General features: G+C 60.4%; 100 protein-coding genes (2 of these 100 only partly in view). 51 read left to right on the forward strand and 49 right to left on the reverse strand.

Going from position 1 to position 115,343, the window contains the following annotated elements:
• A protein-coding gene (locus KGA82_RS22890; protein WP_008033307.1) for an EamA family transporter crosses the window boundary here: on the forward strand, positions 1-155 show its end. The gene continues 679 nt to the left of window position 1, outside the view; 155 of the gene's 834 nt are visible here — the last part of the coding sequence; the start codon falls outside the window, past its left edge; its stop codon occupies positions 153-155.
• A 41-nt stretch (positions 156-196) separates the two neighbouring features.
• The gene (locus KGA82_RS22895; protein WP_008045013.1) at positions 197-580 is read left to right on the forward strand and encodes an MAPEG family protein; all 384 of its coding nucleotides are present in this window, start codon (positions 197-199) and stop codon (positions 578-580) included.
• Between the two features lie 144 nt (positions 581-724).
• Here KGA82_RS22895 and KGA82_RS22900 read toward each other — a convergent pair whose 3' ends face one another.
• Entirely contained in the window at positions 725-1,909 is a 1,185-nt protein-coding gene (locus KGA82_RS22900; protein WP_223452596.1) for a murein transglycosylase A, read from the reverse strand.
• Between the two features lie 128 nt (positions 1,910-2,037).
• On the opposite strand from KGA82_RS22900, the gene KGA82_RS22905 reads away from it, so the two are divergent.
• Positions 2,038-2,487 carry a c-type cytochrome gene (locus tag KGA82_RS22905; protein WP_008033302.1) on the forward strand — a complete coding sequence of 150 codons (450 nt, stop codon included), beginning with the start codon at positions 2,038-2,040 and terminating at the stop codon, positions 2,485-2,487.
• Between the two features lie 114 nt (positions 2,488-2,601).
• On the opposite strand, the gene KGA82_RS22910 is transcribed toward KGA82_RS22905, so the two are convergent.
• The 4 genes from KGA82_RS22910 to KGA82_RS22925 all read right to left on the reverse strand — a co-directional run bounded on the left by KGA82_RS22910 (position 2,602) and on the right by KGA82_RS22925 (position 7,143).
• Positions 2,602-2,997, reverse strand: a complete 396-nt coding sequence (locus KGA82_RS22910) for a DUF1090 domain-containing protein (protein WP_223452597.1) — start codon at positions 2,995-2,997, stop codon at positions 2,602-2,604.
• 98 nt (positions 2,998-3,095) lie between these two features.
• Positions 3,096-4,769: an NAD-dependent DNA ligase LigB gene (gene ligB, locus KGA82_RS22915; protein WP_223452598.1), complete on the reverse strand. Its 1,674-nt coding sequence runs from the start codon at positions 4,767-4,769 to the stop codon at positions 3,096-3,098.
• 169 nt (positions 4,770-4,938) lie between these two features.
• A complete protein-coding gene (gene metK / locus KGA82_RS22920; protein ID WP_008033298.1) occupies positions 4,939-6,129 on the reverse strand; it encodes a methionine adenosyltransferase in 1,191 nt (396 codons plus the stop codon).
• A gap of 18 nt (positions 6,130-6,147) precedes the next feature.
• Positions 6,148-7,143: an ArsR/SmtB family transcription factor gene (locus KGA82_RS22925; protein ID WP_008033297.1), complete on the reverse strand. Its 996-nt coding sequence runs from the start codon at positions 7,141-7,143 to the stop codon at positions 6,148-6,150.
• 260 nt (positions 7,144-7,403) lie between these two features.
• Between KGA82_RS22925 and tkt the strand changes: the two genes are divergently transcribed.
• From tkt to fba, 6 genes are all read left to right on the forward strand, one after another.
• Entirely contained in the window at positions 7,404-9,401 is a 1,998-nt protein-coding gene (gene tkt / locus KGA82_RS22930) for a transketolase (RefSeq protein WP_008033295.1), read from the forward strand.
• A gap of 183 nt (positions 9,402-9,584) precedes the next feature.
• Positions 9,585-10,637, forward strand: a complete 1,053-nt coding sequence (gene epd, locus KGA82_RS22935; protein WP_008033294.1) for an erythrose-4-phosphate dehydrogenase — start codon at positions 9,585-9,587, stop codon at positions 10,635-10,637.
• 12 nt (positions 10,638-10,649) lie between these two features.
• On the forward strand, positions 10,650-11,813 hold the full coding sequence (locus tag KGA82_RS22940) for a phosphoglycerate kinase (RefSeq protein WP_223414042.1): 1,164 nt from the start codon (positions 10,650-10,652) through the stop codon (positions 11,811-11,813).
• Positions 11,814-11,847: 34 nt separating this feature from the next.
• Positions 11,848-12,069 carry a hypothetical protein gene (locus tag KGA82_RS22945; protein ID WP_008033291.1) on the forward strand — a complete coding sequence of 74 codons (222 nt, stop codon included), beginning with the start codon at positions 11,848-11,850 and terminating at the stop codon, positions 12,067-12,069.
• Between the two features lie 56 nt (positions 12,070-12,125).
• A complete protein-coding gene (locus KGA82_RS22950; RefSeq protein WP_008045002.1) occupies positions 12,126-12,458 on the forward strand; it encodes an MliC family protein in 333 nt (110 codons plus the stop codon).
• A gap of 235 nt (positions 12,459-12,693) precedes the next feature.
• Positions 12,694-13,758, forward strand: a complete 1,065-nt coding sequence (fba, locus tag KGA82_RS22955; protein WP_007981624.1) for a class II fructose-bisphosphate aldolase — start codon at positions 12,694-12,696, stop codon at positions 13,756-13,758.
• Between the two features lie 130 nt (positions 13,759-13,888).
• Here fba and KGA82_RS22960 read toward each other — a convergent pair whose 3' ends face one another.
• Positions 13,889-14,557 carry a polysaccharide lyase family 7 protein gene (locus KGA82_RS22960; protein ID WP_223452599.1) on the reverse strand — a complete coding sequence of 223 codons (669 nt, stop codon included), beginning with the start codon at positions 14,555-14,557 and terminating at the stop codon, positions 13,889-13,891.
• Between the two features lie 322 nt (positions 14,558-14,879).
• Between KGA82_RS22960 and KGA82_RS22965 the strand changes: the two genes are divergently transcribed.
• From KGA82_RS22965 to KGA82_RS22975, 3 genes are read left to right on the forward strand one after another with little or no spacing between them, the layout of a single operon-like run.
• Complete coding sequence (locus tag KGA82_RS22965; protein ID WP_192227570.1) at positions 14,880-17,003, forward strand: putative bifunctional diguanylate cyclase/phosphodiesterase; 2,124 nt, start codon at positions 14,880-14,882, stop codon at positions 17,001-17,003.
• 46 nt (positions 17,004-17,049) lie between these two features.
• Positions 17,050-17,541, forward strand: a complete 492-nt coding sequence (locus KGA82_RS22970; RefSeq protein ID WP_032832888.1) for a YgjP-like metallopeptidase domain-containing protein — start codon at positions 17,050-17,052, stop codon at positions 17,539-17,541.
• Positions 17,542-17,556: 15 nt separating this feature from the next.
• Positions 17,557-17,853, forward strand: a complete 297-nt coding sequence (locus KGA82_RS22975) for a helix-turn-helix domain-containing protein (RefSeq protein WP_008033286.1) — start codon at positions 17,557-17,559, stop codon at positions 17,851-17,853.
• A gap of 98 nt (positions 17,854-17,951) precedes the next feature.
• Here KGA82_RS22975 and KGA82_RS22980 read toward each other — a convergent pair whose 3' ends face one another.
• Positions 17,952-18,404: a GNAT family N-acetyltransferase gene (locus tag KGA82_RS22980; protein ID WP_192227571.1), complete on the reverse strand. Its 453-nt coding sequence runs from the start codon at positions 18,402-18,404 to the stop codon at positions 17,952-17,954.
• Positions 18,405-18,660: 256 nt separating this feature from the next.
• Between KGA82_RS22980 and KGA82_RS22985 the strand changes: the two genes are divergently transcribed.
• On the forward strand, positions 18,661-19,398 hold the full coding sequence (locus KGA82_RS22985) for a substrate-binding periplasmic protein (protein WP_008033284.1): 738 nt from the start codon (positions 18,661-18,663) through the stop codon (positions 19,396-19,398).
• Between the two features lie 132 nt (positions 19,399-19,530).
• Here KGA82_RS22985 and yccS read toward each other — a convergent pair whose 3' ends face one another.
• From yccS to betI, 12 genes are all read right to left on the reverse strand, one after another.
• A complete protein-coding gene (gene yccS, locus KGA82_RS22990; RefSeq protein ID WP_192227573.1) occupies positions 19,531-21,714 on the reverse strand; it encodes a YccS family putative transporter in 2,184 nt (727 codons plus the stop codon).
• A gap of 240 nt (positions 21,715-21,954) precedes the next feature.
• Positions 21,955-23,133: an NAD(P)/FAD-dependent oxidoreductase gene (locus KGA82_RS22995; RefSeq protein ID WP_008044773.1), complete on the reverse strand. Its 1,179-nt coding sequence runs from the start codon at positions 23,131-23,133 to the stop codon at positions 21,955-21,957.
• Positions 23,134-23,278: 145 nt separating this feature from the next.
• Positions 23,279-24,616, reverse strand: coding sequence for an ATP-dependent RNA helicase DbpA (gene dbpA, locus KGA82_RS23000; RefSeq protein WP_230427581.1), 1,338 nt, complete (start codon positions 24,614-24,616; stop codon positions 23,279-23,281).
• Positions 24,617-24,721: 105 nt separating this feature from the next.
• Positions 24,722-26,149, reverse strand: coding sequence for a multidrug transporter subunit MdtD (gene mdtD / locus KGA82_RS23005; protein ID WP_223413605.1), 1,428 nt, complete (start codon positions 26,147-26,149; stop codon positions 24,722-24,724).
• 113 nt (positions 26,150-26,262) lie between these two features.
• Positions 26,263-27,600 carry a TldD/PmbA family protein gene (locus KGA82_RS23010; RefSeq protein ID WP_223452600.1) on the reverse strand — a complete coding sequence of 446 codons (1,338 nt, stop codon included), beginning with the start codon at positions 27,598-27,600 and terminating at the stop codon, positions 26,263-26,265.
• Positions 27,600-29,042: a TldD/PmbA family protein gene (locus tag KGA82_RS23015; protein WP_223452601.1), complete on the reverse strand. Its 1,443-nt coding sequence runs from the start codon at positions 29,040-29,042 to the stop codon at positions 27,600-27,602. The genes KGA82_RS23010 and KGA82_RS23015 overlap by 1 nt, the downstream gene beginning before the upstream one ends.
• A 215-nt stretch (positions 29,043-29,257) precedes the next feature.
• Positions 29,258-29,593 carry an AzlD domain-containing protein gene (locus KGA82_RS23020; protein ID WP_259331664.1) on the reverse strand — a complete coding sequence of 112 codons (336 nt, stop codon included), beginning with the start codon at positions 29,591-29,593 and terminating at the stop codon, positions 29,258-29,260.
• An 11-nt stretch (positions 29,594-29,604) separates the two neighbouring features.
• Complete coding sequence (locus KGA82_RS23025; RefSeq protein WP_223452602.1) at positions 29,605-30,327, reverse strand: AzlC family ABC transporter permease; 723 nt, start codon at positions 30,325-30,327, stop codon at positions 29,605-29,607.
• Positions 30,327-31,328, reverse strand: coding sequence for a hypothetical protein (locus KGA82_RS23030; protein WP_223452603.1), 1,002 nt, complete (start codon positions 31,326-31,328; stop codon positions 30,327-30,329). Before KGA82_RS23030 ends, KGA82_RS23025 begins: the two co-directional genes overlap by 1 nt.
• Before the next feature lie 181 nt (positions 31,329-31,509).
• A complete protein-coding gene (gene betA / locus KGA82_RS23035; RefSeq protein WP_223452604.1) occupies positions 31,510-33,213 on the reverse strand; it encodes a choline dehydrogenase in 1,704 nt (567 codons plus the stop codon).
• Between the two features lie 145 nt (positions 33,214-33,358).
• The gene (betB, locus tag KGA82_RS23040; protein WP_008033273.1) at positions 33,359-34,831 is read right to left on the reverse strand and encodes a betaine-aldehyde dehydrogenase; all 1,473 of its coding nucleotides are present in this window, start codon (positions 34,829-34,831) and stop codon (positions 33,359-33,361) included.
• A 107-nt stretch (positions 34,832-34,938) separates the two neighbouring features.
• On the reverse strand, positions 34,939-35,532 hold the full coding sequence (gene betI / locus KGA82_RS23045; protein WP_008033272.1) for a transcriptional regulator BetI: 594 nt from the start codon (positions 35,530-35,532) through the stop codon (positions 34,939-34,941).
• Between the two features lie 379 nt (positions 35,533-35,911).
• On the opposite strand from betI, the gene KGA82_RS23050 reads away from it, so the two are divergent.
• Entirely contained in the window at positions 35,912-37,861 is a 1,950-nt protein-coding gene (locus KGA82_RS23050) for a BCCT family transporter (protein ID WP_223452651.1), read from the forward strand.
• Between the two features lie 202 nt (positions 37,862-38,063).
• On the opposite strand, the gene choV is transcribed toward KGA82_RS23050, so the two are convergent.
• The 3 genes from choV to KGA82_RS23065 all read right to left on the reverse strand — a co-directional run bounded on the left by choV (position 38,064) and on the right by KGA82_RS23065 (position 41,112).
• Positions 38,064-39,242, reverse strand: a complete 1,179-nt coding sequence (gene choV, locus KGA82_RS23055; protein WP_223452605.1) for a choline ABC transporter ATP-binding protein — start codon at positions 39,240-39,242, stop codon at positions 38,064-38,066.
• Positions 39,239-40,084 (reverse strand): choline ABC transporter permease subunit, encoded by an 846-nt coding sequence (gene choW, locus KGA82_RS23060; RefSeq protein ID WP_008033268.1) that lies wholly within the window; start codon positions 40,082-40,084, stop codon positions 39,239-39,241. The genes choV and choW overlap by 4 nt, the downstream gene beginning before the upstream one ends.
• A gap of 77 nt (positions 40,085-40,161) precedes the next feature.
• Positions 40,162-41,112: a choline ABC transporter substrate-binding protein gene (locus KGA82_RS23065; protein WP_008044795.1), complete on the reverse strand. Its 951-nt coding sequence runs from the start codon at positions 41,110-41,112 to the stop codon at positions 40,162-40,164.
• Between the two features lie 437 nt (positions 41,113-41,549).
• On the opposite strand from KGA82_RS23065, the gene KGA82_RS23070 reads away from it, so the two are divergent.
• Together KGA82_RS23070 and KGA82_RS23075 are read left to right on the forward strand one after the other, a co-directional pair.
• Entirely contained in the window at positions 41,550-42,926 is a 1,377-nt protein-coding gene (locus KGA82_RS23070; RefSeq protein ID WP_192416756.1) for an L-serine ammonia-lyase, read from the forward strand.
• 518 nt (positions 42,927-43,444) lie between these two features.
• On the forward strand, positions 43,445-44,548 hold the full coding sequence (locus KGA82_RS23075) for a GlxA family transcriptional regulator (RefSeq protein WP_008033265.1): 1,104 nt from the start codon (positions 43,445-43,447) through the stop codon (positions 44,546-44,548).
• Here KGA82_RS23075 and aac(6') read toward each other — a convergent pair whose 3' ends face one another.
• The 7 genes from aac(6') to KGA82_RS23110 all read right to left on the reverse strand — a co-directional run bounded on the left by aac(6') (position 44,549) and on the right by KGA82_RS23110 (position 50,499).
• The gene (gene aac(6'), locus KGA82_RS23080; protein WP_223452606.1) at positions 44,549-44,995 is read right to left on the reverse strand and encodes an aminoglycoside 6'-N-acetyltransferase; all 447 of its coding nucleotides are present in this window, start codon (positions 44,993-44,995) and stop codon (positions 44,549-44,551) included. It lies immediately after the preceding gene.
• Between the two features lie 54 nt (positions 44,996-45,049).
• A complete protein-coding gene (locus KGA82_RS23085; RefSeq protein WP_008033263.1) occupies positions 45,050-45,313 on the reverse strand; it encodes a hypothetical protein in 264 nt (87 codons plus the stop codon).
• A 373-nt stretch (positions 45,314-45,686) separates the two neighbouring features.
• A complete protein-coding gene (locus tag KGA82_RS23090) occupies positions 45,687-46,850 on the reverse strand; it encodes a gamma-butyrobetaine dioxygenase (RefSeq protein WP_223452607.1) in 1,164 nt (387 codons plus the stop codon).
• 13 nt (positions 46,851-46,863) lie between these two features.
• Positions 46,864-47,340 (reverse strand): thioesterase family protein, encoded by a 477-nt coding sequence (locus KGA82_RS23095; RefSeq protein ID WP_207284845.1) that lies wholly within the window; start codon positions 47,338-47,340, stop codon positions 46,864-46,866.
• A 136-nt stretch (positions 47,341-47,476) separates the two neighbouring features.
• Entirely contained in the window at positions 47,477-48,442 is a 966-nt protein-coding gene (locus KGA82_RS23100) for an L-carnitine dehydrogenase (RefSeq protein ID WP_008044808.1), read from the reverse strand.
• A 135-nt stretch (positions 48,443-48,577) separates the two neighbouring features.
• Positions 48,578-49,465, reverse strand: coding sequence for a 3-keto-5-aminohexanoate cleavage protein (locus tag KGA82_RS23105; RefSeq protein ID WP_008033258.1), 888 nt, complete (start codon positions 49,463-49,465; stop codon positions 48,578-48,580).
• An 89-nt stretch (positions 49,466-49,554) separates the two neighbouring features.
• On the reverse strand, positions 49,555-50,499 hold the full coding sequence (locus tag KGA82_RS23110; RefSeq protein WP_008033257.1) for a choline ABC transporter substrate-binding protein: 945 nt from the start codon (positions 50,497-50,499) through the stop codon (positions 49,555-49,557).
• A gap of 192 nt (positions 50,500-50,691) precedes the next feature.
• Between KGA82_RS23110 and KGA82_RS23115 the strand changes: the two genes are divergently transcribed.
• Entirely contained in the window at positions 50,692-51,639 is a 948-nt protein-coding gene (locus KGA82_RS23115; protein WP_008033255.1) for a GlxA family transcriptional regulator, read from the forward strand.
• 131 nt (positions 51,640-51,770) lie between these two features.
• Here the strand turns inward: KGA82_RS23115 and KGA82_RS23120 are convergent, their stop codons facing one another.
• Together KGA82_RS23120 and KGA82_RS23125 are read right to left on the reverse strand one after the other, a co-directional pair.
• Positions 51,771-52,187, reverse strand: coding sequence for a DUF3010 family protein (locus KGA82_RS23120; protein ID WP_214379365.1), 417 nt, complete (start codon positions 52,185-52,187; stop codon positions 51,771-51,773).
• An 80-nt stretch (positions 52,188-52,267) separates the two neighbouring features.
• Positions 52,268-52,669 (reverse strand): lysozyme inhibitor LprI family protein, encoded by a 402-nt coding sequence (locus KGA82_RS23125; RefSeq protein WP_192227587.1) that lies wholly within the window; start codon positions 52,667-52,669, stop codon positions 52,268-52,270.
• Between the two features lie 234 nt (positions 52,670-52,903).
• Here KGA82_RS23125 and KGA82_RS23130 point away from each other — a divergent pair, with 234 nt between their 5' ends.
• The 8 genes from KGA82_RS23130 (at position 52,904) to KGA82_RS23165 (ending at position 62,629) form a co-directional block, all read left to right on the forward strand.
• Complete coding sequence (locus tag KGA82_RS23130) at positions 52,904-53,881, forward strand: dipeptidase (RefSeq protein WP_008033250.1); 978 nt, start codon at positions 52,904-52,906, stop codon at positions 53,879-53,881.
• Between the two features lie 78 nt (positions 53,882-53,959).
• Entirely contained in the window at positions 53,960-54,490 is a 531-nt protein-coding gene (locus KGA82_RS23135) for a DUF5943 domain-containing protein (protein WP_008033249.1), read from the forward strand.
• Between the two features lie 15 nt (positions 54,491-54,505).
• Positions 54,506-56,566 carry a dimethylglycine demethylation protein DgcA gene (dgcA, locus tag KGA82_RS23140; protein WP_008033247.1) on the forward strand — a complete coding sequence of 687 codons (2,061 nt, stop codon included), beginning with the start codon at positions 54,506-54,508 and terminating at the stop codon, positions 56,564-56,566.
• 173 nt (positions 56,567-56,739) lie between these two features.
• Positions 56,740-58,689, forward strand: a complete 1,950-nt coding sequence (gene dgcB, locus KGA82_RS23145; protein ID WP_223452608.1) for a dimethylglycine demethylation protein DgcB — start codon at positions 56,740-56,742, stop codon at positions 58,687-58,689.
• Entirely contained in the window at positions 58,689-59,909 is a 1,221-nt protein-coding gene (locus KGA82_RS23150) for an electron transfer flavoprotein subunit alpha/FixB family protein (RefSeq protein ID WP_223434077.1), read from the forward strand. The genes dgcB and KGA82_RS23150 overlap by 1 nt, the downstream gene beginning before the upstream one ends.
• A gap of 15 nt (positions 59,910-59,924) precedes the next feature.
• On the forward strand, positions 59,925-60,695 hold the full coding sequence (locus KGA82_RS23155) for an electron transfer flavoprotein subunit beta (protein ID WP_223452609.1): 771 nt from the start codon (positions 59,925-59,927) through the stop codon (positions 60,693-60,695).
• 124 nt (positions 60,696-60,819) lie between these two features.
• Positions 60,820-61,386, forward strand: a complete 567-nt coding sequence (locus KGA82_RS23160; protein ID WP_008044826.1) for a GNAT family N-acetyltransferase — start codon at positions 60,820-60,822, stop codon at positions 61,384-61,386.
• Between the two features lie 79 nt (positions 61,387-61,465).
• Positions 61,466-62,629, forward strand: coding sequence for a retropepsin-like aspartic protease (locus KGA82_RS23165; protein ID WP_223452610.1), 1,164 nt, complete (start codon positions 61,466-61,468; stop codon positions 62,627-62,629).
• 771 nt (positions 62,630-63,400) lie between these two features.
• Here KGA82_RS23165 and gbcA read toward each other — a convergent pair.
• Positions 63,401-64,696 carry a glycine-betaine demethylase subunit GbcA gene (gene gbcA, locus KGA82_RS23170; RefSeq protein ID WP_008044830.1) on the reverse strand — a complete coding sequence of 432 codons (1,296 nt, stop codon included), beginning with the start codon at positions 64,694-64,696 and terminating at the stop codon, positions 63,401-63,403.
• Positions 64,697-64,977: 281 nt separating this feature from the next.
• Between gbcA and gbcB the strand changes: the two genes are divergently transcribed.
• Positions 64,978-66,078 carry a glycine-betaine demethylase subunit GbcB gene (gene gbcB / locus KGA82_RS23175; RefSeq protein WP_192227594.1) on the forward strand — a complete coding sequence of 367 codons (1,101 nt, stop codon included), beginning with the start codon at positions 64,978-64,980 and terminating at the stop codon, positions 66,076-66,078.
• Positions 66,079-66,204: 126 nt separating this feature from the next.
• Here gbcB and KGA82_RS23180 read toward each other — a convergent pair whose 3' ends face one another.
• Both KGA82_RS23180 and KGA82_RS23185 read right to left on the reverse strand, forming a co-directional pair.
• Positions 66,205-67,029: an SDR family oxidoreductase gene (locus KGA82_RS23180; RefSeq protein ID WP_223452611.1), complete on the reverse strand. Its 825-nt coding sequence runs from the start codon at positions 67,027-67,029 to the stop codon at positions 66,205-66,207.
• 380 nt (positions 67,030-67,409) lie between these two features.
• Entirely contained in the window at positions 67,410-68,450 is a 1,041-nt protein-coding gene (locus KGA82_RS23185; RefSeq protein WP_008035042.1) for a low specificity L-threonine aldolase, read from the reverse strand.
• A gap of 133 nt (positions 68,451-68,583) precedes the next feature.
• Between KGA82_RS23185 and KGA82_RS23190 the strand changes: the two genes are divergently transcribed.
• The 9 genes from KGA82_RS23190 to KGA82_RS23230 all read left to right on the forward strand — a co-directional run bounded on the left by KGA82_RS23190 (position 68,584) and on the right by KGA82_RS23230 (position 79,327).
• Positions 68,584-69,294 carry a TraX family protein gene (locus tag KGA82_RS23190; RefSeq protein ID WP_223452652.1) on the forward strand — a complete coding sequence of 237 codons (711 nt, stop codon included), beginning with the start codon at positions 68,584-68,586 and terminating at the stop codon, positions 69,292-69,294.
• Positions 69,295-69,582: 288 nt separating this feature from the next.
• The gene (glyA, locus tag KGA82_RS23195; RefSeq protein WP_008035038.1) at positions 69,583-70,836 is read left to right on the forward strand and encodes a serine hydroxymethyltransferase; all 1,254 of its coding nucleotides are present in this window, start codon (positions 69,583-69,585) and stop codon (positions 70,834-70,836) included.
• Between the two features lie 23 nt (positions 70,837-70,859).
• Positions 70,860-72,110 (forward strand): sarcosine oxidase subunit beta, encoded by a 1,251-nt coding sequence (locus KGA82_RS23200; protein WP_007947735.1) that lies wholly within the window; start codon positions 70,860-70,862, stop codon positions 72,108-72,110.
• A gap of 14 nt (positions 72,111-72,124) precedes the next feature.
• Positions 72,125-72,454, forward strand: a complete 330-nt coding sequence (locus KGA82_RS23205) for a sarcosine oxidase subunit delta (protein ID WP_008035036.1) — start codon at positions 72,125-72,127, stop codon at positions 72,452-72,454.
• Positions 72,451-75,468 carry a sarcosine oxidase subunit alpha gene (locus KGA82_RS23210; protein WP_223452612.1) on the forward strand — a complete coding sequence of 1,006 codons (3,018 nt, stop codon included), beginning with the start codon at positions 72,451-72,453 and terminating at the stop codon, positions 75,466-75,468. The genes KGA82_RS23205 and KGA82_RS23210 overlap by 4 nt, the downstream gene beginning before the upstream one ends.
• A gap of 136 nt (positions 75,469-75,604) precedes the next feature.
• On the forward strand, positions 75,605-76,237 hold the full coding sequence (locus tag KGA82_RS23215; protein WP_008035033.1) for a sarcosine oxidase subunit gamma: 633 nt from the start codon (positions 75,605-75,607) through the stop codon (positions 76,235-76,237).
• A gap of 116 nt (positions 76,238-76,353) precedes the next feature.
• Complete coding sequence (gene purU / locus KGA82_RS23220; protein WP_008035031.1) at positions 76,354-77,211, forward strand: formyltetrahydrofolate deformylase; 858 nt, start codon at positions 76,354-76,356, stop codon at positions 77,209-77,211.
• A gap of 182 nt (positions 77,212-77,393) precedes the next feature.
• Complete coding sequence (gene fdhA / locus KGA82_RS23225; RefSeq protein WP_008035029.1) at positions 77,394-78,593, forward strand: formaldehyde dehydrogenase, glutathione-independent; 1,200 nt, start codon at positions 77,394-77,396, stop codon at positions 78,591-78,593.
• 185 nt (positions 78,594-78,778) lie between these two features.
• On the forward strand, positions 78,779-79,327 hold the full coding sequence (locus KGA82_RS23230) for a DUF2780 domain-containing protein (RefSeq protein ID WP_207284836.1): 549 nt from the start codon (positions 78,779-78,781) through the stop codon (positions 79,325-79,327).
• Position 79,328: 1 nt separating this feature from the next.
• Here KGA82_RS23230 and KGA82_RS23235 read toward each other — a convergent pair whose 3' ends face one another.
• Positions 79,329-80,216, reverse strand: coding sequence for an acyltransferase (locus KGA82_RS23235; protein WP_223452613.1), 888 nt, complete (start codon positions 80,214-80,216; stop codon positions 79,329-79,331).
• 292 nt (positions 80,217-80,508) lie between these two features.
• Between KGA82_RS23235 and KGA82_RS23240 the strand changes: the two genes are divergently transcribed.
• The 4 genes from KGA82_RS23240 (at position 80,509) to creD (ending at position 84,667) form a co-directional block, all read left to right on the forward strand.
• Positions 80,509-81,012, forward strand: a complete 504-nt coding sequence (locus KGA82_RS23240) for an ATP-dependent zinc protease (protein ID WP_008045158.1) — start codon at positions 80,509-80,511, stop codon at positions 81,010-81,012.
• A gap of 74 nt (positions 81,013-81,086) precedes the next feature.
• Entirely contained in the window at positions 81,087-81,767 is a 681-nt protein-coding gene (gene creB, locus KGA82_RS23245; protein ID WP_223452614.1) for a two-component system response regulator CreB, read from the forward strand.
• The gene (gene creC / locus KGA82_RS23250; RefSeq protein ID WP_008045156.1) at positions 81,767-83,185 is read left to right on the forward strand and encodes a two-component system sensor histidine kinase CreC; all 1,419 of its coding nucleotides are present in this window, start codon (positions 81,767-81,769) and stop codon (positions 83,183-83,185) included. Before creB ends, creC begins: the two co-directional genes overlap by 1 nt.
• 111 nt (positions 83,186-83,296) lie before the next feature.
• Positions 83,297-84,667, forward strand: a complete 1,371-nt coding sequence (creD, locus tag KGA82_RS23255) for a cell envelope integrity protein CreD (protein WP_223452615.1) — start codon at positions 83,297-83,299, stop codon at positions 84,665-84,667.
• A 210-nt stretch (positions 84,668-84,877) separates the two neighbouring features.
• Here the strand turns inward: creD and KGA82_RS23260 are convergent, their stop codons facing one another.
• The 8 genes from KGA82_RS23260 to KGA82_RS23295 form a co-directional block, all read right to left on the reverse strand.
• A complete protein-coding gene (locus KGA82_RS23260) occupies positions 84,878-85,507 on the reverse strand; it encodes a glutathione S-transferase (protein ID WP_008045154.1) in 630 nt (209 codons plus the stop codon).
• Between the two features lie 157 nt (positions 85,508-85,664).
• A complete protein-coding gene (locus tag KGA82_RS23265; RefSeq protein WP_223452616.1) occupies positions 85,665-85,844 on the reverse strand; it encodes a hypothetical protein in 180 nt (59 codons plus the stop codon).
• Positions 85,841-86,971, reverse strand: coding sequence for a PepSY-associated TM helix domain-containing protein (locus tag KGA82_RS23270; RefSeq protein ID WP_008045147.1), 1,131 nt, complete (start codon positions 86,969-86,971; stop codon positions 85,841-85,843). The genes KGA82_RS23265 and KGA82_RS23270 overlap by 4 nt, the downstream gene beginning before the upstream one ends.
• A 69-nt stretch (positions 86,972-87,040) precedes the next feature.
• Entirely contained in the window at positions 87,041-89,449 is a 2,409-nt protein-coding gene (locus tag KGA82_RS23275; protein WP_223452617.1) for a TonB-dependent siderophore receptor, read from the reverse strand.
• 226 nt (positions 89,450-89,675) lie between these two features.
• A complete protein-coding gene (locus tag KGA82_RS23280; protein ID WP_223452618.1) occupies positions 89,676-90,653 on the reverse strand; it encodes a FecR domain-containing protein in 978 nt (325 codons plus the stop codon).
• A complete protein-coding gene (locus tag KGA82_RS23285) occupies positions 90,650-91,168 on the reverse strand; it encodes an RNA polymerase sigma factor (protein WP_032829214.1) in 519 nt (172 codons plus the stop codon). The genes KGA82_RS23280 and KGA82_RS23285 overlap by 4 nt, the downstream gene beginning before the upstream one ends.
• Before the next feature lie 236 nt (positions 91,169-91,404).
• Positions 91,405-92,112, reverse strand: a complete 708-nt coding sequence (locus tag KGA82_RS23290; RefSeq protein WP_008045145.1) for a PolC-type DNA polymerase III — start codon at positions 92,110-92,112, stop codon at positions 91,405-91,407.
• Positions 92,109-94,049, reverse strand: coding sequence for a putative nucleotidyltransferase substrate binding domain-containing protein (locus tag KGA82_RS23295; protein WP_223452619.1), 1,941 nt, complete (start codon positions 94,047-94,049; stop codon positions 92,109-92,111). The genes KGA82_RS23290 and KGA82_RS23295 overlap by 4 nt, the downstream gene beginning before the upstream one ends.
• 253 nt (positions 94,050-94,302) lie before the next feature.
• Here KGA82_RS23295 and KGA82_RS23300 point away from each other — a divergent pair, with 253 nt between their 5' ends.
• Complete coding sequence (locus tag KGA82_RS23300; RefSeq protein WP_223452620.1) at positions 94,303-94,749, forward strand: response regulator; 447 nt, start codon at positions 94,303-94,305, stop codon at positions 94,747-94,749.
• Between the two features lie 160 nt (positions 94,750-94,909).
• Here KGA82_RS23300 and KGA82_RS23305 read toward each other — a convergent pair whose 3' ends face one another.
• The gene (locus KGA82_RS23305) at positions 94,910-97,087 is read right to left on the reverse strand and encodes a malate synthase G (RefSeq protein ID WP_008045142.1); all 2,178 of its coding nucleotides are present in this window, start codon (positions 97,085-97,087) and stop codon (positions 94,910-94,912) included.
• A 538-nt stretch (positions 97,088-97,625) separates the two neighbouring features.
• Between KGA82_RS23305 and KGA82_RS23310 the strand changes: the two genes are divergently transcribed.
• Positions 97,626-98,144 carry a glycine cleavage system protein R gene (locus KGA82_RS23310; protein WP_008045141.1) on the forward strand — a complete coding sequence of 173 codons (519 nt, stop codon included), beginning with the start codon at positions 97,626-97,628 and terminating at the stop codon, positions 98,142-98,144.
• 215 nt (positions 98,145-98,359) lie between these two features.
• On the opposite strand, the gene rarD is transcribed toward KGA82_RS23310, so the two are convergent.
• The 5 genes from rarD to KGA82_RS23335 all read right to left on the reverse strand — a co-directional run bounded on the left by rarD (position 98,360) and on the right by KGA82_RS23335 (position 104,150).
• A complete protein-coding gene (rarD, locus tag KGA82_RS23315; RefSeq protein WP_192227612.1) occupies positions 98,360-99,247 on the reverse strand; it encodes an EamA family transporter RarD in 888 nt (295 codons plus the stop codon).
• Between the two features lie 154 nt (positions 99,248-99,401).
• Positions 99,402-100,376: a serine/threonine protein kinase gene (locus KGA82_RS23320; protein ID WP_008034976.1), complete on the reverse strand. Its 975-nt coding sequence runs from the start codon at positions 100,374-100,376 to the stop codon at positions 99,402-99,404.
• A gap of 182 nt (positions 100,377-100,558) precedes the next feature.
• Complete coding sequence (locus tag KGA82_RS23325; RefSeq protein ID WP_223452621.1) at positions 100,559-102,460, reverse strand: PhoX family protein; 1,902 nt, start codon at positions 102,458-102,460, stop codon at positions 100,559-100,561.
• 58 nt (positions 102,461-102,518) lie between these two features.
• The gene (locus KGA82_RS23330) at positions 102,519-103,283 is read right to left on the reverse strand and encodes a TOBE domain-containing protein (protein WP_223452653.1); all 765 of its coding nucleotides are present in this window, start codon (positions 103,281-103,283) and stop codon (positions 102,519-102,521) included.
• Between the two features lie 126 nt (positions 103,284-103,409).
• Positions 103,410-104,150, reverse strand: coding sequence for a ComF family protein (locus tag KGA82_RS23335; RefSeq protein ID WP_223452622.1), 741 nt, complete (start codon positions 104,148-104,150; stop codon positions 103,410-103,412).
• Between the two features lie 92 nt (positions 104,151-104,242).
• Between KGA82_RS23335 and bioB the strand changes: the two genes are divergently transcribed.
• The 10 genes from bioB to KGA82_RS23385 all read left to right on the forward strand — a co-directional run.
• Complete coding sequence (gene bioB, locus KGA82_RS23340; protein WP_008024223.1) at positions 104,243-105,298, forward strand: biotin synthase BioB; 1,056 nt, start codon at positions 104,243-104,245, stop codon at positions 105,296-105,298.
• 137 nt (positions 105,299-105,435) lie between these two features.
• Entirely contained in the window at positions 105,436-106,614 is a 1,179-nt protein-coding gene (gene bioF / locus KGA82_RS23345; RefSeq protein WP_192416798.1) for an 8-amino-7-oxononanoate synthase, read from the forward strand.
• The gene (locus KGA82_RS23350; RefSeq protein ID WP_223452623.1) at positions 106,607-107,338 is read left to right on the forward strand and encodes an alpha/beta fold hydrolase; all 732 of its coding nucleotides are present in this window, start codon (positions 106,607-106,609) and stop codon (positions 107,336-107,338) included. The genes bioF and KGA82_RS23350 overlap by 8 nt, the downstream gene beginning before the upstream one ends.
• Positions 107,331-108,143 carry a malonyl-ACP O-methyltransferase BioC gene (gene bioC / locus KGA82_RS23355; protein WP_223452624.1) on the forward strand — a complete coding sequence of 271 codons (813 nt, stop codon included), beginning with the start codon at positions 107,331-107,333 and terminating at the stop codon, positions 108,141-108,143. Before KGA82_RS23350 ends, bioC begins: the two co-directional genes overlap by 8 nt.
• Positions 108,140-108,820 (forward strand): dethiobiotin synthase, encoded by a 681-nt coding sequence (gene bioD, locus KGA82_RS23360; RefSeq protein ID WP_223436259.1) that lies wholly within the window; start codon positions 108,140-108,142, stop codon positions 108,818-108,820. The genes bioC and bioD overlap by 4 nt, the downstream gene beginning before the upstream one ends.
• A 120-nt stretch (positions 108,821-108,940) precedes the next feature.
• Entirely contained in the window at positions 108,941-109,237 is a 297-nt protein-coding gene (locus KGA82_RS23365; protein WP_008024213.1) for a hypothetical protein, read from the forward strand.
• Positions 109,238-109,515: 278 nt separating this feature from the next.
• Positions 109,516-111,321, forward strand: coding sequence for a phenylacyl-CoA dehydrogenase (locus tag KGA82_RS23370; RefSeq protein ID WP_008024212.1), 1,806 nt, complete (start codon positions 109,516-109,518; stop codon positions 111,319-111,321).
• A 275-nt stretch (positions 111,322-111,596) separates the two neighbouring features.
• Complete coding sequence (locus KGA82_RS23375; protein WP_008035909.1) at positions 111,597-112,883, forward strand: GGDEF domain-containing protein; 1,287 nt, start codon at positions 111,597-111,599, stop codon at positions 112,881-112,883.
• A 90-nt stretch (positions 112,884-112,973) separates the two neighbouring features.
• Positions 112,974-114,770 carry an acyl-CoA dehydrogenase C-terminal domain-containing protein gene (locus tag KGA82_RS23380; RefSeq protein WP_223452625.1) on the forward strand — a complete coding sequence of 599 codons (1,797 nt, stop codon included), beginning with the start codon at positions 112,974-112,976 and terminating at the stop codon, positions 114,768-114,770.
• Positions 114,771-115,036: 266 nt separating this feature from the next.
• Positions 115,037-115,343 carry the 5' portion of an acyl-CoA dehydrogenase C-terminal domain-containing protein gene (locus tag KGA82_RS23385; protein WP_223452626.1) on the forward strand. Its footprint extends 1,472 nt past the window's final position, so the window shows 307 of its 1,779 coding nt (coding positions 1-307); it begins with the start codon at positions 115,037-115,039; its stop codon lies beyond the right edge, outside the window.

Here is a 115,343-nt window from a genome sequence, read left to right on the forward strand (position 1 = left end):
AGCTGGGGTCGATTGCAGAAGCGGCGGCATTGCGCGAGATCAGCGTGATTCTGGTGGTGCTGTTTGGCATGCGCTATCTGAAAGAACCTTTCGGTCGGCCGCGGCTCCTGGCCTGTGGGCTGGTGCTGATCGGCATGTTGGTGATGAAGTTTTGACCGGAATCCGGATTTTATAACTCGAAGAAAGGGACTGCGATATGACGGTTGCTCTGTGGTGCATTTTGATTGCGTTCTTCCTGCCCTATCTCTGCGTGGGTATTGCCAAGATCAGTGGCCGTTTTGGACTGAAAGACAATCATGACCCCCGGGATTTTCTCGAGTCACTGAATGGTTTGGGCCGGCGCGCCTATGCAGCGCAATTGAACAGTTTCGAAGTGACCCCGGCGTTCGCGGCGGCGGTGATCGTGGCCCACCTGGCCGGCAACGCCGAGCTGGTGACGATCAATGTGCTGTCGGTGTTGTTCATCACCAGCCGCCTGCTGTACATCATTTGCTACCTGGCGGACTGGGCGATTCTGCGGTCGCTGGTGTGGTTTGTGGGGATGGGGTTGATCGTGAGTTTCTTTGTGATTTCGGTCTGACATATCTGCGGTGTTTATTTTGGCCCCTTCGCGGGCAAGCCACGCTCCTACAGGGATCTGCGTCGATCACAATTGTGTGATCGACGCAGATCCCTGTAGGAGCGTGGCTTGCCCGCGAAAGCTATCTATCTGCCGCCACAGTAATTAAGGGTTGGCTTTAACCGCATCAGCCACCTGAGGCACTTGCGGCAAGGCCGCGCCTTTGGGCCAGAGCATCCAGATCTGCCCCTGCTGTTTCATGTCGCCAGCCAGTTGCCCCGCCGCTTCGCCGGTGCCCCAGAACAAATCCGCACGGACTTCACCGGCAATCGCGCCGCCAGTGTCTTGAGCCGCCACCGGGCGAACCAGCGCGGAGCCGTCCGGCCGCGTTGTGGATAACCACAACAGGCTGCCCAGCGGAATCACTTTGCGATCCACTGCCGCGCTGTAACCCGCCGTCAGCGGTACGTTCAGCGAGCCGCGAGGGCCTTCATTGCTGTCCGGGTTGCGGGTGAAGAACACATAGCTCGGGTTGCTGCCGAGCAGTTCCGGAATGCGCGCCGGATTGGCCTTGGCCCAGTCGCTGATTGCGCCCATGGTCACGTCTTCTTTCTTCAGTTCGCCTTGCTCTACCAGCCAGCGGCCGATGGGGCGATACGGATGACCGTTCTGGTCGGCATACGCAATGCGCAACTGGCGACCATCGTCGAGCTGAATGCGACCGGAACCCTGGATTTGCAGGAATTGCAGGTTCATCGGGTCGGTCAGCCACGCCACGACCGGCGCCTTGACGCCTTTGGTTTCGATGGTTGCCGCATCGTCGTAAGGCTTGAGCACGCGACCTTCGAGCCGTCCGCGAAGGCGTTTGCCTTTGAGCTCCGGGTAGATGCTGTCCAGAGAGACGATGATCATGTCCTCTGGAACCCCGTACACCGGGATGTTCGCCACGGCAGTTTGGGTCAGGCTGCCGGGGTAGACCGGTTCGTAGTAACCGGTGATCAAGCCGTTGGGATTGTCGTTGGCGGCGCGCAGGCCATAGACGTCGAGGTTCTGTTTGAGGAAGCCGCGAATGTCACTGGCGGTTTGCGGCACGTTGGTGGCAGCAGCGCAGGTCGAGCCCCAGATCGGGTCGGCCTTGAGTCGGGTGCAGGCGCTGCGCCATGAACCGAAACCGGCGACCAGGTCGTTATCGGACACCGTCGGCAGGGCTTCCCAGGTGGCGCTGGAATAAGTCGCCAGCGCGTGGGTCTTGGGTTTGTTGTTGTCACCGCCGGTGCAGCCTGCGAGCACGGCCACCATCGGGAGGGTCCAGGCGAGGCGGTGACGCCATGCCTTGAAACGGCTGTTCATGGAGTAATTCCTTTGTCGGTTGCCTGAGTGCTCCATGCGCTCAAACAACCCGTATTGATAATAGGGCTATTGGTCTTTGCCGATGACGCGAGGATACTGGCCGCCGTTTCCCGTGACCTGAAGCCACCATGACTCTTAAAAGACTTTCCGTTGTATTGCTGGCCTGCCTGACCTTGTCCGCGTGCGGCGGTGTCGATCCGAATTCACCACTGGGCCAGCGCAAGGCAATCTTCAAACAAATGCTCAAGACCGGCGAAGACCTGGGTGGCATGTTGCGCGGCCGCATTCCATTCGACGGCCCGAAATTCGCTGACGGCGCGGTGAAACTCGATGCGCTGTCCCAGGAACCGTGGAAGCATTTTCCGCAGGTGCGCGAAGAAGATCACACCAGCGCCAAGGGCGACGTGTGGCAGAAACAGGCACGCTTTCAGGAAATGGCCCGCACCCTTGAAGCCGCCACCGGTGAATTGGTGATTGCCAGCAAGGTTCAGCCATACAAGGCCAGCAACCTGGGGCCGGCGGTGCAGAAGGTCGAAGATGCCTGCAGTGCGTGCCATAAAGAGTTTCGGGATCATTGATTTGCAGCGCTCTTGCTGACGCTTTCGCGAGCAGGCTCGCTCCCACATAGGATTGCATTCACCTGCTCGCGAAGCTCCCTGAAGAACGCTACAAATTCCTGACTTTACCTTTTCTTATTTATCCAGCTCGTCGAGCGCGTTTTGCAGTTCCTTGCGCGACTCGGCCAGTTTGTCTTTGCGCTTGTTGATCTTCTCGGGATCGCCTTTCTTCATGGCTTTGTCGAGGTCGGCCTGGCGCTGGCTGACTTCATGCTTGGCGTCGAGGACCTTGTTTTCCCGCTCCTTCTTCAGCGAAGCGTCGGTGCAATGCGCGGTAACTTCGCTCAGTGCCGTTTCCAGGCCTGCCTGCTGTTCGGCGTTGCCATGGGATTTGGCCAGTTCGATCTGGTTGATGATGCCCTGTTTCTTGGCGGCACAACCGGTCAGCCCCGGGGCCTCTTCAGCGGCCATCAGTGGCGCGGCCATCACGCTGCAAAGGGTCAGCAGGGCGAGCGGTGAAAGAAATTTCATAAAAGCTCCATGTGCAGGTGCAATCGGGTCGATAGGGCGATGGGCGTTTGAGCTCGTCGGCCTCTTTGGGTTCCCGGGCGGGCGAGAATCTGCGGTTGCTAAAAACCGTCGATCCCCGCCGCACGTAATGTGTCGCTCAAGGCCAGGACCTGCGGGTCGCGGAAAAATGCGCTCAATTGCGCCGCGCGTCCCGGGCCGATGCCGGCTTCGGCCTGCCATTGTTCGGTGTTTCGTTGTGCCAGTTCCTGCCAGGAGTCGGCGAGGTTTGCCTGGCCGGTCGGTGGTAAACCCAGGGCTTTGAGCCAGCGAGCAAAAGGGCGTTGGCGGGCACTGTTGAAACTGTTTAGAAGACGAGTACTGCTGCGCTCGCCGAAGCCGTTAATGTTAGCAAGCTCTTGAGCATCGAGGGTCAACCAATCCAGCAGGCCGTTCAGGTGGCCTGTTTCGAAAAGTGTCTCCCATGTTCCCGGGCCGACATGAGGCATGGCCAACCCTTGCTTGCCGCTGAGCCAGGTCAGTCGCGCGAGAAACTGGCCTTCACAGCCCGGCGTCGGTTGCCAGCAGCTCAAATGATGAAAGTCGGCTGCCAGCGGCGCGTCCAAGGCTGGGCGTTCGGCGGCGCGTAGTACGACGCCGTCGAGCCGGGGAATGGTCAGCCCCGCGAGGCTGATGGACACCTGATCACCGGGGCGGATGTCCAGCTCCTCCCAGCGCCGCAGTGAGCTGACGCTGACACGCTTGATCTGCCGGTCATCGAGCGTCACCGGTTTCAAGTCCAGCACGGGGGTGATCCGTCCGGTGCGACCGACCTTGAAGTCGACTTTGCGTACTTCGGCCAGCGCCTGGGCAAAGGGGTATTTCCAGGCGACCGCCCAGTACGGTGTTTTTGCCTGCCAGCGCTCGGCCGAAGGCCGTTGGCTCTGGCGCAGGACCACACCGTCACTGGCAAAGGGCAGGGGCGAGCGGTACCAGTAATTGCGCCAGTGTTCGGCATCGGCAAACGTCTGCGCCGGCTGACTGTAAGGCGCGATGCTCGGCAAGCCCAGCTCATCCAGAGCGGCGATGCGAGCAGGCAAACCGGCCGGGCCTTGTGGCCAGTCCCAGATAAACAGGCCGATGCCGGTCGCCTGCTCAGGGCTGAGTTCCTTGCGCGCCATCAAACCGGCCACGGTGGCGCGGGCATTGAGGCTTCCTGCCTTGACTTGTACATGGTCGACCAGTCGCCAATAGAGTTCACCTTGCACCAGCAGGTCCAGCGGGCGCGACAGTTGCCGGGGGATGGCGGGGATCAGTCGCGCCGAGGCCGTCCAGTCTTGCCCGTTTATTCCGTCGCCGCGACTGATTGCCTGGTGCAGTACGCCCTTGCGGTAGATCAGCGTCACCGCCACACCATCGACTTTGGGTTGTACCCAGAGGTCCTTGCGATCGCGCATCCAGGTTTCGGCTGCACGACCATCTCGCACTTTTTCCAGGCCCGTGTGGGCAATGGGGTGGGCAATTTTGCCGCCAGCTGTGCGTAATGGTTCGGGCGTCAGGCCCAAGTCAAAGCAACTGCGCCATTCGGTGAGGCGAGCGAGGGCTTGATCGTAAAGTTCGTCGGCGACCAACGAGCGGCCATGGCGGTGATAACTGTCATCCCAGGTGTCGATCTGTTTTTGCAGGGTGGTGATTTCGTCCAGAGCCCTGACGGGCGGCCAGTCGGGACAGTCGGCTGCGGTTGTAGTGAGGCAAAAAAAGCTCAGAGAAAAAACAGAAAACAGGCGCAGAAGCATCGTGAGCGTCCTTGCTCAAGGGGAGTTCTTGAAGGCTAGTCAGTATTTGCTGGCAGGAAGTGTGGGTGTTTTGCCTGGTGTTTCCGGGCGGCCGGAGGTTCCAAACGCAAGACAACAAAAAGCCCCGCACGGCGAACCGTGCAGGGCTTTTGGTACCGCCGGGGAGGTCTTACAGGCCGGCAGCCGAACGCAGGTCGTCGGCGCGGTCGGTTTTTTCCCAGGTGAACGTGGTGAAGGTGTCTTCGCCCACGGTCTTGGTCGCCGGGGTACGACCGAAGTGGCCGTACGCTGCGGTTTCCTGGTACATCGGGTGCAGCAGGTCAAGCATGGTGGTGATTGCGTATGGACGCAGGTCGAACACTTCGCGAACCAGTTTGACGATTTTGTCGTCGCTGATTTTGCCGGTGCCGAAGGTGTTCAACGAGATCGAAGTCGGCTGGGCAACACCGATCGCGTAGGAAACCTGAATCTCGCAGCGCTCGGCCAGGCCGGCAGCGACGATGTTCTTCGCCACGTAACGACCGGCGTAGGCCGCCGAACGGTCAACCTTCGATGGATCTTTACCGGAGAACGCGCCGCCGCCGTGACGGGCCATGCCGCCGTAGCTGTCGACGATGATCTTGCGACCGGTCAGACCGCAGTCACCCACTGGGCCGCCAATGATGAACTGGCCAGTCGGGTTGATGTGGAACTGGGTGTCTTTGGTCAGCAGTTCGGCAGGCAACACGTGCTTGACGATCAGCTCCATCACGCCTTCGCGCAGGTCTTTGTACGACACTTCAGGGTTGTGCTGGGTCGACAGTACAACGGCGTCGATACCGACAACCTTGCCGCCTTCGTAACGGCAAGTCACTTGCGACTTGGCGTCCGGGCGCAGCCAAGGCAGCAGGCCGGATTTACGGGCTTCGGCCTGGCGCTGAACCAGCTGGTGCGAGAAGGTGATAGGTGCTGGCATCAGCACGTCGGTTTCGTTGCTGGCGTAGCCGAACATCAGGCCCTGGTCGCCGGCGCCCTGATCTTCAGGCTTGGCACGGTCAACACCCTGGTTGATGTCAGGGGACTGCTTGCCGATGATGTTCATCACACCGCAAGTGGCGCCGTCGAAGCCGACATCGGAGCTGTTGTAGCCGATGTCCAGAATGACGTTACGCACGATTTCTTCCAGGTCGACCCAGGCCGACGTGGTGACTTCACCTGCGATGATTGCCACGCCGGTTTTTACCAGCGTTTCGCACGCCACACGGGCGAACTTGTCTTCAGCAATGATGGCGTCCAGCACCGCATCGGAAATCTGGTCGGCGATTTTGTCCGGATGCCCTTCGGACACGGACTCGGAGGTGAAGAGGGAGTATTCGCTCATCTCGATTTTTTCCTGAATTTACCGATGGTGAGTGTCGCCAGTCGGTCGCTGAAAATGGCGGACCTGAATCTGGAAACCATTACGTAAGCCTACATAGAGGCTTTCCCCGGGAACGAGTCCCGCAGCGGTGGCCCAACGGGCCAGATCGTCCTGTTCAAACCCCAACCAGAGATCACCGCAGGCCTCCCTGGCCCAACTCTGGTTGTGGCTACATAACTCTGTCACGAGCAGGCTACCGCCCGGTTGCAGCAATTTGGCCATGTGCTTGAGCGCATCGGCCGGCGCGGCAAAGTGGTGCAGCACCATGTTCAGTACAACGCAATCGGCCTTGAGGCTTACGCCATTCAATGCATCGGCCAGTTGCAGGCTGACGTTAGCCAGCGTTTCACGTTCGCAGACCTGCCGCGCCAATTCGAGCATCGCCTGGCTGTTGTCCAGCGCGGTGACGTGAGTGAAGCGGCGCGCCAGTTCCGGCAGAAAAGCACCGTCGCCAGGGCCGACTTCGATGGCCGTGGCGCCTTCGCTGAAGCTCAGTTTATCGAGCAAGGCCACCACGCTTTCGCGGTACTGCGGCAGGCCGGCAATCAGGTCTTGCTGGGCGCGAAACTTCTCCGCGACCCGTGAGAAAAAGTCTTGGCTGGCCGCTGCACGTTGCCCGTGGACCTGACCGATCCGCGACTGCACATCGGCAGGCAGGGTCAGGTTGTCCACTTCTTCGAGCAGCGCGGCGTGCAACTTGCCGCCGAGCAGGTCGGTGTGGGGCAGGGCGCGACGGTAGAAAATCGCGTTGCCTTCACGGCGCGTCGCCACCAGATCGGCCTGGGCCAGTACCTTGAGGTGATGACTCATGCCCGACTGGCCAATACCGAAGATCTGCGCCAGCTCGAGTACGCCAAACGAGTCGTTGGCCAGCGCGCGCAATACATTCAGCCGCAGAGGATCGCCACCGGCCTTGCACAGGGCCGCCAGCTCATCGCACTCGTCATGTTGAATGGAAGGCACGCGTAAATTCATAGGGCCAGCAGTCTAGTGACGGTCAGAAAGTACCGCAAGAGCAATATCAAAAAGTTTTGATATTGCTCGATGGGTGGCACTTCTGATGACTTGTTCCACTCTACAAACGAATAGCAGAAAGGTTTCACCAGCCGAAACCGTCTTTATCCATTGGAAAAACGCCTTCAGATGACTATCTGTCATTGCCGCGAGGCATGCCTGTGAGGGAAAATGCTCGCCTTTTTTCCGTTTCGTTTTATTCAAACCCTAGGAGATCAGCGATGCCCAGCCGTCGTGAGCGTGCCAACGCCATTCGTGCCCTCAGCATGGATGCCGTGCAAAAAGCCAACAGCGGCCATCCCGGTGCCCCGATGGGTATGGCGGATATCGCCGAAGTACTTTGGCGTGACTACCTGAAGCACAACCCGAGCAATCCATCGTTCGCCGACCGTGACCGCTTCGTGCTGTCCAACGGCCACGGCTCGATGCTGATCTACTCGCTGCTGCACCTGACCGGCTACGACTTGTCGATCGATGACCTGAAGCAATTCCGTCAACTGCACAGCCGCACCCCGGGTCACCCGGAACTCGGCTACACCCCGGGCGTTGAAACCACCACCGGTCCACTGGGCCAGGGTCTGGCCAACGCCGTGGGTTTTGCCCTGGCTGAAAAAGTCCTGGCGGCGCAGTTCAACCGTCCAGGCCACAACATCGTTGACCACCACACCTACGTGTTCCTGGGTGATGGCTGCATGATGGAAGGCATTTCCCACGAAGTCGGCTCGCTCGCCGGTACTTTGGGCCTGGGCAAACTGATCGCCTTCTACGATGACAACGGCATCTCCATCGACGGCGAAGTCGAAGGCTGGTTCACCGATGACACGCCGAAGCGTTTCGAAGCCTACAACTGGCAGGTGATCCGCAACGTCGACGGTCATGATCCTGAAGAGATCAAAATCGCCATCGAGACCGCTCGCAAAAGCGCGCAGCCGACCCTGATCTGCTGCAAGACCACCATCGGTTTCGGTTCGCCGAACAAGCAAGGTAAAGAAGACTGCCACGGCGCCCCATTGGGTGACGCGGAAATCGCACTGACCCGTACTGCTTTGAAGTGGAACCACGGTCCGTTCGAAATCCCGGCCGACATCTACGCCGAGTGGGACGCCAAGGAAGCCGGCCGCGCTGCCGAAGCCGAGTGGGACCAGCGTTTCGCTGCCTACTCCGCCGCTTTCCCGACCGAAGCGAACGAACTGATTCGTCGTCTGAGCGGTGATCTGCCGGCCGACTTCACCGAGAAAGCCGATGCTTATATCGCTGAAGTCGCTGCCAAAGGCGAAACCATCGCCAGCCGTAAAGCCAGCCAGAACGCTCTCAACGCGTTCGGCCCGCTGCTGCCTGAGTTCCTCGGCGGCTCCGCTGACCTGGCCGGTTCCAACCTGACCCTGTGGAAAGGCTGCAAAGGCGTCACGGCTGAAGACGCCAGCGGCAACTACATGTACTACGGCGTACGCGAGTTCGGCATGACCGCCATCATGAATGGCGTTGCCTTGCACGGCGGCCTGGTGCCTTACGGCGCGACCTTCCTGATGTTCATGGAATACGCCCGCAACGCTGTGCGCATGTCGGCCTTGATGAAGCAGCGCGTGATCCACGTCTACACCCACGACTCCATCGGTCTGGGCGAAGACGGCCCGACTCACCAGCCTATCGAGCAACTGGCCAGCCTGCGCTGCACGCCAAACCTCGACACCTGGCGTCCAGCCGACGCCGTGGAATCGGCGGTGAGCTGGAAATGCGCACTGGAGCGCAAGGACGGTCCTTCGGCCTTGATCTTCTCGCGTCAGAACCTGCAGCACCAAACCCGCAACGCGATTCAGATCGAAGAGATCTCCCGTGGCGGTTACGTGTTGAAGGACTGTGCAGGCGAGCCTGATCTGATCCTGATCGCCACCGGTTCCGAAGTCGGCCTGGCGGTTCAGGCTTATGACAAGCTGACCGAGCAGGGTCGTAAAGTACGCGTCGTTTCGATGCCGTGCACCAGCGTGTTCGATGCCCAGGACGCCGACTACAAGCAATCGGTCCTGCCGTTGCAGGTCAGCGCCCGTATCGCCATCGAAGCCTCTCACGCGGACTACTGGTACAAGTACGTGGGCCTGGAAGGTCGCGTCATCGGCATGACCACCTACGGCGAGTCGGCGCCTGCGCCAGCCTTGTTCGAAGAGTTCGGCTTCACCCTGGAAAACATCCTGGGTCAGGCTGAAGAGCTGCTGGAAGACTGATCCAGAAGTTGCGTTATCGGGGCTGACGCCTTCGCGGGCAAGCCTCGCTCCTACAAGGGATAGCGTTGTTGGCAGAATTGGGGTCATCCCGATCCTCAACAATCGCAAACCTGTAGGAGCGAGGCTTGCCCGCGAAGACGGCAGGCCTGGCGACTACATTCCCAAGCGTCATCGAGAACCCCCATGCCTCAACCGCGTCCCTACAAAGTTGCACTCAACGGCTACGGCCGGATTGGTCGTTGCGTCTTGCGTGCGTTGTTTGAGCGAGGCTCGGCGGCCGGGTTTGAAATTGTCGCGATCAACGATCTGGCGGACATGGCCAGCATCGAATACCTGACACGCTTCGACTCCACGCACGGGCGTTTTCCCGGCGAGGTGAAGGTCGACGGCGATTGTCTGCATATTAATGGCGACTGCGTGAAGGTCCTGCGCAGTGCCACCCCCGAAGGCATCGATTGGGCGTCCCTGGGCGTCGATCTGGTGCTGGAGTGCTCCGGCGCTTACCACACCCGTGAAGATGGCCAGCGTTTCCTCGACGCCGGCGCGCCACGCGTGCTGTTTTCCCAGCCGATGGCCAGCGAGGCGGATGTCGACGCCACCATCGTCTACGGCGTGAACCAGGATTGCCTGACCGGCGACGAGTTGCTGGTGTCCAACGCATCCTGCACCACCAACTGCGGCGTACCGCTGTTGCGCCTGCTGGATCAGGCCATCGGCCTGGAATACGTGTCGATCACCACCATCCACTCGGCGATGAACGATCAGCCGGTGATCGACGCCTATCACCACGAAGACCTGCGCCGTACGCGTTCGGCGTTTCAGTCTGTGATTCCGGTGTCCACTGGTCTGGCGCGTGGCATCGAACGCCTGTTGCCGGAACTTGCCGGGCGAATTCAGGCCAAAGCCGTGCGGGTGCCGACGGTGAACGTGTCCTGCCTCGACATTACGATGCAGACCGTGAGCGATACCGACGCCACCGAGGTCAACCGGATTCTGCGCGAGGCTGCCACCAGCGGCCCGCTCAAAGGCCTGCTGGCCTACACCGAGCTGCCCCACGCAAGTTGTGATTTCAACCATGACCCACATTCGGCGATCGTCGATGCCAGTCAGACCCGAGTTTCCGGCCCACGGCTGGTGAACATCCTGGCCTGGTTCGACAACGAATGGGGTTTTGCCAACCGAATGCTGGACGTTGCAGAACACTATCTGCAAACAGCAACTTCAAAAAAACCGTAGGAAGTGCGACCCATGACCGTGTTGAAGATGTCCGACCTCGATCTGCAAGGTAAGCGCGTATTGATCCGCGAAGACCTCAACGTCCCAGTCAAGGACGGTGTTGTCACCAGCGATGCGCGAATCCTGGCCTCGCTGCCGACCATCAAGCTGGCCCTGGAAAAAGGCGCGGCCGTGATGGTCTGCTCGCACCTTGGCCGTCCGACTGAAGGCGAGTTCTCGGCCGAGAACAGCCTCAAGCCTGTCGCTGACTACCTGAGCAAGGCCCTGGGCCGCGAAGTGCCGCTGGTTGCCGATTACCTGGGCGGCGTTGACGTCAAGGCCGGCGACATCGTGCTGTTCGAAAACGTGCGCTTCAACAAGGGCGAGAAAAAGAACGCTGACGAACTGGCCCAGCAATACGCCGCCCTGTGCGACGTGTTCGTGATGGACGCCTTCGGCACCGCTCACCGCGCCGAGGGTTCGACCCACGGCGTGGCCAAGTTCGCCAAAGTCGCGGCCGCGGGCCCGTTGCTGGCCGCTGAACTGGACGCACTGGGTAAAGCCCTGGGCGCTCCGGCTCAACCAATGGCAGCCATCGTTGCCGGCTCCAAGGTCTCGACCAAACTCGACGTGCTGAACAGCCTGAGCCAGATCTGCAACCAGCTGATCGTCGGCGGCGGCATTGCCAACACCTTCCTGGCCGCAGCCGGTCACCCGGTCGGCAAGTCCCTGTACGAACCGGACCTGCTGGACACCGCTCGCGCCATCGCCGCCAAAGTCAGCGTGCCGCTGCCAGTCGACGTGGTGGTCGCCAAGGAATTTGCTGAAAGCGCCGCTGCGACCGTCAAGCTGATCGCCGATGTGGCGGCAGACGACATGATCCTGGACATCGGCCCACAGACAGCGGCGAATTTCGCCGAGCTGCTGAAGTCGTCCAAGACCATTCTTTGGAACGGCCCGGTTGGCGTGTTCGAATTCGACCAGTTCGGTAACGGCACCAAAGTCTTGGCCCAGGCCATCGCTGAAAGCTCGGCGTTCTCCATCGCGGGCGGCGGCGACACCCTGGCGGCCATTGATAAATATGGCGTAGCGGATCAGATCTCCTACATTTCTACCGGCGGCGGCGCATTCCTCGAATTCGTCGAAGGCAAAGTGTTGCCGGCCGTAGAAGTCCTGGAAAGTCGGGCCAAGGCCTGAGGTCGCTGATTTGACCAGGCAAAGGAGTGTTCAGATGGTCAAGACGCTAGCGCTGTTGATCGTCGCCGGTTCACTGGCGGCTTGCGGGAGTAACCCGAAGGCCGCACCGGAACCTGCGCCGCAATCGGTACAAAAAAGCTGCTACCAGGCTGACTGGCAAGCGGAAACCAACCCGGTGCTCAACAAGCGTTCCGGGCCTGATGGCCTGGACAAATACGAAACACAGACCCCCGCCAAGGAACATGGTTGTCCTTGACGGGTCTGACTCCTTACTCAGGGCTGGCAGCGTGCGCCGTCAGTCGAGGAACACGGATGAAAGGTTTTATCGCCATTACGGCGCTGGTGCTGCTGGCAGGTTGCTCGAATTTTGACCTGTTCAAGCCGGCCCAATCGACGGACAGCTGGGCCACCTGGACCTGCGACAGCCAGGCCAAAGTGGTCTGGCGCTACACTGACGACAGCCACAAGGCCGTCGATGTGCGCCTCGGCGGGGCCGATCAGGTCTATCGCCTGAAGCTTGAGCCGGGCGCCGAAGGTTCGCTGTACAGCAACGACATGCTGGCGTTTCACATAAAAGGTGAGGAAGGCCTGGTTTACTGGGTCGCCACCAACGATTTGATCGGCCGCGGTTGTAAAGCCGAGTAATTGAAGGCTTGTGCCAAGCCTGTAGGAGCGAAGCTTGCTCGCGAAGAGGGCGCCACATTCAACGCATGTGGTGTCAGTTAAACCGCTTTCGCGAGCAAGCTTCGCTCCTACAGGGTTTCTGCGTAATACCGAATGAGCGGACTGGATTAACCCCCGATCTGCAATAACTTGAATAGCCGCCGCCGCTCCGGCAGGCTGGCACGATTAACGACCCAAACCGGGAGAGACACACACAATGGCACTTATCAGCATGCGCCAGATGCTGGACCACGCAGCCGAGTTCGGCTACGGCGTTCCAGCCTTCAACGTCAACAACCTTGAGCAGATGCGCGCCATCATGGAAGCCGCTGACAAGACTGACTCCCCGGTGATCGTCCAGGCGTCGGCCGGTGCTCGCAAATACGCCGGCGCACCGTTCCTGCGTCACCTGATCCTGGCAGCCATCGAAGAATTCCCGCACATCCCGGTGTGCATGCACCAGGACCACGGCACCAGCCCTGACGTCTGCCAGCGCTCCATCCAGCTGGGCTTCAGCTCGGTGATGATGGACGGCTCCCTCGGTGAAGACGGCAAGACGCCGACCGACTACGACTACAACGTTCGTGTTACCCAACAAACCGTCGCCATGGCTCACGCCTGCGGCGTTTCGGTAGAAGGCGAGCTGGGCTGCCTGGGTTCGCTGGAAACCGGCATGGCCGGTGAAGAAGACGGCATCGGCGCTGAAGGCGTTCTGGATCACAGCCAGATGCTGACCGACCCGGAAGAAGCTGCCGACTTCGTCAAACGCACTCAAGTTGACGCCCTGGCCATCGCCATCGGCACCAGCCACGGCGCGTACAAGTTCACCAAGCCGCCTACCGGCGACGTACTGGCCATCGACCGCATCAAAGAAATCCACAAGCGCATCCCGAACACCCACCTGGTAATGCACGGTTCGTCTTCGGTTCCGCAAGAGTGGCTGGCGATCATCAACCAGTACGGCGGCGACATCAAAGAAACCTACGGCGTACCGGTTGAAGAAATCGTCGAAGGCATCAAGCACGGCGTGCGCAAGGTCAACATCGACACCGACCTGCGCCTGGCATCCACCGGTGCGATGCGTCGCCTGATGGCCACCAACCCGAGCGAATTCGATCCGCGTAAGTTCTTCGGCGCGACTGTCACTGCAATGCGTGATGTGTGTATCGCTCGCTACGAAGCCTTCGGTACTGCCGGCAACGCTTCGAAGATCAAAGCGATTTCGCTGGAAGGCATGTATCAGCGTTATCTGAAAGGTGAGTTGAACGCCAAGGTTAACTAAGCCTTCAGCGTTTGAATTGCACAAAAAACCCGCCGAGAGGCGGGTTTTTTTATGGGCGATGACTCTTGGTTGAATGCGGTCATTGTAGGAGTGAGCCTGCTCGCTCCCACAGGTTCTGCCGTGATTCACATCACTTATCGTGATCAATATCCAGTTTGCTAAATGTCACCTTACCGCCTTCACTGGTGTACCCGGTGTTGTCCTGCACATACACCCCGGCCTTGAAGTACAGGGGTTTGACCCGCCACGTGGAGCTGATGTTGGTGTCCCACTGATAACCCGCGGCACTGATGCCCAGCGCACCACCAGGGCTGAGGTGGATGAGGTAGGAGAACTCCTGATCCAGCTTCACGCCAGTGGCGATGGTGATTACCCGGCCTACGTCGTCATCGGGGTGCATGCGCACTTTGGCGACGATGTTGCCGGTCTTGGTGGTGGTCTTGTACTGATACTCGACCTTCACCATGGGTTTCTGGCTTTCGTAGGCGTGGATCTGGCCGATGACGATTTTGCCGGAGCTCGGCACCTGGTTCACCGCCAGGGTGGCGCGCAGGGAGTTGTCGGCGTCCGGGTAGTACCAGTTTTTCAGGGTGCCGTTGCTGTAGGTTTCCCGTAGTTCGGTGCGCGGATATTTTGCGTTTTCGGTTTTTGTGCCGGTTACCGGGGCCCAGAAAAACAGGGTGCCGGTGTCGGAGTGGAAGTATTGATCCTTGAACCCATTCACCAGTTTGGCCGTTTCAACGGTGTACGGCGGGTTACCGACGGGAACGCTGAGGTTCCAGGATGCGAGATCGATCATAGGCAAAGCTTCCACGAATTTTTGCGGCACGGACGTACCAGAAGCTCTAGCACGCGCCTTTGGGGGCGGTCTTTATAAGCGTAGAAGGCTATTTTGTTAACGTCTGTCTGACAAATGGATGACGTCAAAATCCTGTTAAAAGGCCATCTTTCCCGGTTTTAGCGGGCTGTAGAGGCGACCGTTAGTCGGGCAATGAACCCTTTAGTTAAATGATGGCGTACTGATATCTTCTGCTTTCGCGAATCCCGGTCTAGAGTGAAGACGTAATATTTGTCCGGTTTTCACGAGAAACCGGCCTGACGCCCCGACATAGAGAAGCAGCATGGAATGCGCGCAACCCACGCCAGCCGAAGGCAGCTCAACCCTTTTAATCGTCGATGATTACCCTGAAAACCTGATCAGCATGCGCGCGTTGCTGCAGCGCCAGGACTGGCAGGTCATTACTGCTGCGTCCGGTTTCGAAGCCCTCGGCCTTTTGCTCGAACACGATATCGACCTGGTGCTGCTGGATGTGCAGATGCCGGGCATGGATGGCTTTGAAGTGGCGCGCCTGATGCGCGGCAGTCAGCGCACCCGTCTCACGCCGATCATTTTCCTCACCGCCAACGAACAGTCCCAGGATGCCGTGATCAAGGGCTACGCCAGTGGTGCGGTGGATTACCTGTTCAAACCGTTCGACCCGCAGATTCTCAAGCCCAAAGTCCAGGCGCTGCTGGAGCATCAGCGCAATCGCCGGGCGTTGCAGCGCCTGAGCCACGATCTGGAGGTCGCACGCGCCTTCAACGCCTCGGTGCTGGATAACGCCGCGGAAGGCATCCTGGTGGTCGGCGAGGACGGTTTGATCCGCTTTGCCAACCCGGCGATGTCGCGACTGCTCAACGCCACGGTGCAAGACCTGCAAGGCAAAGAGTTTCTGGATTACCTGCAAAAGCCACATATTCCGGTCTGGGCCGATTCAGAACTGCTGGCCGGTTACAAACGCGGCGAAACCCTGCGCCTGCACGATGCGCTATTGCGTACAGCGCCGGGCCAGCAGGTGCCTGTCGCACTTTCATGCGCGCCATTGCCAACCGAGCAACACGCGATGGTGGTGACGGTGCTCGACATGTCGGTGGTGCGTCATCTGCATCAGCAGCTGGAATTCCAGGCGGTGACCGACCCGTTGACCGGCCTGCTCAATCGCCGTGGTTTCTATCAGACCGTGGAAAACCTGCTGCTGCGCGGTGAGCGTAACGACAGCGCCTGGGTGTTGCTGTACCTCGACCTCGACGGTTTCAAACGGGTCAACGATTCCCTTGGTCACGATGCCGGTGACCGCGTGTTGCGCTGGGTGTCCGAACAGCTGAAGGCTTGCTTGCGACCCTTCGACATTCTGGCGCGCATGGGCGGCGATGAATTCACGGCGCTGCTCGATCTGGAGTTCCCCGAGCAAGCGGCCAAGATTGCCGAGAAGCTGATTGAGCGGGTGTCGATCTGTCAGCAGATCGATGGGCTGGATATCGCCCTCGGCGCCAGCATCGGCATCGCCACGTATCCGGATTGCGGGGCCAATCTCGATGGTTTGCTGCGAGCGTCCGACATCGCCATGTACGAAGCCAAGCGTGCCGGGCGTCAGCAATATCGCTTCTACGACCATGACATGAACGGTCGGGCGCGCTCACGGTTGATGCTCGAAGAAAGTGTGCGCACCGCCATCGAAAACCGCGATTTCAATCTGGTGTATCAACCGCAGGTGGCCATTGCCGGAGGGCAGATTCGCGGGTTCGAAGCCCTGCTGCGCTGGCAGCATCCGAGCGTCGGCGACGTGCCGCCGGGGCTGTTTTTGCCGTTGCTGGAAGAGGCGCGGTTGATCAGTCGCCTGGGCAGCTGGATTTATCATCGTGGCGCCGGGCAACGCAAAGCCTGGGAAACCTTGTTTGCCGAAGACTTGGTGCTGGGCGTCAGCTTGAGCAGTACACAGTTCGGCATGCCCAACCTGGTCACCGAGTTGCGTCAGGTGCTGGAGCGCCATGGCTTGCAGGCGCGGCATCTGGAGGTCGAGGTCACGGAAGAGGCCTTGATGCACAACCCCGATGAAACCCGCAAACAACTGCGCCTGCTGCGCAATCTGGGGGTGCGGGTGGCGCTGGATGATTTTGGCTCCGGGCCGTGCTCGTTGTCGCATCTGCGGGACCTGGAACTGGACACGCTCAAGCTTGACCGGCATGTGATCGCCCGGTTGCCGGACTCCTCGCGGGATGCGGCGTTGGTGCGCAATGTGATCGACCTGTGCAAGCAGTACGGGATGCTGGTGATCGCCGAAGGCGTGGAAACCATCGCGCAATATGAATGGCTGCAAGCCAATGGTTGCGAGTACGTGCAAGGTTTTCTGGTGGCGCGGCCGATGATGGCCGAGGACGTCGGCGACTTTGTGCGGCCGTTCGACTGGAGCACGTTGGTCGACTGAATTCGCTACACTGGCGGCCTTTCAGTAATTGATGTTGCCTATCCCGATGACCGCGTTGAAATACCTTCAGGCCTATCCCGTAGAGTTGCAGGACCAGGTGCGCTGGCTGATCACCGAAGGTCGGCTGGGCGATTACCTGGACAAGCGCTACCCGCAAAAGCACGACGTGCAGAGTGACAAGGCGCTGTATGCCTATGCCCTGGACCTCAAGCAGGAATACCTGCGTAACGCCCCGGCCATCGACAAAGTGTTGTTCGACAACCGTCTGGACCTGACCCACCGCGCCCTCGGCCTGCACACCACGATCTCGCGGGTGCAGGGCGGCAAACTCAAGGCCAAGAAAGAAATTCGCGTGGCCTCGCTATTCAAGGAAGCGCCTTGCGAGTTTCTGAAGATGATCGTGGTGCATGAGCTGGCGCACTTCAAGGAATCGGATCACAACAAGGCGTTCTACAAGCTGTGCGAACACATGTTGCCGGGGTATCACCAGGTCGAATTCGATTTGCGGGTGTACCTGACGTGGCGGGAAATGCAGTAGCCAAGGAGTGTGTGGATGGACGTGAGCAAGACCAAGAGCAGTTTCTATCGCCGTTTATACGTGGCGTACCTGATCGACAGTGGGCTGGCCAGCAGCGTCCCGGCATTGACCGACGTGACCGGCATGCCCCGGCGCACGGCGCAGGACACCATTGCGGCGTTGGCGGATCTGGATATCGTTTGCGAGTTCGAGCAGGAAGAGGGCGCGCGCAATCATGCGGGGCGCTATCGGATTCGCGAGTGGGGAGCGATTGATCGGGGATGGATCGAGCGGAATCTGCGGCAGATTAAAGCGGTGTTGGAATATCCCTAGCTCCTGCGGTGTTTGATCTGGCGCCTTCGCGGGCAAGCCTCGCTCCTACAAGGGCAGAGCAAATCCTGTAGGAGCGAGGCTTGCCCGCGAAGAGGCCCTCAAGAACGACGCATCCCGATATGCGGAATACCATCTTCCACGTATTCCTCACCCGCCACGACAAACCCGTACCGCCCGTAATACCCCTGCAAATGCGCCTGCGCCGACAGATAAACCGGCACATCAGGCCAACGCTTCGCAGCCTGCTTCAACGCCAGGGCGATCAGCTCATGACCCAACCCTTTGCCGCGCGCCTGCGGGGCGGTAAGCACCCGGCCGATCACCACATCGCCGCCCTGTAATTCCGGGTCGAGCAAGCGCAGGTACGCCACCAGCCGATCGCCTTCCCAGGCCATCAAGTGGCAGGTGTCACCCTCCAGATCCTGGCCGTCCACGTCCTGATAGACGCATTTCTGCTCCACAACGAAAACCTCTGAGCGCAACTGCAGAATGGCGTACAGCTGCTCTTTGCCCAGATCACTGTGGTGCTTGCAGATCCAATCGATTGTCATCTTCACATTCCGTCTACCTAGTCGCTCCGATACTAATCGCCTGGGCGAAAGATGTCTTTATGGCAGAGAAATCTGTGACAAAGGCCAAAATGCCATCATTCAATTCGCGCGGCGTTGTCTTCTTTGTGTAATCTGGGCTGAAGCGCTGTGCAGTGGCTTCGATGAGCTAATGTTGGTACCTGGGTTTCGCCGTTACGGGGCCTTGGAGTTTTGGCTGAAAACACGTCGGGCAGCCGCCCGCTAAGGATTTTCGAGCATGCCGCGATTGCATCGAGCTTTGGCCTTGATCGGATTGCTGTTGCTGACTCAGAGCGCGGCAGCGGAAAAGCTGCGACTGGTAGCCGATGCCTGGCCACCCTTTACTGATGCGACGCTGCTCAATGGCGGCCTGGCGACGGACATTGTCAGCACCGCGCTGGCGCGAGCCGGCTATGCCAGTGACTTTGAACAGGTGCCCTGGGCACGTGCCCTGATGGGTGTGGGCGAAGGCCGTTACGATGTGCTGGTGAACGCCTGGTATACCGAGGAGCGCACCAGGCTCGGCCGGTTTTCCGGCGAGTACCTGCTCAACCGCGTGCGCTTTCTCAAGCGCAAGGACGCACCGATCGAATACAACAACCTGCAGCAGCTGCACACCTACCCGATTGCAGTGGTACGCGGTTACGCCTATTCACCGGCGTTCGATGAGGACGCCTCGCTGCAGAAGGTCCCGGTGCACAGCTTCGCCATGGCCGTGCGCATGGTCGCTGCCGATCGGGTCAAGCTGACGCTGGAAGACGAATACGTCGCGCGTTATTACCTGGCCCGGGAGTCCGCCAAGGTGCGCAATGCCGTGGAGTTCCTGCCCAAGCCGTTGAGCGAGAACAGCCTGCACATTCTGGTCAGCCTGAAAAATCCGCACCACGAAGAGATCGTGGCCAGTTTCGACCGTGAGATTGCGGAGATGAAAGCGGATGGCAGTTATGAGCAGTTGATGAAGCAGCACGGGATGTAGTTTTTGCGGGATGGCTGATGACCCCTTCGCGGGCAAGTCGGATCGCCGCACCGCTCGCTCCTACAGGATTCGCGGCGATACTTGTAGGAGCGAGGCTTGCCCGCGAAGAGGCCGGCCCACTCACCACACATCTCAATCCTCGCCGGTGTCCTTGATCAAATGCGCCGCCAACGTCCGTAACGGCCCCAACTGCCGGCAGATCAACGCCAACTGCGTCTGCACCAATCGCTGCCCTTCATCGATCTCATCCGGCATCTGCTCCAGCTCATTGGCCAGCGCCTCTTCCTCATCACTCTGAATCGCAATCGGCAGTTTGCTCGCCAACCCTTGAGCGATTTCATCGATGCTCGCCGCCAGTTTCACGCCGGCCCCTTCGATCAATTGTTCGCGCACGTCCGCCGGCAGTTGGGTTTCACGGTGTGCACCCAGTCCTGACAAATAGCTGAGCAAGGTGTGCGACAACACCAGGAAGCGGAACCCGACATCCGCCTCCTTACGGAAATGCCCCGGCTCCATCAGCATGTTGGCGAGCGTGGTCGAGAGCGCCGCATCGGCGTTGTGTGCGTTGCGCCGGGCCAGGCGATAAGCCAGGTCGTCGCTCTTGCCGGCGGCGTATTGCTGCATGATCTGGCGCAGGTAAATGCTGTTGCAGGTGAGGGTGTTGGCCAACACTTTGTTCAAGCGTCGGCCCTGCCAGTCCGGCAGGAACAGGAACACCGCCAGGCCGGCGATCAGGCTGCCGAGCAAGGTATCGAACAGGCGCGGCAGGAACAGGCCGTAACCGTCGCCGACCTGGTTGAAGCAGAACAGCACCATCAGCGTGATCGCGGCCGTGGCCAGGGTGTAGCGGGTGGTACGGTTGATAAAGAACACCACGCCGGCGGCGATGGCGAAGCACGACTGGATCAGCGGATTCGGGAACAGATCGAACAGCGCCCACGCCACGGTCAGGCCGATGGCGGTGCCGATGATCCGCTGACCGAGCTTGCGGCGGGTCGCGCCGTAGTTCGGTTGGCAGACGAACAGCGTGGTGAGGATGATCCAGTAACCCTGCGACGGGTGAATCAAATGCACCATGCCGTAGCCGATGCTCAATGCCAGGGGCAAACGCAGGGCATGGCGGAACAGCAGCGAGGTCGGCGTCAGCTGCGTGCGCAAGCGAATCCACACATCCTTGAGGCTGCGTGGCGAACGGTCGAGCAGGCTGCTGTCGGTGGCGTCGGCGAGGGCGTCGGGGTTGCTCGCATCGCTGAGCAAGCGGTCGAGGGTGCCGAGGTTGGCGGCCAGGGCGCGCAAGGAGCGCAGCAGTCCGCGCCAGGCCGGGTTGCTCTGGATGCGCAGGTGTTCGAGGGACGCGTGCAGGTCGCTGAGGGCTTCGGCAAAGCTGGCGTCATAGATGAATGGCTGACGCATCTGGATCGATTCCGCCAGCGCTCGGCAAGCCTTGCCCTGTTGGCGCAGCAGGCGCTGACAGCGGAACAGCACGTCGCTGTGGAAAAAGGCGTCGGCCAGCGCGTTGTACGGATAGTGCGAGGAGCTGGCGCGCTCGTGGATGTCCTGAGCGAGGAAGTAGAGCTTCAGGTAACGGCTGACTTTCGAGCCCGGTCGACCGTTGCCGACCCGGTGCAGAATGATTTCCTTGGCAGCGTTCAGGGCTGCCACGACCCGACCGTTCTGCTGGGCCAGTTCCAGTCGGCGCGCTTCCACGTCCATCTGCCGGATCGGCTCGAACAGCGACGATTTCAGCTTCAGGTAAAAGCCCAGTTCGCGGAACAACCGCGCCAGGCTCTGCTGCACCGGCTGGTTGGAAAACATCGCCTGCCACAACACCGAAAGCAAACCGTACCAGGCCGCGCCGGCCACCAGCAGCACCGGCTCGTGCCAGAAGTCGGTCACTGCGCCGCCGCGCTGGTCCACGCCGATCATGGTGTAGACCGACAGAATCAACGTCGCCGAGGCAATCGCGCCATAACGTTCGCCGAGCGCACCGAGCATGGTCAGGCAGAAAGCGGCCAATGCGAAAGCGATGATGAACAGGACGGGGTAGGGGAACAGCAGTTCGACGGACAGGGCCGCGACGATGAAGCAAACCAGCGTCACGGCCAGCGAATTGAGGCGGCCCTGCCAGCTGTCGTCGGTTTCGGCCAGGGCGCTGGCGATGATCCCCAGGAACAACGGGATCAGCAGCCCCATTTCATCCTGATACCAACACAGCGCCATGCTGCCGGTCAGGGCGATGAACACCCGCACGCTGTAACTGAATTTATCCAGCGCCCAGAGGCGACGCAGGGACTGACGAAAAGGGGTCGATGGCATGAAGTGCGAGGGCCTTCCGAGGCAATGACGCTAAATTGAGCCAGTAATGACGCCGACGCAATGGCGCCGATCACATCTGACAGCAAAATCTGTTCCTTAAGTTCTATGTCGTCTGTCGGGACGCCTTCGCGGGCAAGCCTCGCTCCTACAGGTTTTGCGCCACCTGAAAACTGGCATATCACCTGTAGGAGCGAGCGGGCGGCGTTCCGACTTGCCCGCGAAGAACGATAACGCGGTACGTCAGACGAATTGCGCGGCGGCGTACCCGGAGGCCCACGCCCACTGGAAGTTGAAACCGCCCAGATGCCCGGTCACGTCGAGCACTTCGCCGATGAAGTACAGCCCGGGGCTTTTCAGCGATTCCATGGTCTTGGACGAGACTTCGTTGGTGTCGACACCGCCCAAGGTCACTTCGGCGGTGCGGTAGCCTTCGGTCCCGGCCGGCACCACTTTCCAGCTCGCCAGCTTCTCGGCGATGTCGGCAATTTCCGCGTGGGTGTATTGCTTCATCGGTTTGGAGACGAACCAGTTGTCCGCCAGCAGGTTGGCCATCTTCTTGGTGAAAATTTCGCCGAGCAGGGTTTTCAACTCGCTGTTGGGGCGTTCGGCCTGCTGCTGTTGCAGCCAGCTCGGTACATCGTGATCCGGCATCAGGTTGATCTCTACCGGGTCGCCGGATTCCCAGAACGAGGAAATCTGCAAAATCGCCGGACCGCTGAGGCCGCGATGGGTAAACAGGATGTTCTCGCGAAAGCTCTGATCGTTGCAGCTCACCAGGCAATCCACCGACGTACCGGACAGTTCGGTGCAAAGCTCTTTGAGCTGATCAGTGATGGTGAAGGGCACCAGGCCGGCGCGGGTCGGCAGCAGTTCGTGGCCAAACTGCTTCGCGACCTGGTAACCGAAACCGGTGGCGCCGAGCGTCGGGATCGACAGGCCGCCCGTGGCGATCACCAACGATTCACAGGTGATCTGGCCCAGTGTGGTGTCCAGCAGATAGCCGCTTTCCAGCTTCTCGATGGTCTGGATCGACGTGTCCAGGTGCAGGCTGACGCCAACCTGATCGCACTCGTTGAGCAGCATTTCGAGGATGTCGCTGGATTTGTTATCGCAGAACAACTGGCCGAGTTTCTTCTCGTGGTACGGCACGCCGTGCTTGGCGACCATGCCGATGAAATCCCACTGCGTGTAGCGCGCCAGTGCGGATTTGCAGAAGTGTTCGTTCTGCGAGAGAAAATTGCCCGGTTCGGTGTACATGTTGGTGAAATTGCAGCGGCCACCGCCCGACATCAGGATTTTCTTGCCGGCCTTGTTCGCGTGGTCGAGCAACATCACCTTGCGCCCGCGCCCGGCGGCGGTCAGCGCACACATCAACCCTGCGGCGCCAGCGCCAATGATCACGACTTCGGTAGAGCGCAAAACGGTGTCCTCACATAAATCTCGGAGCCAGCCTATATCTGTAGGAGCGAGGCTTGCCCGCGAAGAACGATAACGCGGAGAGTCAGGTAAACCGAGTTTTCGTTCTTCGCGGGCAAGCCTCGCTCCTACAGGGGCAGTGTTGTTCTTACAAGATACGAACGCGCAGCGAGCGGCCTTTGATCTTGCCGTCGTTCAGGCGTTGCACTGCCTGCTTGGCAACTGCGCGTTCCACGGCAACGAACGCCTGGAAGTCGAAAATCGCGATCTTGCCAACCTGCGCGCCCGGAATCCCTGCATCGCCAGTCAATGCACCCAGAATATCGCCCGGACGCACTTTGTCTTTACGGCCAGCGCCGATGACCAACGTGCTCATTTGTGGCAGCAACGGACCACCGCCCTGGGACTTGAGGTTGTCCAGCTGATCCCAGCTCAACGGCGACTTCTGCAGTTGCTCGATGGCCTGGGCGCGGTGCGCTTCGGACGGGGCGACCAGGCTGATCGCGATGCCTTTTTCACCGGCGCGGCCAGTACGGCCAACGCGGTGAATGTGGATTTCCGAATCACGCGCCAGTTCGACGTTGATCACCATGTCCAGCGCATCGATGTCCAGACCACGAGCGGCGACGTCGGTGGCAACCAGTACCGAAGTACTGCGGTTGGCAAACATCGTCAGCACCTGGTCGCGATCACGTTGTTCCAGATCGCCGTGCAGGCCGACGGCGGAGATGCCTTTGGCGGTCAGGTGATCGACGGTTTCCTGAACCTGCTGCTTGGTGAAGCAGAAGGCCACGCAAGAGGCCGGGCGGTGATGCGCGAGGACTTTGACCACGGCGTCCATGCGCTCTTCCGGAGAGATCTCGTAGAAGCGCTGCTCGATCTGCGTGTCGTCGTGGAACGCCTCGGCCTTCACTTGCTGCGGGTTGCGCATGAACTTGGAGGCCAACTGCTTGATGCCCACCGGGTAAGTGGCGGAGAACAGCAGGGTCTGACGACGTTCCGGGCACTGGGCGATGATTTCTTCGATGGAGTCGTAGAAACCCATGTCGAGCATGCGGTCGGCTTCATCGAGGATCAGCGTGTTCAGGCCATGAAGCACCAGCGAACCCTTGCGCAGGTGCTGCTGGATACGACCCGGAGTGCCGACGATGATGTGCGCGCCGTGCTCCAGCGAGCCGATCTGCGGACCGAACGACACGCCGCCGCACAAGGTCAGGACCTTGATGTTGTCTTCGGCGCGGGCCAGGCGACGGATTTCCTTGGCAACCTGGTCAGCCAGTTCACGCGTTGGGCAAATGACCAGCGCCTGGCAGCCGAAGAAGCGCGGATTGATCGGGTTCAGCAGGCCGATGCCGAAGGCTGCGGTCTTGCCGCTGCCGGTCTTGGCCTGGGCGATCAGGTCCATCCCCTTGAGGATCACCGGCAAGCTTTGCGCCTGGATCGGCGTCATCTGGGCATAACCGAGGGAGTCGAGGTTAGCCAGCATGGCGGCGGACAGCGGCAAAGTATTAAAAGCGGTGGCGATGGTGGTCACGGGACTGGCCTGCAAAACAAAATGTCGCGCAGTGTACCAGTCCCATGGCCATTGGCCCTAAGGTTCGATGTGTTCTTCCGGACGCTTGACGCGCCGTCCGTCTTCTCTCGACAGCTGCGAGAAGATCGTCGCGGCCAGCATCGCCATGATTCCGACGGTCACAAACGTGAGTTGGAACGCGCCCAGCACCGTGTCCACGCCGTCGTTTCCGATCTCTGCCGTGAACCCGCCAAGCAGCGCACCGGCGCATGCAACGCCCAGGCTGAGGGACAATTGCGCGACCACCGATAGCAGGCTGTTGCCGCTGCTGGCGCTGGCGTCATCGAGGTCAATCAGGGTCACGGTGTTCATCGCGGTGAACTGCAACGAGTTGATCGCGCCGAGAATCGCCAGCATGCCCAGCAGCAGCCAGTACGGCGTCTGCTCGCTGACCAGGCCCATGCTTGCCAGCATCAGCCCCAGCGCCAGGGTGTTGCCGGTCAGCACAATGCGATAACCCAGGCGCTCGATCAGTGGCCGCGCCACCGACTTGGCGACCATCGCCGCCGCTGCCAGCGGCAGCATGCTCATCCCCGCCTGCGATGGCGAGTAGCCCAGCGCCACTTGCAGCAGCAACGGCACGAGGAAGGGCAGTGCGCCGCTGCCGAGACGGGCGAACAGGTTGCCGAGGATGCCGACGGCGAACGTGCGGGTCTTGAACAGCGACGGCGCGAACAGCGGATTGTCGATGTGCCCGGCCCGCAACCAGTACGCCGCCAGGCACGCCATGCCGCCGAACAGCAGCAACATCACGCGCAGGTGTGGCAGGTGCAGTTCGCCGAGGCCTTCCATGGCGATGGTGATCAGCACCATCGCTGCGCCAAACAGCAAAAAGCCGAGGCTGTCGAACCGTGTGCGCTCAGTGCCGCGCAGGTCTGGGATGAATTTCCACACCGCGTAGCAACCGACGACGCCGACCGGCAGGTTGATCAGGAAGATCCAGTGCCACGTCAGGTATTCCACCATCCAGCCGCCCATGGTCGGGCCGATCAACGGGCCAAGCAGGCCGGGAATGGTGATGAAACCCATGATCCGCACCAGTTCCGAGCGCGGGTAGGCCCGCAGCACCACCAGCCGCCCGACCGGCAGCATCAGCGCACCGCCCAGGCCCTGAATCACCCGGGCGCCGATCAGCATGCTCAGGCTGCTCGACAAGGCGCAGAGCAACGAGCCGAAGCTGAACAGCAGGATCGCACCGAAGAAGATTTTCTTGGTGCCGAAGCGGTCGGCGATCCAGCCCGAGGCGGGGATCAGCAACGCGACGGTGAGCATGTAGGCGATGATCACGCCCTGCATGCGCAGCGGGTCTTCCGCCAGATCGCGGGCCATGGCCGGCAGGGCGGTGTTGAGGATGGTCCCGTCGAGGGACTGCATGAAGAAGGCAATGGCGACGACCCACGGCAACCAGCGGGCGGTGACAGCGTCGAGAGGCGGGCGGTTGGGCATGGGACCTCTTGTCAGTGTGAATCTGATTAACCGTGGCGGCTTCTTCGCGGGCAAGCCTCGCTCCTACAAGGGTTTCGCTGTCCTTGTAGGAGCGAGGCTTGCCCGCGAAGCTTTTAGAGGGTCAACGTCAGGCGGCTGATCAGCGCGCCCGGCAACAGTGCCGATGCCGTGGCCCGCTGGCTGTAAGTGCTCGCCGACAGCAACAACTCACGCTCTTCGGTCAACGCTTCCAGCTGCGAACCCAGCAAACTGTAAGCACTGTCGTCAAAACGCATGGTGCTGACCGGCGCCTGTATCTCGCCATTCTCGACCCAGAACGTCGCAAACCGCGTCATGCCGGTCATGCGTGCCATCGGTTGGTCCGAGTAATTCAGGTACCAGAGGTTGCTGATGTACAAGCCCGTGCCCAGTTGCTTGAGGATCTCGGCATCGGCAAGCGCGCCTGGCGCCATGTTCAGCGCGGTCGGCGATTCACCGCCGCTGGCGCCGTTGGCCGTCAGGCCGTATTCGGCGGCACTGCGAGAGTCGACCAATTGCGCATCGGCCTTACCTTCGACGATCAGTTTCAGGTCGCTGCGTGGATAACCCTCGTCAGAAAATGCCGGGCTCAACGAACCGCTGACTTGCTCGTCAAGGGACACCAGCGGACTGAACGAATGGTCGCCCGCATAGAGTTTCTGCAACGGACTGCTTTTGCTGGCAATCGACTGCGCCGAAAAGCCACCCCAGGACAACATGCCCATGATTTCTTCCAGCGCGGCCGGTGCCAGGTAAGCGCGATACTGACCCGGTGCCAACGTACGCAGTGGCCGCCCCAGAAACTCAAGCTGCTCACGCGCCTGCTGGAAGCGCCGGGCAAACCCTTCGCTGTTCCAGTCATGGCCGGCGTAGCTGGCTTTCACCGCCTGGCCGTTTGCATGAAACAGGCTGAAGTCGAAGTTGAAGCTGTTGGCCTGATGCCAGCCGAACGCGCCTGAGGAACTGGCGAAACCGCGACTGATCGGGCCGGCGGCGTAGAAACCCACCAGATCCAGCCCTTCGGCGGCCCGGGTGATTTCGGCGACCACCTGCTCGGTGTCCGGCAGCGGATGCTCCTGCACATTCTTGCTTTGCCAGCCGGTGTAGTTGAGCAGCAAGTACGGATCCTGCGGTAGTAGCGGCAGGGTGTCGCGCAACTGTTGCAGGCCTTCGGCCAGACGCTGGGCGTCGACGTGCGCATCGCCCGACAGTGTGATGTCGAGGTCAGCGTGGCGTCCGTCGTTGATCAGCTTGAGACCGACGCTCGCCTGTTGCACCTGCCCGGCCTGCCGCACCTTGGCATGATTGAAACGCACGAAGGCCGACGATTCGGCGGCGTAGCTGAGGGTGAATTGCTCCGGTTCGCGAATCGCCTCGCGCAACCCGTTGACCAAGGCCTTGAACGAATCAGCCTGACTTTTTGAAGTGCTCATCAGGCGTCTCCCCCAAATACATCCACGTTGCTGAACACGCAGGCCGGTGATGCATGGCCGACACGGATCACCTGATTCGGTTCGCCCTTGCCGCAGTTCGGCGTGCCCAGAACCTTGAAGGTGCTGGCGTCGCCGACGGCGCTGAGGCTTTTCCAGAACTGCGCGGAAATCGCCCGGTAGTTCGGGTTTTTCACCACGCCTTTGAGTTCGCCGTTTTCGATCAACTGGCCCCATTCGCAGCCAAACTGGAACTTGTTGCGCGCATCGTCGATGGACCAGGAACGGTTGGTGCTCATCAAAATACCGTGCTCGATGTTGCCGATCAGTTGTTCCAGCGGCTGGTCGCCGGGCTCGATATTGAGGTTGGCCATGCGGTCGATCGGTGGGCGGTTCCAGCCGCAGGCACGGCTGTTGGCAACGCCGTCCATGCCCGCGCGGAACTGCGAAAGTGCACCGCCCAATGGGCGCAGGAGCAAGCCCTGCTTGATCAGGAATTGCTTGCTCGCGGCAGTGCCGTCGTCGTCATGACCGTAGCTGGCGAGCTGCTCGGGAATGTCCGGGTCGAAGGTGACGTTCAGCAGTTTCGAACCGTACTGCAAATGGCCGAAGTCTTCGGCCTTGACGAAACTGGTGCCGGCGTAATTGCGCTCGTCACCGAGGATGCGATCGAGTTCCAGCGGGTGACCGATGGATTCGTGGATCTGCAGCATCATCTGGTCGGGCATCAGCAGCAGGTCGCGTGGGCCTTGCGGCGTGTTCGGCGCGAGCAGCAATTGCAATGCTTGATCGGCAACTTTTGGACCGGCGCCGATCAGGCCGCAACGGCTGATGACATCAGCGCTGCCCTGCTGGCCGAAGTTCTCGCGGCCGAGGCTGCGGGTCTGGCTGTCGTTGCCGTCGTAGGCCGTGACATCGAGGCCCGGATAGACGAAACGCTGGGCCTGGCGCAGCTCGGCACCGGCGCTGTTGAGGTAGATCTGCTCGACATGGGTGATGCCGATGCTGACCTGCCAGTTCACCAGTCGCTCGTCCTTGGGCACTGCCGCGGATTCGGCGCCGAGCAGTTGGTAGCAATCGCTCAGGGACGGGAAGGGCTGCTCGAGGTTCGGCGAAAAATAGTCGGCGCGGTGGCTGGAAACGGCTTGCTCACGCAGGTCTAGCAGCGCGTGAGGCTTGAGCAGGCGAGCTTGTTGCTCGGCTCGGTCCAGCGCCGATTGCAGGCCTTGCGGCGACAGGTCATTGGTCGCGGCGTAGGCTTCAACGCCGTTGACACGAACGGTCAGCATCGCGCCTTCGTCACGGCTCAGGCTCGGAGGTTCGGCAACGTTCTTGCGTACCGACAGGTACTGGCCGGACTCGCGCACGTATCGCAGAGAAAAGAATTCAGCGCCCGTGCGCAAGGCAGCAAAGCGCTGCTTGAGCTGGGGGTGGAAATCGAACATTCGGGAACCTCCTTGGTCTGGAGTGGCGATGCAGCGGTGTTGCGAAGGGGGGGTGAAACGTTTGCGTGGCGCTAGATTAGGCCTGCGTGGGGGTAGGATCAAGCGCAGAGCTGCGTAGGAAATATTTAATCAGCGTGAAGGCCGAGGCTCGCGGGCATACCGTGTCGTGATCTGCTCGCGATGGCATTGGTTACGGTGGTGAGAGGGGGCGGGGCTTACTGCCCGCCATAGAGATAGACGACCGCCGTCAGATAAATCATCAGGCTGGCCAGGAAAGCGGGAAGTATTTTTCTGGTTTTGGCGACCACAATGAAGGTCCCCAGCAGCAGGATCAGCTTCAGTGCATCCAGACTTTCAAACTGTTGCATCAGGCTCGGCGCATCCTGTTTGTTGAAGGCCGTGTCATAAATGATTACCCCCAGCATGGCTTGTGCGCTGTAGTTGATAAACCGATAAAACGAACCGTGGGTGCGCGTCAGCGCCGTCGTGTTTTTAAAGGCAAAGGGCAGGGCGCGAAACGCCAGTGCGCTGACGGCGGCAAAGCCGATCAAAAACCAAACTGTCATTGGCTGCGCACTCCTTGTTCGGTCCAGGCGTTTTCAATCAACACGGTCACGCCACCGATCAAAAACGGTGTGATGAGCAAGCTGTAATCCTTGAAGAACAGCACCAGCACTGGCGCGCCGATGAAGCCCAGCCAGTAGCTGGACACTTCGGCGTAATGCGGCCAGTGTTTGCCGGCCAGTGCGGTGAACTGAAGCGGCAACAGCATCGTCATCACGGCCGTAGTCACCGGCGACGCCAACCCGGCACCGGCGATGAAGCCGATGCAGGTACACACAATCGACACGACAAATATCGGCAAGCCCACGCCGAGCATGTAAGTGAAGGGGTGATCGGTTCGTTGTTTGAAGCGGGTCATGCAGGCCGTGAATATCGACGGCGTTATCAGGATCAGCGAGGGCAGTATGTTGCTTGTCGAGACGTGCTTCAGGTACGGCGCCAGCGCGGCCGAGAGCAGCAGAAATCGCACGTTGAGCGCCAGAATGACCGGAATCAACAGCCAGCCATCGTTGTAGTTTTGCAGAAGCAAAAACTGTAGCGGCGTAGAAAATATCAACAAGGTTGTTGCCAGGGTCTGCCCCAGGGTTAACGACTGTGCGGCGCCTACCATCCCGATCGACAAATACAGAAACAGGAAGGCGACACCGAAGCTGATCGCATCCCGCGCGCCTTCCTGGAAGACCTTGGCTGACGAATGACAAGGCGGTTTTCCAGCAACCATCAGCAAGTTTCCCGCGGACAGTCGGATGCATTCAGCGCGTAATACTGTTTCCTGGGGCCTTTGCTGCGAAACAGCAGGCGAGGTGTGGTGGCCAGTGTTGAAGTGGCGGCCTGGGTGCGCACGGCATCTTCACTCATGTTCAGCATGGGGCGCGCGTGCAGGATCTTATGGTTGGCCACGATCAGGAAGGTTCCGGTCTCGGCTGTCGAGACACTGTGCCTGGCGGTGGGCAGCTGGGCTCTGATCTTGTCGAGGACATGTTGGCCGCCGTTGACCGCTCGCATCCGCTCACCGTTGTGCGGGTCGATCCGGAAGTCCAGAGAGAACCGGTAGCCGTAGTGGTCGTCGTATTCAACGACATTGCGAATTCGCTCTTTCGAACCGTTGACGTTTTTGCCTGAAATAAACCTGGCTTGCATGCCAAGCAGTGTTTCAATGTCTTCGTTATCAAGGTCGCAGAGCAAGTCTGCGGGAAAATAATAAGCCGTCGGCGTATGAGTAGTGTCTCGGCAAACTGTTAATGCCAGGAAGTCCACGCTGAGGTTTTCATACAAGTCGTCGGAATGCGGTGTGATATCTCCATAGCCATTTCCCCATTCCCGATATTTTTCTGCCGCCGGTTTAAGATATAAGGCTTTGTGTTCTTCATAGTCGTATTTGATGTCAACCAGATGGAACAAATCGGCGAGCGCTTCATGCACCGTCAGGGCCAGCCTGGGTGAATCGAGGTGGAAGATATTCTTGATGCACACGGCGGCCACGCCGTCGTGCGCTTGCCCTAATTTATCGAAATAGTAGGCATCTTCCGGGTGGAGGTAAGTTGCAAAGATATTGATCAGCTGGATTTTCAGCTCATGAATACTCAGGTCGTGATTTTTCATCCACCACGCTTCGATCATGCCGCTGAGATAGTCGAAGTTCAGAGTGATTGTTGTTTCTTTTGCTATTGCTTGTCGGAATAAGCTGGCTGATACAGTTGGGTTTGCATAGTGGGTATTCATTATCATCCTTGATAATCAGGTTTTTGTTTGGTGCTGATCTTAATGCAACTATTAAGTTTGAAGCCCCCTATAAGTGTTGCGAGTTTTGTTGCGGGCTGGACGGGGTGAGTGGCTTATTCAAGGCAATAAAAAACCGCCAGCCTCCGAAGAGGTGGCGGTTTGCGGTTTTGCAGAGCGGCTATCAGCGTGCTGTCGCGCTCACATCACGCAGAGGCTTGCCTTTCACCGGAGCGTCACCGGCCACGTAGTAGCTGGCAGTGCTGCGCGGCAATGGCTTGCGACCACGGATCTTGTCGGCGATTTTCTCGGCGATCATGATCGTCGGTGCGTTCAGGTTGCCGGTGGTGATGATCGGCATGATCGAGGCATCGACCACACGCAGACCTTGCATGCCGTGCACACGGCCTTCGCCATCGACCACAGCCATCTCGTCGGTGCCCATCTTGCACGAGCAGGACGGGTGAAACGCGGTTTCGGCGTGTTCGCGGATGAACTTGTCGAGCTGCTCATCGGTTTGCACTTCAATGCCCGGGCTGATTTCGCGGCCACGGAAAGCGTCCAGTGCAGGCTGTTGCATGATTTCACGGGTCAGGCGGATGCCGTCACGGAATTCCTGCCAGTCCTGCTCGGTGGCCATGTAGTTGAACAGGATGCTCGGGTACTCGCGCGGATCCTTGGACTTGGCCTGGATGCGACCACGGCTCGGCGAACGCATGGAACCCATGTGCGCCTGGAAACCGTGCTCTTTCACACCGTTGCTGCCGTTGTAGTTAATCGCGACCGGCAGGAAGTGGTACTGGATGTTCGGCCATTCGAATTCCGGACGGGTGCGGATGAAACCACCGGCTTCGAACTGGTTGCTGGCGCCGATGCCGGTGCCGTTGAACAGCCACTCGGCGCCGATGGCCGGCTGGTTGTGCAAGAGCAGCGACGGGTACAGCGAGACCGGTTGGGTGCAGGCGTATTGCAGGTACAACTCGAGGTGATCCTGCAGGTTTTCGCCGACGCCTGGCAGGTCGTGGACCACCGGGATGTCGAGCTTGTTCAGCAGTTCGGCCGGGCCGACGCCGGAACGTTGCAGAATCTGCGGCGAAGCGATGGCGCCGGAGCACAGCAGCACTTCTTTGCGGGCGCGGACTTCAACGCGCTCTTCAGCGGCGCCGATCAGGTAACGCACGCCGACGGCACGCTTGCCTTCGAACAGGATCTTGTCGGTCAGGGCGTGAGTGACGATGGTCAGGGTCGAACGCTTTTTAGCAGTGTCCAGGTAGCCGCGAGCGGTGCTGGCGCGACGGCCCTTCGGCGTCACGGTGCGGTCCATCGGGCCGAAGCCTTCTTGCTGGTAACCGTTCAGGTCTTCGGTGCGCGGATAACCGGCTTGCACGCCGGCTTCAACCATGGCGTGGAACAGCGGGTTGTTGCCGGCTTTCGGCGTGGTCACGCTGACCGGACCTTCGCCACCGTGGTAGTCGTTCGGGCCGATGTCGCGGGTTTCGGCCTTGCGGAAGTACGGCAGGCAGTTCAGGTAGTCCCAGTCTTCCAGGCCTGGCAGCTTGGCCCAGTTGTCGTAGTCCATCGCGTTGCCGCGGATGTAGCACATGCCGTTGATCAGCGAAGAACCGCCCAGGCCCTTGCCGCGACCGCATTCCATCCGGCGACCGTCCATGTGTGGCTCTGGATCGGTTTCGTACGCCCAGTTGTAGCGACGACCTTGCAGCGGGAACGCCAGGGCCGCTGGCATTTGCGTGCGGAAATCCATCCGGTAATCCGGGCCGCCTGCTTCGAGCAGCAGGACGGTGACGCCTTCGTCTTCAGTCAGACGGGTCGCCAGGGTGTTACCGGCCGAGCCGGCACCGATGATGATGTAATCGAATTCTTGGGACATTGAATGCACCTTCTTTAAATATGGTCAGGTCGGGCGAGTGCTTCGCACTCGATCGCCAGCAGGCTGGCTCCCACATTGGAATGCGTACTCCTGTGGGAGCCAGCCTGCTGGCGATGACGGCCTCGCAGGCGAAGCGGATATCGCCTTAGAACACCGAGGCGTAATCGCCCAGCTCAACCTGTACCGATTTGATGCGTGTGAAGTTGTTCAGCGAGCTGATGCCGTTTTCACGACCCACACCGGATTGCTTGTAGCCGCCAACCGGCATCTTCGCGTCGGACTCGCCCCAGGCGTTGATCCAGCAGATACCGGCTTCCAGCTGATGAATCACGCGGTGAGCGCGGTTCAGGTCCTTGGTGACGACGCCTGCGGCCAGGCCGAAGTCGGTGTCGTTGGCACGACGGATCACTTCTTCTTCGGTTTCGTAAGTCAGGATCGCCATCACCGGGCCGAAGATTTCTTCGCGAACGATGGTCATCTCGTCGGTGCAATCGGTGAACACGGTCGGTGCCACGAACGCGCCTTTGGCGAATTCGCCGTCGGTCAGACGGCCGCCGCCGCACAGCACGCGAGCGCCTTCTTCTTTGCCTTTGGCGATGTAGCCCAGCACGCTTTCCATGTGGGCGAAGCTGACCAGCGGGCCGAAGTTGGTGTTTTCGTCTTCCGGATTGCCGACGCGGATGCGCGCAACGCGCTCAGCGATCTTGGCTTCGAAAGCGGCTTTCAGGTGGCTCGGTACGAACACGCGAGTGCCGTTGGTGCAGACCTGGCCGGAGCTGTAGAAGTTGGCCATCATCGCGGTATCGGCGGCGCGATCGAGGTCGGCGTCGTCGAAAATGATCAGCGGGGATTTGCCGCCCAGTTCCATGGTGACGTCTTTCAACGACGAAGCGGAAGCGCTGGCCATGACCTTCTTGCCGGTGTCGGTGCCGCCGGTGAAGGAGATTTTTTCGATGCGCGGGTGCTCGGTCAACCAGGTGCCGACTTCACGGCCGCTGCCGGTCAATACGTTGAACACGCCGGCTGGCAGGCCTGCCTCGGTGTAGATCTCGGCCAGTTTCAGCGTGGTCAGGGAAGTGACTTCGCTTGGCTTGAAGATCATCGCGTTACCGGCCGCCAGGGCAGGCGCGGATTTCCACAGGGCGATCTGGATCGGGTAGTTCCACGCGCCGATACCGGCCACGACGCCCAGCGGCTCGCGACGGGTGTAAACGAAAGAAGTGGTGCGCAGCGGGATCTGCTCGCCTTCGATGGCTGGGACCAAGCCTGCGTAGTATTCCAGCACGTCGGCGCCGGTAACGATGTCGACATACTTGGTTTCGGAGAACGACTTGCCGGTGTCCAGGGTTTCCAGGGCGGCCAGTTCATCGTTGCGCTCGCGCAGGATGTCAACGGCGCGACGCAGGATGCGCGAACGCTCCATGGCAGTCATTGCAGCCCAGATTTTCTGGCCCTTTTCGGCGCTGACTACAGCGCGCTCTACGTCTTCCTTGGTCGCACGCTGTACTTTTGCGAGGACTTCACCGTTAGCCGGGTTGATGGCTTCGAAAGTGGCGTCGCTGCTGGCGTCGGAGTAACCGCCATCGATGTAGAGTTTTTGCAGTTCGAAACGGGCCATAGTGTCCTCGCAAGTGCATAAGTGGTTGGCGTTGACCACTGGGCGTGCCGTGTAGCGCTGGCACGCTGGTCAGTGGCGGTTCAGGGGTTGAGCGTTTTATGTGTGCTCTAACTCACCTGCTTGGCCAGTTGGAAATCCATGTATTCGTAAGCGATCCGGTGCGCCTGTTCCGTGTCGAAAGCATCTCCCGACAGCGCGCCGCGCAACCACAAACCGTCAATCAACGCTGCCAGGCCCCGGGCTGCACTGCGCGCGTCATCGAGCGGCAATACGCGGCGGAACTGGCAGCACAGGTTGGAATACAGACGGTGATCGTTGATCCGCTGCAACCTGTGCAAAGACGGGTGGTGCATGCTGGTGGCCCAGAAGGCCAGCCAGGTTTTCATTGCCGGGCCATTGACCTGGCTGGCGTCGAAGTTGCCTTCGATGATCACCTGCAGATGCGCCCGCGGGCTGGCATCTGTCAGCGCCTGACGGCGCGCGGTGACGTTCTCGCTGAGGACACTCATCAGGTACTGCGCCGTGGCAGCTATCAGGCCGTTCTTGTCCTGAAAATAGTGACTGATGATGCCGTTCGAGACACCGGCCAAACGGGCGATCAGCGCAATGCTGGCGTCCCCCATTCCGACTTGATCGACGGCCAGCAAGGTGGCTTCGATCAATTGCTGGCGGCGGATGGGTTGCATACCGACCTTGGGCATCTTGCACATCTCCTTAGGCCTTCCGGCAGACGCAAAACGTCTATCGGATTGAGGGCCAGTCTATTTTGTTTTGATTGAACGTTCAATCAACAAAGAATAAGATCTGCGACAAATCGTCGCTGCTTACAGGTTTTTCCTACGTGTAAAAGGCGATAAACCGACGTCCAAAACGGCTCGAAACCCCTACGCACTGGTGCTTATGGGTTTCGGGCTTTTTTCGGGTTGTCTTTATATCACCCGCCGGTCGGCTGCCAACTAACCGATTGGTCGGGTAACGCGCTGCCTTGTGTTCTTCTCTCGCACTGCCTGGAGCATCTGTGCCATGAGTTCTGCCTCTCTAATAAAGACCCCGCCCGAGAAGGTGACGGTCAACGGTTGGGTGTTCTACACCTCTACCGCGCTGATTCTGCTGTTGACCGCCATTCTGATCATCGCCCCGCAAGAGGCTGGCAGATTGCTCGGTATCGCCCAGGCGTGGCTGTCCCGCAGCTTTGGCTGGTACTACATGGTGGTGATCGCCGCTTACCTGGTATTCGTGGTCGGCCTGGCGTTTTCGTCCTACGGCAAGCTCAAACTGGGCAGCAAGGACGACACCCCGGATTTCAGCTACGGCGCCTGGGCGGGGATGCTGTTCTCCTCGGGTATCGGCATCTCGCTGTTGTACTTCGGTGCGTCCGAGCCGCTGGATCACTACTTCAATCCGCCGGAAGGCGTTTCGGCCAGCAACATGGCCGCGCGTCAGGCGGTACAGCTGACCTTCCTGCACTGGGGCCTGCATGGCTGGGCGATCTACGCCTTGGTCGGCCTGGCCGTGGCGTACTTTGCCTACCGTCATAACCAGCCGCTGGCGTTGCGTTCGGCGCTGTATCCGCTGGTCGGTGAGCGTTGGGTCAAAGGCGCGGCCGGTCACGCGGTGGACGGCTTCGGCATGTTCGTGACCCTGTTGGGTCTGGTGACGAACCTGGGGATTGGTTCGCTGCAAGTGTCGTCGGGCCTTGAAAACCTGTTCGGCATGGAACACAGCAACACCAACCTGCTGATCGTGATCATCGTGATGAGCACCGTGGCGACCATCGCTGCCGTGTCGGGTGTGGAAAACGGCATCCGTCGTCTGTCCAACCTGAATATCGTGCTGTTCAGCGGCCTGCTGATTTTCGTGCTGCTGTTTGGCCCGACCTTGCACCTGCTTAACGGCTTCGTGCAGAACGTCGGTGACTACCTGAACGGCGTGGTGCTGAAGACCTTCGACCTCTATGTGTACGAAGGCGACAGTGAGAAGTCCGACCGCTGGTTGGGCCTGTGGACTCTGTTCTACTGGGCCTGGTGGATTTCCTGGGCCCCATTCGTAGGCATGTTCATCGCGCGTATTTCCCGTGGTCGTACCGTGCGTGAACTGGTGGCCGGCGTGCTGCTGATTCCGCTGGGTTTCACCCTGGCGTGGCTGTCGATCTTCGGTAACTCGGCCCTGGACCTGGTGATGAACCACGGGGCGGTGGAACTCGGGAAGACGGCGCTGCAACAGCCGTCCATGGCTATCTACCAGTTGCTTGAGCATTACCCGGCGTCGAAAGTGGTGATCGGCGTGTCGATTTTCGTCGGTTTCGTGCTGTTCCTGACCCCGGCGGATTCCGGCGCGGTGATGATGGCCAACCTTTCGTGCAAGGGCGGCAACGTCGACGAAGATGCGCCGCACTGGCTGCGGATCTTCTGGTCCGTTGTGATCACCCTGGTGACCATCGGTCTGCTGTTCGCCGGTAACTTCGAAGCCATGCAAACCATGGTGGTGTTGGCCGGTTTGCCGTTCTCGGTGGTGCTGGTGTTCTTCATGTTCGGCTTGCACAAGGCCATGCGCCAGGACGTGCAGATCGAACAGGAGCAAGCGGAACTGGCGGCGCGCGGTCGTCGTGGTTTCAGCGAGCGTCTGACTCAGTTGGACCTGCAACCGAACCAGTCGATCGTTCAGCGCTTCATGGACAAGCAAGTCAGCCCTGCGCTGGAAGAGGCCGTGGTGCAATTGCGTGGTAAAGGCCTGGACGTGCAAACGTTGCTGGGCAAGTCCAAGCGTTGCATGGGCGTGCGCATCGAGATGGAAGAGGGCAACCCTTTTGTCTACGAAGTGAGCCTGGACGGCTATCTGGCAGCGGCGAGCGACACGGTGTCGGCTGAAAGTGCCGATGAACCTCGCGCCCGTTACTACCGCGCCGAGGTGTACCTGCACAATGGCAGCCAGGACTACGACCTGATGGGCTTCACTCAGGATCAGATCACTCGTGACGTGCTCGATCAGTTTGAAAGCCATCGGCAGCTCCTTGGCCGGGTTTATAGCTAATAAGTTGTAAGTGACGCGGTGTTTCAGTCTGAAGCACCGCGTCGTGTTCTTCGCGGGCAAGCCTCGCTCCTACAGGTTTACGCTGGCCTTGTAGGAGCGAGGCTTGCCCGCGAAGGGGCCCGATGGGGCAATACACATCTCCCTCGATATCCCACAAACAAAAACGCCGCGATCCTGTCGCGGCGTTTTTGTGTGTGTTGCCTTACCCCAGGTTCTTGCCGAGCAGTGCGTGATACAGCTCGCTGTCGCCGAGAATCCCGACCACTTTGTTGTTGTCGTGCAGCACCAGTTTGTTGCCGGTGTGATAACGAATCTGCAGCGCATCGCGCATGCCGATGTTGGAGTCCACCAGCGTTGGACGACGGCCCAGGCCTTCAACGGCTTGCCCCGGGATCCAGTTCTGCAGGTCCAGGCTCGCACCGTTCTGGCGTGCGCCTTTGATGGTGTTGCCTTCTGCCAGGTCCAGCCACGAATCGCCACCCGGATCCAGGCAGACCGAACCGTTGATGCGCTTGCAGTTGTCCAGGGTGCGCATCAGGCTGCGACCGCACAAAACGTTCAGCGGATTGGTGTGGGCGACAAAGGTCCGCACATAGTCGTCCGCCGGGTTGAGAACGATTTCTTCCGGCTTGCTGTACTGGACGATCCGACCGTCTTTCATGATCGCGATACGGCTGCCCAGCTTCAGTGCTTCATCGAGGTCGTGGCTCACGAAGACGATGGTTTTGTTCAGCTTGCTTTGCAGCTCCAGCAGTTCGTCCTGCAGGCCTTGGCGGATCAATGGGTCGAGGGCCGAGAACGGTTCGTCCATCAGCAGAATGTCGGCGTCCATCGCCAGCGCGCGGGCCAGGCCCACACGTTGTTGCATACCGCCGGAGAGCTCGTTGGGTTTCTTGTTGCGCCATTGGGTCAGGCCCACCAGCTCAAGTTTTTCATCGACCAGTCGTTTGCGTTCCTTCTCCGGCCGACCCTGCATTTCCAGACCGAAACTGATGTTCTCGCGCACCGTCAGCCATGGCATCAGGGCGAACTTCTGGAACACCATCGCAATGCGCTTGGTGCGCATCATTTTCAGTTCCGCCGGGGTGCAGGAAGCGATGTCGATCTGCTTGCCTTCATGCTCGACGAACAGCTTGCCGCGGCTCACGGTGTTGAGGCCGTTGATGCAACGCAGCAGGCTGGACTTGCCGGAGCCGGACAGGCCCATCAGCACGCAGATTTCGCCTTTCTCGATATCCAGGGTGGCCTTTTCGACGCCGACGATCTGCCCGGTCTTTTTCAGGATCTCGTTACGGGTCATGCCCTGGTCGAGAAGTTTCAAGGCTTCGCGCGGATCTTTGGTGAAGATCACGTCGACGTCTTCGAAGCGAATAATGCTCATGCGTCACCCCCTACTTTAGCGTCGGGTTGTTTGCAGATACGGTCGAGCATGATCGCCAGCAATACGATCGCCAGGCCTGCTTCGAAGCCCAGGGCGATATCAGCAGTGTTCAGTGCATTGACCACGGGTTTGCCCAGGCCGTCGGCGCCCACCAGTGCCGCAATCACCACCATCGACAACGACAGCATGATGCACTGGGTGATACCGGCCGCGATGCTTGGCATGGCGTGGGGCAATTCAATCCGTGAGAGCAGCTGACGTCGCGAGCAGCCAAAGGCTTTGCCTGCGTCCATCAATTCTTCCGGGACATCGCGAATACCCAGGTAAGTCAGGCGGATAGGCGCGGCAATCGCGAACACCACCGTGGAGATCAGACCCGGGACCACACCCAGACCGAAGAGGGTCAGGGTAGGAATGAGGTAAACGAAGGTCGGTACGGTCTGCATCAGATCGAGCACCGGACGCATCAGGGTGTAGAACATCGGTTTGTGCGCGGCGACGATGCCCAGCGGCACGCCGATGACCACGCAGACCAGGGTGGCGAACAACACCTGGGCTAGGGTTTCCATGGTTTCCTGCCAGTACCCCAGATTGAGGATCAGCAGGAAGGAAGCGATGACGAAAGCAGTCAGCCCCCATTTTCGTTGAATAAAGTGTGCCAGTAGCGCGATGAGGCCGATCAATGCCAGCGGGTTGAACCAGGTCAGCGCAAAAGTCACGCCGTGGATCATCGTTTCCAGTGACACGGCGATTGCGTCGAAGGTGTTGGCGCCGTGTTGCGTCAACCATTCAACGAAGCCCGCGATGTACTGGCCTAGAGGTATTTTCTGATCAATCAGCATGGTAGTGAACGTCCGCATGCAAGGAAATAAACAGCCCGGGCGGGCGAGCCCGCCCGGCGTAAGCGGTGCTTCTTAATTCAAGGCTGCGCGAGCTTGGCTTTAACGGCCTCCAGGCCTGGTTTACCGTCAATGGTGGTCACGCCAGCGAGCCAGGTATCGAGCACCTGTGGATTCTTCTTCAGCCAGGCCTTGGCGGCCGCGTCAGGCTTCATTTTGTCGTCCAGGACGTTGCCCATCAGCGTGCTTTCCATGTCGAGGGTGAACACCAGGTTTTTCAGCAACTGTCCAACGTTGCTGCATTCCTGGGCATAACCCTTGCGGGTATTGGTGAAGATGGTCGCCTGACCAAAGTTGGGGCCGAAGAACTCGTCGCCGCCAGTCAGGTACTTCATCTTGAATCGTGTGTTCATCGGGTGCGGTTCCCAACCCAGGAACACCACGGCGGTGTTGCGGCGCTGGGCGCGATCGACTTGCGAGAGCATGCCGGCTTCGCTGGATTCGACCACCTTGAAACCGGCGGCTTTCAAGCCGAAGGCGTCTTTGTCGATCATGCTCTGGATCAGACGGTTGCCGTCGTTACCCGGTTCGATGCCATAGATCTTGCCGTCGAGTTCTTTCTTGAACTTGGCGATGTCGGCGAAATCTTTCAGACCTTTGTTATACAACTCTTCCGGGACGGCGAGTGTGTATTTTGCGTTTTCGAGGTTGGCACGCAGGGTGTCCACGGTGCCGGCGTCGCGGTAGGCCTTGATGTCGTTTTCCATGGTCGGCATCCAGTTACCCAGGAATACGTCCATGTTCTTGCCGTCGGCCAGCGACTTGTAGGTCACCGGCACGGAAATCATTGTGGTTTTGGTTTTGTAGCCCAGGGCATCGAGCACGACGCTGGTGGTGGCGGTGGTGACAGTAATGTCAGTCCAGCCGACATCGGAGAAGTTTACGGTACTGCACTGAGCGGGTTCTGCGGCTTGAGCCAGTAACGGCAGACTCAGCATGGCGGCCAACAACAACGACGGGGAACCTTTCATGGATGGACTCCTTGGTGTTTTTTTTGGCAGTGTTCCGACTGTGGACCACCGCACTTATAGGTTGCGGTTGGATGGCGTTTTGGAGACAGCTCTACCACGGCGCCTTGCAATCGAGTCGATACGATCATGTACCAGTGAAAATCTGACGCCTACAGGGTGCGTCGTATCCAGTACAGGGATGGTCGCATCCAGTGTCGGTGACGTCGTTTACAGATTTTTTCAGCCCCGTTTGCCCACCTGAACCGCAAAAAAACGGCGAAAAAGCAGCGTAAAACGCACACGGCGCTGGTGGACAAGAGTGCGTCGGTACTGGACGTCGAGCGACACGGTAAAAGCCTGATGATGCAGCCATACCGGCGGATTGCAGCTTGAGCGTAGCAGCTCCGTCACCGGGCGCTTTTGCGCCTGGAGTTGGCATATCCAGGAGTTCGGCAGTAATGGCTATCAGCGTTTTCGACCTGTTCAAAATCGGCATCGGCCCTTCCAGTTCGCACACCGTGGGGCCGATGCGCGCCGCGGCGCTGTTCGTGCAAGGTTTGCGTGAGCAGGGGCTTTTGGAGCAAGTGCGGCGTGTCGAGGTCCAGCTTTATGGTTCGTTGTCGGCCACCGGCATTGGGCACGGCAGCGACAACGCGGTGATCATGGGCCTGATGGGCGAATGGCCGGACGCGATCGACCCGTCGCAAATCGGCATCCGCATTGAAACCCTGCGCGAAACCCACACCCTGTTGCTGGATGGCCGCTTGCCGGTGCCGTTCATCTGGGCGCGGGACATGCGCCTGATCGACGAAAACCTGCCGTTCCATCCGAACGCCATGACCCTGGTCGCCGAAGGCGATGACGGTGAGCTGCATCGCGACACCTACTATTCCGTCGGCGGTGGCTTTGTCGTCGATGAAGCACAAGCCTCCAGCGGTGTGGTGGATCTGGATCGCACGGTGTTGCCATACGATTTCTCCAGTGCCGCCGAACTGCTCAGCCTCTGCCAGAAGCACAATCTGCGCGTGGCCGAATTGATGATGGCCAACGAGAAGGTCTGGCGCAGCGAAGACGAAATCCGCGCCGGCCTGATGAAACTCTGGCGGGCCATGCAGGATTGCGTCGAGCAAGGCCTCAAGCACGAAGGCATCCTGCCGGGTGGCCTGAACGTGCGCCGTCGCGCGGCCAAATTGCACCGCAGCCTGCAGGAGCTGAACAAACCCAACGTCATCGGCTCGACCCTGAGCGCGATGGAATGGGTCAACCTGTTCGCCCTCGCGGTCAACGAAGAAAACGCGGCCGGCGGGCGCATGGTCACGGCGCCGACCAATGGCGCGGCGGGGATCATTCCGGCGGTGTTGCACTACTTCATGAAGTTCAGCGAGGTGGTGACGGACGCCAACGTGGTCGACTATTTCCTCGGTGCCGCGGCGGTGGGGATTCTGTGCAAGAAGAACGCCTCCATCTCCGGCGCGGAAGTCGGTTGCCAGGGCGAAGTCGGATCGGCTTGCGCGATGGCGGCGGCCGGGTTGGCGGAGATTCTTGGCGCTACGCCGGAGCAGTTGTGCAACGCGGCGGAAATCGGCCTGGAACACAACCTCGGCCTGACCTGCGACCCGGTCGGCGGGTTGGTGCAGGTGCCGTGCATCGAGCGCAACGCGATTGCCGCGGTGAAAGCGATCAACGCGGCGCAGATGGCGTTGCGTGGCGACGGCCAGCACTTTATTTCGCTGGACCGGGTGATCCGCACCATGCGAGATACCGGGGCAGATATGCATGACAAATATAAAGAGACATCGCGGGGCGGGTTGGCGGTTAGCGCGGTTGAGTGCTGAGACCGAGGCGATCCCATTCGCGAGCAAGCTTCACTCCTACAGGGAACGTGCGGTGCTCTTGTAGGAGCGAGGCTTGCCCGCGAAGGCGTCAGACCAGTCAAAACTGCGCGCTAAGTGAACACCGGATTGAAAACGCGCCACGTTTTGGCGCGTCGCTTACAGATAAGCGCATTGCAACACGTCAGGGATCCAAACCGGCCCTGACCGTCCGTCCCCTGTGCCTGCGGTGACACTCTTTCCGAAGTCGTCGCAGGCCTGTTCCCACAAGTGCTACCGATTTGCTCACACGCAACGCGGCAGAGCGCTTACCCCTGTGAATGCCACTTATAACCCCTACTCGTGACGCGGCTTATATAGACAGGCTGCGACGTCGTTTTCAGGAGTTATTGAACGCGTATTCAATTTTAGGCATGGCAATTGCTCTGTCATTACAAAGCCCGTCTCCCACGCGAGAACGATGGCAATAACAAGAGCCTCCGCCTGAGGCCATCACCTGCTTTGTGTGAGGAGATACCGCGATGACGACGTTCAACTCCGGGGCTCAACCCCAGAACCGTGCGCCTCAATCCATCGGCTTTCTGCTGCTGGACAATTTCACGCTTATTTCTCTGGCCTCCGCCGTAGAACCCCTGCGCATGGCCAACCAATTGTCCGGTCGCGAGCTGTATCGCTGGACCACGCTCACCGTCGATGGCGGTCAGGTCTGGGCCAGTGACGGTCTGCAGATCACCCCCGACGCCTCCATGCACAAAGCACCTTCCATGGACACCATCATTGTCTGCGGCGGTATCGGTATTCAGCGCACGGTAACTCGCGAACACGTCTCATGGCTGCAAAGCCAGGCGCGTCAATCCAAGCGTCTGGGTGCAGTCTGCACCGGCAGCTGGGCCCTGGCCTGCGCCGGCCTGCTGGACGGTTTCGACTGCAGCGTGCACTGGGAATGTCTGGCCTCGATGCAGGAAGCTTTCCCGCGTGTGGCGATGAGTACCCGCCTGTTCACCCTCGACCGTAACCGTTTCACCAGCTCCGGCGGCACCGCACCGCTGGACATGATGCTGCACCTGATCAGCCGCGATCACGGGCGTGAACTGTCCGCCGCGATTTCGGAGATGTTCGTCTACGAGCGCATCCGCAACGAACAGGATCACCAGCGCGTGCCGCTCAAGCACATGCTCGGCACCAACCAGCCGAAGTTGCAGGAAATCGTCGCGCTGATGGAGGCCAACCTCGAAGAGCCGATCGACCTCGACGAACTGGCGGTGTACGTCGCCGTGTCACGTCGGCAACTCGAGCGGTTGTTCCAGAAATACCTGCACTGCTCGCCGTCGCGTTACTACCTGAAACTGCGCCTGATCCGTGCCCGGCAGTTGCTCAAGCAAACGCCGATGTCGATCATCGAAGTGGCGTCGGTGTGCGGTTTCGTGTCCACGCCGCACTTCTCCAAGTGCTACCGCGAATACTTCGGCATTCCGCCGCGTGACGAACGCGTAGGCTCCAACACCACGCAACAGGTGGCGATGATGCCGCTGCCGCAAGCGTTGGTGCTGTCGCCGTTGTCCGGGCCGTTGTCGGCATTGAGTCAGGCGCGCAACGAGTCGACCTTCGCCAGCGTAAGGCTCTGATCAGAGCTGACGCCTGAAAAACACGACGCGCTCGGTTTCCTCGAAACCGAGCGCCTTGTGCGTCTCCTGGCTCGGCAGGTTATCGACGTCGGTGTCCGAGGCCATTTCCACGCAACCGCGTTCCCGTCCCCATTGCGCCACGTGTTCGATCAGTCGTGCGGCCACTCCATGGCGGCGCTGCTGCGGCACCACGTAGATACCTTCCAGGAACACCACCGGCGAGCTGTCGGTGCCATTGACGTAGTCGTGGCGCAATGAGGCTTCGGCCAGGCCGACGGGCTGTTCACCCGCGTCGTAGGCGACAAAGTTGATATAGCGTTGCGGCTGGCGCAGCTGTTCGGCGATTTCGTCCTGATGCTCCTGTTCCGAAGCATCAGGCCAGAGTGCCTGGCGCAAAGGCAGCCAGCCCGCTTGTTCGCCGGACTGGCAGTGTTGGATTCGGAACATCGGCGATCGCTTGTGGTGGTCAGGAAGCCACCACTCTAGCAAACCGCCGACGTGTCAGGCGCGGTGGCTTTGTTGGTATTCAGCCAATGCCGGCAGCAGCTGCTTGTCGATAGCCTGACGCACTGCCGGCAGGATGGTCGCACTGCTGGTGTACATCTGCTTGACCATGGTGCGCAGCACGGTCGCACGTTCGTTGTTCAATCCTCTCACCGCGCACTCGCAAGCCTGCTCGGCGGTGGAGCCGTTCGGTACTTGAAAGCCCAACGATTTCAGCTGGCCCAACAGGTCTTCCTGGTCAATCAAATCGGCGTGCATCATGACGCAATCCTTCTTCAGGGAACGGTGTCGTGGTTCGATTCTCGTAGGGGCCGTTGGCGTCGGCAAGGACGATTTGTCGCAATGGCCGCAATACCTATGAACAGGTCGTTTTCGGCTAACTCGCGAAGGATAGGAGTGGGCACACTGGATTCAGCTGGCTTCACGAAGGTTTGGTCACCCTCGCGCAACGGCTCCTCAACAGTACCCACCTCTGCCCCGATCCTGTCACGGCTTGATCGGGGTTTTTTTTTGCCTGTGCATCCGGGGAATAGGGGGTGTCTGTGCTGGCGCCTTCGCGGGCAAGCCTCGCTCCTACGGAAGCAGCGTTAACTCTGTAGGAGCGAGGCTTGCCCGCGAAAAACGATGACGCGGTCTAGCGTTGTAGCACGAGGATCCGCGACAACAACTCATCCCGATCGACATAGCACCCCTGGAAATGCCGGGCACCACTGGCGGGATCAAACGCATTGCGCGCATGCAGCGTGCGGCGGTTGTCGAAGCACCACAGCTCCCCGGGGTTGAGCCGTTGCATCAGCCTGAACCGCCCCTCGCGAGTCATCGCAATAAACCGTCGATAAGCGCGGTACAACCTGGGCATCTCTTCCTCCGACGCATCGAACGGCCCGCGCAAAAAGTTTGCCATACGAATTTCAGACACCTGCCCCAGCGCATCCAGAGCGATGACCGGCGCGAGGCAGCGATAGTCGCTGTGACGGTCCTTGTTGCGAAACTCCACGGGGATTTCGCACAGGGCCTTGAACGATTCGGGATCTTCCTCGCGCAGCGCTTGGGCGATGGCAAAACCGTCGACAAAAATACTCTCGCCACCGTCGGCGTCATTGACCAGGCAATGCAGAAATTGCAGCCCCGGTTGCAACTCGCGCGTCGGCAAGTCGCTGTGCAGCGGCAGGTTGAAAGCGGTGTAGGCGTTGCTGTCGGCATCGGCCTTGGATTGCACGTTGAACAGCACGCCGAAATTGCTCTCGCGGATGAAGGAAATCCGCTGGGCGATCAGCTTCAACGAGCCGGGTTCGGTGGGCACGCCGCGCACTTGCGTCAGGCCGATATCGCGCACCGCCAACAGCCATTGCAACAAGGCGTCGTTGTCGTCCATCAGCGCTTGATAATCGAACACCGGCAGCGACAAGTCGCTTTTCCACAGACGGGATTTTGGCTTTGCGGCGCGGCGTTCGGCACGGGATTCGTCGTCATAGGCGTGGGCCCGCAACCAGCCTGGATCGAAGCGGCTGAGGTGACCGTCCTGCCACTGAATGCAGAGGCAACCTTCAGGGTCGACGCTTGTCTCTGCGGGCATCAGGTCCTGCGCAACGTCGACGATTTCCAGCACCTGCTCACGGGTCACCGTGTAGACGCACTGCGGGCAAGGGCAGTTGTCACGCAACCACTGGTGATGGAAGGGGCTGACACGGTCATCGGCCCATTTCACGAGAACGCGATCCGCCAGGGCCTGCACGCCACTGAGCGCGCTGATCAACGGATAAGTACGGAAGTCAGCAAAAGCGGCGGCGGTGTTCATGGCGATCTCCTTGTTATTTTTTTGGGGGTAAAGCGATCACTCGGCCAATGTAGTCAGGGGTGGGCAGGTCGGTTTGTTGCGCAACGATGGCTTGCAGCTTGCCCAGCGTGTCTTCGCTGAACGGCGCGGAGCGGGGGCCTGCGAGGTCGACGTGCAGCAACATCTGCTCGTTGCCCGCCAGCTCTTTGTCGTCACCGACCAGGTGCAGGCTGTGATAGAGGTGCAGGCGTTTACTGTCGTGAGCGATGATCTGGGTGTGCACTTCTACGTCGGCGTCGAGCTTCACTTCATGCAGGTAATTGAGGTGCAGTTCGAGGGTGAACAGCGAATTGCCGCTGGCTTCGCGGTTGTTGCTGTCCATGCCCAGCCGGTCCATCAGCGCGTCGGTGGCGTAGCTGAAAATCAGCAGGTAAAACGCGTCGCGCAGGTGGCCGTTGTAGTCGACCCAGTCGGGGATGATTTTGGTTTGGTAGGTGGTCAGTGCGGGCATGTCGTCATATCCGAAAATGGGTGAAACCTGTAGGAGCGAGGCTTGCCCGCGAAGGCGGTATTCCTGCCACAAGAGATCCGTCGGAAGTACCGGCCTCTTCGCGGGTAAGCCTCGCTCCTACAAGTGGCGGCGGGGTTTAGTCGGCGAACGCCATCCCATGCTTCTCTTTGGTGGTCTTCACCGCCTCCAGCACCGCCAGCAGGCAGTCATCACGATAGCGCTCCAGCGCCGAAATGCTGTGTTTGCCCAACTGATCGCTGGTGCCGTCCACCACATCATCAATCAGCTTGTCGGTCAGCTCCGGCGCCGGCAGATACGTCCACGGCAACTGCAACGCCGGACCGAACTGTGCCATGAAATGGCGCATGCCAGCGTCGCCACCCGCGAGGGTGTAGGTCAAAAACGTGCCCATGAACGACCAGCGCAGACCCGCACCAAAGCGAATCGCATCGTCGATTTCACCGGTGGTCGCCACACCGTCGTTGACCAGGTGCAGGGCCTCACGCCACAGCGCTTCGAGCAAACGGTCGGCGATGAATCCCGGCACTTCCTTGCGCACGTGCAGCGGGCGCATGCCCAAGGATTCGTAGACTTTCATGGCCGCTTGTACTGCTTCCGGCGCAGTGTTCTTGCCGCCGACCACTTCCACCAATGGCAGCAGGTAAACCGGGTTGAACGGGTGACCGACGACGCAGCGTTCCGGGTGGGTCGAGCTCTCGTAGAACTCGCTCGGCAACAGGCCCGAGGTGCTGGAGCCGATCAGAGCATTTGGTTTGGCTGCGGCGCTGATTTTGCTGTGCAGTTCCAGCTTCAGCTCCAGGCGTTCAGGGGCGCTTTCCTGGATGAAATCGGCATCGCGAACACACTCTTCGATGGTTGCGACAAAGCGCAGGCGATCCTGCGACGCGCCGGGTGCCAGGCCTTGTTTCTCCAGTGCGCCCCAGGCATTGGCGACGCGTTTGCGCAGCGCGGCTTCAGCGCCGGGCGCCGGGTCCCAGGCCACAACATCAAGGCCGTGGGCGAGGGCGCGGGACACCCAGCCGCTGCCGATGACACCGCTGCCCAGGGCGGCGAAGGTTTTGATTTCGGTGATGAAGGTCATGGCAACTTCCTAAAAAATTCGGTGATCTTTGTAGGAGCGAAGCTTGCTCGCGAAGGCGGTGTCTCAGCCGCAGACAGTGTGGCGGATGTACCGGCCTCTTCGCGGGCAAGCCTCGCTCCTACAAGTGAGGTGTGGTTAACCGCGCTTGGTCAGGCCCATTTTTGCCCGGCCCTCAGCCGGTGTCAGAACCCGGGCGCCGAGGCGGCTGAGGATTTCCGAGGCGCGTTCGACCAGTTGGCCATTGGTCGCCAACACGCCCTTGTCCAGCCAGATGTTGTCTTCCAGGCCGACCCGCACGTTGCCGCCCAGCAGCACCGCTTGCGCCGCCATCGGCATCTGCATGCGCCCGATGCCGAACCCGGCCCACACGGCGTTTGCCGGCAGGTTGTCGACCATGGCTTTCATGGTGGTGGTGTCAGCCGGTGCGCCCCACGGGATGCCCAGGCACAGCTGGAACAGCGGGTCGTCGAGCAGGCCTTCCTTGATCATCTGTTTGGCGAACCACAGGTGACCGGTGTCGAAAATTTCCAGCTCGGCTTTCACGCCCAGCTCTTGAATGCGTTTGGCGCCTGCACGCAGCTGCGCCGGGGTGGAGACGTAAATGGTGTCGCCGTCGCCGAAGTTCAGGGTGCCGCAATCGAGGGTGCAGATTTCCGGCAGCAGTTCTTCGACGTGGGCCAGACGGGTCAGCGGGCCGACCAGATCGGTGTTCGGGCCGAACTCCATCGGGTTCTCGCCCGCACCGATTTCCAGGTCGCCGCCCATGCCGGCAGTGAGGTTGACGATGATGTCGACGTCAGCTTCGCGGATGCGCTCCATGACTTCGCGGTACAGCGCCACGTCACGGCTGAATTTGCCGGTTTGCGGGTTGCGAACATGGCAGTGGACCACGGTGGCGCCGGCCTTGGCGGCTTCCACGGCGGCAGCGGCGATTTGTTTCGGGGTGACCGGCACGTGTGGGCTTTTGCTGGTCGTGTCGCCAGCACCGGTAAGTGCGCAGGTGATGATGACGTCGTGGTTCATGAGGTGGTTCCTTGCAGGCGTGGTGGTCCCGTTCGCAGCCCGGTCGGGCTGCGAATCGGTGGTTCGGTTTGGGTCTGTTTGCTGAAGAGTTATTTGCTGGTCAGTTGCAGGTTTTCAGCCGCTGGTTTGCCATCGAAGGTGGTCACACCTTCCAGCCAGCGCTGCTTGTCTTGCGGGTGATCTTTGAGCCATTGCTTGGCCGATTCGAAGGCGTCCTTGTGATCCAGCAGCGGCTGCATCATCCGGCTCTCGTCTTCGGCGGTGTAGGTCAGGTTGCTCAGCAAGCGGCCGATGTTCGGGCATTGCTCGGCGTAGGTCGGCGAAGTGACGGTCCAGACAGTCGCCATGCCTTCGTTCGGGCCCAGAGCGTCGTCGCTGCCGGTGAGGTAGGTCATCTTCACGTTGACGTTCATCGGGTGCGGCGCCCAGCCGAAGAACACGATGGCTTCGTTGCGTTTGGTCGCCCGGGTCACCGCCGACAGCATTCCGGCTTCGCTGGACTCGACCAGCTGGAATTTGCCGAGACCGAACTGGTTCTTGGCGATCATCTCTTTGATCTGCGTGTTGGCGCCCGAGCCTGGCTCGATGCCGTAGATCTTGCCGCCCAGCTCTTTCTCGAATTTGGCGATGTCGGCGAAGGTTTTCAGGCCCTTGTCGGCGAGGTAAGTCGGAACCGCGAGGGTGGCGCGGGCGTCTTTCAGGCTGGGCGCCTCAAGCACTTTGACCTGCTTGCCATCGACGAACGGCGTGATGGTTTGAGTCATCAGCGGGTTCCAGTAGCCCAGGAACAGGTCCAGGCGCTGGTCGCGGATCCCGGCGAAAATGATTTGCTGGGAGGCGCTGGTTTGTTTGGTGTTGTAGCCGAGGCCGTCGAGCAAGACCTGTGTCATGGCGCTGGTGGCGATTACATCGGTCCAGTTCACGACGCCCATGCGCACGTTCTGGCACGATGCAGGTTCGGCGGCCATGACGCTGGCGCTCAGGAAAGCGGTACCGCTGAGTGCAAGAACACAGCTGCTGATCAGTCGTTTCATCTCAGGTTTCCTCGGCAGTTCGTTATTGTGGATTCCGGTGTCTGTGCGCCGGTGATGCCAAGTTACGCAGCTAAGCACCCATGAAAACGCACTGCGGCGACCAGCTCTTGCACTGCAGCGACCTGTCCACTTGAATGCCGCTCGCAAGTGGCGTATCAACAGCACACGCTACCCGCGAATCGAGTGCGCTCCATGTCCCAGGATTTCTACTTCATGTTGATGCCGGGTTTCTCGGCCATCGGTTTCATCTCGGCCATCGAGCCGTTGCGGGTCGCCAATCGATTTCGCGGCGAGCTGTATCGCTGGCACGTGCTGAGTGCGGATGGCGGGGCAGTGCTGGCCAGTAACGGCATGTCGGTCAACGCCGATGCAGCACTGGAACCGCTGAAGAAAGGCGCGACCTTATTGGTGGTTGCCGGTTTTGAACCGCTGAAATTCGCCACGCCAGCTCTGGAGCACTGGCTGCGCCGGCTGGACAACGAAGGCGTGACACTCGGCGCCATCGACACCGGCAGCTTCGTTCTCGCCGAGGCCGGCTTACTTGATGGGCATCGCCTGACACTGCATTGGGAAGCCATCGACGCGTTCAAGGAATCTTATCCACAGCTCAGCGTCACTCAGGAGCTGTTCGAGATCGACCGCCGGCGCATCACCTCGGCTGGCGGCACCGCCTCCATCGACCTGATGCTCGACCTCATCGCCCAGGCCCACGGTCCGGAACTGGCGATCCAGGTCAGCGAACAATTCGTGCTCGGACGCATCCGCCCGCGCAAAGACCACCAGCGCATGGAAGTCGCCACGCGCTATGGCATCAGCAACAAGAAGCTCGTTCACGTGATCGGCGAGATGGAACAACACAGCGAACCGCCGCTGACCACGCTGGAGCTGGCGGAGTCGATCAAGGTGACACGGCGGCAGTTGGAGCGGTTGTTTCGGTTGCACCTGAACGACACACCGAGCAATTTCTACCTGCGGCTAAGGCTGGAGAAGGCGCGGCAGTTGCTGCGGCAGACCGATATGAGTGTGCTGGAAGTGAGCATTGCGTGCGGGTTTGAATCGCCGTCGTACTTCACCCGCAGTTATCGGGCGAAGTTTGAGCGGTGTCCGCGGGAAGACCGGCGACAAACCCAAAAGGCCTGAAACTACCAACGGAAAAAACCGAATCCTGTAGGAGCGAGGCTTGCCCGCGAAGAGGCCGCCTCAATCGAAATCACCGTCGTTTGACACTCCGCCTTCGCGGGCAAGCCTCGCTCCTACAGGTCGTGTCGCGTTTACTTTTTCATCAGTGCCGAACAGGCGGCTTTGTAAGCCTCATGCTGATACTTGTTCAGCGTCCCCGGCAGTTCGAAATCAAACTTCTTGTTCTGCGCATTGATCGTCTGCGGCGACAGCAACGTCACCTCGCAACTCTCCAGCAACTGAAAAACGCCTTCGATCTTGAACGTGGTCGGCCCACCGGCGAATTCGCCTTTCTTGCTGCGCTTCTTGATCGCGATCCGGTCTATGGAATTCTCGCGTACAAACGATGCGACCTGAGCGGCAAAGACTTTGACGTTGGCGGCTTCGTCGTCATCGTCAAGGGCGATTTTCTTGGTGTTCAGCGCGACGTGGCTCAGTACCTGATCGTCGAGGGAGGCCACGGCGATGATCGCTTCGCTGCCTTTGATTTCGATGCCGCAGATTTTCATTTGAATCCCTCTACCAAATTATGGTGTGCAGCTTACCGCTCGCGTTGGCAGGGTGTAGAAACAATAAGCTCAGCTCTTAATCACTCCTGCCCAATCGACTCCAAAAACTCCGACCGCTCATCACTCATCCGCGCCACGCAATCGTTCTGCGCAATGGTGAATGCCTTGCTGCCGCTGGTCGCCGGAAACGCTTCAACTGTGCAATCCGCATCCCGGGTTTTCAGCCATTGCTGCTGGGCGGTTTTGAGTTTTGCGGTGATGTCGGCCAGTTGTGTCGGGTTTTTGCCGTAGAGCGTTTGCATGCGTTCGGTCAGGCTCTGGTAGTTGTCTTTGAGCAGGTCTTCGGCGGTGGTTCGGCTGTAGACCGAGCATTCCAGGGTCTGGACTTCGTTTTCGACCGCATCGCAGGGGTTGATGTCGGACTCTTCAGCCGCCTGTACGCCGGTCGCTATCAGTGCCATTGCCAGTAAGATCGATTTCATTGCGCCTCAGCCCCTTTTTTGGCCCAAATTCCGTAATGCGGCGAATTCTGGCCCATGCGCAAGTCCTTGAACAGGTGGCCCGCGACGTTCAACGACGACCCTTTGTCGCAGATTGACGCTTTCGGCAAACCCCCTGTCGTTTTTGCACCCGGCTGCACCGGTACTCAGGCATATGCTGGCCCCAAAGCGCCGGCAGACGATTCGGCGCATGAATCGCTAATAGGGGACAGCCTGATGAGCCCAGCCGAATTGCACGCCGACAGCATCGTTATCGACGGGCTGATTATTGCCAAGTGGAACCGCGAGCTGTTTGAAGACATGCGCAAGGGCGGTCTGACCGCGGCCAACTGCACCGTGTCGGTGTGGGAGGGCTTTCAGGCCACCGTCAACAACATCGCCGCCAGCCAGAAGCTGATCCGCGAAAACAGCGACCTGGTGATTCCGGTTCGCACCACCGCCGACATCCGTAAAGCCAAAGAGCAGGGCAAGACCGGCATCCTGTTCGGTTTCCAGAATGCTCACGCCTTCGAAGACCAGATCGGCTATGTCGAGGTGTTCAAGCAGCTCGGCGTCGGTATCGTGCAGATGTGCTACAACACCCAGAACCTGGTCGGCACCGGTTGCTACGAGCGTGATGGCGGTCTGTCGGGCTTCGGTCGCGAAATCGTTGCCGAGATGAACCGCGTCGGGGTCATGTGCGACCTGTCCCACGTCGGTTCCAAGACTTCCGAAGAAGTCATCCTCGAATCGAAGAAACCGGTCTGCTACTCCCATTGCCTGCCGTCGGGTCTGAAAATTCACCCGCGCAACAAATCCGATGAAGAACTGAAGTTCATCGCCGACCACGGCGGTTTCGTCGGCGTGACCATGTTCGCGCCGTTCCTCGCCAAGGGCATCGATTCGACCATCGACGACTACGCCGAAGCCATCGAATACACCATGAACATCGTCGGCGAAGACGCCATCGGCATCGGCACCGACTTCACCCAGGGCCATGGCCAGGACTTCTTCGAATACCTGACCCATGACAAGGGCTACGCCCGCCGTCTGACCAGCTTCGGCAAGATCATCAACCCGCTGGGCATCCGCACCGTCGGCGAGTTCCCGAACCTGACCGAAACCCTGCTCAAGCGCGGCCATTCCGAGCGCGTGGTCCGCAAGATCATGGGCGAGAACTGGGTCAACGTCTTGAAAGATGTCTGGGGCGAATAAGCCGCCGCACCTCTGAATTCTTTCCCCCGGCCATCCGTGCCGGGGGCAACACAAAAATTTTTCTGGAGTTAAGTTTCCATGGCCAAGATCGCCCCGCAATTGCCTATCGAAGTCGACAGCGAAACCGGTGTCTGGACCTCCGACGCCCTGCCGATGCTGTACGTGCCGCGTCATTTCTTCGTCAACAACCACATGGGCATCGAGGAAGTGCTGGGCGCCGACGCCTACGCCGAAATTCTCTACAAGGCCGGCTACAAGTCCGCCTGGCACTGGTGTGAAAAAGAAGCTGAATGCCACGGCCTGGAAGGCGTCGCGGTGTTCGAGCACTACATGAAGCGCCTGTCGCAACGCGGCTGGGGCCTGTTCAAGATCCAGGACATCGACCTCGACAAAGGCACCGCCAGCGTCAAGCTTGAACACTCCGCTTTCGTCTACGTGTACGGCAAGGTCGGGCGCAAGGTCGACTACATGTTCACTGGCTGGTTTGCCGGTGCCATGGACCAGATTCTGCAAGCCCGCGGCAGCAAGATTCGCACCGTTGCCGAACAAGTCTACGGTGGCTCCGAAGAAGGCCACGACGACGGTTTGTTCACCGTCAAGCCGTTGTAAGTCGAGGAACCCGCCATGGCTTTCGAAGCAATGTTCCAGCCGATCCAGATCGGCAAACTGACCATCCGTAACCGCGTGCTCAGCACCGCGCATGCCGAGGTCTACGCGACCGACGGCGGCATGACCACCGATCGGTACGTCAAGTATTACGAAGAGAAAGCCAAGGGCGGGATCGGCCTGGCGATTTGCGGCGGTTCGTCCGTGGTGGCTATCGACAGCCCGCAGGAGTGGTGGAGTTCGGTGAACCTGTCCACCGACCGCATTATTCCGCACTTCCAGAATCTGGCCGACGCCATGCACAAGCATGGCGCCAAGATCATGATTCAGATTACCCACATGGGCCGGCGCTCGCGCTGGGACGGTTTCAACTGGCCGACGCTGATGTCGCCGTCCGGCATCCGTGAACCGGTGCACCGCGCCACCTGCAAAACCATCGAGCCGGAAGAAATCTGGCGGGTGATCGGCAACTACGCCCAAGCGGCCCGTCGTGCCAAGGCCGGTGGCCTGGACGGCGTTGAACTGTCGGCCGTGCACCAGCACATGATCGACCAGTTCTGGAGCCCGCGGGTCAACAAACGTACCGACGAATGGGGCGGCAGCTTCGAAGGCCGCATGAAATTCGGTCTGGAAGTGTTGAAAGCCGTGCGTGCCGAGGTTGGTGACGATTTCTGCGTGGGCATGCGTATCTGCGGTGACGAATTCCACCCGGACGGTCTGTCCCACGAGGACATGAAGCAGATTGCCAAGTATTACGACGACACCGGCATGCTCGATTTCCTCGGCGTCGTGGGTTCGGGTTGCGACACCCACAACACCCTGGCCAACGTGATTCCGAACATGAGTTACCCGCCGGAGCCGTTCCTGCACCTGGCGGCCGGCATCAAGGAAGTGGTCAAGGTTCCGGTGCTGCACGCACAGAACATCAAGGACCCGAACCAGGCGACCCGTATTCTGGAGGGCGGTTACGTCGACATGGTCGGCATGACCCGCGCGCACATCGCTGACCCGCACCTGATCGCCAAGATCAAGATGGGCCAGATCGACCAGATCAAACAATGCGTCGGCGCGAACTACTGCATCGACCGTCAGTATCAAGGCCTGGATGTGTTGTGCATCCAGAACGCGGCGACCTCCCGTGAATACATGGGCCTGCCGCACATCATCGAAAAAACCACTGGCGTGAAGCGCAAGGTGGTGGTGGTCGGGGCCGGTCCTGCCGGGATGGAAGCCGCCCGCGTGGCCGCCGAACGTGGCCACGACGTGACCCTGTTCGAGAAAAAGGAGTTCATCGGCGGGCAGATCACCACGGCGTCGAAAGCGCCGCAGCGTGACCAGATCGCCGGTATCACCCGCTGGTATCAGCTGGAACTGGCACGGTTGAAAGTCGACCTGCGCCTGGGCACTGCGGCTGATGCACCGACCATCATGGACCTGCGTCCGGATGTGGTGGTGCTGGCGGTTGGCGGCCATCCGTTCCTTGAGCAGAACGAACACTGGGGCGCGGCTGAAGGCCTGGTGGTCAGCAGCTGGGACGTGCTCGACGGCAAGGTCGCGCCGGGCAAGAACGTGCTGGTCTACGACACGATTTGCGAGTTCACCGGGATGTCGACCGCCGACTTCCTCGCCGACAAGGGCAGCCAGGTCGAGATCGTCACCGACGACATCAAGCCGGGCGTAGCGATTGGCGGTACGTCGTTCCCGACTTACTACCGCAGCATGTACCCGAAAGAAGTGATCATGACCGGGGACATGATGCTGGAGAAGGTCTACCGCGAAGGCGACAAGCTGGTGGCGGTACTGGAAAACGAATACACCGGCGCCAAAGAGGAGCGGGTGGTCGACCAAGTGGTCGTGGAAAACGGCGTGCGCCCGGACGAAGAAATCTACTACGCGCTGAAGGACGGCTCGCGGAACAAAGGCCAGATCGACGTCGAAGCCTTGTTCGCGATCAAGCCGCAGCCATGCCTTGAGCAGAGCGGTGACGGCTACCTGCTGTTCCGCATCGGCGACTGCGTGGCCCAGCGTAACGTGCACGCGGCGATCTACGACGCGCTGCGGCTGTGCAAGGATTTCTAAGAGCTTGTGGATAACCCTGTAGGAGCGAGGCTTGCCCGCGAAGGCGTCCTGACATTCAACATTGTTGTCGGCTGACCCATCGCATTCGCGGGCAAGCCTCGCTCCTACAGGAATCGGGCAAGGCATCCAGGTAGTTTGGCCTGCAAGACCCTGCGGTCTTTGGGAGCTCCACCATGTTGAACACCCTTCTTCCAATCCTGTTGTTCGCTGCCCTGGGCCTTGCTGTCCTCGGCGCGTTGCGGCGGGTGGCCATGTGGCGCCGGGGCCGAGCCTCCAAGGTCGACCTGATCGGTGGCCTGTTCGCCATGCCCAAGCGCTACATGGTCGATTTGCACCATGTTGTCGCGCGGGACAAATACATCGCCAACACCCACGTGGCCACGGCCGGTGGTGCGGTGGCGTCCATCGTGCTGGCGATTCTGGTGCACGGTTTCGGCCTGCATAACCGCTTCCTCGGTTACGCGCTGTTGTTGATGACAGTGGTGATGTTCGTCGGTGCGATCTTTGTGTACCTGCGTCGTCGCAACCCGCCGGCTCGCCTGTCCAAAGGGCCGTGGATGCGCCTGCCGAAAAGCTTGTTGGCGTTCTCGGCGAGCTTCTTCCTGTTGACTCTGCCGGTCGCCGGCATCCTTCCGGAGAATTTTGGCGGTTGGGTGGTGGCAGCGATCCTCGGGATCGGCGTGCTGTGGGGCGTCAGCGAGTTGTTCTTCGGCATGACCTGGGGCGGGCCGATGAAGCACGCCTTCGCCGGTGCCCTGCACCTGGCCTGGCACCGTCGCGCCGAGCGTTTTGGCGGTGGTCGTTCCACCGGTTTGAAACCGCTCGACCTGAACGATCCAAACGCACCGCTGGGCGTGGAAAAACCCAAGGATTTCACCTGGAACCAACTGCTCGGTTTCGACGCCTGTGTGCAATGCGGTAAGTGTGAAGCCGCGTGCCCGGCGTTCGCCGCCGGCCAGCCGCTGAACCCGAAAAAGCTGATTCAGGACATGGTCGTCGGCCTTGCCGGCGGCACCGATGCCAAGTTCGCCGGCAGCCCCTATCCGGGCAAAGCCATCGGCGAACACGCGGGCAACCCGCATCAACCGATCGTCAACGGTCTGGTGGACGCCGAAACGCTGTGGTCCTGCACCACCTGCCGTGCCTGCGTCGAGGAATGCCCGATGATGATCGAGCACGTCGATGCCATCGTCGACATGCGTCGCCATCTGACCCTGGAAAAAGGCGCGACCCCGAACAAGGGCGCCGAAGTCCTGGAAAACCTGATTGCCACCGACAACCCTGGCGGTTTCGCACCGGGTGGCCGGATGAACTGGGCAGCGGATTTGAACCTCAATCTGCTCAGCGAGAAAAAATCCACCGACGTGCTGTTCTGGGTCGGCGACGGCGCCTTCGACATGCGCAACCAGCGCACCTTGCGTGCCTTCGTCAAAGTGCTGAAAGCGGCCAAGGTCGACTTCGCGGTACTCGGTCTCGAAGAACGCGACAGCGGTGACGTAGCCCGACGTCTGGGCGACGAAGCGACGTTCCAGTTGTTGGCCAAGCGCAACATCCAGACCCTGGCCAAGTACAGTTTCAACCGCATCGTCACCTGCGACCCGCACAGCTTCCACGTGCTGAAAAATGAGTACGGCGCCTTCGACGGCAACTACCTGGTGCAGCACCACAGCACCTACATGGCCGAAATCATCGACGCCGGCGCGCTCAATCTCGGCCAGCACAAAGGCAGCAGCGTGACCTATCACGACCCGTGCTACCTCGGTCGCTATAACGGCGAATACGAGGCGCCGCGAGAAGTGCTGCGCGCCCTCGGGATTGAAGTGAAAGAGATGCAACGCTCCGGTTTCCGTTCACGCTGCTGCGGCGGCGGTGGCGGCGCGCCGATCACTGACATTCCGGGCAAGCAGCGGATCCCCGACATGCGCATGGAAGACATCCGCGAAACCGGCGCCGAACTGGTGGCCGTGGGTTGTCCACAATGCACCGCGATGCTCGAAGGCGTGGTTGAACCGCGGCCGTTGATCAAGGACATCGCCGAGCTGGTGGCGGACGCACTGCTTGAAGACGCAGCGCCAAGCAAACCGTCCACACCGGCCCAACGTGAACCTGCGGAGGCCCACTGATGAGCGACATTATCCGCCGCGACCCCCGCGCCGAATGGATTGCCCGTAACCGACTGCACCCGCTGCACGCGGCCATGCAGCCGGCGCAACACAGCTGGATGGGGCCGAACGGCGTCATCCGCAAGAACCCGCATGGCATCGGTTTTATCGGTCCCAACGGCATCAAGCGCATCGACCGCAGCGGCGCGCAGCAGGGCGGGGCGACCAAACGTTCGGCCGCTGTTGAAGTGCAATTGCCGCTGCATCAAGTGCCAGCACCTGCGTTTTACATCAGCGTGGTGCCGGACATGGTCGGTGGCCGCTTGAGCAGCCACGACAAGGATTTGCTCGGCCTGGCGCATCAGCTGGCCGGCAAGGACGGCGCGGTGTTGGCCGTGGTCTTCGGCGAACACAAGGAAAACGCGTTTGCCACCGCCGGCGTCGATCGCTTGCTGGTGCTCGAAGGCGACGAATTCAGTGGTTATGCACCGGAGCAACGTGTCCAGGGCCTGCGGGCTGTGGATAACCAGTTCAGCCCGCGTCACTGGCTGCTGCCGGACAGCCGCAGCGGTGGCGGCGAACTCGGTCGGCGCTTTGCCGCTGCACTGGGCGAACGCCCGGCCACACGGGTCTGGCAGGTCAAGGATCAGGAATGCATCGGCCGCGCTGGCGCCGGGTTGCAAGACCTTGCGCGTCCGGTCGCACGCTTGATTCTGGCCGCCGCCGAATGCGCCGAGCCGGTCAGCGAAACCCGTCATGAAGCCTTGCCGGTGGAGTTATCCACAACCGTGGCGCGCAGCTTGTCGCGGATCGAGGATCTGGGCGCTGTGGCCGTGGACCCGGCAGCCATTCCGATGGCCGAAGCAGAGTTCATCTTCTCCGGCGGCAACGGCGTCAAGGACTGGGGACTTTTCCACAGGACTGCCGAAGCGCTCGGCGCCACCGAAGGCGCATCCCGTGTGGCGGTGGACGATGGCTTCATGGCCCGTGATCGTCAGGTCGGCGCGTCCGGCACGTGGGTCACTGCGAGGGTCTACGTGGCGGTGGGGATTTCCGGGGCGATCCAGCACCTGCAAGGCATCGGTGCCTGCGACAAGGTGGTGGCGATCAACCTCGACCCAGGTTGCGACATGATCAAACGGGCCGACCTGTCGGTGATCGGCGAGAGTGCCGAGATTCTTCAAGCCTTGATCGATGCGATAGCGGCTTATCGCGACGACGCCAAGCGCGATGCGGCTTAAGGGAAGGAAAGGGTTATGAGCACGAAAATCATCAGCCTGGTGTCCATCGGCGCCCACCCGACCTCCGGCCGGCCACGTCGCGCGGAGCAGGATGCGCGGGCCGTGGAACTGGGTCTGCAACTGGCTGGGGATAACCTGCAAGTGCTGCATGCCGGCGACGTCGCGGAGCCTGCGCTGCGCGCCTATCTGGGCATGGGCCTGGAACAACTGCACGTGCTGGAGCAACCAGCTGGCGCCGATGCCTTGCCGGCGTTGACCGCCTATTTGCGCGATGCCGGAGCACAAGTCGTGCTGACTGGCAGCCAGGCAGAAACCGGCGAAGGCTCGGGCATGCTGCCGTTCCTGCTGGCGGAAAACCTCGGCTGGCCGCTGGTGGTCGGGCTGGCTCAGGTGGAGTCCATCGATGGCAGTTCGGCGCTTGTCCTTCAAGCGTTGCCCCGTGGTCAGCGCCGTCGTTTGAAGGTGCGACTGCCGTTCCTGGCGACTGTGGATAACGCGGCGCCGAAGCCTCGTCAGAGCGCGTACGGCCCGGCCCGGCGTGGTGTGTTGCAGGCGGATGAAGTCGAAGTGATCGATGATGCGTTGCTGGCCGTATCGACGCTGCAACCGGCCAAGCCTCGGCCTAAACGCTTGAAAGTGATCAAGGCCAAAAGCGGCGCGGACCGGATGAAAGCGGCGACAGCCAAAGCCAGTGGCGGCGGCGGGCAGGTGCTCAAAGGTGTCACGGCGCAAGCGGGTGCCGAAGCGATTCTCAAATTGCTGATCGAAGAAGGCGTGGTCCGCTAACCGCGAATCTGCACAGAACTAATGTAGGAGTGAGCCTGCTCGCGATGGTGGTGTATCAGTTGACATCTATTCAGCTGATACACCGCTATCGCGAGCAGGCTCGCTCCCACAGGGGGAAAGTTTAATGACCGTCAAATTTCGTTCGGCCCTGCGCGCGGATGCGCGGGAGATTGCCCGTCTGTTCCAGATTTCCTCGGAAGGCGCTTCGGATTACATCTGGAGCCAACTCGCCGAACCCGGCCAGGACCTGTTGGATGTCGGCGCCCTGCGTTACGCCCGTGACGACGTGGATTTCTCCTACCAGAACTGCCTCATCGCCGAGGCCGACGGCCACGTCATCGGCATGATGCACAGCTACGTGATGCGCCACGATCCACTGGCCGAGCCCACCACCGATCCGGTGCTGGCGCCGTATGCCGACATGGAAATCCCCGACACGCTGTACATATCGAGCCTCGCGCTGCATGAAGGCTGGCGCAACCAGGGCCTTGGCAAACAGTTCCTCGCCCACGCTCACGAACGCGCCCGCCAGTTGGGGCTCAAGGGCTTGAGCCTGATCGACTATGCCGTCAACACCGGCGCCCGTCGTTTCTATGAACGGCATGGATTCCGCATCGTCGATACCTGCCAGATCACGCCACACCCGATGATTCGGGTGACCGGCGACGCTTACCTCATGCAGTGGCCCTAGTGAGCTACATTTCTTAATGAGCGGCCCGAGGCGGCAGCAGCGCTGATTCATAAAACTCGTTTTCAGGAATGGGTTGTCGATGAACGCGGTCAGTCGGCGTGAGACATGTCTGATCTGTGGCGTGATGCTGGTTGTGATGGTTGCGGCCGCTGAAACCCGCCAGGGCGATCCGGATTTCTATCAATGGATCGACTCTGCGCAGGGGCGGCACGCCTCCCTGGCGCAAATGAAGCAACACTGCGATCAGGTGTTGGCGCCTGATAAAAACCTCAATTGTTCAGTCACCGTTCTCGCCAGAATGTTCGAGACCAAGGCCGCCAATCAGCTGCCCGATTACTACCTGGCAATCAAGCGGCGCCATGCTCAAGCCATCGCCAATGACCCTGAACTCCAACAGTTGTTCTCCATGTTCGGCAGCGAATCGATCGCGACCTTGCGGCAGGTCGCCGATTTCTCGCTGACAAGATCACCGCGACGCGAAGTGCTGCCGATTCATCCTTCCCCAAACGATGGCCACGAGACGAATGAGGTGCTGCCGTACCTCGATGTAAGAGCCGCCAACGGTGTTTCGGCGCGGTTCATTCTTGATACGGGCGCCCCGCAAACCCGGGTCAACAGCGAAACCGCGAAACAGATGGGCATCAAGCTGCTGACCGACTCTGATTACGGTTACAGCACCTTCTACGGCGAGCGAGACCTGGCGGCCAAACTCGGAATCCTTGAGTCCCTGAAGATCGGTGCAAGCGAGTTCAGGAACGTCCTGGTGTTTGTCAGTGACCGGGATAACTTATTGGGGCTCGACCTGATCGGTAAGCTGGGACGATTGAACATTACGAAAAAGACGCTGGAGATCAACGCCGGGGCGCCCACACGATGTGATTCGCCGGTCACCTTCATCCGTATCGACATCAATCAACGATTGACCCTTGCTGCGCGGCTGGATCGGCGTGCGACCGTGGCGATTATCGACACCGGCAATGTGGATTACCTGACATCGGCCTCACCCGGCGTTTCACCTGTTCATGTCATCGATAAGCCGAACCACCAGATCTTCAGGGGCGAGTTGAGCTTGTCCGGGCGTACCCGTCTGATCGCCTACAAGTACTACCCGGACTTTACGATCCCGCCGTCGATGCTGCTTGGGCAGTACGTGCCGTCGATTTTGCTCGGATGGCGTGCATTCAATGATTACGAGTTGAATCTGGATATTGCTTCGGGCCTGTCCTGTTTCAACAGGGTTTGATCACGGTTACCCACAATCCCTGTTAGCGCTTCTGTGGATAACGTGTTCGCCCATCGCTGCACGCCATACGAATCAAGCCCTGCAAGCCTTCGTACAAAAAACAACCAGCCTAAGTTGCGGTTTTTTCGGGCTTTTTCCAGAGGATAAGTCTATTCGTTCGCCAATACTTGCCCCCAATCTCTGTTGGCGCTTCTGTGGATAAGATGTTCGCTGTCCGCTACAGGCCATATAAACCGGGCCTGTACGCTGCATGATTAAAAAATGATCAATTTGCCGGTTTGGAGGGGCGAACCTCGCGCAAACCCTGATTTATCGCGGCTTTCGGCGGTTTTCCACAGAGGCGGCGAAGTTGCCCCCAAAGTCTGTTGGCGCTTCTGTGGATAAGGTGTTCGCCATCCGCTACAGGCCACGTGCTGCGTGGCTTTCAGGTGTCAGGTTAAAAAACAACCAATCGCTGTTCAAAACCCTGCTTCTGGATAAGTCACGGATTTTCTTCGGTTTCTGTGGAGAAAGTTAGGGGGCGTCGCACACTTGTCCCCATTAGCTGTGGGTGGAGGTGTGGATAACTTGTTTGCGGAAGGCTGGAAGCCACGAACGGCATAGCGCTGAACGCAATAGATCATATTTCGTACAGTTCTAAGATCGCGGAGAGTCAGAAGGGGATGTGTTGCGAGGGATGGCGCCATCGCGAGCAAGCTTGCTCCTACATTGGATCTTCGGTGCGCCAAAGATCCCCTGTGGGAGCGAGCCTGCTCGCGATGTTTTTGATCTTTAACCCTGAACCGGAACACCCTTGAGGTAAGGCGCAGGCTCAGCACCAAGGTTGTTCAGCAGACGCTCGCTGTACCAATCCACAAAGTTCACCACACCAAACTCATAGGTCTTGGAGTAAGGCCCTGGCTGGTAAGCCGAGGAGTTGATGCCGCGCTGGTTTTCTTCAGCCAGGCGACGGTCCTGGTCGTTGGTGGCATCCCAGACCTGGCGCATGCGCTCCACGTCGTAGTCGACGCCTTCGACGGCATCCTTGTGCACGATCCACTTGGTGGTGACCATGGTTTCCTGCGCACTGATCGGCCACACGGTGAAGACGATGATGTGGTCGCCCATGCAGTGGTTCCACGAGTGCGGCAGGTGCAGGATGCGCATCGAGCCCAGGTCCGGGTTCTTGATGCGGCCCATGAGTTTGGCGCAACCCTGTTTGCCGTCCATGGTCATCGACACGGTGCCTTTGAGCAGCGGCATGCGCACGATGCGGTTACGCAGGCCGAAGCTGGCGTGGGCGTAAGGGATCTTCTCGGCTTCCCAGGCAGCGGCGGAAGCGGCGACGTGGTCCTTGAACGCCTGGTCGGCGCGCGGGTCGGTGACGTCGTCCCATTCCAGCAGGGTTTTCAGCAGTTCCGGGTGCGACGCGTTGCAGTGGTAGCACTCGCGGTTGTTTTCCAGCACCAGTTTCCAGTTGGCCTTTTCCATCAAGGTGGTTTGCACCGCCACCTTGGTGTTTTCCATGTCGTACGGTTCCATGTAATGGTTCAGCGTCGACAGGAAGTCATCGATGGCCGGCGGATTCTCCGACAGGCTGATGAAAATATAGCCGCCAGCGGTCTTCACGTTCACCGGTTTGAGGCCGTACTGCTTCATGTCGAAATCGGCGCCCATCTCGGTGCCGGCGAACAGCAGGCGACCGTCCAGCTCGTAGGTCCACTGGTGGTAGTGGCAGACCAGCTTGGCGACTTTGCCTTTTTCACTGGTGCACAGCCGCGAACCGCGGTGACGGCAGACGTTGTGGAAGGCGTGAACCACGCCTTCGGCGCCGCGAATCACGATGATCGGGTTCTTGCCGACTTGCAGGGTCAGGTAGTTGCCCTTGGTCGGGATTTCGCAGGTCATGCCGGCGATCAACCACTCTTTCTGGAAGATCTCCTGCATGTCGATATCAAACAGCCGCTCGTCAGAGTAAAACGGCTGCGGCAGCGAGAAGGTGCGCTCGCGCTCTTGCAGCATCTGCGCGGTGGCCTTGCGTGCGGGTTCCAGCGGATCGCCCAGGCTGATTTTTGCGGTGACGTCCATCGTGTATATCCTCAAGGCCATCTGCGTGGCCGCGAAAGTGGCTGATCAGGGTTGCTACGCAAGGTGTAAAGGTTATGTCTTGGTATGGGGCGAGTGTGGGGCCGGCGTTGCCCGGAACCTTATCCATGGGCGACATGGCCCAATCTGTTCCCGACGCGTAACCCCCGGCAGTTGGGGGCTGGTCGCGATAAGTATGTGAATGTCGCAGATAGGTAAATGGGTGGTCTGCGCTATACGCAGAATCGTCAACATAAGGCCGACCATCGGCGGTGGAGAACAGCATGTCCAACAGCTTCCTGAATCCGGTAACCACCCAGACCTGGGCCAATGGCCGACACATCGTCCGTTGCGTCAAAGTCATCCAGGAAACCTGGGATGTGCGCACCTTCTGCTTTATGGCCGACCAGCCGATCATGTTCTTCTTCAAGCCGGGGCAATTCGTCACCCTGGAGCTGGAAATCGATGGCCAGCAGATCATGCGTTCGTACACCATTTCCAGTTCGCCCTCGGTGCCGTACAGCTTTTCGGTCACGATCAAGCGCGTGCCGGGCGGCAAGGTTTCGAACTGGCTGCACGACACCCTGCATGAAGGCTACGAACTGGCGGTGCACGGCCCGGTCGGGCTGTTTAACGCGATCGACTTCCCGAACCCGAAAGTGCTGTACCTCAGTGGCGGCGTGGGCATCACGCCGTGCATGTCCATGGCCCGCTGGTTCTTCGATACCAACGGCAATGTCGACATGGCGTTTATCCACAGCGCCCGCTCGCCGAAAGACATCATTTATCACCGCGAGCTGGAACACATGGCCGCGCGGATCGAAAATTTCAGCCTGCACCTGATCTGTGAAAAACATGGTTTTGGTGAGCCATGGGCCGGTTATCGCGGTTATCTGAACCACAAGATGCTGGAACTGATGGTCCCGGACTTCCTTGAGCGCGAAGTGTTCTGCTGCGGCCCGACGCCTTACATGAACGCGGTCAAGCGCCTGCTGGAAAACGCCGGCTTCAATATGAAGCACTACCACGAGGAATCATTCGGCGCCACGCCGCCAGAGGCGATCGCCGATGCCGTGGAGAATGCCGAGCAGGCCGCTGACGCGCCGGAAATCGATGCGGCTGATTTGCATGAGGTGGAATTCACCGCCTCGGGCAAGAGCATCCGCGTGGCACCGGGCGAGACCGTGCATGCGGCGGCCGCCAAGGTCGGCCTGATGATTCCGAAAGCTTGCGGCATGGGCATTTGCGGCACCTGCAAGGTGCTCAAGCTTGGCGGCGAAGTGGAGATGGACCACAACGGCGGGATCACCGAAGAAGACGAAGCCGAAGGGTTCATCCTGTCGTGCTGCAGCGTGCCGAAGGGCGACGTTCGCATCGAGTATTGATGGTCGCACGATAAACCTGTAGGAGCTGTCGAGTGAAACGAGGCGGCGATCTTTTGACCTTGATTTTTGAAGTCAAAAGATCGCCGCCTCGTTTCACTCGACAGCTCCTACAAGGTTGTGGATATCTCAGTCGACGAATAGGTCTGGCATCAACTTGTCGTTGGTGCCGGGCTCAAAGCGGTAATGATCGAATTCGGTCGCGCCGTGCTCCCGCAGAATTTCCTCATCAATCAGCAGCCGACCGGTGATGCTGCGACCGTTGCTGTCCAGGATGGCGTGAGCAGCATCCGCCATGATCTCCGGCGTACGCGCATGTTTGAACGACTCGCGTGAGCCCAATTGAAATTCGATGGCGGCGGTGGCGATCATCGTCTGCGGCCACAGCGAGTTGACACTGATCCCGTAATTCTTGAATTCCTCGCTCATGCCCAACGTGAGCATGCTCATGCCGTATTTGGTCACGGTGTACGGGCTGTATTGGGCGAACCACTTGGTTGCCAGGTTCAGTGGCGGTGACAGGTTGAGGATATGACCGCTGCTTTTCTTCAGGTAAGGCAGGGCTGCCTGGCTGCACAGCAATACGGCGCGGGTGTTGATCTGGTGCATCAGGTCGAAGCGCTTGAGCTCGATGTGCTGAACCCCGGTCAGCTTGATCGCGCCGGCGTTGTTGACCAGCGCATTGATGCCGCCGAAATGCTCGTTGGCCTGGGCCAGTGCCTCACGCACCGCGACTTCATCACGCACATCCACCTGCAGCGCCAGCGCCTTGCCGCCGGCGGCTTCGACTTCCTTTGCGACGCTGAAAATCGTGCCCGGCAATTTGGCGTGCGGCTCTGCACTTTTGGCTGCAATCACGATGTTGGCCCCATCGCGCGCGGCCCGCAGCGCGATCTCACGACCAATCCCGCGGCTGGCGCCGGTGATGAACAGGGTTTTGCCTTGAAGGGACATGCGTGCGCTCCTGATTATTGTTATCTGAGCGCTTCAATGTAGACCAACATGCGTGGTGCATCTTGCTGGCGAGGGTGGTGTGTCGGGTGTACCGCGTTGCGGCGATCGCCAGCAAGCCGGCTCCTACAGGGTTTGTGTCGTACGCAGGATGGCAGGCGGGGCGGGAATTTGTAGGAGCCGGCTTGCCGGCGATGGCGGTGTGTCGGGTGTACCGCGTCGTCTGGATCGCCAGCAAGCCGGCTCCTACAGGGTTTGTGTCGTACGCAGGATGGCAGGCGGGGCGGGAATTTGTAGGAGCCGGCTTGCCGGCGATGGCGGTGTGTCGGGTGTACCGCGTCGTCTGGATCGCCAGCAAGCTGGCTCCTACGGGGTTTGTGTTGTTAGCGGGACATCACTTCGCGAATATCCGCTGCCAATTCACGTACGCGTTCTTCCTCGGTGTCCCAGGAGCACATGAAGCGGGCGCCGCCGTTGCCGATGAAGGTGTAGAAGCGCCAGCCCTTGGCGGTCAGTGCGGCGATGGCCGGTTCCGAGAGTTGCAGGAACACGCCGTTGGCCTGCACCGGGAACATCAGTTCCACGCCCTGGATATCGCTGACCAGTTCCGCCAGCAGTTGCGCACAATGGTTGGCGTGACGGGCGTATTTGAGCCAGGCATCGTTTTCCAGGATCCCGACCCACGGCGCCGAGAGGAAGCGCATTTTCGAGGCCAGTTGCCCGGCCTGTTTGCAGCGGTAGTCGAAGTCTTCGGCCAGTTTGTGGTTGAAGAACAGAATCGCCTCACCCACTGCCATGCCGTTTTTCGTACCGCCGAAGCACAGCACGTCAACACCAGCCTTCCAGGTCAGGTCGGCCGGTGTGCAGCCGAGGAACGCGCAGGCGTTGGAGAAGCGCGCGCCGTCCATGTGCAGGTTCAGGCCGAGTTCTTTGCAGGTGGCGCTGATGGCGCGGATTTCTTCCGGGGTGTAGACGCTGCCGACTTCGGTGGCTTGGGTCAGGGTCACGACGCGCGGTTTCGGGTAGTGAATGTCCTGGCGCTTGAGGGCCACTTCGCGGATCGATTCCGGGGTCAGCTTGCCGTTCTCGGTGCGGGCGACCAGCAGCTTGGAGCCGTTGGAAAAGAACTCCGGCGCGCCGCATTCGTCGGTTTCGACGTGGGCGGTTTCCGAGCAGATCACGCTGTGGTAACTCTGGCACAGCGACGACAAGGCCAGGGAGTTGGCGGCGGTGCCGTTGAAGGCGAAGAACACTTCGCAGTCGGTTTCGAACAGTTTGCGGAAATCATCGGACGCGCGAGCGGTCCATTCATCGTCGCCGTAGGCGCGCTGGTGGCCGTGGTTGGCCTGTTCCATCGCCGCCCAGGCTTCAGGGCAGATACCGGAATAGTTGTCGCTGGCGAATTGTTGGCTCTTATCGGTCATGGCCCTGCTTTCCGTGGTCGGGACGCTTATGGTGAAGCGTCTCGTGGTCAATGATGGTGCGCACTTTACCGAAGATCATCCGGCGAGCACACAGGATGCGTCTGACAGAAAAATACAAAGACGACGGGCGATTATGCACATGACTCAACGGGATGGGGCACTGGATCTGCTCAAGTGGCTGGCGCTGCTGAGCATGGTGCTCGATCACCTGCGATATGTCGGTTATTCCCTCGATCTGCTGTATGTGCCCGGACGACTGGCGTTTCCGTGGTTTTGTCTGGCAATGGCGGCGAACCTGTCGCGTTCACGACAAGTCACACATCAATGGCGGTATCTGGGCTGGTTGATTCTGTTTAGTGCTATCAGCGAAATCCCTTACAGGATGTTCATCCCCGATCCCGACACCTTGAACGTGCTGCCTACGCTGGCGCTTGGGCTTTTGGTCGCGCGTGGCTGGCAACAAAAGACGCTGCCATCGCGCCTGCTTGCGGTTGCTGTCTTAGTGCTGGCAGCGGTGTTCACGGAATACCTGATGTTCGGCGTTTTTGGTGTGTTGTTGCCGCTGGCGATGTTGCTGGTGCTCAAGCGGCCCTGGTATTTCAGCCTGTTGCCGGGGTTGATCTGTCTGGCCGCCAATCAATGGGAGGTGCTGTATTACTCCGCCCGGTTGGGTAACAGTGCGGCGATCCCTGGCATTGCCGCTTGTCTGATCGCGCCATGGCTCGGGTTGTTCTTGTTGCGACATGCGCGACGCATCAATCCTCCAGCCATGCGGCGCTGGGCGTATGCCCTTTATCCGTTGCATTTCCTCTTGCTGTTAATCGTCCGCCAGATCGCCGCATAACCCCTGTAGGAGCGAGCCTGCTCGCGATGAGGCCGTCACAGCCAGCATCGATGTTGCCTGACCCACCGCTATCGCCGGCAAGCCGGTCTCACTCCCACAGGGATATCTACTGGTTCAAGGATCGTGTTCGTTCAGCCATTTCGGTCTATGTCGTAAACGCACCTTTGCGTGGCGTCCGTAGGCATTTGACCTGTCTGCGCCGGTCATACCATCGCTATCAAAGGGCACTGCCGAAACGCCGTGCCTTACCGAGACGAATGGCGCACAGATGCCGCTGGGAGAGACGCGATGTTCAGCAAGCAAGACCAGATCAAAGGTTACGACGATGCACTGCTGGCGGCGATGAATGCCGAGGAGCAACGCCAGGAAGATCACATCGAGCTGATCGCGTCCGAAAACTACACCAGCAAACGCGTCATGGAAGCGCAGGGCAGCGGCCTGACCAACAAATACGCCGAAGGCTATCCGGGCAAGCGCTACTACGGTGGCTGCGAGCACGTCGACAAGGTTGAAGCGCTGGCCATCGAACGCGCCAAGCAACTGTTCGGCGCCGATTACGCCAACGTGCAGCCGCACTCCGGTTCTTCGGCAAACAGCGCCGTTTACCTGGCCCTGCTGCAAGCCGGCGACACCATTCTGGGCATGAGCCTGGCCCACGGCGGTCACCTGACCCACGGCGCCAAGGTTTCGTCTTCGGGCAAGCTGTACAACGCCGTGCAGTACGGCATCGACACCAAGACCGGTCTGATCGACTACGACGAAGTCGAGCGCCTGGCCGTCGAGTGCAAGCCGAAGATGATCGTTGCCGGCTTCTCTGCTTACTCCAAGACCCTCGACTTCCCACGCTTCCGTCAGATCGCTGACAAAGTGGGCGCGCTGCTGTTCGTCGACATGGCCCACGTTGCCGGTCTGGTCGCTGCCGGTCTGTACCCGAACCCGCTGCCGTACGCCGACGTGGTGACCACCACCACCCACAAGACCCTGCGCGGTCCGCGTGGCGGCCTGATCCTGGCCAAGGCCAACGAAGAAATCGAGAAGAAGCTCAACGCAGCCGTATTCCCGGGTGCCCAGGGCGGCCCGCTGATGCACGTCATCGCCGGTAAAGCGGTGTGCTTCAAGGAAGCGCTGGAGCCAGGTTTCAAGGCTTACCAGCAACAAGTGATCGATAACGCCCAGGCCATGGCCGGCGTATTTATCAAACGCGGCTACGATGTAGTGTCCGGCGGCACCGATAACCACCTGTTCCTGGTCAGCCTGATTCGTCAGGGCCTCACCGGCAAAGAGGCGGATGCAGCACTCGGTCGCGCCCACATCACTGTGAACAAGAACGCTGTCCCGAACGATCCACAGTCGCCGTTCGTCACTTCCGGCCTGCGCATCGGCACCCCTGCGGTGACCACCCGCGGCTTCAAGGTGACCCAGTGCGTCACGCTGGCCGGCTGGATCTGCGACATCCTCGACAACCTCGGCGACGCCGATGTCGAAGCGAACGTCGCGCAGCAAGTGTCGGCCCTGTGCGCGGACTTCCCGGTTTATCGCTGAGCGCGGTTTTGGAGTAAATGACTATGCAACGCTACTCGGGCTTCGGCCTCTTCAAACACTCCCTCAGCCATCATGAAAACTGGCAGAAAATGTGGCGCACGCCGACCCCTAAAAAGGTCTACGACGTGGTCATCGTCGGCGGTGGCGGGCATGGTCTCGCCACGGCTTACTACCTGGCCAAGGAACACGGCATCACCAACGTGGCCGTGGTCGAAAAAGGCTGGCTGGGCGGCGGTAACACCGCGCGCAACACCACCATCGTTCGCTCCAACTACCTGTGGGACGAGTCGGCGCACCTGTACGAACACGCGATGAAACTGTGGGAAGGCCTGTCCCAGGACCTGAACTACAACGTGATGTTCTCCCAGCGCGGCGTCTACAACCTGTGCCACACCCTGCAGGACATTCGTGATTCCGAGCGTCGGGTCAGCGCCAACCGCCTCAACGGCGTGGACGGCGAGCTGCTCGATGCCAAGCAAGTAGCGGACGAGATTCCGTACCTCGACTGCTCGAAGAACACTCGCTACCCGGTGATGGGCGCTACCGTCCAGCGTCGCGGCGGCGTCGCCCGTCACGATGCCGTGGCATGGGGCTTTGCCCGTGCCGCTGACGCACTCGGCGTGGACCTGATCCAGCAGACCGAAGTGATCGGTTTCCGCAAGGAAAACGGTGTGTGCATCGGCGTTGAAACCAACAAGGGCTTCATCGGCGCCAAGCGCGTCGGTGTGGTCACCGCCGGTAACTCCGGGCACATGGCCAAACTCGCTGGTTTCCGTCTGCCGATCGAATCCCACCCGCTGCAAGCGTTGGTGTCCGAGCCGATCAAGCCGATTATCGACAGCGTGATCATGTCCAACGCCGTACACGGTTACATCAGCCAGTCCGACAAGGGCGACCTGGTGATCGGTGCCGGTATCGACGGCTACAACGGCTACGGCCAGCGTGGTTCGTACCCGGTGATCGAGCACACCATCCAGGCCATCGTCGAGATGTTCCCGGTGTTGTCCCGCGTACGCATGAACCGGCAGTGGGGCGGCATCGTCGACACCACGCCGGATGCCTGCCCGATCATCTCGAAAACCCCGGTACCAAACATGTTCTTCAACTGCGGTTGGGGCACCGGTGGCTTCAAGGCAACACCTGGCTCGGGCAACGTGTTTGCCGCGAGCCTGGCCAAGGGTGAAATGCACCCATTGGCCGCACCTTTCTCCATCGACCGTTTCCACAACGGTGCGTTGATCGATGAACACGGCGCTGCTGCGGTTGCCCACTAACAGGAGAAATCCCCATGTTGCATATCTTCTGTCCTCACTGCGGCGAGCTGCGCTCTGAAGAGGAATTCCACGCATCCGGCCAGGCGCACATCCCGCGTCCACTGGATCCGAACACCTGCACCGACGAGGAGTGGGGCGACTACATGTTCTTCCGCGATAACCCTCGCGGCCTGCACCACGAGCTGTGGGATCACGTTGCCGGTTGCCGTCAGTACTTCAACGTCACCCGCGACACCGTGACCTACGAGATTCTCGAGACTTACAAGATCGGCACCAAGCCACAATTCACCGACAAGACCGATAGCTCGAAAGCGGCTACGACGGCTCTGGGAGAGAAGGTATGAGCCAGATCAATCGCCTGTCCAACGGCGGACGGATCGACCGCAACAAAGTGCTGAGCTTCACCTTCAACGGCCAGACCTACAAAGGCTTTGAAGGCGATTCCCTGGCCGCTGCACTGCTGGCCAACGGCGTCGACATCATCGGTCGCAGCTTCAAGTATTCCCGTCCGCGCGGCATCTTCGCCGCCGGTGCCGAAGAGCCGAACGCCGTGCTGCAGATCGGCGCGACCGAAGCCACGCAAATCCCGAACGTACGCGCCACGCAACAAGCGCTGTACCAGGGCCTGGTCGCCACCAGCACCAACGGCTGGCCGAGCGTGAACAACGACATGATGGGGATTCTCGGCAAGGTCGGCGGCAAGCTGATGCCGCCGGGCTTCTACTACAAAACCTTCATGTACCCGCAATCGTTCTGGATGACTTACGAGAAGTACATTCGTAAGGCTGCCGGTCTTGGCCGCTCGCCGACCGAGAACGATCCGGACACCTACGACTACATGAACCAGCACTGCGACGTGCTGATCGTCGGCGGTGGCCCGGCTGGCCTGGCCGCTGCTTTGGCAGCCGCTCGCAGCGGTGCTCGCGTCATTCTGGCCGATGAGCAGGAAGAGTTCGGCGGCAGCCTGCTCGACTCCCGCGAAAGCCTCGACGGCAAACCTGCCGTGGAATGGGTCGCCAGCGTCCTCGACGAACTGAAGAACACCCCGGACGTGCTGCTGTTGCCGCGCGCCACGGTCAACGGCTACCACGACCATAACTTCCTGACCATTCACGAGCGCCTGACCGATCACCTCGGTGACCGCGCCCCGATTGGCCAGGTGCGTCAGCGCATCCACCGGGTTCGCGCCAAGCGCGTAGTCCTGGCGACCGGCGCTCACGAGCGTCCACTGGTCTACGGCAACAACGACGTGCCGGGCAACATGCTCGCCGGCGCTGTGTCGACTTACGTCCGTCGCTACGGCGTGGCACCGGGTAAAAAACTGGTGCTGTCGACCAACAACGATCACGCCTACCGCGTTGCCCTGGATTGGCTCGACGCCAGCCTGCAAGTGGTGGCCATCGCCGACGCCCGCAGCAATCCGCGTGGTGCACTGGTTGAAGAAGCCCGCGCCAAAGGCATTCGCATCCTGACCGGCAGCGCCGTGATCGAGGCCCGTGGCAGCAAGCACGTGACCGCCGCTCGCGTTGCCGCGATCGACGTCAAAGCTCATTCCGTGACCAGCCCTGGCGAGTGGCTCGAATGCGACCTGGTTGCCAGTTCCGGCGGTTACAGCCCGGTGGTTCACCTGGCTTCGCACCTGGGCGGCAAGCCGATCTGGCGTGAAGACATCCTCGGTTTCGTACCGGGTGAAGCACCGCAGAAACGTGTGTGCGTCGGTGGCATCAACGGCGTCTACGGCCTCGGCGATTCGCTGGCCGACGGTTTTGAAGGCGGCGCTCGCGCAGCCAGCGAAGCCGGTTTCAGTGTGGTCGAAGGCTCCTTGCCGAAAGCCCTGAGCCGCCTGGAAGAGCCTACGTTGGCGCTGTTCCAGGTGCCGCACGAAAAGAACACCGCACGTGCGCCGAAGCAATTCGTCGACCTGCAAAACGACGTCACCGCCGCCGCCATTGAACTGGCGACCCGCGAGGGCTTCGAGTCGGTCGAGCACGTCAAACGCTACACCGCACTGGGCTTCGGCACTGACCAGGGCAAGCTCGGCAACGTCAACGGCCTGGCCATTGCCGCCCGTTCGCTGAACGTGACCATCCCGCAGATGGGCACCACCATGTTCCGTCCGAACTACACGCCGGTGACTTTCGGCGCCGTGGCCGGCCGTCACTGTGGGCACATCTTCGAACCTGTGCGCTTCACTGCGCTGCATCACTGGCACGTGAAGAATGGCGCTGAATTCGAAGACGTCGGTCAGTGGAAACGTCCTTGGTACTTCCCGAAAAACGGTGAAGACATTCACGCCGCCGTGAAACGCGAATGCAAAGCCGTGCGCGACAGCGTCGGCCTGCTGGATGCGTCGACCCTCGGCAAGATCGACATTCAAGGCCCGGATGCGCGTGAGTTCCTCAACCGCGTCTACACCAACGCCTGGACCAAGCTCGACGTGGGCAAGGCGCGTTATGGCCTGATGTGCAAAGAAGACGGCATGGTCTTCGACGACGGCGTCACCGCTTGCCTCGCCGACAACCACTTCGTGATGACCACCACCACCGGCGGCGCTGCACGCGTGCTGCAATGGCTGGAAATCTACTCACAGACCGAATGGCCAGAGCTGAAGGTGTACTTCACTTCCGTGACGGATCACTGGGCAACCATGACCCTGTCCGGGCCGAACAGCCGCAAGCTGCTCAGCGAAGTCACCGACATCGACCTGAGCAACGAAGCCTTCCCGTTCATGACCTGGAAAGAAGGTCTGGTCGGCGGTGTACCGGCGCGGGTGTTCCGGATCTCGTTTACCGGTGAGCTGTCGTACGAAGTCAACGTGCAAGCCGACTACGCCATGGGCGTGCTCGAAAAAATCGCCGAGGCCGGCAAGCAGTACAACCTGACGCCGTACGGCACCGAAACCATGCACATCCTGCGTGCGGAGAAGGGCTTCATCATCGTCGGTCAGGACACTGACAGCTCGATGACCCCGGACGACCTGAACATGGGCTGGTGTGTCGGTCGCACCAAACCGTTCTCGTGGATCGGCTGGCGTGGCATGAATCGCGAAGACTGCGTGCGTGATCAACGTAAACAACTGGTGGGCCTGAAGCCGATCGATCCGACCAAATGGCTGCCGGAAGGTGCGCAACTGGTGTTCAACACCAAGCAGACGATCCCGATGACGATGGTCGGTCACGTCACCTCCAGCTACCTGCACAACTCCCTCGGCTATTCGTTTGCCATGGGCGTGGTCAAGGGCGGCTTGAAGCGGATCGGCGAGCGCGTATTCGCTCCGCTGGCCGACGGCAGCGTGATCGAGGCGGAAATCGTTTCTTCGGTGTTCTTCGATCCGAAAGGCGATCGCCAGAACATCTGACACCACAGCCCCTGTAGGAGCGAGGCTTGCCCGCGAAGAACGATGACGCGGTGCCTCAGTAAAACCGAGTCGATGCCTTCGCGGGCAAGCCTCGCTCCCACAGGTGAGATGCAAGAACTTCAGGAACAGGTGCTTTATGACCGCAGCCAATGTTTACCAACAACGCCCAACCACCGGGGCCAAGGCCGAGTCGTCGCTGCATCATGCCGACCTCGCCAGCCTGGTCGGCAAGGGTCGCAAAAACGCCGGCGTGATCGTGCGTGAGAAAAAACTCCTCGGCCACCTGACCATCCGTGGCGATGGCCACGATGCCGCGTTCGCCGCTGGCGTGCACAAGGCCCTGGGCATCGAATTGCCGAGCGCGCTGACCGTGATCGTCAAGGGCGAAACCAGCCTGCAATGGATGGGGCCGGATGAGTATTTGCTGATCGTGCCGACCGGCGAAGAATTTGCCGCCGAGAAAAAGCTCCGTGAAGCGCTGGGCGACCTGCACATCCAGATCGTCAACGTCAGCGGTGGCCAGCAGATCCTCGAACTGAGCGGTCCGAACGTGCGCCAGGTGCTGATGAAGTCCACCAGCTACGACGTACACCCCAACAGCTTCCCGGTCGGCAAGGCTGTCGGCACCGTGTTTGCCAAGTCGCAACTGGTGATCCGCCACACCGCCGAAGACACCTGGGAACTGCTGATCCGTCGCAGCTTCTCGGATTACTGGTGGTTGTGGTTGCAGGATGCGGCGGCCGAGTACGGGCTTAGCGTTCAGGCCTGAGATTGCCTTCGCGGGCAAGCCTCGCTCCTACAGGGAGATGCATTCCAAATGTAGGAGCCGGCTTGCCGGCGATCAACCGCGCAGCGGTTGCCCATAACAACAGGAGTCACCGCACTATGAGCCGCGCCCCAGACACATGGATTCTGACCGCCGACTGCCCAAGCGTCCTCGGCACCGTGGACGCGGTGACCCGCTTTCTGTTCGAGCAGGGCTGCTACGTCACCGAGCACCATTCGTTCGATGACCGGCTCTCGGGTCGTTTCTTCATTCGCGTGGAATTCCGGCAGCCTGACGGCTTCGACGAACAAGCCTTCCGCGCAGGGCTGGAAGAGCGTGGCCAGGCGTTCGGCATGATCTTCGAGCTGACCCCGCCGCATCACCGCCCGAAAGTGGTGATCATGGTCTCCAAGGCCGATCACTGCCTCAACGATTTGCTCTACCGCCAACGCATCGGCCAGTTGTCGATGGACGTCGCCGCCGTGGTTTCCAACCACCCGGACCTCAAGCCGTTGGCCGACTGGCACCAGATTCCGTACTACCACTTCCCGCTCGACCCGAACGACAAACCGTCGCAAGAGCGCCAGGTGTTGCAGGTGATCGAAGAATCCGGTGCCGAGCTGGTGATTCTTGCGCGCTACATGCAGGTGTTGTCGCCGGAGCTGTGCCGCAAACTCGATGGCAAGGCGATCAATATCCACCACTCCCTGCTGCCCGGTTTCAAAGGCGCCAAGCCGTATCACCAGGCCTACAACAAGGGCGTGAAACTGGTCGGCGCCACGGCGCATTACATCAACAATGACCTGGACGAAGGCCCGATCATCGCCCAGGGCGTGGAGGTGGTGGACCACAGTCATTACCCGGAAGATTTGATCGCCAAGGGGCGGGATATCGAGGGGCTGACGTTGGCGCGGGCGGTTGGGTATCACATTGAGCGACGGGTGTTCCTCAACGCCAATCGCACCGTCGTTCTTTAGATCGCCTTCGCGGGCAAGCCTCGCTCCTACAAGGGCAACTCGATCACCTGTAGGAGCGAGGCTTGCCCGCGAAGGGGCCATAACAAACAACACAAGACACACAGGCAATAACCCGAGCAATCAACGCGCCGCCGATCCTGGGCGACGCGGCTATTACATAAAAACAACAGCGAGGTGAAAGCATGTCTGGCAATCGTGGTGTGGTGTATCTCGGCGCTGGCAAGGTCGAAGTACAGAAAATCGACTATCCGAAAATGCAGGACCCGCGTGGCAGGAAGATCAACCACGCCGTGATCCTGCGCGTGGTTTCCACCAACATCTGTGGTTCCGACCAGCACATGGTGCGCGGTCGTACCACTGCTCAAACCGGTCTGGTACTGGGTCACGAAATCACCGGTGAAGTGATCGAGAAGGGCAGCGACGTCGAGAACCTGCAGATCGGCGACCTGGTGTCCGTTCCGTTCAACGTGGCTTGCGGGCGCTGCCGTTCCTGCAAGGAAATGCACACCGGCGTTTGCCTCAGCGTTAACCCGGCACGTCCGGGCGGTGCTTACGGTTACGTCGACATGGGCGACTGGACCGGCGGCCAGGCGGAGTACGCGATGGTGCCGTACGCGGACTTCAACCTGCTGAAACTGCCCGACCGCGATCGCGCGATGGAAAAAATCCGCGACCTGACCTGCCTCTCCGACATCCTGCCGACCGGTTACCACGGCGCAGTGACTGCTGGCGTTGGCCCAGGCAGCACGGTGTACATCGCCGGTGCCGGTCCGGTTGGTCTGGCGGCTGCCGCTTCCGCTCGCCTGCTGGGTGCGGCAGTGGTCATCGTCGGTGACGTCAACACCGTTCGCCTGGCGCACGCCAAGGCGCAGGGCTTTGAAATTGCCGACCTGTCCCTGGACACCCCACTGCACGAACAAATCGCCGCATTGCTGGGCGAGCCAGAAGTGGATTGCGCCATCGACGCCGTGGGCTTCGAAGCGCGCGGTCACGGCCATGATGGCGTGAAGCACGAGGCTCCGGCCACCGTGCTCAACTCGCTGATGGGCGTGGTTCGGGTAGCCGGCAAAATCGGTATCCCAGGCCTGTACGTGACCGAAGATCCGGGGGCCGTGGACGCGGCCGCGAAAATGGGCAGCCTGAGCATTCGCTTCGGTCTGGGCTGGGCCAAATCCCACAGCTTCCACACCGGCCAGACCCCGGTGATGAAGTACAACCGCCAGCTGATGCAGGCGATCATGTGGGACCGCATCAACATCGCCGAAGTGGTGGGCGTTCAGGTGATCAGCCTGGATCAAGCACCTCAGGGCTACGGTGAGTTCGATGCAGGCGTGCCGAAGAAGTTTGTGATCGATCCACACAAACTGTTCAGCGCGGCATAAGGCTTCACGCAATGCAAAACGGCGACCCTCGGGTCGCCGTTTTTGTTTGAGTCATCCATCTGTCCAGTGACGAACGGGCTCAAAATGGGCGTAGCGCTGAGGAACATGCCGGCAGAAGCCGAGTCAAATCGGCAGGTTTTTCCGCCCATTGCCGGGCGGTTTTCATGGCGCAAGAGGATGTCTGGATGAAGTTTTCACGTGGTTTTGTACTGGCATCGCTCATGACTCTGGTGGCCAGTCCGGTCTTCGCGCAGTTCAGCTTGAGCGATGCAGCCAGTGCCATTTCCGGCATGAAGGACGATAACGCCACCACAGCGGCAGCGCCGACTGCTGAAACAGCCGATCTGCTGGGGGCGCTCAGCGAGTTGAACCTGACGCCACAACAATTGCTTGGCGGTACTGGAGCGATGCTCGGCCTGGCGAAGAATCAATTGAGTTCAACCGACTATTCGGAGCTGGCCCAAAGCGTACCGGGCATCGACATGCTGTCCGGCGGCGGTGAGCTGGGGGCCATCGCCGGTTTGCTCGGTTCGTCCGGCAAGGTGGCCGGGCTGGACAATGTCTTGGGCAACGTCAAGGACACCAATGACCTGAACAATGCGTTCAGCGCATTGGGCATGGAAAGCGGCATGATCGGTCAGTTTGCCCCGCTGATTCTGCAATACCTCGGTCAGCAGGGCGTCGCCGGTTCGCTGCTGCAGAACCTGGGCGGGATCTGGGGCGCCGGCACCTGATTCAGCGGCGCTCGGCGCGCAAGGCGTCGATGCGCCGGTCCTTCTCGATCCAGAGTTGGTTGACCCAGTTCTGGACCGTTTCGCGAAACACCGGATCGTTCTCGTAATCGCCCTGCCACAGCGCGGGGTCGAGTTCGCGGGTCTTGATGTCAATGATGACCCTCGGCACGTTGCCGCTGATCAAATCCCAAAACCCCGGAATCTTCTGCTGCGGATACACCACCGTCACATCGAGAATGGCGTCCAGCTGTTCACCCATTGCCGCCAGCACAAACGCCACGCCGCCAGCCTTGGGCTTGAGCAAATGGGTGAACGGTGACTGCTGCTGAGTGCTTTTCGCCGCCGTGAACCGGGTGCCTTCCAGGTAATTGACCACCGTCACCGGCTGGCGCTTGTACAGTTCGCACGCCGCTTTGGTGATCTCCAGGTCCTTGCCGGCAAGCGTCGGGTTCTTCTCCAGAAACGCCTTGGTGTAACGCTTCATGAACGGGTAATCCAGCGCCCACCACGCCAGGCCCAGGAACGGCACCCAGATTAGTTCTTTCTTGAGGAAGAACTTGAAGAACGGCGTGCGCCGGTTGAGGGTCTGGATCAGTGCCGGAATGTCCACCCAGGATTGGTGGTTGCTGATCACCAGGTACGACGTGTCTACCCGCAGGTCATCGCCGCCTCGCACGTCCCATTGCGTGGGGATGCACAGACGGAAGATCAGCTTGTCGATCTCGGCCCAGGTCTCGGCGATCCACATCACGGCCGTTGATGCGTAATCACGCAAGCGGCCGGGCAGGACCAGTTTGAGCAGGGCAAACACCATCAGCGGCCCGAACAGGACCAGGGTGTTGAGCAACAATAGCAGGGTAACGAAACAGCCGGTGAGCAGGCGGCGCATAAGTAACTCTTGAAAGCGTTTGGGCGCGCCATGATAAGCAGCTTCGGGCGACAGGCCAAATCGGGGGGAACGAATGTTTCACGGTTGCGTGAGTATGCTGGGTCTTTGGTGATCATTCCGGCCTCTTCGCGGGCAAGCCTCGCTCCTACAGGATTGGGTGTGTTCCCGCGATGTGCGGCACCACGCAAAACCTGTAGGAGCGAGGCTTGCCCGCGAAGCGATCCCAAGAACGAACGAATTGCTCACCGACGGTCTAAAATTCCGCTGCCCACTTTCCCAGGATGCCCCTTACGTGAAATCCCTCCTCGCATTGCTTTCCCTCGTGGCCCTGCCGGTCCTGGCCGCCGAGCCGACCCTGTACGGGCGCTACGAATACATTGCGCTGCCGGAAATCGGCGGTGAAGTGCTCAAGGCCAAAATGGACACCGGCGCCCTGACCGCCTCGCTGTCGGCCAAGGACATCGAAACCTTCACCCGCGACGGCGAAGAATGGGTGCGCTTCCGTCTCGCCACCAAGGACGCGAGCAACAAGGTCTACGAACACAAGGTTGCGCGGATCAGCAAGATCAAGACCCGCTCCGAAGAGGACGAGGATGAAGATGTTGCGGCGCCCACCAAGCGCCCGGTGGTCGATCTGGAACTGTGCCTGGGCAACGTCAAGCGCACGGTCGAGGTCAACCTCACCGACCGCAGCAGCTTCAACTACCCGCTGCTGATCGGCGCCAAAGCCCTGCGTGAATTCGGCGCGGCCGTGAACCCGGCGCGACGTTTTACGGCGGACAAGCCCGACTGCTGATTTCAAGTGGTCTCATTGACGTGACGTGAGGCATGGGGCACCGTTCGCCCACTCAACTGCCGGGCTCGGACGCCATGCCTCATATCCTGATTGTCGAAGACGAAGCGGCGATTGCCGACACCCTGATTTTCGCCCTGCAGGGCGAAGGGTTCACCACGACGTGGCTGAGCCTTGGCGCCGCCGCGCTGGAGCATCAGCGGCAGACGCCGGCCGATCTGATCATTCTCGACATCGGCTTGCCGGATATCAGCGGCTTCGAAACCTGCAAGCAACTGCGCCGTTTCAGTGAAGTGCCGGTGATTTTCCTCAGTGCGCGTGATGCGGAAATCGACCGTGTCGTGGGCCTGGAGATCGGTGCCGACGATTATGTGGTCAAGCCGTTCAGCCCACGGGAAGTGGCCGCACGCGTGCGGGCCATCCTCAAGCGCATGGCGCCGCGTGCAGTGCCCGACGCTGGCTCTGCGCTGTTTCGCATCGACAGCGAGCGGGTACAGATCTGCTATCGCGGCCAGTTGTTGAGCCTCACCCGCCACGAATTCCGTCTGCTGCAATGCCTGTTGGAACAACCCGAACGCGTGTTCAGCCGCGAGCAGTTGCTCGATGCGCTGGGCGTCGCCGCCGACGCCGGGTATGAGCGCAGCATCGACAGCCACATCAAGAGCGTGCGCGCCAAATTGCGTCTGGTGAAGGCTGATGCCGAACCGATCCAGACCCATCGCGGCCTCGGTTACAGCTACAGTCCGGGGCACAGCTGATGCCCTTGGGGATCCGGATATTCCTGGTCTATGTGCTGTTCATCGGCCTGACCGGTTACTTCGTGCTCAACACCGTGATGGAGGAAATCCGCCCCGGTGTGCGTCAGTCAACCGAAGAGACCCTGGTCGATACCGCCAACCTGATGGCCGAAATCCTGCGCGATGATTTCAAGGCCGGCACGCTCAATCAGAACCGCTGGCCCGAATTGCTCAAGGCCTATGGCGAGCGGCAACCGAAGGCGAGCATCTGGGGGTTGCCGAAAAATCAGGTCAACCACCGCATCTACGTCACCGACGCCAAGGGCATCGTGGTGCTGGATTCCAGCGGTGTGGCGGTGGGGCAGGATTACTCGCGCTGGAACGATGTTCTGCTGACTTTGCGCGGTGAATACGGCGCCCGCTCCAGTCGCAGCGATCCGAATGATGCCAGCTCTTCGGTGATGCACGTTGGCGCACCGATCCGCGACAACGGTCGGATCATCGGCGTGGTCACCGTGGCCAAACCTAACAGCTCGTTGCAGCCTTACGTCGATCGCACTGAGCGTCGATTGCTCGCGTATGGCGCCGGGCTGATCGGCCTCGGCTTGCTGTTTGGCGCGTTGCTGTCGTGGTGGCTGAGCGCGGCATTGCGGCGCTTGACCGCTTATGCGAAAGCCGTGAGTGAAGGCCGGCGAGTCGAGGTTCCACACTATCGCGGCGGCGAGCTGGAGCAACTGGCGACTGCTGTGGAACAGATGCGCACGCAGCTCGAAGGCAAGGCCTACGTCGAGCGTTACGTGCACACATTGACCCATGAATTGAAAAGCCCGCTGGCGGCGATTCGTGGTGCGGCGGAATTGCTGCAAGGGGAGATGCCGTTGGCGCAACGGCAGCGTTTCGTCAGCAACATCGACAGCGAAAGCGTGCGGATGCAGCAGTTGATCGAACGGTTGCTGAACCTGGCGCAGGTTGAGCAGCGCCAAGGCTTGGAAGAGCGGGTGGCCGTGCCGTTGGCGGGTTTGGTCGATGAGCTGCTGAGTGCTCAGGCCGGGCGCATCGAAGGCAAACGGTTAAGCGTGGAGCAGGCGATTCCAGGGGATCTGGCGCTGACCGGTGAGCCCTTTCTGTTGCGTCAGGCGCTGGGTAATCTGCTGGAAAATGCGCTGGATTTCACGCCGGTGAATGGCGTGCTGCGATTCAGCGCCGAGCGTATTGGCGAACAGATTGAGTTCAAACTGTTCAATCAGGCCGAAGCGATTCCCGAATACGCGTTGCCGCGATTGAGTGAGCGCTTCTATTCGTTGCCGCGTCCGGACAGTGGACGTAAGAGCACAGGGCTTGGGCTCAATTTTGTAGAGGAAGTGGTGAAGTTGCATGGCGGGACATTGAGCATTGGCAATGTCGAGGGCGGGGTTGAAGTGACTTTGCGCCTGGCTTAGAACCGAGTCGCGGCCAATCGCCGGCCCAGTCTCCACACACTCTCCATATTCCCTCCATAAACCCCACACACACCAACCCCAGACTCTCCCCATCCAAACAGGGAGAGTCCCATGAACCGAAATCTGACCATAAAACTCGGGGCCATTGCCCTGCTGATTCTGTTGTTGCTGATCCCGTTGCTGATGATCAACGGCGTGATCCAGGAGCGCCAGGAACTGCGCGACGGTGTGCTCGAAGACATCGCGCGCAGTTCCAGCTACAGCCAGCGCCTGAGCGGACCGCTGATGGTGGTGCCTTATCGCAAAGTGGTGCGCACCTGGAAGCTCAACGAAAAAACCAACGAGCGTTACCAGGACATCGGCGAAGAGCGCGGCCGTTTGTACTTCCTGCCGGAGCGTTTCGAACTCGACGGGCAGGTCCAGACTGAGCTGCGTTCCCGGGGCATCTACGAGGCGCGGCTGTTCCACGCCGACAACCGCATCAGCGGACACTTCTCGGTGCCGGCGCAGTTGGGCATCAAGGAAAACTTCGCCGATTACCAGTTCGATCAGCCGTTCCTCGCGGTCGGGATCAGCGACATTCGCGGTATCGAGAACGCATTGAAACTGGAACTCAATGACCAGCGCCTGGACTTTATCCCCGGCAGTCAGGTGGGCTGGTTGGGCGAAGGTGTACACGTGACGCTGCCGGCACTTGACCCACGTCAGGCCACGGAGCTGGCTTTCGGTTTCGACCTGCGTTTGCAAGGCACCGGCCAGTTGCAGGTTCTCCCGGTGGGCAAGACCAGCAAAGTCTCGCTGGCCGCCAACTGGCCGCATCCGAGCTTCATCGGTAACTACCTGCCGACCCAACGCGAAGTCTCCGATCAGGGCTTTACCGCGAATTGGCAGACCTCGTTTTTCTCCACCAACCTGCAAGAAGCGCTGAGCAGTTGCGTGTCCGGCGGCGACTGTGACGCGTTCAGCGGCCGCAGCTTCGGCGTGAGCTTCATCGACCCGGTGGACCAGTACCTGAAAAGCGACCGGGCGATCAAATACGCACTGCTGTTCATCGTCCTGACCTTCGCTGGTTTCTTCCTATTCGAAGTCCTGAAGAGCCTGGCGGTGCACCCGGTGCAATACGCGTTGGTGGGCGTGGCGCTGGCGTTCTTTTACCTGCTGTTGCTGTCGTTGTCCGAGCACATCGGTTTTGCCCTGGCGTATCTGTTGTCGGCCAGCGGCTGTGTGTTGTTGATCGGTTTCTATGTCTGCCACGTGCTGCGCAGCGTGCACCACGGCTTGAGTTTTTCGGCAGGATTGGCGGCGTTGTATGGCTTGCTCTATGGCTTGTTGAGCGCCGAGGATTACGCGCTGTTGATGGGGTCGTTGTTGCTGTTCGGGTTGCTGGGCGTGTTCATGGTGCTGACCCGCAAGCTGGATTGGTACGGGATCGGGCAGAAGACAGCCAAGCCGCTGGAGTTCGATATCGGGGTGGTGGAATGAGCCGGTCGTTGGGGTTGCGTGAGGATCAGCGGGAGGGGGAGGTGTTGGCGACGCTGATTTTTGGGTTGTTTCCGGTAGATCCGGTGTGGTGCCATCGCGAGCAAGCCCGCTCCCACACTAGAACTCCAGTGAACACAAAATATGTGCAAATCGAAGATCAAATGTGGGAGCGGGCTTGCTCGCGAAGAGGCCAGAACAGTCAGTGAAAATCTAGCCCTTCGGCATCGTCGCCACCATCGAAGGCCGCTGGCTCACTTCAAAATACCAGTCCGCCAGCTTCGGATTCACCTCGCGCCATCCCAGGTCCGGATGGCGCAAATCCACGTAGCCCAACGCACACGCCACACTGATCGCTGCCACATCGAAATGGCTGGTCAGCTCGGCAATCGCGTCTTTTTCCAGCAGCGCCAAGGCGCGGCGGATCTTGTCGCGCTGGCCGTCGAGCCATTCGTCCCAGTGTTTTTCCGGGGCGCGCAGGGCGACTTCGTAACGCACCAGCACCGCAGCGTCCATGATCCCGTCGGCCAGGGAGGCCAGGGTCAGGCGACGCCAGCGTGCCGAGCCTTCGCGAGGAATCAGCGGGTTGCCGACGTGTTGGTGGTCGAGGTAGTCGAGAATCACCCGGCTGTCATGGATGACGTTGCCGTCGGCCAGGCGCAGGGCCGGGATTTTGCTCAGCGGGTTGTCATCGATCAGGGGCAGGTCCGGGGCAACCGGGGTCAGCACACAGTTTTGCAGGGCGACGCGGTCTTGCTGACCGGTCTCGTGCAGCAGCACCATGACTTTGCGAACGAAGGGCGACAACGGGTTGTGGTAGAGGGTCATGCTCGGGGCGGACATGGCAGCATCTCGGTCGGTTTGCAGTGTCGGGAGCATAGCGCGTGGATCACGTAACTTGTAGGAGCGAAGCTTGCTCGCGAAGGGATCGCCTCGGTCCTTCAGTCAGACCGAGGCGATCCCTTCGCGAGCAAGCTTCGCTCCTACAGGTTTGGTGTGGTTATCGGCGTTGCAGGAGACCGCGCAGGGCCAGCGCGGCAGGAACGCCCAGGCCCAGCCAGCTCAACGCATCCCAAACGCCATCGCCCAGCAAGGCCGCAAACAACCCGGCAGCGCTGAGCAGCGCGATGACCGTCGGCGTAGAGAAGACCTTCCAGAAATTCGACTGCCGCGGCTTCATGCGTTGGCCTCCGCTTGTTCCAGTACAGGCCTGGCCGCTTTGCGCCGCACCACCCACAGGTAAACCCCGCTGCCGAGCACGATGATGGTCAGCACATCGAGGGTCGCCCAGAGGATTTTCATCGGCATGCCGCCGTAGTCACCGAAGTGCAACGGCTGCGACATGCCCATGGCGTCCATGTACCACGGCCGTTCGGCCACGGCGGTGACTTGCAGGGTGCTGGCGTCGATCAGCACCGGCGTCAGCAGATGCGAGGTCAGGTGCGTGCTGCCCTTCATGAACACCGCGTAATGGTGCTCACTGGAAAACCGCGTGCCGGGGAAGGCGATGAAGTCTGGCTGCATACCGGGCGCGACTTCTTTGGCGATGTCGAGCAAGCGGGTCGCAGGCGCGAGTTGCGTCAGCGCCGGCGCATCGCGATACGGTGCGACCATCGCGCTCAGGCTGTCATTGCGCCACGCGGCGATCAGCAGGTCGGCGCAGGCACTGATGACGCCGGTGACGCCGACCACCAGCGCCCAGGTCAGGGTGACGACGCCGATCAGGTTATGCAGGTCGAGCCAGCGCAGGCGCGTGGATTTGTCCTGGCGCACGGTGGCGAATTTCAACCGGCGCATGAACGGCAGGTACAGCACCGTCCCGGACACGATAGCCACTACAAACAGAATCCCCATGAACGCCAGCAGCAGCTTGCCCGGCAGGCCGGCGAACATGTCCACGTGCAGGCGCAGCATGACCATCATGAAGCCGCCGTTGGCCGATGGCATCTCCAGCGCTTCACCGGTGCGGGCGTCGAGCATGAAGGTGTGCGACGAATTCGGTTCGGTGCCGGCAGTGGCCGCCATGATCGCGATGGCGGCGTTCGGTTCGTCTTCGTCGAAGCCGAAATACTGCATGACTTCGCCGGGCCGATGTTTTTGAGCAGCCTGTACCAACTGCTGCAGATTCAACTGCGGGGTGTCGGCCGGCAGTTGCTGCAACTCGGCGGCATCGCCCAGCAAGTGGTCGATTTCGTGGTGGAAGATCAACGGCAAGCCGGTCAGTGCCAGCATCAGCAGGAAGACCGTGCAGATCAGGCTGGTCCAGGTGTGGACAAAGGACCAGCGGCGAATGGTTTTGCTTTTCATGACCCATCCAAATGCAAAAGGGCCACGGCTGTACCGTGACCCTTGTGTGGCTGTAATCCGCTCAGCGGTTTACCACTTGTAGTTGACTGCCGCCACGACGTTGCGCTCGTCGCCGTAGTAGCACCAGGTGCCATCGCAGGTCGACAGGTAGTCCTTGTTGAACAGGTTCTTCGCGGTGACGTCAACCGAAACGCCTGCCAGTACCGGGTTGATGCGGCTCAGGTCGTAATGCACAGCGGCGTCGTACACGGTGTACGAACCCACGTGACCATTGTTGGTGTTGGCCGTGTTGCCGTAGGTATCGCCGACATAACGCACGCCCGCGCCCACGCCAAAACCGTCGAGCACACCGGTGTGCCACGTGTAATCGGACCACAGGGAGGCCTGATTGCGCGGGACCAGTTTCATCCGGTTGCCCTTGTCGTCGCCCTTGAGGATCTCGGTATCGGTGTAGGTGTAGGAGCCCACCAGTTTCAGGTTGTCGGTGACATCGGAGACGGCTTCCAGCTCGATACCGCGCACTTTCAATTCACCGATCTGGCTGGTGACGTTGTTCTGCGACACCGACACGTTTTGCTGGCGCAGGTCGAACGCGGCGGCGGTCAGCAAGGTGCGGCTGCCCGGTGGCTGGTACTTCACGCCGACTTCGGTCTGCTTGCCTTCGGTGGGTTTGAACGACTTGGTCGAACTGGCATCGGCGCCCATCGAAGGCTGGAACGACTCGGTGTAGGAGATGTACGGCGTGATCCCGGAGTCGAACACGTAACTCAGGCCTGCGTTGCCGCTGAAAGCCTTGTCGCGCTGGGTGTTGGTGGCATCGCCCTGGTTATTGAACTGCGTCGAGCTGTGAATCCAGTCTTCGCGGCCGCCGAGGGTCAGGCGCCATTTGTCCAGGGAGATCTGATCCTGGGCGTAGAGGCCGGTCTGGTTGGTTTTCTGGTTGTAGTCGTAAAAGGTGCTGTACGCGACGTTGGAGAAGTCCGCACCACGGATTGGCTTGATCACATTGCTGTCGGGCGCGTTGCCTTCCAGCCATTTGTAATTGGTGTTGGTCCGCTGGTGGTCCAGGCCCAACAGCACGACATGGCTCAGCGCGCCGGTCTGGAAGTCGGCCTGGAAGTTGTTGTCCACGGCGAACTGGCTGATGTCCTCATCAACCTGATCGACCAGACGGCGCAGCGTGCCATCCGCCGCCACGACGTCACCGAACGACGCATAGGCTTGCTGGAACGACAGATCGCTTTTGGTGTAACGCAGGTTTTGCTTGAACTGCCAGACATCGTTCAGGCGATGGTCGAAGGCGTAACCCAGTGCGTAATAGGTGCGGTCGTAGTGATCGGAGTCCGGATCGCCAAGGTTTTTATGGTGCGAAATTTTCGCCCCGGCCGGAGAGGCCAGCTTGGTGCCTTGCAGAGGCAGGAACTGACCGCTGACCCCGGTATCGTCGCGGGTGAACTGCGAGAGGAAGGTCAGGTGTGTATCGTCATCGATGTTCCAGGTCAGGCTCGGCGCGAGGTTGTAGCGCTTGTCATCAATGTGATCGACCTGCATGCCGCTGTCGCGCACCACGCCGTCGACGCGGTACAGGAACTGACCCTCGTCATCGATTTTTCCGGTGCTGTCGAAGCTGATTTGCTTGCGATTGTTGCTGCCGACTTCGGCTCGCACTTCGTGGCTGGCAATGACGTCGGGACGGCGGCTGACCATGTCGAGCATGCCGCCCGGTGGCGTCTGGCCGTATACCGAAGAGGCCGGGCCGCGCAGGAGCGTGATGCGTTCCAGGTTCCAGGTTTCAGCCTTTGGGTTGGCGTAGGAACCTTTTGGCAACGGCAGGCCGTCGAGGAACTGGGTTGGCTCGAAACCGCGTACGCGCAGCCAGTCGGCGCGGGAGTCGCTGCCATAACTGCTGGCGATCACGCCTGGCATGTAACGCACGGCGTCATCGAGATTCTGTACGCCGCGATCTTCCATCTGGGCGCGGGTGATCACCGACATCGAGCGTGGTGCTTCGACAATCGGCGTATCGGTCTTGGTGCCGGCAGCGGTGCGAGTGGCGACGTATCCGTCAACCGGTCCCCAGGCGTTTTCAGTGTTTTCTACGCCGATCACGCTGGTTTCCGGCAGGGCCACCACGCCCTCAGGCATCGCCACCAGGCTGTAGGTGCCAGTGCTGCTCTGTTCCAGTTGCAGACCGGTGCCACGCAAAGCTGCCTGCAAGGCGCCAACCGCGTCGAACTGGCCATTGACCGGTGCCGACGTCTTGCCCGCCGCCAGCGACGGATTCAGCGACAGCGCCAGGCCCGACTGGCTGGCGATCTGGTTCAACGTTGTGGCCAATGGCGCGGCCGGCAGGTTGTAGGCACGAACGCTGGACGCTTGTTCGGCGGCGATCAGTTGGCTACTGGCCAGAGGGGCGCAAAGGGCAATGGCGACCGCCAGCAAACTGGGGCGCAACAAGGTGTTTAGCGTACGGGGCATGTAACGGCTCCTGAAAGGGAATACTTCTCAATTGCCTAGGTGCCGGACGAGAATCAAAAAGTGATAGGGCTGGATGAAAATAATTTCGATTCAGCATTTTTTTGTGCGGCTGAAGGCCTCTTCGCGGGCAAGCCTCGCTCCTACAAAGGGCGGTGATTTCCTGTAGGAGCGAGCGGTGCGGCGATCCGACTTGCCCGCGAAGGCGTCGTGTCAGACACCGAAAAAATCAGGGCTTGGCATCAGCCTTCGCCACCGTCACCGTCACCCACCACGGTGTGTGCTGTTCGATCTGCACCGGCAGCGTCGGCAACAATGCGCTCAGCGCCAGGTCGGTGTCGTGCAGCGGGAAACTGCCGGTGATGCGCAGGTCGGCGATCTCGGGCGCTACGCCCAGATGCCCACGCCGATAACGACTGAGTTCGTGAACCAGGTCTTCCAGCCGTGCGTTGTCCACCACCAGCATGCCGCGGGTCCAGGCATCGGCGCCGAGGTTGAGCGCGATGATCGGCCCCAGGCCATTGTTGCGCATCAGCACTTGCTGGCCTTCGTGCAGGATCTGTTCTTCAGTGCTCGACTCGGGGTGGGCGGCCACGGCGGACTGCAACACGCTCAGGCGCGTGCCTTCTTCCTCGCGCTTGACCAGGAACCGCGTGCCCAGTGCGCGCATGCTGCCTTCGCGGGTTTCGACGATAAACGGCCGGGCGTCGCCATGACCGGTTTCGACGAGAATTTCCCCTTCCTGAAGAATCACCCGGCGCTGCTTCTCATCAAAACGCACATCCACGGCGCTGTGAGTGTTGAGGTTGATCAGCGTGCCGTCGCTCAGGCGCAGGGTGCGTTGCTCGCCGGTGGCGGTGCGTTGATCCGCCAGCCAATAGTCGACCGGCAGATAACGATCACCGGCAAACAGCGCCAGGCCAAGCACCGCAACGATGCTGGCCACGCCGCTGCCGAGTTTGCGCACCCGTCGGCGAATGCTTTCGCGCGATTGCAGCAACGCGGTGCGGGCCGGGCCGCTGGCCACGCTGAAACGCTGGTCGAGCATGCCCAACTGGCGCCAGGCGCGGGCGTGCTCTTCGTGGGCGGCGTGCCATTTGGCAAACTCCTCGCGCTCCACCGGGGTGCCGGAATCCAGCGACAATTGCCAGGCAATCGCCGCGTCCAGCACCTGTGCCGAGACTGGTTTGGAACTGACCGGGTTCACACCGGCTCACCGTACAGCGCGATGTAGCACTGACGAATGCCCTGAGCCAGGTACTGACGCACCCGCGGCACCGACACACCCAGGCGCTGGGCGATTTCTGCGTGGCCGAGGCCGTCCAGACGGTTGTAGAGGAACGCCGCCCGCGCCTTGCTCGACAGCTTGCCGAGCAGGCGGTCGATGTTTTTCAGGTCTTCGAGGATCATTTGCTGTTCTTCCACCGACGGTTGTTCGCCTTCAGGGATCAGCATCAGTTCGGTGAGGTAAGCCTGTTCCAGCGCAGCGCGGCGGAAATAGTCGAACAGCAGGCCCTTGGCAATCGCCACCAGAAACGCCCGCGGTTCGCGAGGTTCGTTCAGTTGATCACGGCCCAGCAAGCGCACGAAGGTGTCCTGACTCAGGTCTTCGGCCCGTTGCGGGCAGGCGACATTGCGTCGAAGCCAGGCCAATAGCCAACTGCGGTGGTCGCGATATAACGCACCGACGAGCTCACTGTGGGGGCTTTGGACTGACGACACGCAGCATCACCGATTGGGAAGTGTTAACTAACGAGAATTGTTCGCGATTGTGGCAGAGGCGGGAGAGGTAAGCAATTGGCCACTGGTCAGGTGGTTTTGGTGGGGGGCAGTTGGACCGTGTCATCGTTCTTCGCGGGCAAGCCTCGCTCCTACAGGATGGTGCGTTGCTCACGAACAACGTAAACCCTGTAGGAGCGAGGCTTGCCCGCGAAGGCGCCAGATCAGACGCCGCGAATTCAGAACGAAGGCGCCCGCTGCCTGCGCTTCCACTGACTCAACCGCTGTTGCAGATTCAACGGGCTATGAATCTGCTGCTGCCGCGCGCGGCTGAACAGGATCAGCGCCAGCTCGGCGGTCGCCAGCGCATCGGCACTGGCGTTGTGGCGTTCGAACACCTCGAGCTTGAACCAGTCGATCCACTCGTCCAGCCCCGCCTCGCGAATGTGCGCCTGGGGGCAGAGCAGGGGAGCGATATCTGCCACATCCAGAAACGGATGCTGCAACTTGTAGCCCAGATGATCTTTCAGTGCGCGGCCGAGCATGTGCTGATCAAACGGCGCATGAAACGCCAGCACCGGGCTGTCGCCCACAAACTCCATGAACTCGACCAACGCCTGCGCCGGATCACTGCCGGCAGCAATCGCGCTCGGACCCAAACCGTGAATCAACACGCTCGGCGCCACTTTCATGTCCGCGCATTGCAGGGTGCGTTCGAACTGCTGACTGAAGTCGATCGCCCCGTCCTCAATCACCACCGCCCCGATGGACAGCACCCGGTCCTTGTTCAGGTTCAACCCCGTGGTTTCTAGATCCAGCACCACCCAGCGCTGCTCGCGCAGGCTGCATTCTCTGAGCTCGGCCCGCGCCGGCAAGCGTTGCAGACGTTGCTGCAAGTCCCCGGACAGCATCGGCCCTGCCGGGCGCAGCCATGAAAACAGGCTCATAGCTGATACCGCAGGGTCAGGCTGCTTTGCAGGCGTTGGGCCTGGCGCAGGGATTCACGCAGGATGCGTCGGTCCAGATGATTGAGGCTGTCGGGATCGACCCGGTTGGAGTAGGGCAAATTCTCCCGGGTCTGTAGCTGATGTTGCTGCATGCGGGTTTGCTGAATGAAGTGATACGCCTCTTCGTACGCCGCACCGTCCTGTCGATCAATGACTTCTTTGTCGACCAACTGGCGAAAGCGCTCCAGCGTATTGTTCGCCTCGATGCCATGGGCCAAGGCCAACAGTCGGGCGCCGTCGACAAACGGGGTCAGGCCCTGGACTTTCAGGTCCAGCGTGGCTTTCTCGCCATTTTTGCGCGCCAGCACAAACTCGCGGAAACGCCCTACGGGTGGACGGTTGCGCAAGGCGTTCTCGGCCATCATTCGCTGGAACAATCGGTTGTCGGCAACCTGATCGAGAATCCCCCGACGCAACTGCTCGCAGCTTTGCTCGTCGCCCCAGACCACGCGCAGGTCGAAATAGATGCTCGAACCCAGCAGGTTTTCCGGCGTCGCCTCGCGAATAAACGCCGCAAAACGCCGCGCCCATTCGGCCCGGGACAAACACAGCTCGGGGTTGCCGGCCATGATGTTGCCTTTGCACAGGGTAAAACCGCAGAGCGCCAGGCTCTGGTTGATCTGCTGAGCGATGGGCAGCAACTTGCCGCGAATCTCGGCAGCGTGCGCGGCGTCCCGCGCTTCGAACAGAATGCCGTTGTCCTGGTCGGTATGCAGCGTCTGTTCGCGGCGGCCTTCGCTGCCGAAACACAACCAACTGAACGGCACGCCCGGGTCGCCTTTCTCGGCGAGGGTCAGTTCGATCACCCGGCACACGGTGTGATCGTTGAGCAGGGTGATGATGTGGGTGATCTGGGTCGAGGACGCACCGTGGGCCAGCATGCGCTCGACCAATTGACCGATCTCGCCGCGCAGCGCCACCAGGTTTTCCACGCGCTGGGCGCTGCGGATGGTTCGCGCCAGATGCACGAGGTCGACCCGTTGCAGGGAAAACAGGTCGCGCTCCGAGACAACGCCGCACAGACGCTGGTCCTTGACCAGGCAGACGTGGGCGATGTGCCGCTCGGTCATGGCAATCGCGGCATCGAAGGCGCTGTGGTCCGGCGTCAGGAAAAACGGCGCCTGGGTCATGTGTCGTTCGATGGCTTCGTTGAAGTCGTTGATGCCTTCGGCCACAACATGGCGCAAGTCGCGCAGAGTGAAAATACCCAACGGCGCCTTGTGTTCATCGACCACCACAATGCTGCCGACCTGCTGCTCGTGCATCAGGGTGACTGCTTCCCGCAGCGGCGTGGTCGGGCAGCACGTCACCGGGTGACGCATGGCCAGTTCGCCCAGACGGGTATTCAGCGAGTATTGGGTGCCGAGGGTTTCCACGGCTTTTTGCTGGACTTGCTGGTTGACCTGGTCCAGCAAACTGCTCACGCCGCGTAGGGCAAAGTCGCGAAACGCGTTGGAAAGTGCGAACAGTTTTATGAACGCCAGCTTGTTCAGCTGTAGGCAAAAGGTGTCTTCGGCGGCCAGATGTTCGGTGCGTGTCGCACGCTCACCCAGCAGCGCGGCGAGGGGGAAACATTCGCCGGTGGTGATTTCGAAGGTGGTTTCCGTGCCGCCCTTGGCCGTGTGGGGACGTTCACCCACGACCCGGCCCTGTTTGACGACGTAGAAATGCTCAACCGGGCCATCGGCGGGCTTGATGATGCTCTCGCCGGGGGCATAAAAACGTAGCTGACATTGTTCAACCAGGTACGCCAGGTGAGCGTGTTCCATTTGATTGAAGGGCGGGAAGCGCTGAAGGAATTGCAAAGTGCCCTGGATGTTCTGCAATACCGCGGTTTTCCCTGCCTGTGTGAAGGCGTCCGCTTTACTCATAACCATTACCGCAGTCTTTTATGAATTGTTGTTGTCGGGTGACTCAGTCATGGTCGGCCCCTGCGCGCAGGGTGCCCATTGGACGTAAGTCTAGGTCGGGCCTTGCGGCGATGAAATTTCGGAAATGCCTTACACAATCTTGGGAAGAACCTATCCTTCTCCCTATAGGAAATAAATCCGACGAAGTGCACATTGACGGCCCGCTTAGCGATGTCTCACCACTGTGCTAGGGAATGATATTGGAAACTTAGAGAAAACCATGTCCGACCACGATATTTTGAGTGACGCCGAGCGCGAGGCGCTGAGTGCCGTCATGCTGGAACCCGACTTGCCGCCGCAACGGGTGCTGATCGTCGATGACGATAAAGATGCGCGCGAGCTGTTGTCGGAGATTCTTGGTCTGGATGGTATTCGTTGCATGACCGCAGCCAGCGGTGAAACCGCGCTCAAGATGCTGGCGGAGAAACCATCGATAGGCCTGGTGATTACTGATCTGCGGATGGGCCATATGGATGGCCTGGATTTGATCCGCAAGGTGCGCGAGTCCGTTCGGGGCGCCATGCCGTTCATCATCGTTTCCGGCGATGCCGACGTGAAGGACGCGATTGCCGCCATGCATTTGAGCGTGGTGGATTTTTTGCTCAAGCCGATTGATAGCGCGAAACTGCTAAAGCTGGTCAAGCATGAGTTGGGGTTGGAGCCCTGATTCAAGCTATCTGTTGCCCATTTGATTGCCTTCGCGGGCAAGCCTCGCTCCTACAGGTCTGCGTATGACTCACGAATGACGCAATACCTGTAGGAGCGAGGCTTTCCCGCGAAGGCAACACCACTGATCTCAAGCAAACAAAAAAGGCATCAACGCTCGGTTACAGGCCATTGGCAGCCTTGAACTCGCGACGACGACGGTGCAGAACCGGCTCGGTGTAGCCGTTTGGCTGTTTGGTGCCTTCAACCACCAGTTCGACCGCCGCCTGGAAGGCGATGTTGCTGTCGAAGTTCGGTGCCAGCGGACGGTACAGCGCGTCGTTGGCGTTCTGACGGTCAACCACCGGCGCCATGCGCTTGAGGCTTTCCATCACTTGCGCTTCGGTGACGATGCCATGACGCAACCAGTTGGCGATGTGCTGGCTGGAGATACGCAGCGTGGCACGGTCTTCCATCAGGCCGATGTCATTGATGTCCGGCACTTTCGAGCAACCAACACCCTGGTCGATCCAGCGCACCACGTAACCGAGAATGCCCTGGGCGTTGTTGTCCAGTTCGTTCTTGATCTGTTCCGCGGTCCACTGCGGGTTGACCGCCAGCGGGATGGTCAGGATGTCATCCACCGAAGCGCGTGCACGTTTGGCCAGTTCGGCCTGACGGGCAAACACGTCGACCTTGTGGTAGTGCAGCGCGTGCAGCGCGGCAGCCGTTGGCGATGGCACCCATGCAGTGTTGGCGCCGGCCAATGGGTGAGCGATTTTCTGTTCAAGCATCGCCGCCATCAGGTCGGGCATCGCCCACATGCCTTTACCGATCTGTGCGCGACCTTGCAGGCCGGTGCTCAAACCGATATCGACGTTCCAGTTCTCGTAGGCGCCGATCCACTTTTCAGCCTTCATGTCGGCCTTGCGCACCATCGGGCCGGCTTCCATGGAGGTGTGGATCTCATCGCCCGTACGGTCGAGGAAACCGGTGTTGATGAACACCACGCGCTCGCTGGCGGCCTTGATGCAGGCCTTGAGGTTGACCGTGGTGCGGCGCTCCTCGTCCATGATCCCGACTTTCAGGGTGTTGCGCGGCAAGCCGAGCACGTCTTCGATGCGACCGAACAGCTCGTTGGTGAACGCAGCTTCTTCCGGACCGTGCATCTTCGGTTTCACGATGTAGACCGAACCGGTGCGGCTGTTCTTGCGCGAGCTGTTGCCGTTGAGGCTGTGGATCGCCGCCAGGCAGGTCACCAGGCCGTCGAGAATGCCTTCCGGCACTTCGTTGCCGTCTTTATCGAGGATCGCGTCGATGGTCATCAGGTGACCGACGTTGCGCACGAACAACAGCGAACGACCGTGCAGGCTCAGTTCCTTGCCATCAACACCGGTGTAGGTGCGGTCGGCGTTCATGGTGCGGGTAAAGGTTTTGCCACCCTTGGAGACTTCTTCCGACAGGTCGCCCTTCATCAGGCCGAGCCAGTTGCGGTAGATCACCACTTTGTCATCGGCATCGACAGCGGCGACGGAGTCTTCGCAGTCCATGATGGTGGTGAGTGCGGCTTCCATCAGGATGTCTTTGACGCCGGCAGCGTCGGTCTGGCCGACCGGAGTGCTGGCATCGACCTGGATTTCGAAATGCAGGCCGTTGTTTTTCAGCAGGATCGCGGTCGGTGCAGCGGCATCGCCGTGGAAACCGATCAGCTGAGCGTCGTTGCGCAGGCCGCTGTTGCTGCCGCCTTTAAGGGCGACCACCAGTTTGCCGCCGACGATCTTGTAGCCGATGGAGTCGACGTGCGAGCCGGCAGCCAATGGCGCCGCTTCGTCGAGGAAGGCGCGGGCGAAGGCGATCACCTTGTCGCCGCGAACCTTGTTGTAGCCTTTGCCTTTTTCCGCACCGTCAGCTTCGCTGATGGCGTCGGTGCCGTAGAGCGCGTCATACAGCGAACCCCAGCGGGCGTTCGAAGCATTGAGCGCGAAACGCGCATTCATCACCGGCACCACGAGCTGCGGGCCGGCCATGCGGGCGATTTCGTCATCGACGTTTTGCGTCGTTGCCTGGAAATCGGCCGCTTCTGGCAGCAGATAACCGATGTCTTGCAAGAAGGCCTTATAAGCCACAGCGTCGTGCGCCTGACCGGCACGGGATTGGTGCCAGCCGTCGATACGAGCCTGGAAATCATCGCGTTTGGCGAGTAGGGCTTTGTTCTTCGGCGCCAGGTCGTGAATGACCTTGTCGGCACCGGCCCAGAATTTATCGGCGGTGAGGCCGGTTCCGGGAATGGCTTCGTTGTTCACGAAGTCGAACAGGACTTTGGCGACCTGCAGGCCACCGACTTGAACGTGTTCAGTCATTGCTTGCCTCACTCTGCTCAGCTATTTCGCTTTTCAGCTCTTCAAATTAACAATGAAGCCTCTGGCTATTTAAACCACAAACCCCTTCCACCAGTACATGCCATTTCGGGCGGCTGGGATGGAACCGATCAACGGCGTTGAGGCCTTGCTGATAGGGCTTTCAGGGCTGCGACTGCGCCTGTGGCAGACATCGATCCAACGTTATGTAGTGCGCGCTGCGGCATACTACATGATGAATTGCGGTTGTGAAAATTAGACTAATTACGTCGTTCTGCGACCCCGTGACGCATTGCAGTCACGTCGGGGATAGGGATGTTCTCAAAAAAGTATGAGATTGTTCCAGTTAAATATAAGAAGTTGTACACGATTTGTATTTTGACCGGGGGAATGGTGTCGTCCCGTTCGCGGGCAAGCCTCGCTCCTACAGGGCTGCGTACGACCTGTAGGAGCGAGGCTTGCCCGCGAAGGCGTCGGCCGATTCAGCGCAGCAACATCCCTTGCCTATACTTCTCTTTCTACAACAAAAGAGGGCTGCGCCATGGACCACCTCGTACTCACTGTTTTCGCACCGGACAAACCTGGGCAGGTCGAGCGCATCGCCCAGTGCATTGCCGAGCACGGCGGCAACTGGCTGGAAAGCCGCATGTCACGCATGGCCGGGCAGTTTGCCGGGATTCTTCGGGTGGGCGTGCCGGCCGAGGCCTACGACGAATTGGTCGATGCCTTACAGGCGTTGTCCGTCCATGGCATTCGCGTGCTGATCGCCGAAAGCGGCATCGAACAATCCTGCACCTGGAAACCGATTGCCATGGAACTGGTCGGCAATGATCGTCCGGGGATCGTGCGGGACATCACGCGTCTGTTGAGTGAGCAAGGGGTCAACCTGGAGCGGCTGGTGACTGAAGTGCGTCCGGCACCTATGAGCAGCGAGCCGTTGTTCCACGCTGAAGCGATTCTTGCGGTGCCGCTGACCTTGTCGCTGGACGTGTTGCAGTCGCGCCTGGAAACCCTGGCGGACGATTTGATGGTGGAGTTGGTGTTGCGCAGCGACCCCTGACAGGGTTATCCAAGTTATACGTGCACCTGCCTGTGGATAACCTGTAGAGACAGCCCGCCAGCCCACGCCGGCCGGGCTTCTTCAAGATCTGATCAAAAAACCATCAGTTTCAACAAGTTGCGCACAAACGCCGGGGATCACGCTGTGGATAACCTTGGGAAGGATCGATGCAGGCCACGAGAGGCGTGGCCTGCAGAGGTTTGTATGATTTTTGATCAGCTGCGGCGGCGCAGACTTATCCACGCATCGATGCTGTAAACCGCCAGGCCTGCCCAGATAAAGATGAAGGCGACCAGTGTGCTGGACGACAGATGCTCGCCAAACAGCAGCACGGCTTGCAACAGCACCAATGTCGGCGCCAGGTACTGGAGAAATCCGAGTGTCGTGTAGGGCAAATGCCGTGCGGCGGCGTTGAAACACACCAGCGGCACCAGCGTTACCGGACCCGCGGCGACCAGCCACCAGGCTTCGGACGTGGTCCAGAATTCGGGTTGGGCGCTGACGGCCGTCTGATTGAAGAGCAGCCAGGCGATGGCAATCGGCACCAGCATCCAGGTTTCCACCACCAGGCCCGGCAGCGCCTTGACCGGCGCCTGCTTGCGGATCAATCCGTAGAAGCCGAACGTCAACGCCAGCACCAGCGACACCCACGGCAGACTGCCGACTTGCCACACCTGTTGCGCGACGCCGACCGCCGCCAGTCCCACGGCAATCCACTGCATACGCCGCAACCGTTCGCCAAGGATCAACATCCCCAGCAACACGTTCACCAGCGGATTGATGTAGTAACCGAGACTGGCCTCAAGCATGCGCCCGTTGTTCACCGACCAGACGTACGTCAGCCAGTTGGCCGCGATCAGCGTGCCGCTCAAGGCCAGGATCGCCAGCCGTTTCGGGTTGTCACGCAACTCGCGCCACCAGCCCGGATGCTTCCACACCATCAGCAGCAACGCGCCGAACAGCGCCGACCAGAGCACGCGATGGATGATGATCTCCACGGCGGGCACGTTGGCAATGGCCTTGAAGTAGAGCGGGAAAAGTCCCCAGATGATGTAGGCACTCAGGCCCAGGATGTACCCGCGACGGGGGTTGGCGGCTTGCATGCAGAATCCTTGCTTAGGCAGCTAACAAAGAGAGGATTGTATAGACATGTGTTTTTTTTTGTAGGAGCGAGGCTTGCCCGCGAAGAACGATTACGCGGTGTATCTGGCTAACCGCGTTATCGTTCTTCGCGGGCAAGCCTCGCTCCTACAAGGGTTAGAACAGTTTCAGGGGTTCTTCGTTGAGGGCGGCGAGTTGCTCGCGCAACGCCAACACCTGATCACCCCAATACCGCTCCGTCCCGAACCACGGAAAACTGTGCGGGAACGCCGGGTCATCCCAGCGGCGTGCCAGCCACGCGCTGTAATGCATCAGGCGCAGTGCGCGCAGCGGCTCGATCAGCGCCAGTTCCCGCGGGTCGAAATCGTGAAACTCGTTGTAGCCGTCCATCAATTCCGACAACTGCCCCAGACATTCCTGACGGTCGCCGGCGAGCATCATCCAGATGTCCTGCACCGCCGGGCCCATGCGGCAGTCATCCAGGTCGACGATGTGGAACATCTCGTCGCGGCACATCATGTTGCCGGGGTGGCAATCGCCGTGCATGCGGATGTTCTGGTGCGGCGTGGCGTTGTAGACCTCTTCCACACGCTTGAGCAGATCACGGGCGACAGACTCGTAGGCCGGCAGCAGGCTTTTGGGGATGAAATTGCCTTCGAGCAAGGTTGTCAGCGAGGCATGACCGAAGTTCTTCACGCCCAGGGCTTCACGGTGTTCGAACGGTTTGGTCGAGCCGACGGCGTGCAGGCGACCGAGCAGTTGGCCCAGCCGATACAACTGATCGAGATTGCCCGGCTCCGGTGCGCGGCCACCACGGCGGGGGAACAGGGTGAAACGGAAACCGTTGTGTTCGTGCAGGCTGGCACCGTTGTGAATCATTGGTGCCACCACCGGCACGTCGCACTCGGCGAGTTCGAAGGTGAACTGGTGTTCTTCGAGAATCGCTTCGTTGGTCCAGCGCTGCGGGCGGTAGAACTTGGCGATCAGCGGCTCGGAGTCTTCGATGCCGACCTGATAGACACGGTTCTCGTAGCTGTTGAGCGCCAGAACGCGCGCGTCGCTGAGAAAGCCGATGCTTTCGACGGCATCGAGCACGAGGTCTGGGGTGAGGGTTGCAAACGGGTGGGCCATGCTGACTCCTGCGCGCAGCAGGCTGCCGCGTCCGGCCAAGCATGGTAGCGCAGACGGGCTGTCTTTAGTGGTTGGGGTTGAGATGAGTGTTGTCAGGGCTGACGTCTTCGCGGGCAAGCCTCGCTCCTACATTTGGAATGCATTTCCCTGTAGGAGCGAGGCTTGCCCGCGAAGGCGGTTGATCAGGCGCCGACGATCCCGCCGTCCTCACGGGAAATCGCCATCACCGAAGACCGCGGCTTGCCGTTCGGCAGGTGCTCAGGGAACGTCGAACCACCGTTCTCCCCCGGATGCTGAATCCCGACAAACAAGGTCTTCTGATCCGGCGAGAAACTGATCCCCGTCACCTCGCAACCCACCGGCCCGACCATGAAGCGTCGGATCTCACCGGTCACCGGGTCGGCACAGAGCATCTGATTGTTGCCCATGCCGGCAAAATCACCGGCGTTGCTCGAATCGCCATCGGTCAGGATCCACAAGCGTCCGGCCTTGTCGAAACCCAGGCCGTCCGGGCTGTTGAACATGTTCTGCGGCGTGATGTTCGACGAACCGCCCTTCGGCGTGCCGGCGTGGACACCCGGGTTGCCGGCGACCACAAACAGATCCCAGGCAAAGCTTTTCGAGCCGTGATCATCACGGTCGGTGCGCCAGCGCAGAATCTGCCCGTAGACGTTCTTCTCGCGCGGGTTCGGCCCGCCCGCCGGTTGACCGTCTTCACCGCGCTTGGCGTTGTTGGTCAGCGTGCAATAGACCTGGCCGTCCTTGGGACTGACGACGATCCATTCCGGACGGTCCATGCGCGTGGCTTTCACCACCGTGGCGGCGAGGCGTGCATGAATCAGCACCTCGGCCTGATCGGCAAAACCGCTGCTGGCGTCGATGCCGTTTTTGCCGTGGGTCAGCTCGATCCACTCGCCCTGGCCTTTCGGGTGATCGGCATTGCCGTCGCCCGCGTCGAAACGCGCTACGTACAAGGTGCCGTGGTCCAGCAGGTCGCGGTTGGCTTTCGGGTTCTTGTGGTTGATCTTGTCGCGGCTGACGAACTTGTAGATGAACTCGCCGCGTTCGTCGTCGCCCATGTACACCACGGCGTGGCCGTCATGGGTTTCGGCCAGGGCCGCGTTTTCATGTTTGAAACGGCCCAGCGCGGTGCGCTTGACCGGTGTCGATGTCGGATCGAACGGGTCGATTTCCACCACCCAGCCATGACGGTTGAGTTCGTTGGGGTTCTTCGCTAGGTCGAAGCGCTCGTCGTGTTGATGCCAGTTGATCTCTTTACTGGTCGCCACCGCACCGTAGCGTTTTTGCGCGGCGTCGAATTTCTGCTCGGCATTGCTGCTGCCGAAGCAGTCGGTGAAGTTCTCTTCACAGGTCAGGTAGGTGCCCCACGGCGTCTTGCCGTTGGCGCAGTTCTGGAAGGTGCCGAGCACGTTCTTGCCGTGCGGGTCGGCGCTGGTTTTCACCAGCGCGTGGCCGGCAGCCGGGCCGCTGAGGCTGATCGGTGCGTTGCCGTGAATGCGGCGGTTGTAGCGCGAGCCCTGAACGAATTGCCAGTGGCCGTTCTTGCGCTGCACCTCGATCACCGACACGCCTTCGCAGGCCAGCGCCTTGCGCACCTCTTCGGCCGATTGCGGCATGCCGCCGTGCGGGTAAAGGTAGCGGTAGTTGGTGTATTCGTTGTTGATCGCCATCAGCGCCCGGTCTTTCTCACCCGGAAATTCGAACAGGCTCATGCCGTCGTTGTTGTCGCCGAACTGGACTTCCTGTTGCTCGGCGCTGCCGTTGCCGCTTGGATCAAATGCCGGACCGTTCTTTTGCAGCGGCTGGCCCCAGCTGATCAGCACCGAAGACTTGTAGCCCGGTGGCAGGGTGATTGCGTCGCTGGTGGCGGCGGGAATGCTGTCGAAACCCAACAGTTTGCTGGTGCCTGCGCTGACACTGGCCGCGAGCACGCTGCGGCTCAGCAGGTTGCCGCCGAGGAACATCGCGGCACCGCACAGGGCGCCCGCGCTGATGAAACCACGACGGCTGAGGCCGACCATTTGCTCGAGGTCGGTGGATTGGTTGTCTTCTAATAGGCTCACATCAGGCTCCCTGCTGGTTTTTGCAGTCACCTTAAAGCGCGTTAATGACGCTTGTGTTTCAGAGCGGTGTACCGAGCAGCACGTTGGAGGGGGAAAATTGCACCCGCAGCGCTTTGCCGGTGGCCAGACCGTGGGTTCGCAAGTGCAGCGGTTCGGCCAGCGCGCACAGCGTCTGGCCATTGGGCAGGCCGATGCGCACTTCACTCGGGCCGTCTTCGGCGTCGAGGATTTCTTCAAGGGTGCCGGTCAGGCAATTGTGTCCGGGCGTTGCCTCGTCATCGATACCCAACAGGTCGAGCCAGCCGGCCTTGATCAGGGCGACGACTTCGGTGCCGGTTTGCAGCTCCAGGCGCAGGGTGCTGTCGTGAGTGATCTGCGCCACGAGGATCAAGCCTTCAGCCAGTTCCAGGCGGATCAGGTCGTTGCGCCCCTGAGCTTCGATTTCCACGACCTTGCCGTGCAATTGATTGCGCGCGCTGGTTCTGAGCATCAGGCGGCCGAGCAGGTTGAGGTCGCTGGCGTCTTCGGCGGCTTCCAGCACCTGCGCCTGCAACGTTTGCAGCTTTTGATACAGGCGCAATACGCGCTCGCCTTCGCTGGACAGCTTGGCGCCACCGCCGCCCTTGCCGCCGACGCTGCGCTCCACCAGCGGTTTCTGCGCGAGGTTGTTCAGCTCGTCGATGGCATCCCATGCAGCTTTGTAACTCAGGCCCGCGCTTTTTGCGGCGCGAGTGATCGAGCCCTGTTCGGCGATGTGTTGCAGCAAGGCGATGCGCTGCGGGCGACGGACAATGTGCTGGGACAACAACGTAGGCAAGGACATGGCGAGACGCTTCAAGGCTGTGACGATGGAGAGGACGTTGGCGGCTTGGGGCGCGGGAGTCAAGTCAGCCACGATTCCTGTGGGAGCGAGCAGGCTCGCTCCCACAGGTTTTGTGCCAGGCATTAGTCAATTGGTGTCGCCGGGTTTTGGGGTGCGGGCCAGGCAGTAGACGTCGACTCGCGCGGCACCGGCGTCCATTAATAGACGAGCCAATGCCTGGGCCGTGGCGCTGGTGGTCAGTACGTCGTCGACCAGCGCCAGGTGACGGCCCTTGATCAGTGCTCCGGGCATCAGCGCGAAGGCGTGACGCAGGTTCTTCCTGCGCGCATCAGCCTTCAGCTCCTGTTGCGCGCTGGTGTCCTGAATCCGCTTGAGCAGCTGTTCGTCACAGTGGATATCCAGGGCGGCGCTCAACCAGCGGGCCAGCATCGCGGCCTGGTTGAAGCCCCGTTGGCGCAGACGTTTAGCGGCGAGCGGAACGGGGACCAACGCATCTGGCCGTTCCAACCCTTCATCGAAGCGATGTTGCAGGTATTGAGCAAGAAGTTCGGCGAGCAGGCGACCATACGGCCACTTCGCGTTGTGCTTGAATCGGGTGATCAGGCTGTCGACCGGAAAACCATAGGTCCACGGGGCAATGACTTGCTCGAAGGGCGGCGGTTGCTGCAAGCACGGGCCGCACGTCAGGCCCGCCGCAGGTAATGGCAGGGCGCAGGTCTGGCAGTGATCGCCGAGCCAGGGCAGCTCGGTTTCGCAGGCCATGCAGATCGGCGTGGCTTCTTCGGCTGTCTCGTCGCAGAGCAAACAGGATTGGTTGTTTTTTAACCAGATGTAAACCGGTCCTTCGTATCGTGGTTGACAGCGCATCGCTCTTCCTTAAATATGCCGAACATCCGTGTCGCGTCTGTGGGTATTCCGTCCCCCGACCGCTTGCCCAGCATAAAACAAAGGAAACGCCCATGAGCGCCAGCACCTCTGCAACCCTGCGTCATGACTGGTCTTTGGCCGAAGTCAAAGCACTCTTCGTTCAGCCATTCAATGACCTGCTGTTTCAGGCGCAGACCGTGCACCGCGCGCATTTCGACGCCAACCGCGTCCAGGTTTCCACGCTGCTCTCGATCAAGACCGGCGCCTGCCCGGAAGATTGCAAATATTGTCCGCAGTCCGGTCACTACAACACCGGCCTGGAAAAAGAAAAACTGATGGAAGTGCAGAAGGTCCTCGAAGAGGCCGCTCGCGCCAAGGCCATCGGTTCGACCCGTTTCTGCATGGGCGCGGCGTGGAAACACCCGTCGGCCAAAGACATGCCCTACGTGCTGAAGATGGTCGAAGGCGTGAAGGCCATGGGCCTGGAAACCTGCATGACCCTCGGTCGTCTGGACCAGGAGCAGACCGAAGCGCTGGCCAAGGCCGGCCTCGATTACTACAACCACAACCTCGACACTTCGCCGGATTTCTACACCAGCATCATCACCACCCGCACCTACAGCGAGCGCCTGCAAACCCTGGCCTACGTGCGTGATTCGGGGATGAAGATCTGCTCCGGCGGCATCCTCGGCATGGGCGAGTCCCTCGATGACCGCGCCAACCTGCTGATCCAGCTGGCCAACCTGCCGGAGCATCCGGAATCGGTGCCGATCAACATGCTGGTGAAAGTCGCCGGTACGCCGCTGGAAAACGCCGAAGACATCGATCCGTTCGACTTCATCCGCATGCTCGCCGTAGCGCGGATCCTGATGCCGAAGTCCCACGTGCGCCTGTCCGCCGGCCGTGAAGCGATGAACGAGCAGATGCAGGCCCTGGCGTTCTTCGCCGGTGCGAACTCGATTTTCTACGGCGACAAATTGCTGACCACCGCCAACCCGCAGGCCGACAAGGACATGCAACTGTTCTCGCGCCTCGGCATCCTGCCGGAAGCGCGCGAAGAGCACGCCGACGAAGTGCATCAGGCCGCCATCGAGCAGGCGCTGGTGGAGCAGAAGAGCAGCGAGCAGTTCTACAACGCTGCCGTCTAACCAACGCGAAACCCTGTAGGAGCGAGGCTTGCCCGCGAAAGAGTCACTGCGGTCGCTCAGTCAGGCCGCGGCGTTCCCTTCGCGGGCAAGCCTCGCTCCTACAGGTTATGTTTGTTTTCCTTACTTGCGAGGCCTGCATGTCTTTCGATCTCGCCGCACGCCTTGCTGCCCGTCGTGCCGAAAATCTCTATCGCCAACGCCCCTTGCTCGAAAGCCCCCAGGGCCCGGAAGTGGTGGTCGATGGCCAGCCGTTGCTGGCGTTCTGTAACAACGATTACCTGGGCCTGGCCAATCATCCGCAAGTGATCGAGGCCTGGCGCGCCGGGGCGTCTCGATGGGGCGTCGGCGGCGGCGCTTCGCATTTGGTCATCGGCCACAGCACGCCACATCACGAGCTGGAAGAAGCGCTGGCTGACTTGACCGGCCGCCCGCGCGCGTTGCTGTTCACCACCGGCTACATGGCCAACCTCGGTGCGGTCACCGCGTTGGTCGGGCAGGGCGATACAGTGCTCGAAGACCGCCTCAATCACGCCTCGTTGCTCGATGCCGGTTTGTTGTCCGGCGCGCGTTTCAATCGTTATCTGCACAACGATGCAGCGAGCCTGGCCAATCGTCTCGAGAAAGCCACCGGCAATACGCTGGTGGTCACCGACGGTGTGTTCAGCATGGACGGCGATATCGCCGACTTGCCAGCGTTGGCCCGAGAAGCCAAGGCCAAAGGTGCGTGGCTGATGGTGGATGACGCGCACGGTTTTGGTCCGCTGGGTGCCAATGGCGGCGGGATCGTCGAGCATTTCGGCCTGAGCCAGGAAGACGTGCCTGTGCTGGTCGGCACCCTCGGCAAGGCGTTCGGGACGGCGGGCGCGTTCGTCGCCGGCAGCGAAGAGCTGATTGAGAGTCTGATCCAGTTCGCCCGTCCCTACATTTACACCACCAGCCAACCGCCGGCCCTGGCCTGCGCGACGCTGAAAAGCCTGGAATTGCTGCGCAGCGAACACTGGCGGCGTGAGCATCTGAAAACGCTGATCCGTCAGTTCCGCCACGGCGCCGAGCAGATCGGCCTGGAGTTGATGGACAGCTTCACGCCCATTCAACCGATCATGATCGGCGACGCCGGGCGTGCGGTGCGACTGTCGCAGATGCTGCGCGAACGCGGCTTGATGGTCACGGCGATTCGTCCGCCGACTGTGCCCGCCGGCAGCGCCCGTCTTCGGGTAACCCTGACCGCCGCGCACAGCGAGGCGCAGGTGCAGCTATTGTTAAATGGACTGGCCGATTGTTTTCAACAACTGGGACCGGAGCCAAGCCATGCGTAATCGCCTGATTCTGCTGCCCGGCTGGGGTCTCGGGATTTCTCCGCTGGAACCCTTGGCGGCTGCGTTGCAGGGGCTGGACGAACACCTGCGCGTCGAGATTGAGCCGTTGCCGGATTTGGAATCCAGCGACCTTGAAGAATGGCTCGACGAACTCGACTCGGCCGTGCCTCAGGATGTGTGGCTTGGCGGCTGGTCGCTCGGCGGCATGCTTGCCTCCGAGTTGGCGGCGCGACGCGGTGATCGTTGCTGCGGCTTGCTGACCCTGGCGAGCAATCCTTCTTTTGTTGCCCATGAACAGTGGCCGAGCGCGATGCCCGGCGAGACGTTTGATGCGTTTCTGGCAGGCTGCAATGCCGATCCGCGCATGACCTTGAAACGCTTTTCGCTGCTGTGCGCGCAAGGCGCCGAAGACCCGCGCGGGTTGTCGCGGCTGCTGCTCGGTGGTGCGCCAAACGCCTCTGCTGCGGTGTTGATGAGCGGCCTGGAGTTGCTGGCACAACTGGATACCCGTCAGGCATTGCAGGCCTTTCGCGGCCCGCAGTTGCACCTGTTCGCCGGCCTCGACGGACTGGTTCCGGCCGAAGCGGCGGGGGACTTGCTGGCGTTGCTGCCGGATGTCGAAATCGGTCTGATTGAACAGGCCAGCCACGCGTTTCTTCTGGAAGACCCTCACGGTGTGGCGGGGGCGATCCAGGCCTTTTTGCATGAGTCCGGTGATGACTGATTTATCCCTTCCCAGCCTGCCCGGCGGCCTGCCGGACAAACGCCAGGTGGCGGCGTCCTTTTCCCGCGCGGCGGCCAGCTATGACAGCGTGGCCGAATTGCAGCGTGACGTCGGCAGCCAGTTGTTGAGCCGTTTGCCGGGCGATTTCGTGCCCGGTCGCTGGCTGGACCTGGGCTGTGGCACCGGGCATTTCAGTCGTGTGCTGGGTGAGCGTTTTCCTGGCGGTCACGGCGTGGCGCTGGACATCGCCGAAGGCATGCTCAATCACGCGCGCCCATTGGGCGGGGCCACGCACTTCATCGCCGGGGATGCAGAGCGGTTGCCATTGCAGGATTCGACTTGTGATCTGATCTTCTCCAGCCTGGCGGTGCAATGGTGCGCGGACTTCGCGTCGGTGCTCAGTGAAGCCCATCGCGTGCTGAAACCCGGTGGAATGTTTGCGTTTGCTAGTCTGTGCGTGGGCACACTGTTTGAGCTGCGAGACAGTTGGCGTCAGGTGGATGGCATGGTGCACGTCAACCGCTTCCGCGAGTTCGGGGTTTATCAACACCTGTGTGCGGCCAGCGGTTTGAAGGTCGCGAGTCTGCAAACCCGTCCTCACGTGCTGCATTACCCGGATGTGCGCAGCCTGACTCATGAACTCAAGGCGCTGGGCGCGCACAATCTGAACCCCGGTCGGCCGGGTGGTTTGACCGGCAGGGCGCGGATCCTCGGCCTGGTCGAGGCGTATGAGCAGTTTCGTCAGGCCCAAGGCCTGCCGGCGACTTATCAAGTGGTGTACGCCGTTTTGGAGAAACCCTTATGAGCGCAGCGTATTTCATCACCGGGACTGACACCGATGTCGGCAAGACCACCGTGGCTGCGGGTTTGCTGTATGCCGCGCGGTTGGCCGGCCTGAGTACGGCGGCGGGAAAACCGGTGGCCTCCGGTTGCGACGTGACGCCCAAGGGCTTGCGCAACGCCGATGCGTTGGCGCTGCTGGCGGAATGTTCGGTGCCGCTGACGTATGCACAGGTCAATCCGGTGGCCTTCGAACCGGCCATCGCTCCGCATCTGGCGGCGCGCGAGGCCGGCGTCGCGTTGACGGTGCAATCGTTGCTGACGCCAATGCAGCAGATTCTGGAGATGCAGGCAGATTTCACTCTCATCGAAGGCGCTGGCGGCTGGCGCGTGCCGCTGGCGGATCAGGACAACCTGTCGGACCTGGCCATGGCGCTGGGTTTGCCGGTGATTCTGGTGGTCGGCGTACGGCTGGGCTGCATCAACCATGCGCTGCTGACGGCTGAGGCGATTGCCCGTGACGGTTTGCAATTGGCGGGTTGGGTGGCCAACATCATCGATGCCAAAACTGCGCGCCTTGAAGAAAACCTGGCCACGCTGGCCGAGCGGATCCCCGCGCCGTGCCTGGGGCGTGTGCCGAAACTCAAGTTGGTGACCGCAGAGGCGGTGGCGGAACACCTTCAGCTGGATTTGCTGGACTGAAGTCTCAAGCACTGGTTTTACCTATGACAAGGCACTGTGCCATTAGTGTTTTTGTCGGGCCTTTTGCAGGCGGGTCTGGTTCAATGGCCGCTGTTGATCCTTTGTAGGACGAGTTCTCCCATGGAAATCTCAGGAAGTACCGCTTTTTATGCTGGTCTGAGCACTATTCAGACGGGGCAGAACCGTGTCGATCAAGCCTCCGGCCAGATTGCCAACAATTCGGTCGAGCGTTCGGTGACCAGTCAGTCCTCCGATGCTCAGGTCAATCGCCTGCGCTCGGTTGATCGCAGCCAGCAGTCGGACCTCGCCAGCAACATGGTCGAGATGGCTCAGGGCAAGTTTCAGGTCGAGGCCGGTGTCAAAGTTGCCAAAGCTTCCGATGAAATGCTCGGTACACTGATCGACACATTCGCTTGATCATCTGCTGAAACCGCTCTGCCAACGCCGCGACCCTTCGCGGCGTTTTTGTGTGTAAGTCCTTCTCTCCCAACTAAACTTTTCTGCAGGACGTGTTGCTCAGTCAACGGCGTTGCGTTGTCGCGTGTGCAGCTTTGCGCGGGGAGTGAAGACGAACGGCAAAAGATCGGCGCTTGACAAGATTTGGGCGTAAACGTATGTTTCAAACAACTGTTTGACCGTCACAACAAATCAACGCGGTCGTTCATTCCCGGTTACATCAGCAGAGGTTTATCGCTATGCCTGACTACAAGGCCCCCTTGCGTGATATTCGCTTCGTTCGTGACGAACTGCTCGGCTACGAAGCGCACTATCAGAGCCTTCCGGCTTGCTCGGACGCAACTCCGGACATGGTTGACGCCATTCTCGAAGAAGGCGCCAAGTTTTGTGAGCAGGTACTGGCTCCGCTGAACCGCGTGGGTGACACCGAAGGCTGCACCTGGAGCGAGTCCGGCGTTAAAACCCCGACCGGCTTCAAAGAAGCCTACAAGCAATTCGTTGAAGGCGGCTGGCCAAGCCTGGCCCACGACGTAGAGCACGGCGGCCAGGGCCTGCCGGAGTCTCTGGGTCTGGCAGTCAGCGAAATGGTTGGCGAAGCCAACTGGTCGTGGGGCATGTACCCGGGCCTGTCGCACGGCGCGATGAACACCATTTCCGAGCACGGCACGCCTGAGCAGCAACACGCCTACCTGACCAAACTGGTCTCCGGCGAATGGACTGGCACCATGTGCCTGACCGAACCGCACTGCGGCACCGACCTGGGCATGCTGCGCACCAAGGCCGAACCTCAGGCCGACGGTTCCTACAAAGTCTCCGGCACCAAGATCTTCATCTCGGCCGGTGAACACGACATGGCCGATAACATCGTCCACATCGTGCTGGCTCGCCTGCCGGATGCACCGGCTGGCACCAAAGGCATCTCGCTGTTCATCGTTCCGAAATTCATGCCGAACGAAGACGGTTCGATCGGTGCGCGCAACGCCGTGTCCTGTGGTTCCCTGGAACACAAAATGGGCATCCACGGCAACGCCACCTGCGTGATGAACTTCGACGCGGCCACCGGTTTCCTGATCGGCCCGGCGAACAAAGGCCTGAACTGCATGTTCACCTTTATGAACACCGCACGTCTGGGCACCGCGCTGCAAGGCCTGGCCCACGCCGAAATCGGTTTCCAGGGCGGCCTGAAATACGCTCGCGATCGTCTGCAAATGCGCTCCCTGACTGGCCCGAAAGCGCCGGAAAAAGCCGCCGACCCGATCATCGTGCATCCTGACGTTCGTCGCATGCTGTTGACCATGAAAGCGTTCGCCGAAGGCAACCGCGCAATGGTTTACTTCACCGCCAAGCAAGTCGACATCGTCAAGTACGGCGTGGACGAAGAAGAGAAGAAGAAAGCCGACGCACTGCTGGCGTTCATGACGCCAATCGCCAAAGCCTTCATGACCGAAGTCGGTTTCGAATCCGCCAACCACGGCGTGCAAATCTACGGCGGCCACGGCTTCATCGCCGAGTGGGGCATGGAGCAGAACGTTCGCGACAGCCGCATTTCGATGCTGTACGAAGGCACCACCGGCATCCAGGCACTCGACCTGCTCGGCCGCAAAGTGTTGATGACTCAAGGCGAGGCCCTGAAAGGCTTCACCAAGATCGTCCACAAGTTCTGCCAGACCAACGAAGGCAACGAAGCCGTTCAGGAATTCGTCGCACCGCTGGCTGCAATCAACAAAGAATGGGGCGAGCTGACCATGAAGGTCGGTATGGCAGCCATGAAAGACCGCGAAGAAGTCGGCGCGGCTTCCGTGGACTACCTGATGTACTCCGGTTACGCCTGCCTGGCCTACTTCTGGGCTGACATGGCACGTCTGGCGGCCGAGAAACTGGCAGCCGGCACCACCGAAACGGCGTTCTACACCGCCAAGCTGCAGACTGCGCGCTTCTACTTCCAGCGCATCCTGCCGCGTACCCGCACTCACGTTGCAACCATGCTGTCGGGCGCCAACAACCTGATGGACATGAAAGAAGAAGACTTCGCACTGGGCTACTAAGCCTTAACGCAGCCTACTAAATAAACCGCTGCTCCTTCGGGAGTGGCGGTTTTTTTTCAACTCGACTTTGGTGAAAAAAACCACGGTCGGGGGCAGTTCTCCCGTCTTTTGTAACGACCTTTGATGGGGGAACCGTGCATTGCTGGTTGGCCGGATAGTAGTCAGTAATGCGGCGTCAAAAAAACCTTAGCAAATCACTCAGAAAATCAGGGTCACTGCCGTTAAAGTAGTGGGCACAATGCCATCTATAGACATGACGGGTCGGAGCTTTACCCTTGCCGCGTTCTTCCGCTGTACGTTTCAGTCATTTCCTACCCTCACTTCTGCTTTTGCTTGCGGGGCTGGCGGCTGCGTACGTCAAGGACCTGAACGTCTTCTTCACTTCGCTGTTCAACGTGCTGCCTACGTTGGTGCTGTTGCTCGGCGGCGCTTATTGCGCGGTTTACCGACGTCAGCGTGAACTGTTTCTGATGGTCACGGTGTACATCGCCTACTACCTGCTCGACACCCAGACCGACTATTACCGCGACAACGGCAGAGTGCGTGAAGACGCCGCCGTGGTCTTTCACCTGTGCTGTCTGTTGCTGCCGCTGATGTTTGGCATATTCGCCGCGTGGCAGGAACGCACCCATCTGTTTCAGGACATGATCGCGCGTTTCGCAGTGTTGCTGGCCGTCGGCAGCGTGGCGTTGGGCCTGGAGCAAAGTTACCCACAGGCGCTGTTGATGTGGCTGTCGGAAATCCGCTGGCCAGCCCTGCATGGCGCGTGGATGAGCCTGATTCAGCTGTCCTACCCCGTGTTTATCGCCTCGTTCCTGCTGCTGAGCTGGCAATACTGGCGCAACCCCAGGCCTTTGCACGCCGCCCAACTGGTGGGTTTGCTCGGGCTGTTCTGGGCGTTGCCGAAGACGTTCATCCTGCCGTTCACCCTGAACATCATGTGCAGCCAGGTGATGTTGATGATTGCCGCGGCGGTTGCCCATGAAGCCTATCAAATGGCCTTCCGCGATGAGCTCACCGGTTTGCCTGGCCGCCGCGCGTTGAACGAACGCATGCAGCGCCTGGGGCGCAATTACGTGCTGGCCATGAGCGACGTCGACCACTTCAAGAAATTCAACGACACCCACGGCCACGACGTCGGCGATCAGGTGCTGCGGCTGGTAGCCAGCAAACTGTCGAAAATCGGCGGCGGCGGTAGGGCGTATCGTTACGGCGGTGAGGAATTTGCGCTGGTGTTCGCGGGCAAGACGCTTGAAGAGTGCATGCCGCACCTGGAAGTCATCCGCGAATCCATCGCCACCTACAACATTCAACTGCGTAACCAGGACAACCGTCCTCAGGATGACCAGCAAGGTCGTCAGCGTCGTGCCGGATCAGGGGCTTCGAGTGTGTCGGTCACCGTCAGCATCGGCGTCGCCGAACGCGTGGAACAGCGCAACCCGGAAAAAGTGCTCAAATCTGCCGATGAGGCGCTCTACGCCGCGAAAGGCGCCGGGCGAAACTGCGTGGTGGCTTACGGTCAGAACCGTCGTGGTGCGGTGCGCGAGGCTGCTGCGGGTTGAGTGATGATGGCGCATTCAGCGTCTGGACTGTGATTGTGAGGCGTGATCGGCGGCAGTAGGTTTGATCAATCTGCTGCCGGAGAAATGACCATGCCCGAGTACAAAGCTCCCCTGCGCGACATGCGCTTTCTGATCGACCACGTCTTCGACTTTCACAGCAACTACGCCGCACTGGGCGCCACGGATGCCAGCCCGGACATGGTCAATGCGATCCTCGAAGAAGGCGCGAAGTTCTGCGAGAACGTGCTCGCACCGCTCAATCGCAGCGGCGACGAAGAGGGCTGCCATTTCGACAACGGCGTGGTGACAACGCCTACAGGCTTCAAGCAAGCCTTCGCACAATACGTCGAAGGTGGCTGGCATGGTCTGGCGGCCGATCCCGCTTATGGCGGCCAGGGCTTGCCGAGTTCCCTGGGGCTGGTCATCAGCGAGATGGTCGGGTCCAGCAACACTTCCTGGGGCATGTACCCGGGCCTGACGCACGGCGCGATGTCGGCGATCCATGCCCATGGCACCGAAGAACAGAAAAACACCTACCTGAGCAAACTCACCGCGGGCCAATGGACCGGCACCATGTGCCTGACCGAAGCCCATTGCGGCACAGACCTGGGCATCATCAAGACCCGTGCCGTGCCAGCAGCCGATGGCAGTTACGCGATCTCCGGCAGCAAGATTTTCATCTCTGCCGGCGAACACGACATGAGCGACAACATCATTCACCTGGTGCTGGCGAAACTGCCGGATGCGCCTGCGGGCACCAAGGGCATTTCGCTGTTCATCGTTCCTAAGTTCCTACCCGATGCCGAAGGAGAGGCGGGGGCGCGCAACGGCGTTTCCTGCGGTTCGATCGAACACAAGATGGGCATCAAGGCTTCGGCCACCTGCGTGCTGAACTTCGACGAGGCCAAGGGCTTTCTGATCGGTGAACCGAACAAGGGCCTGAACTGCATGTTCACCATGATGAACCATGCGCGTCTCGGCACCGGGATGCAGGGTTTGTGTCTGGGGGAAGCGAGTTTTCAGGGCGCGATCAAGTACGCCAATGATCGTTTGCAGATGCGTTCGCTGACCGGCCCGAAAGCACCGGATAAAGTCGCCGACCCGATCATCGTTCATCCTGATGTGCGTCGAATGTTGCTGACCATGAAGGCCTTCAACGAAGGTAATCGCGCGCTGACCTACTTCACCGCGCAACTTCTGGATGCCGCGCACCTGAGCCCGGATGAAGCCGCGCGGCAGGACGCTGAAGACCTGTTGGCGTTCCTGACGCCGATCTGCAAGGCCTTCATGACCGACACCGGGCTGGAAGTGACCAACCACGGCATGCAGGTGTTCGGCGGCCACGGCTTCATTCGTGAGTGGGGCATGGAGCAGTTGGTTCGCGATTGCCGGATCGCACCGATCTACGAAGGCACCAACGGCATTCAGGCGCTGGATTTGCTCGGGCGCAAAGTGCTCGGCAGCCAGGGCAAACTGCTACGCGGTTTTACCAAAATCGTTCACAAGTTCTGCGCGGCGAACGCCGATCATCCGCAACTCGCCAGCTACGTGGCGCAACTCAACGGGTTGAACCAGCAGTGGGGCGAACTGACTACCCAGGTCGGCATGGCCGCGATGAAGAATCCGGACGAAGTGGGCGCCGCGTCGGTGGATTACCTGATGTACAGCGGTTACATCATCCTCGGTTACTTGTGGCTGCGCATGGCGCTGGTGGCTCAGGCGCAACTGGATGCGGGCAGCGGCGATGCCGATTTCTGCCGGGGTAAACTGGCAACCAGCGAGTTTTACTTCAAGCGATTGCTGCCACGCACCGCCGCACATCGCGCGGCTATCGAAGCGGGTAGCGATTGCTTGATGCAACTGCCAGCGGAGTTGTTCTCGGTGTAACGGTTGCGTTTGAAAAGCTTCGCGGGCAAGTCGGATCGCCGCATCGCTCGCTCCTACAGGTCATGCACCAAATCGAAATGGCGCAAACCCTGTAGGAGCGAGGCTTGCCCGCGAAGGTGCTCTGGCAGACACAAAAACGCAATGACCAAAAATTACAAAACGGTCACAGCCTGACCCTATGTGTCGCAAAAGTTGTTGGGTTACACTCGGACCCAACGAAAACACTCTTCCTACGAATCACCTGTAAAGATCCTGCGAGGTTTGCCATGGCTGACTACAAAGCGCCCCTGCGCGATATGCGCTTCGTCCTCAATGAAGTATTCGAGGTCGCCAAGCTCTGGGCCGAGTTGCCTGCACTGGCCGATACCGTCGACGCAGAAACCGTTGAAGCCATTCTTGAAGAGGCCGGCAAGGTCACCAGCAAAAGTATCGCGCCCCTGAGCCGTGCGGCTGACGAAGAAGGTTGCCATTGGGCGGACGGTGCTGTCACCACGCCGGCAGGTTTCCCACAGGCTTATCAGACTTACGCTGAAGGCGGTTGGGTCGGTGTCGGTGGCGATCCGACCTACGGCG

Origin of the sequence: Pseudomonas sp. BF-RE-22 (genome assembly GCF_019956155.1) — a bacterium.
Taxonomy (GTDB): Bacteria; Pseudomonadota; Gammaproteobacteria; order Pseudomonadales; family Pseudomonadaceae; genus Aquipseudomonas; species Aquipseudomonas migulae.

Excerpts from the sequence above, each read along its gene's own strand:
- KGA82_RS22895 (WP_008045013.1), top strand. The coding sequence starts at position 197 with ATGACGGTTGCTCTGTGGTGCATTTTGATTGCGTTCTTCCTGCCCTAT.
- KGA82_RS22900 (WP_223452596.1), bottom strand. The coding sequence starts at position 1,909 with ATGAACAGCCGTTTCAAGGCATGGCGTCACCGCCTCGCCTGGACCCTC.
- KGA82_RS22905 (WP_008033302.1), top strand. The coding sequence starts at position 2,038 with ATGACTCTTAAAAGACTTTCCGTTGTATTGCTGGCCTGCCTGACCTTG.
- KGA82_RS22910 (WP_223452597.1), bottom strand. The coding sequence starts at position 2,997 with ATGAAATTTCTTTCACCGCTCGCCCTGCTGACCCTTTGCAGCGTGATG.
- ligB (WP_223452598.1), bottom strand. The coding sequence starts at position 4,769 with ATGCTTCTGCGCCTGTTTTCTGTTTTTTCTCTGAGCTTTTTTTGCCTC.
- metK (WP_008033298.1), bottom strand. The coding sequence starts at position 6,129 with ATGAGCGAATACTCCCTCTTCACCTCCGAGTCCGTGTCCGAAGGGCAT.
- KGA82_RS22925 (WP_008033297.1), bottom strand. The coding sequence starts at position 7,143 with ATGAATTTACGCGTGCCTTCCATTCAACATGACGAGTGCGATGAGCTG.
- tkt (WP_008033295.1), top strand. The coding sequence starts at position 7,404 with ATGCCCAGCCGTCGTGAGCGTGCCAACGCCATTCGTGCCCTCAGCATG.
- epd (WP_008033294.1), top strand. The coding sequence starts at position 9,585 with ATGCCTCAACCGCGTCCCTACAAAGTTGCACTCAACGGCTACGGCCGG.
- KGA82_RS22940 (WP_223414042.1), top strand. The coding sequence starts at position 10,650 with ATGACCGTGTTGAAGATGTCCGACCTCGATCTGCAAGGTAAGCGCGTA.
- KGA82_RS22945 (WP_008033291.1), top strand. The coding sequence starts at position 11,848 with ATGGTCAAGACGCTAGCGCTGTTGATCGTCGCCGGTTCACTGGCGGCT.
- KGA82_RS22950 (WP_008045002.1), top strand. The coding sequence starts at position 12,126 with ATGAAAGGTTTTATCGCCATTACGGCGCTGGTGCTGCTGGCAGGTTGC.
- fba (WP_007981624.1), top strand. The coding sequence starts at position 12,694 with ATGGCACTTATCAGCATGCGCCAGATGCTGGACCACGCAGCCGAGTTC.
- KGA82_RS22960 (WP_223452599.1), bottom strand. The coding sequence starts at position 14,557 with ATGATCGATCTCGCATCCTGGAACCTCAGCGTTCCCGTCGGTAACCCG.
- KGA82_RS22965 (WP_192227570.1), top strand. The coding sequence starts at position 14,880 with ATGGAATGCGCGCAACCCACGCCAGCCGAAGGCAGCTCAACCCTTTTA.
- KGA82_RS22970 (WP_032832888.1), top strand. The coding sequence starts at position 17,050 with ATGACCGCGTTGAAATACCTTCAGGCCTATCCCGTAGAGTTGCAGGAC.
- KGA82_RS22975 (WP_008033286.1), top strand. The coding sequence starts at position 17,557 with ATGGACGTGAGCAAGACCAAGAGCAGTTTCTATCGCCGTTTATACGTG.
- KGA82_RS22980 (WP_192227571.1), bottom strand. The coding sequence starts at position 18,404 with ATGACAATCGATTGGATCTGCAAGCACCACAGTGATCTGGGCAAAGAG.
- KGA82_RS22985 (WP_008033284.1), top strand. The coding sequence starts at position 18,661 with ATGCCGCGATTGCATCGAGCTTTGGCCTTGATCGGATTGCTGTTGCTG.
- yccS (WP_192227573.1), bottom strand. The coding sequence starts at position 21,714 with ATGCCATCGACCCCTTTTCGTCAGTCCCTGCGTCGCCTCTGGGCGCTG.
- dbpA (WP_230427581.1), bottom strand. The coding sequence starts at position 24,616 with ATGCTGGCTAACCTCGACTCCCTCGGTTATGCCCAGATGACGCCGATC.
- mdtD (WP_223413605.1), bottom strand. The coding sequence starts at position 26,149 with ATGCCCAACCGCCCGCCTCTCGACGCTGTCACCGCCCGCTGGTTGCCG.
- KGA82_RS23010 (WP_223452600.1), bottom strand. The coding sequence starts at position 27,600 with ATGAGCACTTCAAAAAGTCAGGCTGATTCGTTCAAGGCCTTGGTCAAC.
- KGA82_RS23015 (WP_223452601.1), bottom strand. The coding sequence starts at position 29,042 with ATGTTCGATTTCCACCCCCAGCTCAAGCAGCGCTTTGCTGCCTTGCGC.
- KGA82_RS23025 (WP_223452602.1), bottom strand. The coding sequence starts at position 30,327 with ATGGTTGCTGGAAAACCGCCTTGTCATTCGTCAGCCAAGGTCTTCCAG.
- KGA82_RS23030 (WP_223452603.1), bottom strand. The coding sequence starts at position 31,328 with ATGAATACCCACTATGCAAACCCAACTGTATCAGCCAGCTTATTCCGA.
- betA (WP_223452604.1), bottom strand. The coding sequence starts at position 33,213 with ATGTCCCAAGAATTCGATTACATCATCATCGGTGCCGGCTCGGCCGGT.
- betB (WP_008033273.1), bottom strand. The coding sequence starts at position 34,831 with ATGGCCCGTTTCGAACTGCAAAAACTCTACATCGATGGCGGTTACTCC.
- betI (WP_008033272.1), bottom strand. The coding sequence starts at position 35,532 with ATGCCCAAGGTCGGTATGCAACCCATCCGCCGCCAGCAATTGATCGAA.
- choV (WP_223452605.1), bottom strand. The coding sequence starts at position 39,242 with ATGAGCATTATTCGCTTCGAAGACGTCGACGTGATCTTCACCAAAGAT.
- choW (WP_008033268.1), bottom strand. The coding sequence starts at position 40,084 with ATGCTGATTGATCAGAAAATACCTCTAGGCCAGTACATCGCGGGCTTC.
- KGA82_RS23065 (WP_008044795.1), bottom strand. The coding sequence starts at position 41,112 with ATGAAAGGTTCCCCGTCGTTGTTGTTGGCCGCCATGCTGAGTCTGCCG.
- KGA82_RS23070 (WP_192416756.1), top strand. The coding sequence starts at position 41,550 with ATGGCTATCAGCGTTTTCGACCTGTTCAAAATCGGCATCGGCCCTTCC.
- KGA82_RS23075 (WP_008033265.1), top strand. The coding sequence starts at position 43,445 with ATGACGACGTTCAACTCCGGGGCTCAACCCCAGAACCGTGCGCCTCAA.
- KGA82_RS23085 (WP_008033263.1), bottom strand. The coding sequence starts at position 45,313 with ATGATGCACGCCGATTTGATTGACCAGGAAGACCTGTTGGGCCAGCTG.
- KGA82_RS23090 (WP_223452607.1), bottom strand. The coding sequence starts at position 46,850 with ATGAACACCGCCGCCGCTTTTGCTGACTTCCGTACTTATCCGTTGATC.
- KGA82_RS23095 (WP_207284845.1), bottom strand. The coding sequence starts at position 47,340 with ATGCCCGCACTGACCACCTACCAAACCAAAATCATCCCCGACTGGGTC.
- KGA82_RS23100 (WP_008044808.1), bottom strand. The coding sequence starts at position 48,442 with ATGACCTTCATCACCGAAATCAAAACCTTCGCCGCCCTGGGCAGCGGT.
- KGA82_RS23105 (WP_008033258.1), bottom strand. The coding sequence starts at position 49,465 with ATGAACCACGACGTCATCATCACCTGCGCACTTACCGGTGCTGGCGAC.
- KGA82_RS23110 (WP_008033257.1), bottom strand. The coding sequence starts at position 50,499 with ATGAAACGACTGATCAGCAGCTGTGTTCTTGCACTCAGCGGTACCGCT.
- KGA82_RS23115 (WP_008033255.1), top strand. The coding sequence starts at position 50,692 with ATGTCCCAGGATTTCTACTTCATGTTGATGCCGGGTTTCTCGGCCATC.
- KGA82_RS23120 (WP_214379365.1), bottom strand. The coding sequence starts at position 52,187 with ATGAAAATCTGCGGCATCGAAATCAAAGGCAGCGAAGCGATCATCGCC.
- KGA82_RS23125 (WP_192227587.1), bottom strand. The coding sequence starts at position 52,669 with ATGAAATCGATCTTACTGGCAATGGCACTGATAGCGACCGGCGTACAG.
- KGA82_RS23130 (WP_008033250.1), top strand. The coding sequence starts at position 52,904 with ATGAGCCCAGCCGAATTGCACGCCGACAGCATCGTTATCGACGGGCTG.
- KGA82_RS23135 (WP_008033249.1), top strand. The coding sequence starts at position 53,960 with ATGGCCAAGATCGCCCCGCAATTGCCTATCGAAGTCGACAGCGAAACC.
- dgcA (WP_008033247.1), top strand. The coding sequence starts at position 54,506 with ATGGCTTTCGAAGCAATGTTCCAGCCGATCCAGATCGGCAAACTGACC.
- dgcB (WP_223452608.1), top strand. The coding sequence starts at position 56,740 with ATGTTGAACACCCTTCTTCCAATCCTGTTGTTCGCTGCCCTGGGCCTT.
- KGA82_RS23150 (WP_223434077.1), top strand. The coding sequence starts at position 58,689 with ATGAGCGACATTATCCGCCGCGACCCCCGCGCCGAATGGATTGCCCGT.
- KGA82_RS23155 (WP_223452609.1), top strand. The coding sequence starts at position 59,925 with ATGAGCACGAAAATCATCAGCCTGGTGTCCATCGGCGCCCACCCGACC.
- KGA82_RS23160 (WP_008044826.1), top strand. The coding sequence starts at position 60,820 with ATGACCGTCAAATTTCGTTCGGCCCTGCGCGCGGATGCGCGGGAGATT.
- KGA82_RS23165 (WP_223452610.1), top strand. The coding sequence starts at position 61,466 with ATGAACGCGGTCAGTCGGCGTGAGACATGTCTGATCTGTGGCGTGATG.
- gbcA (WP_008044830.1), bottom strand. The coding sequence starts at position 64,696 with ATGGACGTCACCGCAAAAATCAGCCTGGGCGATCCGCTGGAACCCGCA.
- gbcB (WP_192227594.1), top strand. The coding sequence starts at position 64,978 with ATGTCCAACAGCTTCCTGAATCCGGTAACCACCCAGACCTGGGCCAAT.
- KGA82_RS23180 (WP_223452611.1), bottom strand. The coding sequence starts at position 67,029 with ATGTCCCTTCAAGGCAAAACCCTGTTCATCACCGGCGCCAGCCGCGGG.
- KGA82_RS23185 (WP_008035042.1), bottom strand. The coding sequence starts at position 68,450 with ATGACCGATAAGAGCCAACAATTCGCCAGCGACAACTATTCCGGTATC.
- KGA82_RS23190 (WP_223452652.1), top strand. The coding sequence starts at position 68,584 with ATGCACATGACTCAACGGGATGGGGCACTGGATCTGCTCAAGTGGCTG.
- glyA (WP_008035038.1), top strand. The coding sequence starts at position 69,583 with ATGTTCAGCAAGCAAGACCAGATCAAAGGTTACGACGATGCACTGCTG.
- KGA82_RS23200 (WP_007947735.1), top strand. The coding sequence starts at position 70,860 with ATGCAACGCTACTCGGGCTTCGGCCTCTTCAAACACTCCCTCAGCCAT.
- KGA82_RS23205 (WP_008035036.1), top strand. The coding sequence starts at position 72,125 with ATGTTGCATATCTTCTGTCCTCACTGCGGCGAGCTGCGCTCTGAAGAG.
- KGA82_RS23210 (WP_223452612.1), top strand. The coding sequence starts at position 72,451 with ATGAGCCAGATCAATCGCCTGTCCAACGGCGGACGGATCGACCGCAAC.
- KGA82_RS23215 (WP_008035033.1), top strand. The coding sequence starts at position 75,605 with ATGACCGCAGCCAATGTTTACCAACAACGCCCAACCACCGGGGCCAAG.
- purU (WP_008035031.1), top strand. The coding sequence starts at position 76,354 with ATGAGCCGCGCCCCAGACACATGGATTCTGACCGCCGACTGCCCAAGC.
- fdhA (WP_008035029.1), top strand. The coding sequence starts at position 77,394 with ATGTCTGGCAATCGTGGTGTGGTGTATCTCGGCGCTGGCAAGGTCGAA.
- KGA82_RS23230 (WP_207284836.1), top strand. The coding sequence starts at position 78,779 with ATGAAGTTTTCACGTGGTTTTGTACTGGCATCGCTCATGACTCTGGTG.
- KGA82_RS23235 (WP_223452613.1), bottom strand. The coding sequence starts at position 80,216 with ATGCGCCGCCTGCTCACCGGCTGTTTCGTTACCCTGCTATTGTTGCTC.
- creB (WP_223452614.1), top strand. The coding sequence starts at position 81,087 with ATGCCTCATATCCTGATTGTCGAAGACGAAGCGGCGATTGCCGACACC.
- creC (WP_008045156.1), top strand. The coding sequence starts at position 81,767 with ATGCCCTTGGGGATCCGGATATTCCTGGTCTATGTGCTGTTCATCGGC.
- creD (WP_223452615.1), top strand. The coding sequence starts at position 83,297 with ATGAACCGAAATCTGACCATAAAACTCGGGGCCATTGCCCTGCTGATT.
- KGA82_RS23260 (WP_008045154.1), bottom strand. The coding sequence starts at position 85,507 with ATGTCCGCCCCGAGCATGACCCTCTACCACAACCCGTTGTCGCCCTTC.
- KGA82_RS23265 (WP_223452616.1), bottom strand. The coding sequence starts at position 85,844 with ATGAAGCCGCGGCAGTCGAATTTCTGGAAGGTCTTCTCTACGCCGACG.
- KGA82_RS23270 (WP_008045147.1), bottom strand. The coding sequence starts at position 86,971 with ATGAAAAGCAAAACCATTCGCCGCTGGTCCTTTGTCCACACCTGGACC.
- KGA82_RS23275 (WP_223452617.1), bottom strand. The coding sequence starts at position 89,449 with ATGCCCCGTACGCTAAACACCTTGTTGCGCCCCAGTTTGCTGGCGGTC.
- KGA82_RS23290 (WP_008045145.1), bottom strand. The coding sequence starts at position 92,112 with ATGAGCCTGTTTTCATGGCTGCGCCCGGCAGGGCCGATGCTGTCCGGG.
- KGA82_RS23295 (WP_223452619.1), bottom strand. The coding sequence starts at position 94,049 with ATGGTTATGAGTAAAGCGGACGCCTTCACACAGGCAGGGAAAACCGCG.
- KGA82_RS23300 (WP_223452620.1), top strand. The coding sequence starts at position 94,303 with ATGTCCGACCACGATATTTTGAGTGACGCCGAGCGCGAGGCGCTGAGT.
- KGA82_RS23305 (WP_008045142.1), bottom strand. The coding sequence starts at position 97,087 with ATGACTGAACACGTTCAAGTCGGTGGCCTGCAGGTCGCCAAAGTCCTG.
- KGA82_RS23310 (WP_008045141.1), top strand. The coding sequence starts at position 97,626 with ATGGACCACCTCGTACTCACTGTTTTCGCACCGGACAAACCTGGGCAG.
- rarD (WP_192227612.1), bottom strand. The coding sequence starts at position 99,247 with ATGCAAGCCGCCAACCCCCGTCGCGGGTACATCCTGGGCCTGAGTGCC.
- KGA82_RS23320 (WP_008034976.1), bottom strand. The coding sequence starts at position 100,376 with ATGGCCCACCCGTTTGCAACCCTCACCCCAGACCTCGTGCTCGATGCC.
- KGA82_RS23330 (WP_223452653.1), bottom strand. The coding sequence starts at position 103,283 with ATGTCCTTGCCTACGTTGTTGTCCCAGCACATTGTCCGTCGCCCGCAG.
- KGA82_RS23335 (WP_223452622.1), bottom strand. The coding sequence starts at position 104,150 with ATGCGCTGTCAACCACGATACGAAGGACCGGTTTACATCTGGTTAAAA.
- bioB (WP_008024223.1), top strand. The coding sequence starts at position 104,243 with ATGAGCGCCAGCACCTCTGCAACCCTGCGTCATGACTGGTCTTTGGCC.
- bioF (WP_192416798.1), top strand. The coding sequence starts at position 105,436 with ATGTCTTTCGATCTCGCCGCACGCCTTGCTGCCCGTCGTGCCGAAAAT.
- KGA82_RS23350 (WP_223452623.1), top strand. The coding sequence starts at position 106,607 with ATGCGTAATCGCCTGATTCTGCTGCCCGGCTGGGGTCTCGGGATTTCT.
- bioC (WP_223452624.1), top strand. The coding sequence starts at position 107,331 with ATGACTGATTTATCCCTTCCCAGCCTGCCCGGCGGCCTGCCGGACAAA.
- bioD (WP_223436259.1), top strand. The coding sequence starts at position 108,140 with ATGAGCGCAGCGTATTTCATCACCGGGACTGACACCGATGTCGGCAAG.
- KGA82_RS23365 (WP_008024213.1), top strand. The coding sequence starts at position 108,941 with ATGGAAATCTCAGGAAGTACCGCTTTTTATGCTGGTCTGAGCACTATT.
- KGA82_RS23370 (WP_008024212.1), top strand. The coding sequence starts at position 109,516 with ATGCCTGACTACAAGGCCCCCTTGCGTGATATTCGCTTCGTTCGTGAC.
- KGA82_RS23380 (WP_223452625.1), top strand. The coding sequence starts at position 112,974 with ATGCCCGAGTACAAAGCTCCCCTGCGCGACATGCGCTTTCTGATCGAC.